Source organism: Marispirochaeta aestuarii, from assembly GCF_002087085.1.
GTDB classification, from domain to species: domain Bacteria; phylum Spirochaetota; class Spirochaetia; order JC444; family Marispirochaetaceae; genus Marispirochaeta; species Marispirochaeta aestuarii.
Genome location: NZ_MWQY01000008.1, coordinates 115,343 through 198,250 on the forward strand (window position 1 = coordinate 115,343; position 82,908 = coordinate 198,250).

Annotated in this window: 81 protein-coding genes and 2 riboswitches (1 of these 83 running past the window's edge); of the genes, 43 read left to right on the forward strand and 38 right to left on the reverse strand. The window is 51.0% G+C overall.

The annotated features are described in order from the left end of the window. On the reverse strand, positions 1-17 hold the 5' portion of the coding sequence (locus tag B4O97_RS08525; protein WP_083050012.1) for a hypothetical protein. 268 nt of this gene lie to the left of the window's left edge; the window shows 17 of its 285 coding nt (coding positions 1-17); it begins with the start codon at positions 15-17; its stop codon lies beyond the left edge, outside the window. A gap of 207 nt (positions 18-224) precedes the next feature. Between B4O97_RS08525 and B4O97_RS08530 the strand changes: the two genes are divergently transcribed. Further along, complete coding sequence (locus tag B4O97_RS08530) at positions 225-1,400, forward strand: NAD(P)/FAD-dependent oxidoreductase (RefSeq protein ID WP_083050014.1); 1,176 nt, start codon at positions 225-227, stop codon at positions 1,398-1,400. A gap of 72 nt (positions 1,401-1,472) precedes the next feature. Continuing rightward, a complete protein-coding gene (locus B4O97_RS08535; protein WP_083050015.1) occupies positions 1,473-2,651 on the forward strand; it encodes an MFS transporter in 1,179 nt (392 codons plus the stop codon). A gap of 2 nt (positions 2,652-2,653) precedes the next feature. Here the strand turns inward: B4O97_RS08535 and B4O97_RS08540 are convergent, their stop codons facing one another. Genes B4O97_RS08540 through B4O97_RS08550 form a run of 3 tightly spaced genes read right to left on the reverse strand, consistent with a single transcriptional unit; the run spans position 2,654 to position 5,638 of the window. Beyond that, positions 2,654-4,084 carry an MlaD family protein gene (locus tag B4O97_RS08540; RefSeq protein WP_083050016.1) on the reverse strand — a complete coding sequence of 477 codons (1,431 nt, stop codon included), beginning with the start codon at positions 4,082-4,084 and terminating at the stop codon, positions 2,654-2,656. Beyond that, positions 4,077-4,865, reverse strand: coding sequence for an ABC transporter ATP-binding protein (locus B4O97_RS08545; RefSeq protein WP_083050018.1), 789 nt, complete (start codon positions 4,863-4,865; stop codon positions 4,077-4,079). Before B4O97_RS08545 ends, B4O97_RS08540 begins: the two co-directional genes overlap by 8 nt. After that, positions 4,862-5,638, reverse strand: coding sequence for an MlaE family ABC transporter permease (locus B4O97_RS08550; RefSeq protein ID WP_233142994.1), 777 nt, complete (start codon positions 5,636-5,638; stop codon positions 4,862-4,864). Before B4O97_RS08550 ends, B4O97_RS08545 begins: the two co-directional genes overlap by 4 nt. A 176-nt stretch (positions 5,639-5,814) precedes the next feature. On the opposite strand from B4O97_RS08550, the gene B4O97_RS08555 reads away from it, so the two are divergent. Beyond that, a complete protein-coding gene (locus B4O97_RS08555) occupies positions 5,815-6,666 on the forward strand; it encodes a methyltransferase domain-containing protein (RefSeq protein ID WP_083050020.1) in 852 nt (283 codons plus the stop codon). Here B4O97_RS08555 and B4O97_RS08560 read toward each other — a convergent pair. Further along, positions 6,663-7,379: a GntR family transcriptional regulator gene (locus B4O97_RS08560; protein WP_083050021.1), complete on the reverse strand. Its 717-nt coding sequence runs from the start codon at positions 7,377-7,379 to the stop codon at positions 6,663-6,665. The genes B4O97_RS08555 and B4O97_RS08560 overlap by 4 nt on opposite strands. A 247-nt stretch (positions 7,380-7,626) precedes the next feature. Here B4O97_RS08560 and B4O97_RS08565 point away from each other — a divergent pair, with 247 nt between their 5' ends. Genes B4O97_RS08565 through B4O97_RS08580 form a run of 4 tightly spaced genes read left to right on the forward strand, consistent with a single transcriptional unit; the run spans position 7,627 to position 11,219 of the window. Next, the gene (locus tag B4O97_RS08565) at positions 7,627-8,646 is read left to right on the forward strand and encodes a C4-dicarboxylate TRAP transporter substrate-binding protein (protein WP_083050023.1); all 1,020 of its coding nucleotides are present in this window, start codon (positions 7,627-7,629) and stop codon (positions 8,644-8,646) included. Positions 8,647-8,669: 23 nt separating this feature from the next. After that, on the forward strand, positions 8,670-9,179 hold the full coding sequence (locus B4O97_RS08570) for a TRAP transporter small permease (protein ID WP_083050025.1): 510 nt from the start codon (positions 8,670-8,672) through the stop codon (positions 9,177-9,179). Further along, positions 9,179-10,462, forward strand: coding sequence for a TRAP transporter large permease (locus B4O97_RS08575; protein ID WP_083050026.1), 1,284 nt, complete (start codon positions 9,179-9,181; stop codon positions 10,460-10,462). Before B4O97_RS08570 ends, B4O97_RS08575 begins: the two co-directional genes overlap by 1 nt. After that, a complete protein-coding gene (locus tag B4O97_RS08580) occupies positions 10,452-11,219 on the forward strand; it encodes an SDR family NAD(P)-dependent oxidoreductase (protein WP_083050028.1) in 768 nt (255 codons plus the stop codon). The genes B4O97_RS08575 and B4O97_RS08580 overlap by 11 nt, the downstream gene beginning before the upstream one ends. Before the next feature lie 5 nt (positions 11,220-11,224). Here the strand turns inward: B4O97_RS08580 and B4O97_RS08585 are convergent, their stop codons facing one another. Next, entirely contained in the window at positions 11,225-11,845 is a 621-nt protein-coding gene (locus B4O97_RS08585; protein ID WP_083050029.1) for a MarC family protein, read from the reverse strand. Positions 11,846-11,970: 125 nt separating this feature from the next. Here B4O97_RS08585 and B4O97_RS08590 point away from each other — a divergent pair, with 125 nt between their 5' ends. From B4O97_RS08590 to B4O97_RS08630, 9 genes are all read left to right on the forward strand, one after another. Further along, the gene (locus B4O97_RS08590; RefSeq protein WP_083050031.1) at positions 11,971-12,780 is read left to right on the forward strand and encodes a sugar phosphate isomerase/epimerase family protein; all 810 of its coding nucleotides are present in this window, start codon (positions 11,971-11,973) and stop codon (positions 12,778-12,780) included. Positions 12,781-12,801: 21 nt separating this feature from the next. Beyond that, positions 12,802-13,812: an NAD-dependent epimerase/dehydratase family protein gene (locus B4O97_RS08595; protein WP_083050032.1), complete on the forward strand. Its 1,011-nt coding sequence runs from the start codon at positions 12,802-12,804 to the stop codon at positions 13,810-13,812. 78 nt (positions 13,813-13,890) lie between these two features. Then, complete coding sequence (locus B4O97_RS08600) at positions 13,891-14,574, forward strand: MgtC/SapB family protein (RefSeq protein ID WP_083050034.1); 684 nt, start codon at positions 13,891-13,893, stop codon at positions 14,572-14,574. 215 nt (positions 14,575-14,789) lie between these two features. Next, positions 14,790-15,806, forward strand: coding sequence for a TRAP transporter substrate-binding protein (locus B4O97_RS08605; RefSeq protein ID WP_083050035.1), 1,017 nt, complete (start codon positions 14,790-14,792; stop codon positions 15,804-15,806). Between the two features lie 70 nt (positions 15,807-15,876). Beyond that, the gene (locus B4O97_RS08610; protein WP_158084218.1) at positions 15,877-16,377 is read left to right on the forward strand and encodes a TRAP transporter small permease; all 501 of its coding nucleotides are present in this window, start codon (positions 15,877-15,879) and stop codon (positions 16,375-16,377) included. Further along, positions 16,377-17,660, forward strand: a complete 1,284-nt coding sequence (locus B4O97_RS08615; RefSeq protein WP_083050039.1) for a TRAP transporter large permease — start codon at positions 16,377-16,379, stop codon at positions 17,658-17,660. The genes B4O97_RS08610 and B4O97_RS08615 overlap by 1 nt, the downstream gene beginning before the upstream one ends. A 32-nt stretch (positions 17,661-17,692) precedes the next feature. After that, complete coding sequence (ttdA, locus tag B4O97_RS08620) at positions 17,693-18,583, forward strand: L(+)-tartrate dehydratase subunit alpha (protein WP_198947039.1); 891 nt, start codon at positions 17,693-17,695, stop codon at positions 18,581-18,583. Continuing rightward, positions 18,580-19,188, forward strand: coding sequence for a L(+)-tartrate dehydratase subunit beta (ttdB, locus tag B4O97_RS08625; RefSeq protein WP_083050043.1), 609 nt, complete (start codon positions 18,580-18,582; stop codon positions 19,186-19,188). The genes ttdA and ttdB overlap by 4 nt, the downstream gene beginning before the upstream one ends. A 91-nt stretch (positions 19,189-19,279) precedes the next feature. Continuing rightward, on the forward strand, positions 19,280-19,942 hold the full coding sequence (locus B4O97_RS08630) for a GntR family transcriptional regulator (protein ID WP_083050044.1): 663 nt from the start codon (positions 19,280-19,282) through the stop codon (positions 19,940-19,942). 86 nt (positions 19,943-20,028) lie between these two features. Here the strand turns inward: B4O97_RS08630 and B4O97_RS08635 are convergent, their stop codons facing one another. The 9 genes from B4O97_RS08635 to B4O97_RS08675 all read right to left on the reverse strand — a co-directional run bounded on the left by B4O97_RS08635 (position 20,029) and on the right by B4O97_RS08675 (position 29,146). Next, a complete protein-coding gene (locus tag B4O97_RS08635; protein ID WP_198947040.1) occupies positions 20,029-22,350 on the reverse strand; it encodes a transketolase-like TK C-terminal-containing protein in 2,322 nt (773 codons plus the stop codon). 58 nt (positions 22,351-22,408) lie between these two features. Next, positions 22,409-23,110 carry a GntR family transcriptional regulator gene (locus B4O97_RS08640; RefSeq protein WP_083050046.1) on the reverse strand — a complete coding sequence of 234 codons (702 nt, stop codon included), beginning with the start codon at positions 23,108-23,110 and terminating at the stop codon, positions 22,409-22,411. Between the two features lie 36 nt (positions 23,111-23,146). After that, a complete protein-coding gene (locus tag B4O97_RS08645) occupies positions 23,147-23,680 on the reverse strand; it encodes a TIR domain-containing protein (protein ID WP_158084219.1) in 534 nt (177 codons plus the stop codon). 98 nt (positions 23,681-23,778) lie between these two features. Further along, on the reverse strand, positions 23,779-24,633 hold the full coding sequence (locus tag B4O97_RS08650) for a LuxR family transcriptional regulator (protein WP_083050049.1): 855 nt from the start codon (positions 24,631-24,633) through the stop codon (positions 23,779-23,781). After that, positions 24,630-25,184: a hypothetical protein gene (locus B4O97_RS08655; protein WP_083050051.1), complete on the reverse strand. Its 555-nt coding sequence runs from the start codon at positions 25,182-25,184 to the stop codon at positions 24,630-24,632. The genes B4O97_RS08650 and B4O97_RS08655 overlap by 4 nt, the downstream gene beginning before the upstream one ends. 103 nt (positions 25,185-25,287) lie before the next feature. Then, positions 25,288-26,253, reverse strand: a complete 966-nt coding sequence (locus B4O97_RS08660) for a MoeA family protein (protein WP_083050053.1) — start codon at positions 26,251-26,253, stop codon at positions 25,288-25,290. Then, the gene (locus tag B4O97_RS08665) at positions 26,250-27,164 is read right to left on the reverse strand and encodes a phosphatase PAP2 family protein (protein WP_083050054.1); all 915 of its coding nucleotides are present in this window, start codon (positions 27,162-27,164) and stop codon (positions 26,250-26,252) included. Before B4O97_RS08665 ends, B4O97_RS08660 begins: the two co-directional genes overlap by 4 nt. 3 nt (positions 27,165-27,167) lie before the next feature. Continuing rightward, entirely contained in the window at positions 27,168-27,962 is a 795-nt protein-coding gene (locus B4O97_RS08670; RefSeq protein WP_158084220.1) for a DnaJ domain-containing protein, read from the reverse strand. A gap of 317 nt (positions 27,963-28,279) precedes the next feature. Then, a complete protein-coding gene (locus tag B4O97_RS08675; protein WP_083050058.1) occupies positions 28,280-29,146 on the reverse strand; it encodes a DUF6920 family protein in 867 nt (288 codons plus the stop codon). A gap of 98 nt (positions 29,147-29,244) precedes the next feature. Between B4O97_RS08675 and B4O97_RS08680 the strand changes: the two genes are divergently transcribed. From B4O97_RS08680 to B4O97_RS08755, 17 genes are all read left to right on the forward strand, one after another. Beyond that, positions 29,245-29,952, forward strand: coding sequence for a DUF2161 family putative PD-(D/E)XK-type phosphodiesterase (locus B4O97_RS08680; RefSeq protein WP_083050060.1), 708 nt, complete (start codon positions 29,245-29,247; stop codon positions 29,950-29,952). A 163-nt stretch (positions 29,953-30,115) separates the two neighbouring features. Beyond that, complete coding sequence (locus B4O97_RS08685) at positions 30,116-31,663, forward strand: type I restriction-modification system subunit M (RefSeq protein WP_083050061.1); 1,548 nt, start codon at positions 30,116-30,118, stop codon at positions 31,661-31,663. Continuing rightward, positions 31,660-32,679 (forward strand): virulence RhuM family protein, encoded by a 1,020-nt coding sequence (locus B4O97_RS08690; protein WP_083050063.1) that lies wholly within the window; start codon positions 31,660-31,662, stop codon positions 32,677-32,679. The genes B4O97_RS08685 and B4O97_RS08690 overlap by 4 nt, the downstream gene beginning before the upstream one ends. Next, the gene (locus B4O97_RS08695) at positions 32,676-33,488 is read left to right on the forward strand and encodes a KilA-N domain-containing protein (RefSeq protein ID WP_083050072.1); all 813 of its coding nucleotides are present in this window, start codon (positions 32,676-32,678) and stop codon (positions 33,486-33,488) included. The genes B4O97_RS08690 and B4O97_RS08695 overlap by 4 nt, the downstream gene beginning before the upstream one ends. A 124-nt stretch (positions 33,489-33,612) precedes the next feature. Further along, positions 33,613-34,851 carry a restriction endonuclease subunit S gene (locus B4O97_RS08700; RefSeq protein ID WP_083050073.1) on the forward strand — a complete coding sequence of 413 codons (1,239 nt, stop codon included), beginning with the start codon at positions 33,613-33,615 and terminating at the stop codon, positions 34,849-34,851. A 621-nt stretch (positions 34,852-35,472) separates the two neighbouring features. Continuing rightward, positions 35,473-36,519, forward strand: coding sequence for a PDDEXK nuclease domain-containing protein (locus B4O97_RS08705; RefSeq protein WP_083050075.1), 1,047 nt, complete (start codon positions 35,473-35,475; stop codon positions 36,517-36,519). 336 nt (positions 36,520-36,855) lie between these two features. Then, entirely contained in the window at positions 36,856-37,236 is a 381-nt protein-coding gene (locus B4O97_RS08710; protein ID WP_083050077.1) for a GxxExxY protein, read from the forward strand. 61 nt (positions 37,237-37,297) lie between these two features. Continuing rightward, entirely contained in the window at positions 37,298-40,405 is a 3,108-nt protein-coding gene (locus tag B4O97_RS08715) for an HsdR family type I site-specific deoxyribonuclease (RefSeq protein WP_083050078.1), read from the forward strand. Then, a complete protein-coding gene (locus tag B4O97_RS08720) occupies positions 40,402-40,704 on the forward strand; it encodes a hypothetical protein (protein WP_083050080.1) in 303 nt (100 codons plus the stop codon). The genes B4O97_RS08715 and B4O97_RS08720 overlap by 4 nt, the downstream gene beginning before the upstream one ends. A gap of 53 nt (positions 40,705-40,757) precedes the next feature. Continuing rightward, positions 40,758-40,879: riboswitch (molybdenum cofactor riboswitch) on the forward strand. 34 nt (positions 40,880-40,913) lie between these two features. Next, positions 40,914-41,666: a GTP 3',8-cyclase MoaA gene (locus B4O97_RS08725; RefSeq protein ID WP_269844554.1), complete on the forward strand. Its 753-nt coding sequence runs from the start codon at positions 40,914-40,916 to the stop codon at positions 41,664-41,666. Position 41,667: 1 nt separating this feature from the next. Further along, a complete protein-coding gene (moaC, locus tag B4O97_RS19230) occupies positions 41,668-42,120 on the forward strand; it encodes a cyclic pyranopterin monophosphate synthase MoaC (protein ID WP_198947042.1) in 453 nt (150 codons plus the stop codon). A 5-nt stretch (positions 42,121-42,125) separates the two neighbouring features. Beyond that, entirely contained in the window at positions 42,126-42,566 is a 441-nt protein-coding gene (locus B4O97_RS19235; RefSeq protein WP_096348863.1) for an MOSC domain-containing protein, read from the forward strand. Then, on the forward strand, positions 42,538-43,008 hold the full coding sequence (locus B4O97_RS08735) for a MogA/MoaB family molybdenum cofactor biosynthesis protein (RefSeq protein WP_083050082.1): 471 nt from the start codon (positions 42,538-42,540) through the stop codon (positions 43,006-43,008). The genes B4O97_RS19235 and B4O97_RS08735 overlap by 29 nt, the downstream gene beginning before the upstream one ends. Beyond that, positions 43,001-44,248, forward strand: a complete 1,248-nt coding sequence (locus B4O97_RS08740) for a molybdopterin-binding protein (protein ID WP_083050084.1) — start codon at positions 43,001-43,003, stop codon at positions 44,246-44,248. The genes B4O97_RS08735 and B4O97_RS08740 overlap by 8 nt, the downstream gene beginning before the upstream one ends. A 26-nt stretch (positions 44,249-44,274) precedes the next feature. Beyond that, the gene (locus B4O97_RS08745) at positions 44,275-46,224 is read left to right on the forward strand and encodes a molybdopterin biosynthesis protein (RefSeq protein WP_083050086.1); all 1,950 of its coding nucleotides are present in this window, start codon (positions 44,275-44,277) and stop codon (positions 46,222-46,224) included. A gap of 71 nt (positions 46,225-46,295) precedes the next feature. Continuing rightward, positions 46,296-47,216, forward strand: coding sequence for a DUF362 domain-containing protein (locus B4O97_RS08750; RefSeq protein ID WP_083050087.1), 921 nt, complete (start codon positions 46,296-46,298; stop codon positions 47,214-47,216). After that, positions 47,213-48,814, forward strand: a complete 1,602-nt coding sequence (locus B4O97_RS08755) for a 4Fe-4S dicluster domain-containing protein (protein ID WP_158084221.1) — start codon at positions 47,213-47,215, stop codon at positions 48,812-48,814. The genes B4O97_RS08750 and B4O97_RS08755 overlap by 4 nt, the downstream gene beginning before the upstream one ends. On the opposite strand, the gene B4O97_RS08760 is transcribed toward B4O97_RS08755, so the two are convergent. The 5 genes from B4O97_RS08760 to alr form a co-directional block, all read right to left on the reverse strand. Further along, positions 48,811-49,077, reverse strand: coding sequence for a hypothetical protein (locus tag B4O97_RS08760; protein WP_083050091.1), 267 nt, complete (start codon positions 49,075-49,077; stop codon positions 48,811-48,813). The genes B4O97_RS08755 and B4O97_RS08760 overlap by 4 nt on opposite strands. Positions 49,078-49,129: 52 nt before the next feature. Next, positions 49,130-50,152 (reverse strand): ATP-binding cassette domain-containing protein, encoded by a 1,023-nt coding sequence (locus B4O97_RS08765; RefSeq protein ID WP_158084222.1) that lies wholly within the window; start codon positions 50,150-50,152, stop codon positions 49,130-49,132. After that, positions 50,145-50,828, reverse strand: a complete 684-nt coding sequence (locus B4O97_RS08770) for an ABC transporter permease (RefSeq protein WP_083050095.1) — start codon at positions 50,826-50,828, stop codon at positions 50,145-50,147. The genes B4O97_RS08765 and B4O97_RS08770 overlap by 8 nt, the downstream gene beginning before the upstream one ends. A 21-nt stretch (positions 50,829-50,849) precedes the next feature. Then, a complete protein-coding gene (locus B4O97_RS08775) occupies positions 50,850-51,710 on the reverse strand; it encodes a substrate-binding domain-containing protein (protein ID WP_198947043.1) in 861 nt (286 codons plus the stop codon). Next, positions 51,702-51,848, reverse strand: a riboswitch (molybdenum cofactor riboswitch). It overlaps the preceding gene by 9 nt. Before the next feature lie 43 nt (positions 51,849-51,891). Then, on the reverse strand, positions 51,892-53,013 hold the full coding sequence (gene alr / locus B4O97_RS08780; RefSeq protein WP_083050097.1) for an alanine racemase: 1,122 nt from the start codon (positions 53,011-53,013) through the stop codon (positions 51,892-51,894). Between the two features lie 92 nt (positions 53,014-53,105). Here alr and B4O97_RS08785 point away from each other — a divergent pair, with 92 nt between their 5' ends. Further along, a complete protein-coding gene (locus tag B4O97_RS08785) occupies positions 53,106-54,344 on the forward strand; it encodes an arginine deiminase (RefSeq protein ID WP_083050103.1) in 1,239 nt (412 codons plus the stop codon). Here B4O97_RS08785 and B4O97_RS08790 read toward each other — a convergent pair. Further along, a complete protein-coding gene (locus B4O97_RS08790) occupies positions 54,334-55,065 on the reverse strand; it encodes an SDR family NAD(P)-dependent oxidoreductase (RefSeq protein WP_083050104.1) in 732 nt (243 codons plus the stop codon). The two genes, B4O97_RS08785 and B4O97_RS08790, sit on opposite strands and share 11 nt — an antisense overlap. A gap of 260 nt (positions 55,066-55,325) precedes the next feature. Here B4O97_RS08790 and B4O97_RS08795 point away from each other — a divergent pair, with 260 nt between their 5' ends. The 7 genes from B4O97_RS08795 to B4O97_RS08825 all read left to right on the forward strand — a co-directional run bounded on the left by B4O97_RS08795 (position 55,326) and on the right by B4O97_RS08825 (position 62,345). After that, positions 55,326-57,041, forward strand: a complete 1,716-nt coding sequence (locus B4O97_RS08795) for an ABC transporter ATP-binding protein (RefSeq protein WP_083050106.1) — start codon at positions 55,326-55,328, stop codon at positions 57,039-57,041. 148 nt (positions 57,042-57,189) lie between these two features. Next, positions 57,190-57,726, forward strand: coding sequence for a hypothetical protein (locus B4O97_RS08800; RefSeq protein ID WP_083050108.1), 537 nt, complete (start codon positions 57,190-57,192; stop codon positions 57,724-57,726). Further along, positions 57,726-57,950 (forward strand): 4Fe-4S dicluster domain-containing protein, encoded by a 225-nt coding sequence (locus B4O97_RS08805; protein WP_083050110.1) that lies wholly within the window; start codon positions 57,726-57,728, stop codon positions 57,948-57,950. The genes B4O97_RS08800 and B4O97_RS08805 overlap by 1 nt, the downstream gene beginning before the upstream one ends. Next, complete coding sequence (vorB, locus tag B4O97_RS08810; RefSeq protein ID WP_083050112.1) at positions 57,943-59,001, forward strand: 3-methyl-2-oxobutanoate dehydrogenase subunit VorB; 1,059 nt, start codon at positions 57,943-57,945, stop codon at positions 58,999-59,001. The genes B4O97_RS08805 and vorB overlap by 8 nt, the downstream gene beginning before the upstream one ends. Beyond that, on the forward strand, positions 58,998-60,401 hold the full coding sequence (locus B4O97_RS08815; RefSeq protein WP_083050113.1) for a 2-oxoacid:acceptor oxidoreductase family protein: 1,404 nt from the start codon (positions 58,998-59,000) through the stop codon (positions 60,399-60,401). Before vorB ends, B4O97_RS08815 begins: the two co-directional genes overlap by 4 nt. Then, on the forward strand, positions 60,388-61,473 hold the full coding sequence (gene buk, locus B4O97_RS08820) for a butyrate kinase (protein WP_083050115.1): 1,086 nt from the start codon (positions 60,388-60,390) through the stop codon (positions 61,471-61,473). Before B4O97_RS08815 ends, buk begins: the two co-directional genes overlap by 14 nt. Further along, positions 61,470-62,345, forward strand: coding sequence for a phosphate acyltransferase (locus B4O97_RS08825; RefSeq protein WP_083050116.1), 876 nt, complete (start codon positions 61,470-61,472; stop codon positions 62,343-62,345). Before buk ends, B4O97_RS08825 begins: the two co-directional genes overlap by 4 nt. Before the next feature lie 44 nt (positions 62,346-62,389). On the opposite strand, the gene B4O97_RS08830 is transcribed toward B4O97_RS08825, so the two are convergent. The 4 genes from B4O97_RS08830 to B4O97_RS08845 form a co-directional block, all read right to left on the reverse strand. Beyond that, on the reverse strand, positions 62,390-64,306 hold the full coding sequence (locus tag B4O97_RS08830; RefSeq protein ID WP_083050118.1) for a methyl-accepting chemotaxis protein: 1,917 nt from the start codon (positions 64,304-64,306) through the stop codon (positions 62,390-62,392). After that, positions 64,303-64,806, reverse strand: a complete 504-nt coding sequence (locus tag B4O97_RS08835; RefSeq protein ID WP_158084223.1) for a rhodanese-like domain-containing protein — start codon at positions 64,804-64,806, stop codon at positions 64,303-64,305. Before B4O97_RS08835 ends, B4O97_RS08830 begins: the two co-directional genes overlap by 4 nt. Positions 64,807-65,000: 194 nt before the next feature. Next, a complete protein-coding gene (locus tag B4O97_RS08840) occupies positions 65,001-65,438 on the reverse strand; it encodes a hypothetical protein (RefSeq protein ID WP_083050122.1) in 438 nt (145 codons plus the stop codon). Positions 65,439-65,642: 204 nt separating this feature from the next. Further along, entirely contained in the window at positions 65,643-66,749 is a 1,107-nt protein-coding gene (locus B4O97_RS08845) for a hypothetical protein (protein WP_083050123.1), read from the reverse strand. A 379-nt stretch (positions 66,750-67,128) separates the two neighbouring features. Here B4O97_RS08845 and B4O97_RS08850 point away from each other — a divergent pair, with 379 nt between their 5' ends. Next, a complete protein-coding gene (locus B4O97_RS08850; protein ID WP_198947044.1) occupies positions 67,129-69,336 on the forward strand; it encodes a PIG-L family deacetylase in 2,208 nt (735 codons plus the stop codon). 203 nt (positions 69,337-69,539) lie between these two features. On the opposite strand, the gene B4O97_RS08855 is transcribed toward B4O97_RS08850, so the two are convergent. The 5 genes from B4O97_RS08855 to B4O97_RS08875 all read right to left on the reverse strand — a co-directional run bounded on the left by B4O97_RS08855 (position 69,540) and on the right by B4O97_RS08875 (position 75,319). Beyond that, positions 69,540-70,019, reverse strand: coding sequence for a GNAT family N-acetyltransferase (locus tag B4O97_RS08855; RefSeq protein WP_083050125.1), 480 nt, complete (start codon positions 70,017-70,019; stop codon positions 69,540-69,542). Continuing rightward, positions 70,016-70,999, reverse strand: a complete 984-nt coding sequence (locus B4O97_RS08860; RefSeq protein ID WP_158084224.1) for a D-alanine--D-alanine ligase family protein — start codon at positions 70,997-70,999, stop codon at positions 70,016-70,018. The genes B4O97_RS08855 and B4O97_RS08860 overlap by 4 nt, the downstream gene beginning before the upstream one ends. Further along, positions 70,989-72,080: a D-alanine--D-alanine ligase family protein gene (locus B4O97_RS08865; protein ID WP_198947045.1), complete on the reverse strand. Its 1,092-nt coding sequence runs from the start codon at positions 72,078-72,080 to the stop codon at positions 70,989-70,991. Before B4O97_RS08865 ends, B4O97_RS08860 begins: the two co-directional genes overlap by 11 nt. Then, positions 72,055-73,359, reverse strand: coding sequence for a KamA family radical SAM protein (locus tag B4O97_RS08870; RefSeq protein ID WP_083050129.1), 1,305 nt, complete (start codon positions 73,357-73,359; stop codon positions 72,055-72,057). The genes B4O97_RS08865 and B4O97_RS08870 overlap by 26 nt, the downstream gene beginning before the upstream one ends. A 184-nt stretch (positions 73,360-73,543) precedes the next feature. Next, entirely contained in the window at positions 73,544-75,319 is a 1,776-nt protein-coding gene (locus tag B4O97_RS08875; RefSeq protein WP_083050130.1) for a histone deacetylase family protein, read from the reverse strand. Between the two features lie 83 nt (positions 75,320-75,402). Between B4O97_RS08875 and B4O97_RS08880 the strand changes: the two genes are divergently transcribed. Continuing rightward, positions 75,403-75,624 carry a transposase gene (locus tag B4O97_RS08880; RefSeq protein ID WP_158084225.1) on the forward strand — a complete coding sequence of 74 codons (222 nt, stop codon included), beginning with the start codon at positions 75,403-75,405 and terminating at the stop codon, positions 75,622-75,624. Here B4O97_RS08880 and B4O97_RS08885 read toward each other — a convergent pair. From B4O97_RS08885 to B4O97_RS08910, 8 genes are all read right to left on the reverse strand, one after another. Further along, positions 75,604-76,905, reverse strand: coding sequence for an ATP-dependent nuclease (locus B4O97_RS08885; RefSeq protein WP_083050132.1), 1,302 nt, complete (start codon positions 76,903-76,905; stop codon positions 75,604-75,606). The genes B4O97_RS08880 and B4O97_RS08885 overlap by 21 nt on opposite strands. A gap of 301 nt (positions 76,906-77,206) precedes the next feature. After that, positions 77,207-77,614 carry a hypothetical protein gene (locus B4O97_RS08890; RefSeq protein WP_083050134.1) on the reverse strand — a complete coding sequence of 136 codons (408 nt, stop codon included), beginning with the start codon at positions 77,612-77,614 and terminating at the stop codon, positions 77,207-77,209. Positions 77,615-77,616: 2 nt separating this feature from the next. Then, positions 77,617-78,048: a helix-turn-helix domain-containing protein gene (locus B4O97_RS08895; protein WP_083050136.1), complete on the reverse strand. Its 432-nt coding sequence runs from the start codon at positions 78,046-78,048 to the stop codon at positions 77,617-77,619. Then, positions 78,014-78,445, reverse strand: a complete 432-nt coding sequence (locus B4O97_RS08900; RefSeq protein WP_083050137.1) for a type II toxin-antitoxin system RelE/ParE family toxin — start codon at positions 78,443-78,445, stop codon at positions 78,014-78,016. The genes B4O97_RS08895 and B4O97_RS08900 overlap by 35 nt, the downstream gene beginning before the upstream one ends. Before the next feature lie 187 nt (positions 78,446-78,632). After that, positions 78,633-79,718, reverse strand: a complete 1,086-nt coding sequence (locus tag B4O97_RS08905; RefSeq protein ID WP_083050139.1) for a Fic family protein — start codon at positions 79,716-79,718, stop codon at positions 78,633-78,635. 495 nt (positions 79,719-80,213) lie between these two features. Continuing rightward, positions 80,214-80,507 carry a hypothetical protein gene (locus B4O97_RS19325; protein WP_143305617.1) on the reverse strand — a complete coding sequence of 98 codons (294 nt, stop codon included), beginning with the start codon at positions 80,505-80,507 and terminating at the stop codon, positions 80,214-80,216. Position 80,508: 1 nt separating this feature from the next. After that, a complete protein-coding gene (locus tag B4O97_RS19480; RefSeq protein ID WP_158084226.1) occupies positions 80,509-80,667 on the reverse strand; it encodes a hypothetical protein in 159 nt (52 codons plus the stop codon). Between the two features lie 1,142 nt (positions 80,668-81,809). After that, positions 81,810-82,796, reverse strand: coding sequence for a hypothetical protein (locus B4O97_RS08910; protein ID WP_083050141.1), 987 nt, complete (start codon positions 82,794-82,796; stop codon positions 81,810-81,812). Positions 82,797-82,908: the final 112 nt, after the last annotated feature.

An 82,908-nucleotide genomic window follows, 5' to 3' on the forward strand; every position in this document is an offset into this window, starting at 1 on the left:
ACACTCTCTTTTTTCATTTCGTACCTCTCGGGACCCTCGTATTACTTTGTATTACACTTCTTTAGATATACGTACATTGAGCATTACGGTCAAGAGGAAAAGGGGAAAATCTGTTTTATGACCATTTTTATAATGTTGCTGTTCCCTTTTTCCCCGGCTGGTTGTATTTTCTCAGTATGACTATGGGCAATGGACACGAAAACTTCTTCCGGAGCCGCTGAGCTATGGCGGGAACCTATTTCGACTATGTAATCGTAGGCGCCTCCCGGGCAGGGGTAAGCTGCGCCGAAGGAATTCGCAGTCTTGACTCTTCCGGATCGGTTCTTCTGATCTCCCGGGAAAAGGTACTCCCCTACAAGCGTACCAAACTGAGCAAGGAGCTTCATAACAATTACGGGGACCAGGACTTTCTGCTCCATCCTCCCGGGTGGTACGAGGAACAGAGAATCACCGTCTATCTGGGGGCCGAAGCGGTTGATCTGGCACCCCATATCTATACCCTCTTCCTGGCGGACGGGAGGAAGATCGCCTATGGCCGGCTGTGCATCGCCTCCGGAGCCTCACCCCTGGAAATTCCGGATCCTGCCCCTGTCCGGTACCTCAGGGAAAAAAGCGAAGGTCAGAGTATCTTCCGGGAGGCCCGGGACTGGCAACGGGTCTGTGTTGTGGGTAACGGTATTCAGGGCGTAGAACTCGCGGAGCAGTTCAAGCTCATGGGCAAGGAGGTCGACCTGACAGGACCGGATTCCCGACCCATGGCTTCCCGGGTCGACCCGGCCATGTCGAAGCTGATAGAGCAGGACCTCCTGGACCATGGCGTCCATGTCCGGAACCGCTATACCCTGAACGAGACCGGGGGCAGGTCCGAATGGGACGGTATCGTAGCCTCCGTGGGAATAAATCCCGCTGCCCTCTGGCTAAATGACTCAGGAATAGAGACATTGAGCGGGGTCGTGATCGACACCCGTTGCAGAACATCCGAAGCTGAGATCTACGCCGCCGGAGACATCGCCGAGCCGGTATTTCCCTTTACCTCCGGTCTCTGGCACAGCGCTGAATATCAGGGTTTTACCGCCGGTATCAACATGGCCGGGGGAGAAGCGGAACTCGAACAAAAACCCTTCCGATTGAAACTGGACCTTTTTGACCGGCACTTTTACGCCCTCTGGTACAACCCTGCCCTGGAAGCAGATCCGGGAGTTGAATCAGTCAAACTCCAACAGGACCGGGATATGGAGTATTGTCGCATTTTTCACAGGGGAGATGATTTTGTCTCCGCACTCTACTGCGGCGACCCCTCCATAGGAAAAACAATCATCACGCCGCTGGTACGTCAGGGGGCAGCTTTCAGAGAGATTGTTGAGGGAATAGAAAAGCGACACGCAGTCCGGCCGGTTTAACAGACGCTGTATTTACCCGGCTTTCCACCTCTCCTCGATTGACTTGTCAGACACATTATCAGATACTGAAACATGATGGACAACTACCGCTTTTCCGCCGATTTTCCCAGGGTATTCCGCTTTATCGTCATGATGTTTTTTGCAGTCTTTCCGAGACTGCTTCTTTCTCCCCTGCTCCTCCGCATATCCGCTGATCTTGGAATCAGCTACGACCAGGCTTCGAGCTTTTTTCTTACAAGTGCCGTCGGTTTTTCCCTGGGCCTCATAACTTCGGGATTCATCGCCTGCCGCCTGACCCATCATTACACCATATTAAGCGGTGCCCTGATGACGGGAATCAGCCTGTTTCTCCTGTCCACGGTAACAAGCTTCCCGCTGTTTCACCTGTTCATGGGGCTACTGAGCTACTCCAACGGTCTGTACCACGGATCCGGTTTTGCGTCGGTTACCCGGATTGTTCCCGACAGATTCCGGACCAGGGCACTCTCCTTTCACGAGATGGGACCCAACGCGGCCTTCATTCTGGCCCCCATATTCTCCGCCCTCATGGCCCCCGTACTCGGCTGGCGGGGAGTTCTCTGCGCTACCGGAATCGCGGCCTTCGGCGCCGCCCTGTTTTTTCTCCTGTCCGACAAGGGGCCGAACGACTGCGGAGCCCCGCCCAATTTTGCCAGCATCAGGCTTTTTGCCTCCGTACCGGAATACTGGATACTCCTGCTTCTGATAGCCATAAGCGTCTCCCTGGCTACCGGGGTTTTCTCTGTCCTTCCCACCTATCTGCAGGTGGAACACAATCTGCCGGAAAGAATGCTGAACACCCTGATCGGGTTTTCCAGGGTAACGGGATTCGCCTCCATCTACCTGGCAGGTCACCTGGCGGACAGGTTCGGATACAGGATAGTCCTGGCATCGATCCTGCTGTTTACCAGCGTACTTACCGTGCTCATCGGTTTTGTCTCCGGCCCGCTTTTGCTGGTGGTGGTTTTTCTGCAGCCCGCGGTAACCCAGTCCTTTTTTCCCGCCGCCCTCAGCGCCGTTACCAGGATAGCGAAACCGGAAGCCAGGAATCTTGCGGTATCCCTGGCCATTCCCCTGTCGAACATCCTGGGCGGAGGGCTTACCCCCATGGCCTTCGGGACTGCCGGAGCGGCGGGCTATTTTTCCATCAGTTTCATCGTACTCGGGAGCCTGGGGATACTCAGCGTCCTTCTGCTGAGATCCCTTCCCGCGACCATACGGGAGCGCTGCTGAGATCAGGGAGATGGCGCATAGGGAAGAATTCCCTTCAGGTCGTTATCGGTAAAGCGCAGTCCAAGTCCCAGGAAATAGTCCCGGTCGGAGGTCAGGGCGTTGTCCACTCCCCCGGCCAGGTAGAGCCAGTTCAGAGGGTTGTTACTCCGGGGATCGTAAATCGGGTAGAAAGTCCCGTAGCCCCTCAGGTAAGGACCGCCGTCCTGGCTGAAACTGAACACCTCGGAGGCAAGGTTCAGCTTTTCAATGGGAGAAAATTCAAGTCCCAGACCGACGCTGTTCTCGATAACGCCTCCGCGCAACGTGAGGGGACCGTATTCCCGGGCGAGCTGTGCGGAAATTTTCAGATCATCATCGTCATCGTCATCTGAGCCGGAATCGCTCATCCCGGCCATGGAACTGACCAGTCCCACGCTGTAGTATTTGCCCTTGTCCGCATATGCAAGCCGAACATCCGCATGGTTTTTCGTGCCCTGATCGATGGTCATGTACTCGGACCTGAATCCCACCTGAACATCCATGCCCAGGGCCGAATCAATGAATTCATCCACCCCGGTAACCACTTTGTCTATCTTGACATAAAGGTCGTCTTCGTTGACCAGTTTTCCCAGATTGCCTTCGCCCCGTTCTATTTTTGAGGTTACGTTCTTTATATTCTCCAGACTCTCATTCAGATTCTCGATACTCGCCTGCAGAGATACCATGGTATCTGCGATTCGTCCATCCTGCTGAGCAAGCAGACGGTCTACCCTTTCGGTAATTCCCGCGGTATGCCGCAGAATCGACGAAAGGTCCTGAAGGTCCGAGACGCTGTTGCCTTCCAGTCTTTCAGTGACTACTGCGATATTCTCCAGGGACTCCTGCAGCAATGCCAGGTTGACCTCCACCATACGGCTGGTATTGGCCACGGTATCCCGGGAAATGGTCAAAATATCCCCTATCGCCTCATACCCCCCCTTCTCGTCCATAAGGGAGTTGAGTTTCTCCATAAAGGACCTCATCTCTTTGGCCAGTTCATCTATCGAACCAAAGGCCTGTTCCATCCCGGAGCTGCTGACAACGTTCTGAATAACACCCCCGTGCGGTATGGGAACCGACTGGGGGGTACCCGGATCCAGAGCCACTATGGCGTTTCCCAGCATGGACTGGGTCTGCTTGCGTATAACAGCGTCGCGGTACACCGGAACGATCGAGGAAAGCTCCATCATCAGGCGGGCCTGCCCCTGTTCAAGATCGATTTCCCGTATCCGGCCCACATCGACACCCGCAACCCAGACCTGGGTGCCCGGCCGAAGCCCGGAGGCGTCTTTGATATAGGCCTGTACCTGATAGGTTGAAGGGGCATCAAGACTGTCGGCGGTCTGCACCACGTAGTAGATACTCCCCGCACCTGTAATCAGAACAAAAAGCCCGATTTTTACCAACCTATTCATTCTCTTCTCCCTTTGCAGCCTCCGAGTCCTCAGAGCCAAAGGAAAACTCGAAAAATCGCTGTAAGACCGGGTGGTCCACACAACGCATGGATTCCGGTTCCCCCTGGGCCAGTACCCTGCCTTCGTGTAAGAACGCGATCTTGTCGGCCATACCGAAACTCCCTGCAATATCGTGGGTAATTACTATGCACGTCATGCCAAGCTCGCGATTAACCCGCTCGATCAGTTTATGTACATTATCACTGAGTATCGGATCAAGACCGGTGGTCGGCTCGTCAAAGAGCATGATCTCCGGCTCCGAAGCCAGGGAACGCGCCAGGCCGACCCGCTTTCGCATACCTCCGGAAAGCTCACCGGGCATCTTTGATTCTATCCCCGGAAGCTGGACCCATTCAAGAAGCTCGCTGACACGCCTTCTTATCTTCAGCTTGTCCCTGATATTGAGTACCTCCACCAGGGGGAAAGCGATATTCTCGCCCACATTCATGGAATCGAAAAGGGCCGCATCCTGAAACAGGTATCCCAGACGACGACGGATTTTCCTCTTTTCGTCCGGGGACATGCCCACCACATCCTGACCGTCGATGAGGATTTCACCCTCATCCGGATCAAGAATCCCGATCAGGTTCTTCATCAGAACGCTTTTGCCGGTGCCGCTCTGTCCGAATATGGCGGTTATTCTTTTCCTGGGAAAGGTAACATCCACCCCGTCGAGAACGACCTGCCCCTTGAAGGCTTTTTTGAGACCCCGTACCTCCAGGATCGTATCTTCGTTTTTCATGGAAGCACCTGCAGCAGAATGGTTGCCATAAGGTAGTCGGCAAGCAGTATGCTCACCGAAGATACCACCACCGACCTGGTCGCGGTATCTCCCACCGCTTTTGCCCCTCCGCTTACGTGGTAACCGAAAAAGCAGGAGATGATACTGACCATAAATCCCATGACCGTGGCCTTGATAAGTCCTGCAAGAATATCCTGGGGGTCCACCAGTTCAAAGAGGTAGTGCTGAAAGGCGGCGCTGTCGACGCCCCGGAAAAATACGGAGACGATATAACTGCCCGCGACACCTACAACATTCGCCATGGCTGTCAGTATGGGAAAAGCCACCGTACAGGCCCACACCCGGGGGACGACCAGGTATTGTATCGGACTGACGGACATGGTTTCCATGGCATCGATCTGTTCGCTTATGCGCATTGTCCCCAGTTCCGCGGTAATGGCGGAGCCGTTTTTGCCGATCAGCATCAGGGTCGTCATAATGGGAGCCAGTTCCCGGGCAAGGGTTATGCCGACTCCCGCACCGGCAAAGGCATCGGAGTTGTAGAATGCGAGTACGTTGATCATCTGAAGGGACATGATCATCCCCGTTGCCATACCGGAAAGCAGAATTATGGGTATTGAACCGACACCGATATGATCCAGATGATGTACAAACAGTCCGGGCCTCAAGGGCCGGCGAAAACTCCAGCGCAGCACGTCAATCACGAACAGAGTGAAACGTCCGAGTTCTTCGAGAAGTTGTACTGTTTTTAACTCAGAAAACATTTTCTTCATGGTGCGCACCAACAGCTATCCATCTTTTAACACGTTGCAATGAGAAAATCTATAATCCACGTATAAACTATAGATAAACAGACAGTTTTTGTGCAGCTCCAAAAACTGCTCTTTTTTCTTTGCAGAAGGACGGAGGATGTGCAATACTCTATCTGTACGTACAGAACGGGAGGCTTATGTCAGCACGCCGGCACAGTATTGCGGATAATTTTGACCGCAACACACGCAGACCCGGCTTTTCGGGAAAAAGAGCGGGACGCCTCAGCGAGCATCGCGCAGTATGGGCACCGGGGGTAAAAAACAGGACCCAGGCGGCCCTCTACATCAATAAGCGCATAGAGGAACACGCCCTGGCCCTTGACGCCGGAAAGGTCCTGGATCTGGGCTGCGGAACAGGCGCGACACTGATCGACCTGGCAAAGGCCCGGGATGCCCGCTACTCGGGTCTTACCCTCAGCAGGACCCGAAAACAGGCGGCGGACGAGCATATACTCAGGCAGGGACTCCAGGAAAAAATCCGTATATTCGAGGGCGACTTCCGGGATCCCAAGGTTTTTCGTCTTTTTCCTGACCATGACCTCATGTACGCAGTTGAGAGCACCTCCGGTCTCCCGGAAGAGGCGGACATCGCCCCGCTGGTCGCGGAAAGCCTTGTTCCCGGCAGAAGAATGATTCTCTGCGACTACATGCTGAAGGACGGGGAAAAGAGCCTCCCTCCAAAGGACAGGAGCCTCCTGAGGACGCTCAGGGAATACGGATACGCACCGGGGATCCGTTCCGCCCGGGACTGGATCGGCAGCTTTGAGGACGCGGGCCTCGAAACAATCGCTGCAGAGGATTTTACCGGATGGCTCAGGGTGTCACCCTTCTTATCCGTTACAGCCGGGGCGGTCTCACTGTTTGCCGGAAAAATCCGACTGTTCAGGGCGGAAACGCTGGCAGGTAAAACCGCTCTCTCTTCCATGCTCAGGCGCGGAAGCATGCAGTACCGTTTTCTCGTTTTCCAGAAAAGCAGAGAATCCGCCTAGTCCGGCAGGGTCTGAAAAGTAGGCTCCTTCATGATATTCTCCCGGCTCTTCATCAGGTGGGAGTCTATTACATCCAGGGCCTCGGAAGAGTGGGCTTTCAGGTACTCCACAAGCCTGCGGTGTTCCTCGTAGGTCGCCGAAGCGCCGTGACAGACTCCGCAACCGTAACTGAAGCTCATGCTCAGATGGATATTTACTATGGTATAGAACTGACGCACATAGTCATTGCGGGAAAGATTGCATAACTCCCTGTGAAACTCCCGGTCAAGATCAATGTACTCCTGAAGATGGTCCGCAGCTCCCCCGCTGATATCCTCGGCGGCAATGGATTCCATACGGGCGAGTAAGGAATCCAGAAGGCTGAGTTCGTTCAAACGGACATGGCGGTGAACCAGCTCCACCGCAAAATGCTCAATCATGCGCCGGGCATCTATGGCATCAAGAACATCCTGCTTGGTGGGAGTCCTGATAAGGCAGGTACTCCGGGGATTTACAACCACGACCCGGTCCTGTTCAAGACGCTTGATGGCATCCCGGATCGGCATGCTGCTGACCTGCAGACGCGACGCGATCTCCTTGATATTCAGACGGTCACCGAATTTCAGTTCTCCGGTGATAATTTTATTCGTTAAATACGCATATACCTGATCACTCAGGCTTGTACCGTTGGCAATGGAAAACCTGGGAGGATCTACAACCTGTTGCTCGCTCATATATTTCTCTCCTCAAGCATATCAGAAAAAGGGTGTCTTTACAAGCAAGCAGCCTGATATCTGATATATTTGATTAAAAACGCTTAAAGCCTTTGCTGTTATATCACCGTAATTTTTATGCGTATCTACCCATAATATCATCTGAAAACAGGAATAGTTACAGTTTAACCCCGGATTTCTTATTGACAGCTCCTGATATGGGGTGTAAGGTTAACATATCATCTGATATATCAGATAGGAGGATATTATGAAACACACTGCAAGAACAGTCGTATGTCTGCTGGCAGTACTGCTGCTGGTTTCGGCACTGCCTCTCTTTGCCGGAGGGGAAGGAGAAGAGGGAGGACAGAAGAAATATGTCCTGCGCTTCAACCATGTACTCACCGAAAAAGACCCCTACCACCAGGCCTACCTGGAGTGGGCGGACGCCGTAGCCAAAAGAACCGACGGAAATCTGACCATCGAAGTATTCCACAGCTCCCAGCTGGGTGTGGAAGAGGACATCATCGAACAGATCCGTCAGGGAGCGAACGTGGGTCAGAACACCGACTCGGCACGCCTGGGTAACTACGTTCCCGATATCGCCGTCATGAATGGCCCCTACTTTGCCGATACCCTGGAAGAGGTACAGACCCTCAACACCCTGGCCACCGTTGACGGATGGAAGAAGCAGCTGGAGGAGCAGTACGGAATCAAGGTTCTTTCCTTTTCATGGGTTCAGGGCTTCCGGAACATGCTCACCAACAAGCCGATCTATTCTCCCGCGGACATGAAGGGACTTCTGATCCGTTCCCCCAATGCTCCCATCTGGATGGAGTCCATCCGCTCCCTGGGTGCAACTCCTGTTGCCCTTAACTACGGAGAGGTATACAGTGGTGTTCAGACCAAGGTAGTTGACGGTGCCGGCAACGTGTACCCCGCGACCTACAGCACCCGGATGTACGAGGTACTGGACTACCTGAGCGAAACCCAGCACATCATGCTTATCAACTTCGCCATCTGCAGCGCCGACTGGTTCAACAATCTTCCCGCAGAGTACCAGACCATTCTGGAGGAAGAGTGCGAAAACGCCGGGCTCCGGGTTTCCAGACGCATCATGGGAGAACTTGCCGACGATGCCAAGGTTAAACTTCAGGAAGAGGGCATGACCATCATTCCCCATTCCGAGATCGACATCGCAGCCTTCAAGAAGAACTCCATCGCGGCCTACGAAGCCCTTGGCCTGCTGGATGTACGGAACCAGATCTTCAAGGAAATGGGAAAGTAAACGTATCGTAAGGAGGTCCTACAATGAGGCAGTCTTCATCCGACAACAACATGAATCGCTTAAAGTATCTATCCAAAAAGATCGAGGACGGAGAATCTGTGGTGGCGGGCGTCTGCCTCATTGCTTCGACCTCCCTTATCTTTCTGGCGGCGGTTGTACGGTCGTTCTCGCGGCCCATCAACTGGTCGCTGGATATATCCCTTTTTCTGTTTTCCTGGGCCGTATTTTTCAGTGCCGACGTGGCTTACCGGGACAACAAGCTGGTCAACCTTGATTTCTTTCAGGCCAGACTCTCTGACAACATGCGGCGCATCCTGTCGCTGGTCATCCATCTGATCATCCTTGTATTCCTGCTGGCCCTGGTCTACTACGGAATCATCCTGGCCTATAAAACCCGGGAACGGGCGTTTCAGGGAATTCCCAACTTCAGCTACTCCTATATAACCATGAGTCTTCCCGTGGGGGCATTGCTTCTGCTTCGTTCCACGGTGGAGAAGATTATTACACTCTTTCGTAAAGACGGGGGTCAGTGATGCTTGTAGTAGCCGTCGTATTTCTGTTTTTCCTGGCCATCGGCATGCCCGTGGCCTTTGCCATCGGCATTTCCGGGGTCATGTTCTTTCTGCAGCACCCGGAACTCCCCTTTACCATGATTGCCCAGCTCCCGGTATCCCAGACCCAGACCGTGCCCATGCTGGCAATCCCGCTTTTCATATTTGCCGGGAACCTGATGAATGCCACCGGAATCACCTCCAGGCTCGTGAAACTCTCCACCCTGCTTACCGGACATATGAAGGGCGGCCTGGCCCAGGTGAGTGTCGTTTTGAGTACCCTGATGGGGGGAGTCTCCGGATCGGCCACTGCCGACGCGGCCATGGAAGCCCGTATACTCGGTCCAGGCATGCTCAAGCGGGGATACTCCAAGGGCTATACCGCCAGTGTAATCGGCTTTACATCTCTTATAACCGCGACCATTCCCCCGGGAATCGGCATAATCATATACGGTACCGTAGGAGAGGTATCCATCGGCCGCCTCTTTGCTGCGGGACTCATGGTGGGATTCCTGATGATGGTCGTAATGATGGGAACAGTCGCGGTAACAGCAAGAATCCGTAAATGGAAGCCCGAGAGGGAAAAAAAGGCAAGCATCAGGGAGATATTCGAGTCCCTGGCCGATACGATCTGGGCCCTCGTATTCCCTATCCTGCTCCTCGTGGGTATCCGCTTCGGACTTTTTACACCTTCGGAGGTCGGCGCCTTCGCCTGCGTATACGCGGTTCTGGTGGGAGTTTTCGTCTACAAGGAATTTACCTGGGAACGCCTCAAGGAGACCATGCATCACACCATTCGCGACATCGGTGCCATAATGTTTATCATCTCCCTGTCGGGGATCTTCGGCTACGGCATCCCCATAGACCGGGTTCCGCAGATGCTGACCAGGTTCATCTCCGGCGTATCCCTGAACCCCTCGGTGGTACTCCTCATGATAATCGGTTTCCTGATTATCGTCGGAATGATAATGGAAGGCTCCGTGGCCATTCTGCTTTTGACGCCCATTCTTCTGCCCATGGTGGAGGAACTCGGTGTCGATCCGGTTCACTTCGGACTGATCATGTGCTCGGTTATAACCATGGGACTTCTTACCCCGCCCATCGGTATATCCATGTACACGGTCTGCTCCATTCTGGAGTGCCCCACAAAGGAGTATCTGCGGGAGTTCATGGTCTTCCTGGTGGCCTTCGTAATCTACATTGTGATTCTCGTCTTTTTACCTGATGTGGTACTTTTTGTACCAAGGATACTGTATGGCAGCTGATACAATTGCCGAAGCAAAATTGCTGGCAGAAAAGATTACAATCGTTACCGGCGCGGCCCGCGGAATCGGGGCCGCCATTGCCAGACGCTTTGCCGCCGCCGGATCGCTGGTTATTGCAGTCGACCTGGAAGAGCCCTCTGAGCTTGTCTTTTCCATCGAAGCGGAAGGGGGACAGGCGGTTCCCGTGGCCCTGGATGTAACGGACCATGGTATGGTGGAACGTACCATTCAGCAGCTCGCCGCGGAGTACGCCCCCTGTGACATACTGGTGAACAATGCCGGTATCATCGCCAGGGAGACCATAGAAAACCTGAGCCACGAGAAGTGGCTTTCAGTAATGGATGTAAACCTCAACGGGGCCTTCAATATGTGCAAGGCGGTTGTTCCCTACATGCAGGAGCGTAAATCAGGATCCATCCTGAACATCACCTCCATTGCCGGTAAAATGGGCGACATCACCGCCTCCCCGGCCTACGGAACCTCCAAGGGAGCGGTCAATACCCTTACCCGCTCTCTGGCCCGCCAGCTGGCGGAATACTCCATAACGGTCAACGCCGTTGCTCCCCATGCGGTGGAAACGGACATGAGCGCGGAATGGTCACAGGAAAAGCGCAGAGCGGTTATAGAGTCCATCCCCTTGAAGCGTCTCGCCCGGCCGGAGGAGATTGCCGACGCGGCCCTTTTCCTCGTCTCCCCCGGCGCCCGTTTTATTACCGGAGAGGTACTCAACGTCAACGGCGGAGCATTGATGGATTGAATCCTTCACAGTACGCCGAGCTTCGGGAGCCATTCCTTAAGTCCCTGCATGATCATCTCCACCGCGAAGGTCCCAATAACGATGGAGGTGATCCTGCCGGCGATTTCCGTATAGCGCTCGATGAGTTTTTCGTTCTTCGGCCGGACATAGTCGTGAACAATTCTCAAGAGCATCATGACCCCTATGCAGATGACCATGGCGACTATTATGGCCAGCACCGCGAGCACGCTCTGCAGTCGCTGTCCGGCAAGAACGCTGATGCTGATGGTTCCCGGTCCTATCATGATGGGCATGGCGATGGCCCCGGCGATATATTCCGATTCGCCCCTGAGGCCTTCAATGGCGGAGTTGCCGTGAAACACGAACTGGATACCGATTAAAAGAAAGATGACCCCGCCGAATATCTGAAACGAGGCAAAATCGGCCTGAAGGAACCTGGCGAAAATGGCATCTCCCAGAACGGCGAAAATACTGAACACAACGGTGGAAATCAGTCCCGCCCGGACAAGAACGGACAGAAACCTGGGCCGGGACAGCTTGTTTATTACATCCACCAGATAGACAATTACAAGAAAGGGGTTCAGGAGAATCAGGATTAAAAGAGTTGTCTGGATAAAGGTATGCATACCGGATCAGTGTAGCAATCCCCGGATAAGATGTTAAGGGAAGGGCGTTATTTTCCCCTTCTTCGCTTGACCAAGGGAAAAGGGGCATGCTGTAATATTTAAAACTTTCATTTTAGGATACAAACATGGCGAATTACCGTTATTTTCTGTCAATTCAGACCCTGCTGCCCGACAATTATCGCAATAACCGGGATTTTATCGACAACATGAAGACCCTGCAGGAAGAAGGTTTCGACGGAGTGGAACTGAATATCCGGGATCCCTTCAGTATCGATCCGGCGGACCTGAAGAGTTTTCTGGGCGATTTCGGCCTGCAGCTCGCCATGTTCGCCTCCGGGGCAACAGCCAAGGGGATGGGACTGTCTCTGGCCTCAACAGATGATAAACAACGCAGCGAGTCGGTCAGGCAGAGCATAGCCTTCCTCGAGTTCGCCTCCCGGTTCGGTGCCGGGGTTATAGCCGGCTTCCTGAAAGGGCCCCTGGAGCACAGGAGCCCGGAAAACAGGGAACAGCTTCGTCAGTCGGTCAGTGAGCTCGCTCCCCATGCCCTGCGCCTCAAGACCCCTCTTCTGCTTGAGGCCATCAACCGCTTTGAATCACCTTTAGGAAACTCCCTGGATGACACCTTCGACCTGATCGGAAAAGCGGCGAACCCCTACACCTGGATTCTTCCGGATACCTGGCACATGAACATCGAAGAGACCAGCATGGCCGGAGCCATGATGAAGCACCGGGAACATTTCGGGTCCTTCCATCTGTCGGAGAATAACCGCTTCTTTCCCGGATACGGTGCCCTGGATTTCAAGCAGATCATCGAAGTCCTGGACGCCTGCGGCTATACCGGGAAACTGGCAATCGAAGGTAATATAAAAAAGAGCTTCCGGGAGGACGTACAGCATTCCATGCGCTTCCTGAAGCCACTGCTGGAAAAATAGAAAAGCTTTAAAGGAGTATACATGAAGGTTCTTGTTATCGGTGGAACCGGCGTTATAAGCCGGGAACTGGTCCGCCAGCTTGCAGAGGGAGGAATGGAGACCACCATCGTCAACCGCGGACAGCGGAGCGTGGTTCTTCCCCGGGGCGTGGAAACACTGCAGATGGACAGAAACAACAAGGAGGGCTTTGCGAAGCTCTTTGAAAACAAAAGGTATGACGCGGTCATCGACATGGTAGCCTTTGAGGAGGAGGAAGCCCGACAGACCGTCGATGTATTCCGGGACAAAACCGACCAGATCATGATTGTCTCCTCCGTGGCGGCCTACGAACGGCCCATCCGACCCGTACCGACCAGGGAAGACCAGGTCAGCCTGTGGAAGACCGACACAGGCTACACCTACGGCTACAAGAAAGCGGTGCTGGAACGCTATCTGAACACCGAAAGCGAAGCCGGGGTTCCCATTACCATTATCCGACCCTCCCTGACCTTCGGCGACGGGGCCCGCAACGTAGGTGCCCTGCGGCAGAACATGGGCATCATCGAAAGAATCCGTCAGGGAAAGCCCCTTGTAATGTTCGGCGACGGTATTCACCCCTGGAGTTTTACCTTTACCCCCGATCTGGCGCGCATGATGATCCGCCTGCTGGGAAACAGCAGGGCCATCGGCGAAGCCTTTCACCTGGTGAGCCAGGAACAGAACAACTGGCTGGACCTTTACTACGGCTTTGGAAAACTCGTCGACAGGGAACCGGAACTCGTTCACATCCCCTCTCCGGTACTCTACCGGCAGAATCCCGCCCTTTTCGGGCATATCTATTTTGAGAAGTCCCACTCCGGCTACTTTTCCAACGAGAAGTACCTCGATGCCACGGGGGATGATTTTACCGGCATGAGCCTGGATGAGGGACTGGCTCAGCTGAAGGATTCCTGGGAACGGGACGGCCTCACGGTGGACCCCGAACTGGACGCCCTGGAAGACAGCATGATAGAGGCGGTCAGCCGGGGATACGAGGCCCTGAACGCTTTATAGGAAGGTAAAAGGGTACATCAGTCTGAATCTCCAGGGGGAATTGCCATCCGACCGCCCCCTGGAGTACATTAAACATATATGTGGAATGTAATTCTCAGCCAGGAACTGACCCTTCCGGTCATTGCCGTTCGCCTCGTTCTCAGTTTTATCGCCGGAGGCATAATCGGTGCGGAAAGGGAGCGGCGCACCACCCCCGCCGGCCTTCGTACCCATATACTCATCTGTACCGGGGCGACCCTTCTGATGCTTGTCTCCATCCATATCGGCTCGGGGAGCGGAGACCCGGGACGAATCGCAGCCCAGGTTGTCTCCGGAATAGGTTTTCTGGGGGCCGGGGCCATCATGCGCTTTGGCGCGACGGTACAGGGGCTGACCAGCGCCGCCTCAATCTGGGCCATCGCCGCCCTGGGACTCAGCATAGGTGCGGGATACTTCTTTGCCGCCGGAATTTTTACCCTGCTTCTGCTGATAGCCCTGATAATTCTGGACTGGATAGAAAAACGCTACATGCCCCACAGAGCCTTACGGGCAATCTATATCGTGCAGAAAGGACAGAATTTCAATATCGATCCCTATCGAAAAACCCTGGAAAAATACAATATTGAATTGAAACATTTCGAAATCTCCTTCTCCAAGGACAAGATGCAGACCACCCTGAAGCTGGTGGCCAGGGTACCTCTGAACCTGAATCTCGCCGCAATGGCGGAGGAGATAAGCGCCAGGAAGCGGCTTATTAAATTCCGTATTAATCAGGATCTCTGATTTCCTTGAAATTTTAATCCATAAAACGACATAAACAAATGCTTTGTACTTTTTCTTTCATGCCAAAATAGTAGGATCATAATAACTGAGCTTTTTTCACATTAAGTGAAAACATATTTATAAAAAAGGTTGACAGGTGCAAAAACGTGAAGTAGCATGGATCTGGATATTGGATCCAATATCCAGAAAATCAACCGTTACAAAGGAGTAAGCGTATGTTGAAAAGAATTTTAAAGTTAGCAATGGTGTCCTTGTGCCTGTTCCTCATAACAGGAATCCCTCTCCTTGCTGAAGGTCAAAAGGATGGGGCAGATGAAAAACCGATTACCCTTAAGTTAGGGCATGTAGCACCTGAATCAGAGCCCTATCATTTAGCAGCAGTAAAATTTGCAGAGCTGGTTGAAGAGCGTACTGACGGAATGGTCAAGATTAATATCTTTCCTAACAGCCAGTTGGGTGCTCAGAGAGATATGATCGAAGGACTGCAGATGGGAACCGTAGATATTACTCTTACCACTTCAGCGGTCCTGGCAAACTTTGTCCCGACATCTCAGGTCATCGAGCTGCCTTTTATGTTCAGAAGCCGTGATCATGTCTACTCCGTAGTCGATGGCCCATTGGCAAAGGAGATCTATAAAGGGGCTGAGGATCAGGGTCTTAAAGTGATCAGCACATGGGAGAATGGTTTCCGCAATATTACAAATAACGTTCGGCCTGTAAGTACACCTTCTGATATGGATGGAATCAAGATACGAGTTATGGAAAACCAGATGTACATCGATATGTTCAACGCCCTTGGAGCAAATCCTGTTCCCATCGCTCGTAGTGAACTCTTCACAGCCCTTCAGCAGGGTACAGTTGACGCTCAGGAAAACCCGATGGGACAAATCTACTCCTCCAGGTTCTATGAGGTACAGGATTATGTAACCCTGAGTCGGCATACCTATTCACCTGAAGTCGTTGTTTTCAGTCTGAAGAATTGGAATAAAATTCCTTCAGAATACCAGTCGATCATCCTGAAGGCTGCCGAGGAAGCCCGGGATTACTGTCGGAAAATGAAGATCGAAAAAGATGACGAATTTATCGAAGGAGTAAAAAAGGAAGGTATGCAGGTTACTGAATTAACTCCTGAGCAGGTTTCAATGTTCCAGGACAAAATGAAACCCGTATGGACCAAGTATTACAAAGTGATCGGCGAGGACCTCATTCAGAAGGTTTATAATTACCGGTAATCTATAGTACACCAAAATGAAAAAGGGACGATCGTCTTCGTCCCTTTTTCTATAAAAGGAGATGCAGTACATGCATAAGTTTAAGAATTTTGTAGATACTGTGGATAGAGTTGCTACCTGGCTGACATACCTGACGGTGACAGTAATGGTGGGCATGGTAGCCATGCAAGTCTTCACCCGCTATTTATTACATAATTCATTCAGTTTTACAGAAGAGCTTGCCCGATACATGTTTATTTGGTCCGTTGCTCTTGGCTCTGCCTTGGCATTGAAAGAAAGAAAACATGTTGCTGTAACTGTAGTTGTCAGCATGTTTCCCAGTAAAATCGAGAGGATAGTCCGATCCATGGCGGATGCCCTGGCCGTCATCTTCTTCATTTTGCTTCTTGTCTTCGGGATTGTCATGGTATTCAACACCCGCATGCAGACAACGCCTGGATTGGGAATAAGTATTGCATTTGTCTATCTGGCTATTCCTGTCTCTGCAGTTATTTTAATTATCGACGGTATATACAACGCGTTAATTGATTTTGCAGGAGAGGAGAAGACATCCAGCGAGGGGGAAGAATAATGATAGCATTGACACTATTCTCAACATTACTGATTTTTCTTTTACTTCGAGTACCTATTGCAGCCGCATTGGGGCTTTCTACTGCGTTAGCAGTACTTCAGGCAGACTTGCCTTTGACGCTGATCGTTCAAAGGATGGTTGTTTCCAATGATTCATTTCCACTCATGGCAATACCGTTCTTTATTCTCGCAGGAAATGTAATGACCTATGGAGGTGTATCCCGCAGGATTGTAGCCTTTGCGGACACCCTTGTAGGCTGGATGACAGGAGGATTAGGTCTCGTTGCAACCGTTTCAGGTGTATTTTTCTCCGCCATATCGGGTTCCTCAGCTGCTACAACTGCTGCCGTTGGCTCGGTTCTGTTTCCGGAAATGGAGAAGAGAGGGTATGACCGATCATTCTCAGCCGCAATAGTCGCGGCTGCCGGGGAAACAGGGATTATTATTCCTCCCAGCGTAGTCATGGTTGTATATGGAGTTATTGCCGGTGTGTCTATTGGAGACATGTTTCTCGGAGGTTTCGGGCCTGGCTTACTGATGGGTTTCTCGATGACAGTTCTAATTTACGTTCTATCCCGTAAAAAAGGACTGCAGAGTACATCGAAATTCGTCGGGTTCAAACAAGTTATAAAGTCTTTTTCAAGTGCAATCTGGGGATTGATGATGCCCGTAATAATCCTGGGAGGAATCTACGGCGGTATCTTTACTCCAACAGAAGCGGCTGTTGTAGCTGTACTATGGGGCATTTTTGTAGGATTTTTTATCTATAAAGATTTAAAAGCTGCAGATTTGCCTAAGATCCTGAGAAAATCGGCAATCGGAGCCGCAGTAATTATGTTCATAATGAATGCTGCGGGACTGTTCAGCTGGATTATCACCAGCGAACAGATTCCACACAAACTGGCACAATCATTTGTAGCAATATCTGGTGGCAGCGAAATAATCTTTCTCATGTTAATAAATGTTTTACTGCTCATTACCGGTACAATGATCAATGCCTCAGCGGCTATCACAATCCTGGCGCCCATTCTGGTTCCTGTTGCGATGACTTTCAATATAGATCTCGTGTTCTTTGGTGTATTGATGGTTGTCAACATGGCGATCGGATGCATCACCCCGCCTGTCGGTGTCGATCTGTTCGTTGCAACAACTATATCCGGAGTACCTATAGAAAAAATCGCTAAAGCGATTTTCCCATTCCTGGTTGTTTTGATTGTCGATTTGATTCTTATCACATATGTGCAGGATATCATTATGTGGCTGCCAAACATGTTCGGTGGCTGAACAATTTTCTTTATGCTTATTAAGGAGTGAATATGTTCGACAAAGAAAAGTTTACAGAAATTGTAAGCAATTTCGTTACCATGTCGGGGAAAATACTACCCGATGATGTTACACAAAAGCTGGAAGAGCTAAAAAACGCCGAAACAGGTGAACTGGCCAAAACAGTATATAAATGTTACTTCGACAATCAGGAACTAGCACGTAAGCTATCCAGGCCCAGTTGTCAGGATACCGGGGTTATAAATTTCTATGTGAATGCAGGCGAGCATTTTCCCGCTTTAGGCCAGATTAACGATTGCCTGAAAGAAGCAGTCAGACGTTCGACAGCCGAAGCGCCCCTTCGCCACAATACGGTAGCAATCTTCGATGAAAAAAATGAAGGTACCAATGTCGGCGAGCGTGCTCCGTATATCCACTGGGAGATTGTTCCCGATAGCGATAAAATCGAAATAAAACCCTACATGTCCGGCGGCGGTTGCAGCCTGCCGGGAAGAGCGATCACCTTGATGCCCTCCGCAGGCTACGAGGCTATTGTGCAGTATGTCTTCGATACAATCGTTGATTGGGGAATCAACGCATGTCCTCCTCTTCTGGTCGGCATTGGAATAGCGGGATCAGTTGAAAATGCTGCAGTTCTGTCAAAAAAAGCCCTGTTGAGGCCAATCGACGAACGTCATCCTAATCCAAAGGGTGCCCAAATGGAAAAGGACCTGGAAAAAGGCCTGAACGAACTCGGATTAGGGCCGCAGGGAATATCAGGGAGATCCACCGTAATGGGAGTCCATATTGAAACTGCAGCGCGTCATCCGTCCACTATTTCAGTGGCTATCAATGTTGGATGCTGGTCCCATCGTTGGGGAGATATCATCATTGATAAGGATATGAATTATGAAATCATCTCTCATAAGGGGGCTAAAATATGAAGAAGATCCTGTCAACACCTGTTTCGGCCGAAGACCTCAAGGATATCAAGATAGGCGATATAATATATCTGAACGGAACGGTAGTAACATGCCGGGACGTTGCCCATCGCCGTCTGATTGAATACGGAAGAGAACTGCCGGTTGATCTTAAGGGCGGGTGCATTTTTCATGCAGGACCGATCGTGAGAAAAAAAGGCGACGGAAAGTTCGAAATGGTTTCCATCGGCCCGACAACCAGCATGAGGATGGAAAAATTCGAAAAGGAATTCATCAAGGAGACCGGCGTAAAGGTTATCGTCGGTAAAGGCGGAATGGCCGAAAAAACTGCAGAAGGATGCCGGGAATACAAAGCCATCCACTGCGTTATACCTGCAGGCTGCGCTGTTATGGCTGCAGTGGAATTTGAAGAGATTATCGGAGCCGAATGGACAGACCTGGGCATGCCGGAGACACTGTGGATAAGCAGAGTAAAGGAATTCGGCCCATTGATTGTTTCTATCGACGCCGAAGGAAATAATCTTTTTGAAAAAAACAAGAAAGTATTCAACAAGAGAAAAGAACAGCAGGTTAAAGAGATTTCTGAAAAAGTCAGGTTCATAAAATAAGCCCTCGGCCGTGCTTCCAACGAATGAAGCACGGCAAATTTATCTTTATTCTATGTAACATGTATGATATATTCCATCTCAGGAATAAGATATGCTTAAACAGATTATAGTATTACCCATACGTGAAAGAGTAGCTTCGGAGTTAAGAAATGCCATTTTCTCCGGGAAGTTCGGTCCCGGATACGAATTACGACAGGATTATCTAGCCAAGAAGTTCGGAGTCTCCCGTATGCCTGTTCGGGAGGCTTTACATATTCTCTCCGGTGAAGGGATTGTGGAACTCAGGACAAACAAGGGAGCAATTGTAAAAGAAATCTCCAAGGACTTTGTCAGGGAACACTTTGAACTAAGATTAATACTGGAGTGCGAGGCAATCGCAAAAGCATGCATTCATGTTAAGGATATCTCCGAACTGGAATATATCCACGCCCAGCAGAAACAAGCAATCGATGCATTGGATGTGGAAGAAATCAGCATGTGTAACCAGGCATTTCATATGTTTATATGGAAAAACGCGAATAATAAGAAAATGGAAATGATGCTGGAAAACCTTTGGAATGGATTATCAACCGGGATAGTGGTCGCACCCCGCATACATGCAACAGAATCCTACCAGGAACATAGTCAAATGATTGATGCTATAAAAGACAGAAATCCGGAACTGGCTCGGGATATCATGAAAAAACATATAACGCGCAGCATGGGAAATATGCTGATGGGGATATCCGATCATAAAAACAGCTTAGAAGATTAAATATTTTTTAACCTGAAATAATAGAGGTCATCATGTTGTACATGATGACCTCTAAAACTGTCAGCCCGATATTTATTATATCCTGATTAACTCAAGGCTTTACGCAGGGTTTCAAGCCGTTTATTCCGGTCCTTCACAAAGCGCTCTATGCCGTCGGCTATATGGTCGGGAGAAAGATGGGCCTCCTCCAGGACCTCGTCTATACTGCCTCCGGTACGCCAGTTGTTGTCCCAATCGGGACTCAGGGCGTACTCCTCGGAGAACTTGTTGAAGAGCCAGGGCAGCATAAGCGTGCGGGACGAGGTGGTAACCACGGTGGAATTCTGCTGGTCCGCGGGACTCAGAATGGAGTTTTTATAGGCCTCATCCTGCATCTCGAAGAGCTCGGCGCTGGCGGATACAACGATCTTGACGTTCAGCCCCCGCCTGTCCAGTTCCGGCAGAGCCTTGATCATGTTGCTCACTGCGCCGGTCCCCTGTACGATGATCGTACCCCCCTTATCCTCTCCGGGCTTGTAGTCCCGCATAAGGTAGGCGCCTCTGGCGGCCTCGTAGTGGTGGGCCATGCCGATGGCCTTACGGTCGGGAATCTCGATATTCGGCCGGGTCAGGTGCAGGGCAATAATGGGAACATCCTGACTGAAAGCCGCCGCAAGAAGTACCGGTACGTCGTTGTATTCCCAGGGATGCAGATTGATCACCTTGCCTTTGGGGAAGAACTGGGTAACCCCGGGGGAGAATACGCCGAAGTGGGTACGGCTGTCCTCGGCGGTTTCCGGTCCCGAGTGGCCGGCAATCCAGAGCACCTTGCCGGTTTTATACTCACAATCCTGGGCCAGCTGGCTGAAGAGCCGGAAAGGGCCGTAGAGCAGGTACGAAAAACTTCCGTAGGTGGAGGTTGCCCCCCAGAAGCCTTCGAACTCCTTCTCGGGTTCCTTCGCCATATTGACGGAAGCGAGCCCCGCCAGAATACCGGCATTGGAAAACTCGGTGATCTCCTGGGGCAGCATTATACCGTCTTCCGTGCCGACCCTCTCGTACCAGCCGTAGCCTTTGGTGTCGCCGTAATCCGAGGCAAAGCCGGAGATATTGGTGGAACCCGATAAATCCGCGGAGCTGATAATAAAGAGGGGTCTGTCGTACTCCTTTTTACCGAAGGCATTGGCCCAGGCGCCCCACTGGGCGAGGGCTGCGCGGTTGGAGTTCTTGGTCCCCGGTTTTGCCCACATGTCCTCGGGGTACTTTTTGAAGTCGTAGAGCCGCTTGTCCTTGAAGGGGTTGCCCTTTTTCCCCAGAACAAAGCTTTTCGACACCTCCGGCACGCTGTCGCCGATTTCAACCAGGCGCTCCGCCAGATAGTCAACCAGAGCCGTGTCCGAGGCCAGCACATCCATGACCACCTTAAGGTTGGACCGGAACTCCTCCTTCAACAAGGCGGGGTCGGCAGGGGCTTTTCCGCCCATGTTCACGAAATTGACCCCGTATTTATCGGCGAACTCCTTCTTGACCTGCCAGAAGGCCTCGCTGTTCATGGGATGGGCAGCACCGTGGGATGCATTGTCGTATTTTCCATAGCCCCGGCCTTTGCGGGTTTTGAACCACAGGGCACTGGGGACCCGGTCGGGATTGGGAGAGCTCATCATGGCGGTCATTCCCCTGGCCAGGGATTCCCAGTCGCTGCCGTTTTCGGCACCGAATACCCGCCACCCGTGGGGAGCGAACCAGTCCTCGGGAGTTCCATATACGACATCGCTGGCCTTGTGATCGTCGATACCGTAGTCGTTCCAGTCCACCATGTAGTAGAGGTTATCCAGGGCAAGGCCCCAGGCGGAATTGGCCGTCTCGTGGGTAGCCCCGGGGGTGAGCCCGCCTTCGCCTTCAAAAATAAATACCTTGGCTCCGTCGACCTTTGCCCGCTTCAGGGCTACCGCAATACCCGCCGCCGCGGGGCTGCCATGGCCTGAAGGCCCGGTGTTGAACTTCAGAAAGAGGGTCTTGCCGGAGGCTTCGGCATGGCCGGAAAGTCCTCCCCGGTGACGGAAGCCCAGCAGGTCTTCCCAGGTGAGGATCCTCTCCTGGGGCTGGGTGCTCAGAAAACGTTTGTCCCCGGTTCTTTCATACTTGAGCTTCAAAGCCTCGTTGAAAACCGCCAGGGAGGTATAAATCAGGGGAACTGTATGCCCGGCACCAAGAACAAAACGGTCGGCAAAGCGCTTTCCCGGATCCCGAAGATCCCAGCGCATGGCGCCGCTCAAAGTCGTCATCAGAAAGGCATGGACCTTTGACCGGGAACCACCGGGATGCCCGCTCTGACGATAGTTCAGAATAATATCCAGCAGCTGATCAATAAGGTCCTTTGTCTTTTCCCAATACTGAAAATCACCTTTAATCTTTTCCAATGAATCCATTATGTCTCCTTTCCTTGCTCAGACTTATATTGATGGGTCCCTCGGGACCTCCGGATATTCATGCATGACTGGGGAAATCGTCCCCCATCTGCTTGAGAATGGGCACATAGGCGTCCTGGATGTGCTCCCGCATCATGGAGTCGGCCTCCAGGGGGTCCCCTTTAAGGATGACGTCCACCAGCCGCCTGTGCCAGTCTTTCTGTACCTCCGCCTTCGAGCCCCGCCGCCACTGAACACTGCTCATGAGAAGCCAGAACAGGTTGGCCTGACGCAGGCTTTTGACCAGGGTCTCATGCCCGGTGAGTTTTGCCAAAAGCAGATGGAACTTGTAATGGGTATCGTAGATTATCTGCTGGGTGTCCTCGGTGTAGGGGGTTTCGTCCAGTTTCCTGGCAATCTCGTACAGGCCCTGGGCCTTCTCCCTGGTCAGGGTTATGGCCAGGATACGGGCCGCCTGGCACTCCACGGCCTCCCGGAGCACATACATATCCTTGACCTTCTGGGCCGTCGGAACGGTAACCACGCAGCCCCACTGGGGCCGGTACTCGACCAGGCCTTCCTGCTCCAGCCGTTTCATGGCCTCCAGCACCGGAATCTGACTTGACTGGGTTCTCTCCGCAAGTTTTCTGCGGGGAAGTCTGCTGCCGGGGGGAAACTCCCCGGTGAGAATCATCTTAAGGATGCTGTTGTAAACCCTTTCGGCGGTGGTAATAAAAACAGAACCGTCGCCGGCACTCTTTTCTTCGATCGTATTGGTCATATATGGTATATATGCTATAGCAACAGTATCCAAGAGTCAAGTTTTCTGGAATGAAAATGAAAAGGAATGGCCCGGCCGGGGATTCAACAGGGGCCGCCGGTTGTCCGGAAGAATGGTATCCCGCTTTCTTACAGCCCGTTGAAACCAGGCCCGCACCAGGGCGGCATCTTCGCGCCACAAGTAGAGGTCGGCGAATCCGCTGCGTAAATTATCTGCCAGACGGGGCGGAATAATGTCCCGCTTGACCAGGGAAGGGCTTCCGGCGGAACAGGTGGGAAGAAGCACACCGAAAAGACCTGTGTGCAGGTAGCGATCTGTTTTCATCAGGGAGGCAAAGATCTCCCGGTCGACCTGATCGGATGCAGCCGTCTGGGGACCGACCAGGACAATCGTGGCGACGGCGTTCCGGATGTGGTTATCCTTTACCTCGGCTTCCGGCAAGCCTGCGGTAATCTCGCTGCTGTCGGTACAGCGCAGGCAGTCGCTCCGAATGAGTCGCTGAAACAGCAGCGCATACTCCTGGTCGATCGGTTGGAGATAACAGATGTGAATTCTGAAGGGTGATATCAAAGCTCTCCTCCCCTGAAAACTGGTATATACACCCATTTTTCAGTCGGGAGAAGCAAATCGTCAATTGGCCAGGGGGCTAATGTATGAAAAAGTAGACTTCAAGCTTCCCCTTCGTCGTCCCAGCGGTTATGACGACAGAGATCGATAAGCGCCCAGCGGTTATCCACCCCCATCTTGTCGAAGATGGAGGCCAGGTGTGCCTTGACGGTTGAACGGGAAATCCCCAGCCGCTGGGACAGCTCGACATTGCTTCCGCCGTAGAGGATCAGAGCCCGGAGGACCCGTTTTTCCGCGGCTGTTATTCCCCGGGAATCCAGATCGAAGGGTTCAGCCTCCTTCCGGTACCCCTCCACCTCTTCGGTCAGATCAGCAAGCCTCTCCTGAAACTGCCGGGACTTGCGCTTCTGTTCCCGTTTCAGCCGCCGGATATACGCGGTCTGTCGCCTGGAGAAGGCGACATACTTTTTCAACTCATCGGCATATATAAAAAAGAGCAGAATTCCAACCAGAAGCAGGTACAGCACTGCATTGATGCCCCTGCCGATACTGTAGTCCGGATCGACAGCGGCGGAGGCCAGTATTACCGTAATAAAAATGTAGGCCAGATAGACACCGAGTTTCAGTTTGAAACCCCGTCTGAGGAGGCCATGCTTTAAAGCGATAATGAAGGAGACGGCATAGAGTCCCAGACCGTAGACCGACTCATAATCATCAAAAACGGCGATGGTACCCACCAGAAGAGGAAGAAAGGTCTGGACCCATCTGGCAAAACCGAAACGGAGCCGGGCGGTAAAGAGGATAAGCAGACTGAAAAGGAAGACAAGATAGACCCGGAAATACTGAAGGGCAGCGACAAAACCGGCCCCGGCGGCAATGGAAAGCAGGTTCACCGCCGCCGCCGCAAAGCCGACAGAGGCGAACAGGTAGCCTATCCGCCTCTGAACAGGACTCATACCGACCAGAACCCCCGGATGGATTCCTCAAGGTCCATGATCTCGTCCATTTCCCGGTGAGGATGGGCAAGGATATCGCTGCGAAGCTGTTCCATGATCTCTTCGGCGTTCCAGACTCCCGCAGCTACGGGATTGTACTTCGTGTTATGCATGTCCTTGTCCATGTCACGAAGGTATCCCGCAACCATCTGCAGTTTCAAGAGGTTCATTCCCCGGGTAATAACACCGGGGTCCCCGCCGCAGAACTGCATGATCGGCTGCAGACGGTGCTCCAGGCAGCAGTCATCCTCTTTTGTGTGAAGAAAAAACTCTTTGGTACCCTCCAGCTGGGCGAGGACGTAGATGGAGACATGCTGAATCGAGGTCTGCATGGCATGCTCGCAGCCGGCAAGAAAAGGAAGAGCCCCGATCAGTCTGGCGGTTTTTTTGGCTTCCAGCTTTCTTCTGAACTCCCTGTCCATGTTGAAGGATACGGCCGTGCGTTCCACGATCCAGTGCCAGAGGGCGGCATTGAAGTCCGTACTTTTTTTCATTGTTTCCATTGCGGTCATAAAAATACCTCCGTAATTTTTGTGGGCTCCTCACTATAAAACAAGCGGGTCGACGGAGGTATTGGCCGCCCGGCCAATGTATACAAAAGTAGACATACGGGGGTCAGTGAAAAAGCAGCACATCCACCGGGCTTCCAGCCTTACTGCCCCGGCATCCGGAGTTGAAGAGGGCGCAGCCCTGAGCACCGATCAGCCCGGTAACATGATCGGGACCCTCAATATTCAGCGGTTCGGCAGTAAGCAAGCCATCCGGTCCGGAACCGAGACGCACCGGAACGAGCCTGCTGCAGGTATCGGCACCGCCCCCGGGGGCTTCCGTCAGGGTACAGCGGAGCATAACAGCAGGGTCGCCCCCTCCGTTCAGGCCGTAGAGGAAGGGCCGCACAAAAAGATAAAAATAGAGAAAAGCCGGTACCGCCCCGGAGGGAAAAGAAAAGAGAAAGCCCGCAGATACCCCCTGATCGGACGTTATCCGCCCGAAGAGAAGCCCTTTCCCCCCCTCTATCTCGACACCATCACACAGAAGCTCCCGCCCCGGAGCGGCAAGGAAATCCCGCACCTCGGCGGGATCAGCCCCGGCAACTATGAAAACAGGACACTCCTCGAGCCCCTTCTCCATGGCCCTGCGGACGGACATCCCTTCAGGAAGAATTCCATAATCCACCGGCCAGGCCCCCGCCCCGTCGAGAAGAACAGAGAACATGTGTCCCAGGGGGCTGTACTGCTCTCCGGGTTCCCGCCTCTCTCCGGGGACTTTGAGTCTCACCCCCTCCCATTCAACAGCAAGGAAACCGGCATTGACCATACGTCGCACCATGACCCGGCTGATTCCCGCCGCGGCAAGACCGGCGATTTCGGCGGGGCCGAGCCTGCCGCAGGGAACAAAATCAACCCCGGCCTTCAGGTAACGGCCTTTTTTCACTAAGCCTGCCACCGGAGGCAGGTCTATGGGGCTCGCAAGGGGCTCCGTCGGAAAGCGTCCCGCCGCTTCAGAGAGGGGCACCGATTCCGGTCGCAGATCCAGGGACTGGGAAAACAGCAGGGCCCGGAACTCCTTCAGGCTGGTCACTTGAGGGCCTCCTTTTTTGCGGGAGAAGAATAGACCCGGGCCGTGAAACCGGGTACCAGCAGAAAAGCTGCGGCCCCGTAGGCCAGACCGGCCAGAATATCCACCAGGTAGTGGGTGTACAGATACACCGTGGAAACAACCAGAAGCAGATACAGGGGCAGCATGAGCCGTCCCAGGAGCCTGACATGCCGCAGGCTCAACAGCAGCCCCAGCAGCCCCATGGCCACGTGGGAAGATGGCAGTGCCGCCCCGGCCATGGTGGAGGGAGTAAAGAGCTGCTTCATGATCATGGTAAAGAGTCCCCCGGAAAAATGCTCGTACCAGAGGGATCTCAGCTCGGGGTAGAAAAACTTGGGCCCCTCCACGGGAAAGACTATGTACCACATGTACAGCAGGCTGAAACTCGCGATCAGGGTAAAGAGAGACTCCTCCGCTTCCCGCTTTTTCCCCTGAAAATAGAGAACCCACCAGGGAAGGGTAAGAAAAAAATAGAAGGAGAAATAGGCAAAGAAAAAGAGCTCGTTCAGTGCCGGAGTCCGGGGAAAGGCTTCAAAAAAGGCAAGCACCGGCTTTCCCCCGAAGAGGAGCTCCTCGAACCGGGCCACAGGGGCATCAAAAGCCACGGGGTGAAAAATCCGGGAGAGGCGGATGCTCTGGGTAAAATAGAGAACAAACATCCCCTGGGGGTAAAAGAAGCGCAGCCAGTGCAGGAATCGGGATGAGGACCTGTCCGCCGCGCGTATCAGCAGAAGAGCCGCCGGTATAGTCAGAACAAACAGGGACAGCATCACCAGGGATACCCCGTCGACGCCCTTCAGCAGCAGGGCAGCCAGATAGATCAGGGCAAAGAGGGAATTGAGCCCGATAAAGAGCCTGTCCAGAGGCCTCAGAACACCATGTATTCCCGCCATCAGCTACTCCTGTAAAAAGGCCTCGACCTTCCGCTTCAGCTTGCTCATTCCGGGAAGTTTGGGATAGCTCTTCTCGGCCCCCTTGTAGTTCTGCGCCGCCATATAGAGGTCGCTCCTTTTCAGGTAGATCTCCGCCATGGCCTTGTATATTCTCGCCCGGTCCTTGTCGGTGTAGTCCAGGTCGGACAGCTCCTTCATCATGCTCAGGCGCAGTGCGTCGTCCTCGTCCTCCTCTATGGGCCCCCGGACAATCCGCCACAGCAGAATCAGCACCTCGGGGTAAAAATGCTTGAAGTAGGGTTTACGCTCCTCCTCCAGGGCAATGGTCCTGAGAATCTGGAAGGCCTTGACCGGCATGCCCCGGTGAACATACTCCTCGGCGATAATGAAGGTGTAGTCCATAAAGTCTTCCCGCTCCAGGTAGCTGCGGATCTCCTCCACCTCACCGAAAAAGGCCTCTTCGTAGACCTCCAGGGCTTCGGACTCCAGGTCGTGGAGCAGGTCGTAGCAGATCAGCTTGGCCTGGCTCTCCTTGTCCCACATGCGGCTCTTCAGGAACTCCCGGTAGTTGAACTCCTGGACGCCGAAAAAGGAGTTGTAGGCCCGGTCGTACTGTTCCCGGGTCCCCTCGTCGATCAGGATCTCGTAGGCCTCCCTGAGGAGAATAAAGTGTTCTTCCGGGTTTTCACCGTCGTTCAAGTCGGGGTGATACTCTTTTGCCAGCTGGCGGTACGCCTTCCGCACCAGCGCACTGGAGGCGTCCCGGGGAAGCCGCAGAATCGAATAGTAGTCCTTCACGAAATATCTGCTCCTGTTTCCAAAAGGAGGTTTTTGAAATCCCGTAATGATAGCGAAAAATCACCGGAAAGAGAAGGAGGGGGAACACCGGGTTAGCTTTCCACAGCCGATGACTCAGTACCCCTTCGCCAAGGTCCGGGGAAGCAGACGGAAAAAAGTCGCTCTCTTCGCTCCGCTCCAATTTTTTCCGCCCGCTCCCCTCCCCTTGTCTGGAACTCAATCGGCTGTGAGCAGCCCTCCGCTCTTTCCGGCAGTTTTCTTTGAAGCTGCTCCCCCTCGCTTCCGCCCTTCAGGGCTCCCGCTACCCCCTCGTGGATTCAGGGGGCGCCGCCGGTATCGGCGTACTCGTATTCGATTTCGGTAATCTCGCCCCGCCAGTAGGGTTTTTCTCCCCCCGGAAGCAGCCAGAGGACTTCTCCCGAGAGGGGAATCAGCATGCCCTCCCTCCATTGATAATTGCTCCAGCGTCCCTCCCAGGGAGTGCGCTCCGTTCCGCCCGCCACCATACGCTCCCGTCCGTCGCTCCAGACCGAGTCTATCAGCCCCTCATCGGTAAAGCGGAAGAGCAGGCTGAGGTCGATTCCTCCATCCTGCAGGACCGCCCGGGCGCTGGTTCCGTCCACAGCTTCCCAGTGAAGGTTTCGACCCGGCAGCAGGGCCGTGGGGTACCAGGCGGCTTCGGCGAGCCAGCGCATCAGCTCCCCCCGGGCTATCTCTCCGGATCCCTCAAGCTCAACCAGGGGAATCAGTCCCCCCAGGGAGGCCTTCAGGAGACCTTCGCCATCTATGTAGCCATCATGGACCCGGGCATCCAGTCCCGGGAGAATCGAGATCCTGGCGTCCCACAGAAAACCGGGAGGATACACACTGACCCGCTGTTCGGAACTGAAGGCTTTCCAGTTGCTGCCTTCCTCCGCCATGTTGAAGGTCCCCCGGTGCAGAACCCGGACCCCGGTAAGCAGCGGTACTCCGGGCTCAAGGACAGTGCGAAAGTAGCGCTGCACCGGTTCGGGAAGCCCCTCGAGCATCTGTGGCCGGTAAAACCCGCTTTCCGGAACCTCCACTGCGCTTTCCATGCCTTCCAGGAGTTTCCGGCTTTTGTCCTTCCAGCGGAAGCCGGCGATTATCAGACTTCCCGTTACGAGCAGCAGGACTGCTGCGACAGTGATTACCAGATATTTCATTCCACCTTCTCCAGTCCCTACTTTTGCACCAGGATTGCCTTTCTATCAAGCACTTTTCCTGTTCCCCATTCCCGCCCCTGCAGGTACAATAGAGGCCTATGCAGCAGAGCCCTCCTTTACGTGAAACAGATCTCTACCCCCCCGTCAAAGCCTGGCTTGAGGAGCTGGGCTATACCGTCCGTGGAGAAGCAGCGGGACTGGATGTGGCTGCGGTAATTGAGCATGATACGGGAGAAGAGCTTATCGCGGTGGAGCTGAAAAAAGGCCTCTCCATGAAGCTCCTCGCCCAGGCTGTGGAACGGCAGGACTCGGCGGACGGGGTCTACCTGGCCCTGCCGGCGGAGGGAAGCAGCTTTCCGGAGAAGCTTCGGCCCTACCTCAAGCTTATCCGCCGCCTGGGTCTGGGACTCCTCCTGGTCCGCTTTTTAAGCCGCCGGGTCAGAATCGATCCGGTTCTGCATCCCGGAAAGGGCGGCATCCGCAGAAACAAACGCCGCCGGTGGGCGATACTGCGGGAGGTCCGCGGCCGTTCCGGCGACCACACCCCAGGGGGAATCCGGGGCAGGGTTGTAACCGCCTACCGCGAGGAGGCCCTCAGCCTGGCCCTCCTCCTGAAGGAACACGGTGAGCTCAGCCCCGCGGGCTGCGTCAAACTCGGAGGGCCTGAAAAAGCGGGGAGAATTCTGCTGGACAACCATTACAGCTGGTTCGAGAAGGTCCGCACCGGGGTCTATCGGCTGAGCGGCGGGGGAGAAGCCGCCCTCGGGGAGTATGCCGACATCGTCCGGCTGATTCGGAAGGAATAATTCGTATCGGAATAATTGGATGTTTATTTATTCAAAAATGACTCAGATACTATGCAGAACCATATGACTACAAATTTGGAGTAAATCACTGTATGATATGGAATCATGTAGATAAAAAAAGACATCCTTGATGTAATAAACATACAGGAACAGGAGTATCATAATGTCGAGTACACAGCAACGCGCCGACCTGCAACGCCAAATCTGGCAAATCGCCAACGATGTCAGGGGCTCTGTAGACGGATGGGATTTTAAGCAATATGTACTGGGAACCCTGTTCTATCGCTTTATCAGCGAAAATTTCACCAATTTTATCGAAGGCGGCGACGATAGCATCAAATATGCTGAGCTATCAGATGAAGTTATCACTGAGGACATTAAAGATGATGCCATTAAAACCAAGGGCTATTTCATTTATCCGAGCCAACTGTTTGCAAATGTAGCAGCTTCTGCCAATACAAACGAAAACCTGAACACAGACCTGGCCGCAATCTTTGCTACTATTGAAAGCTCAGCCAGTGGCTATGATTCTGAAAAGGATATAAAGGGTCTGTTCGCCGATTTCGACACAACCAGTAACCGCCTGGGAAACACCGTTAAGGATAAAAACAGCCGTCTGGCGGCCGTCCTTAAAGGTGTGGCCGGACTCAGATTCGGTGATTTTCAGGATAATCACATTGACCTGTTTGGTGATGCCTACGAGTTTTTAATTTCAAACTACGCAGCCAATGCCGGGAAATCCGGCGGTGAATTTTTTACCCCCCAAAATGTGTCCCGGCTGATTGCACGACTGGCCATGCACAAACAGACCAGTGTGAATAAAATCTATGACCCTGCCTGCGGTTCCGGCTCTTTGCTTCTCCAGGCAAAAAAGCATTTTGAGTCACATATAATCGAAGAGGGTTTTTTCGGCCAGGAGATCAACCACACCACCTTTAACCTGGCCCGCATGAATATGTTTTTGCACAACATCAATTATGACAAGTTCAATGTGCAGCTTGGGAATACCCTGACGGACCCCCATTTTCAGGATGATAAGCCCTTTGATGCCATCGTCTCCAATCCGCCCTATTCGGTGAAATGGATTGGCTCGGACGATCCGACCCTGATTAACGATGAACGCTTTGCCCCGGCCGGTGTGCTTGCGCCGAAATCCAAGGCCGATTTTGCCTTTGTACTCCACGCCTTGAGTTACTTATCCAGCAAAGGACGTGCGGCCATTGTCTGCTTTCCCGGGATTTTTTACCGGGGCGGCGCGGAAAAGAAAATCCGACAGTATCTGGTGGATAACAACTATGTGGAAACGGTTATTTCCCTGGCACCCAACCTGTTTTTCGGTACCACCATCGCCGTGAATATTCTGGTGCTGTCAAAACACAAGACCGATACCAGCACCCAGTTCATCGATGCCAGCGGAGAGGCATACTTTAAAAAAGAAACCAATAACAATGTTCTCACAGACAAACACATTGAAGACATCATGCAGGCCTTCGACAGCAAGAAAAATGTCGAACACTTTGCCAGGTCCGTTCCTTTTGAAGAGATTGCCGCCAACGACTACAATCTGTCGGTCAGCAGCTATGTAGAGGCCAAAGACAAGCGGGAACAGATAGACATTACCCGGCTCAATGAAGAACTCAAAACCACCGTCGCCAGAATTGACCAACTGAGAAAAGACATCGATGCCATTGTTGCGGAGATTGAAGCATGAGTGATGACAACCGATTTGTCATTTATCGCGATGATAAGCAGGGCGTTCGGGTAGAGGCTCGCATTGAAGAGGAAAGCATCTGGCTGACCCAGCGTCAGATTGTCGAGCTCTTTCAGACTGCCAAATCAACGGTCAGCGAACATATCAGGAATATTTTTACTGAGGATGAGCTGCTCCCCGAGGCAACTGTTCGGAAAATCCGAACAGTTCAAAAGGAAGGAAGTCGTGAGGTTTCCCGGGAGCTGGATTACTACAATCTCGATATGATTATCTCCCTTGGGTACCGCATCAATTCTAAAATTGCTACCCATTTTCGACAGTGGGCCACCCAGAGACTCAAAGAGTACATTGTAAAAGGCTTCACCATGGATGATGAACGCCTGAAGAACCTCGGCGGCGGGAACTACTGGAAAGAGCTGCTGGACCGTATTCGCGACATCCGCTCCAGCGAGAAGGTCATGTACCGTCAGGTGCTGGAACTCTACGCCACCGCAACCGACTATGATCCCAAAAGTGAGGAGAGCCTTCAGTTTTTCAAGATCGTACAAAACAAGCTCCACTACGCCGCCCACGGCCACACCGCCAGCGAGGTGATTTATCTGCGGGTTGACAGCGACAAGCCCTTCGCGGGCTTAAGCAACTTTAAAGGCAGTCAGCCCACCCAGGCCGAAGCCATGATCGCCAAAAATTATCTGAGCGTTCAGGAGCTGCAGGTTTTGAATAACCTTGTATCCGCGTATTTTGATCTGGCCGAACTGAACGCCATTGAACAGCGAGAAATGCGTATGGCCGATTATGTACGGGAGCTGGATAACATTCTGGGTTCAACCGGACGCGCGGTCCTGGAAAACTCCGGCAATATCTCCCACTCCCGGGCAGTGGACAAAGCCAGATTGGAATACAAAAAATACAAAGCCAGGACGCTGGAAAACGTGGAAAAAGAGTACCTGGAAACCATCGCCGCACTGGAAAAACAGGCCAGGAGAGAGAGCCGGAAAAAGGGCGGTGAGGGATGAAAACAAACAAAACGATAATAGTCCTGGACGAAGAAATCCGGGTCACCAAGGATGACTATATTTTACTAACCGACATGCTACGCTCCAAGGATGGAAACTTTTTCATCACCGATTGGCTACGAAACCGCAACACTCTTGAATATCTTGGCATATGGGAGAGGGTCCATAACCCCAATTTTAATTGGGGCGAATTCGCCATAATTAAAAGTCAGGCCGGACTTAACAGGTATAAAATTAGCGTAAAAGAATGGGTGGCCAAAACCAATGCAATTGGAATACAGGCTAAAGCCGGACGTTACGGCGGAACCTATGCACATTCTGATATTGCCTTTGAATTTGGAATGTGGATCAGCGCAGAATTTAAAATATATCTTGTTAAGGAGTTTCAAAGGCTAAAAAACGAAGAGGCTAAGCAGCTCGGCTGGGAGGTTAGACGCCAGCTTACCAAGATAAACTATCGCATTCATAGCGAGGCGGTTAAAGAAAATCTGATTCCTCCGACGTTGACCAAACAGCAAACCAGCCTTGTCTATGCTACAGAAGCGGACCTGTTGAACATGGCTCTTTTCGGCAAGACAGCCAGGCAGTGGCGAGAGGAGAACAACGACAAAAGCGGCAATATACGTGATTACGCCAATGTCTCCCAACTCGTTTGCCTGGCCAACCTTGAAACCCTGAACGCACACTTGATCCAGCAGAATATGGTTCAGGCGGAACGATTGAAGCTGTTAAACCAGACCGCCATTCAACAGATGCGCCTGTTGACAGAAAGTAACAATATTAAAGAACTGCAGGGCGGTGAGGGATGAGGAAGGGAGTCTCACGCGAAGGCGTAAAGAAGATGGAACCACTGAAAACACTGAAGACACGGAAAGGGACTAACAATTCTGTGTATTCCGTGTATTCCGTGGTTAAAGCATTGGGAGTTATGGCATGAGCGAATTGAGCTTTATAGAAAGGCTGCTGGATGGGGCCCGGGTTGAATGGAAGGCGTTGGGGGAAGTTTGCGACGTTTTTACAGGTGGTGAGGCTCCAGAAAACAGTATCAAAGGCTCAATACCAACTAACGACTACAAATACCCAATTTATGGAAACGGTGCCGAAATATACGGTTACACAGACACCTATAGAATTGATAAAGATGCTGTAACTATCTCATCTATTGGTGCAAATACCGGTACCATCTATTACAGGGAAGCATTTTTTACCCCAATTATTAGGCTCAAAGTATTAATGCCGAAGCAGGAATGGCTAATATCAAAGTACATTTTTCATTATTTGGCATCTCAAACAATTTATAGCAAGAAAAGCAGTGTTCCAAATATGAACGCTGCGGATGTAAAAAGAATCCAAATCCCCATCCCCTGCCCGGATGATCCGGAAAAATCCCTGAAGATCCAGGCGGAAATTGTCCGTATTCTGGACGCGTTCACCGAGCTTAGCACCGAGCTTAGCACCGAGCTTAGCTTGCGGAAGAAGCAGTATGGGTACTATCGGGAACGCTTGTTGAGTTTTGAAGAGGGGACCACGAAGGACACGAAAAGCACGAAAGGGGTTGAGTGGAAGACCTTGGGGGAGATAATAAAAAAGTCATACTCTGGAGGGACCCCCACGGCGGGCAATTCAGAATATTACGATGGTGGGACAATTCCTTGGTTGAGAACACAAGAAGTCAGATTTTCTGATATTGAGAAAACAGAAGTTAAGATAACGTCTTCTGCATTGAAAGATACCGCAGTTAAATGGATTCCTACAAATTGCGTTATTATTGCAATTTCAGGTGCTACCGCAGGAAGGTCTGCGATCAATAAAATACCTTTAACGACAAATCAGCACTGTTGTTGTTTAGAAATCGATCCTAAAAAGGCATTATACCGATATGTTTTTCATTGGGTAAGTTTAAACTATAATAATCTGAAAGGACTTGGGCAAGGTGCTAGAGGGGATCTCAATTCGGGAATCATAAAGAATTTTCAGATACCTATTCCGTATGCTGATGATCCTGAGAAATCGCTTAATGAACAAGCCCGGATCGTCGCCATCCTTGACAAGTTTGATGCCCTTACCAACTCCATCTCCGAAGGACTGCCCCGGGAAATCGAATTGCGGAAGAAGCAGTACGAATATTACCGGGATATGTTGTTGAGTTTTCCCAAGCCGGAGGAGGAATAATGGAACCACGAAAGACACAAAAATCACGAAAAAGAATCTTGAATACTTCTTTCGTGTATTTTGTGCATTTCGTGGTAAAAAAAGAGCAGTATGATCAAAGTGATTTGTTGTTGAGCTTTCCCAAACCGGAGAGGGATTAATGGAACCACAGAATACACAGAAAACACGGAAAAAGAATAATAAAATTTCCGTGTATTCCGTGGTTTCCGTGGTTAAAAAAGAGCTTGACAAATGAGCAATAAAAAAAGGACTTATTCTTGCAAGCCAATGAGCTGCTTCAAGATTTCAAGACGCTGATTGAGCAAGGTCGACATAAGGCGGTTGCGGCGGAAGCAATATGAATATTACCGGGATATGTTGTTGAGTTTTCCCAAGCCGGAGGAGGAATAATGGAACCACGAAAGACACAAAAATCACGAAAAAGAATCTTGAATACTACTTTCGTGTATTTTGTGCATTTCGTGGTAAAAAAAGAGCAGTATGATCAAAGTGATTTGTTGTTAAGCTTTCCCAAACCGGAGGAGGATTAATGGAACCACAGAATACACAGAAAACACGGAAAAAGAATAATAAAATTTCCGTGTATTCTGTGTTTTCCGTGGTTAAAAAAGAGGTCAAGCAATGAGTAAAAAAAAGGATGGTGTAAGCAAGACGAGTCCTGCGGATTTACTTCGCGATGTGAAGACGCTGATTGAGCAAGGTCGGTATAAGGCGGTTGCGGCGGTCAACAGTGCGCTTACCGTTACCTATTGGCAAGTTGGCAAACGCATTAACGAAGAGGTGTTGCAGGGCGAACGGGCGGAATACGGAAAACAGGTTGTGAAGACATTGGCCAAAGAGCTTGTCATAATCTACGGCAGAAGTTTTGAGGCGAAAAACCTTCGGCGTATGATGCAATTTGCGGAGATTTTCCCGGATATTGAGATTGTCGTTCCGCTGGCACGACAATTAAGCTGGTCACATTTTTTAGTATTAATTCCTTTGAAATCACCTGAAGCCAGACTCTTTTATGCTCGCACTGCCTGTGAATCACACTGGAGCAAGCGGGAGTTAAGGCATCAGATTGAGCGCAAAGCCTTTGAACGCTCCGAAATAGCCGATACCAAATTGGCTTTGGCAGAAGCAAATCATTTGAACGGCAACTTCAAGGATCCCTACTTTTTGGATTTTCTAGGATTGAAAGAAGGTTACATGGAGAATGAGCTGGAAAATGCCTTGCTCAAAGAGCTTGAGTTGTTCATCCTTGAACTGGACAAGGGCTTTGCCTTTGTGGAACGCCAGAAGCGTATGATTATTGATGGCGAAGATTTTTATCTCGACTTGCTTTTCTATCACCGGAAACTCAAGCGTCTGGTTGCAATCGATCTAAAAATAGACCGATTCAAAGCTGGATTTAAAGGACAGATGGAGCTTTACCTGAACTGGCTTGATAAATTCGAACGTCAGGAGGGTGAAGAAGCTCCGATTGGGCTGATACTATGTACGGAGGCGGGCACCGAACAGGTGGAACTGCTCAACATGCAGAAAGACAACATTATGGTGGCAGAGTATTGGACAAGTCTTCCGCCGAAAGAACTATTGGAGGAAAAACTTCACAATGCACTGATTGAAGTCCGCGAACGGTTGGCGGAACAAAAGTTATTAGAGGGAGGTGGCGGATATGCTTGATTACAAACCCACCACCGAAGGGCTGCCCCGGGAGATTGAACTGCGGCGGAAGCAGTACGAATATTACCGGGATTTGCTGTTGAGTTTTCCCAAACCGGAGGAGGATTAATGGAACCACAGAATACACAGAAAACACGGAAAAAGAATAATAAATTTTCTGTGTATTCCGTGTTTTCCGTGGTTAAAAAAGAGCAGTATGATCAAAGTGATTTGTTATTAAGCTTTCCCAAGCCGGAGGAGGATTAATGGAATCACAGAATACACTGAAAACACTGAAAAAGAATAATAAAATTTCTGTGTATTCCGTGTTTTCCGTGGTTAAAAAAGAGGTTTTCCGTGAATGAGGTTCTGTTATTTGAAGAAGAAAGCTATCAGATCCGTGGTGCTATTTTTGAAGTTTACCGTGAGATGGGTTGTGGCTTTCTTGAGGCTGTCTACCAGGAGTGTCTTGAGAAGGAACTAAACAAGCAGAGAATTCCGTTTATTGCCCAACCGGAACTTGAGTTGTTCTATAAGGATGAAAAACTTCAACAAACTTACAAGCCTGATTTAATTTGCTATGACCAAATCATTGTTGAACTTAAAGCAGTCAGAGAAGTTTGCGATGAACATCGTGCCCAGTTACATAATTACCTGAAAGCAACAGGGCTTAAACTCGGGTTGTTAGTTAACTTCGGTCACTACCCAAAAGCAACCATTGAGAGGATAGTTAAATGACATTTTATCCTTTAGTGTTTTCCGTGTATTTCGTGGTTAAAATAAAAGAGGTAAAAAATTAATGATTGATTATACAAAACCCATTGCAGAAACAAACAGGTTTATCGTCCTCGACAAATACACCAAGGAATGGCAGGTTGCTGAAAGCTATCAAAGTGAAGCCGATCTGGAGCGGGAGCTCATTGAAGACCTGCAAAACCAGGGCTATGAATACCTTCCAGACCTGAACTCGTCGGATAAAATGCTGGCTAATGTGCGTAAACAGCTTCAGGTTTTGAATGGCGTAACCTTCCAGGAGGGTGAGTGGAAACGCTTTGTTGAACAATACCTGGACAAACCCGGCGATACTCTCATCGACAAAACCCGTAAAATACATGATGACTATATCCATGATTTTGTCTTTGATGACGGCCATATTGAAAACATTTACCTTCTGGACAAAAAAAATATTGCCCGCAATAAGGTTCAGGTCATTAAACAGTTTGAACAGACCGGCTCCCAGGCCAATCGCTATGATGTAACGATTCTGGTAAACGGTTTGCCCTTGGTACAAATCGAACTGAAAAAACGCGGCGTGGCTATCAGGGAAGCCTTTAATCAGGTGCACCGCTACAGTAAAGAGAGTTTCAATACTGAGAACTCTTTATTTAAATATCTGCAGCTTTTTGTCATTTCCAACGGTACCGACAGCCGCTATTTTGCCAATACAACCAAACGTGATAAAAACAGCTTTGACTTTACCATGAATTGGGCGAAAGCCGACAATACCCTGATAAAAGATCTTAAAGACTTTACCGCTACCTTTTTCCAGAAAAACACTCTGCTGAACGTGTTGCTCCATTACTCGGTATTTGATGTCAGTGATACCTTGCTGGTCATGCGTCCCTACCAGATTGCCGCCACGGAACGTATTTTGTGGAAAATTAAAAGCTCCTGGCAAGCCAAAAACTGGAGCAAGACAGAAAGCGGCGGGTATATTTGGCACACCACCGGTTCGGGTAAGACCTTGACGAGCTTTAAGGCTGCCCGTTTGGCTACCGAACTGCATTTTATTGATAAAGTGTTTTTTGTGGTGGATCGAAAAGACCTGGACTATCAAACCATGAAGGAATACCAGCGCTTCTCTCCCGATAGCGTCAATGGTTCCGACAGCACCGCCGGTTTAAAACGCAATCTTGATAAAGATGACAATAAGATTATCGTAACAACCATTCAAAAGCTCAATAACCTGATGAAAAGTGAAGGCAGCCTGCCTGTTTACCAGAAACAGGTTGTCTTTATCTTTGATGAGGCACACCGCAGCCAGTTTGGAGAAGCCCAAAAGAACCTGAAGAAGAAATTCAAACAGTATTACCAGTTCGGTTTTACCGGTACTCCCATCTTTCCGGAAAATGCCCTGGGAGCGGAAACCACAGGCAGTGTATTCGGACGGGAGTTGCATTCGTATGTCATAACCGATGCCATACGGGATGAGAAAGTACTGAAATTTAAAGTTGATTATAACGATGTTCGCCCAAAGTTTAAAAACATTGAAAGCGAGCAGGACGAGAAAAAGCTCACCGCCGCGGAAAACAAGCAGGCCCTGCTGCATCCCGACCGTATAACTGAGATTACCCAGTACATCTTGAATAATTACAGGCAAAAAACTCATCGTTCCCACGCCGGAGCCAAGGGCTTTAATGCCATGTTTGCCGTAAGCAGTGTTGATGCTGCCAAAGCCTATTATGAATCCTTTAAAAACATGCAGAAGGAACCCGACGGCAATAAAAAGCTGAATGTGGCCACCATATTCTCTTTTGCCGCCAATGAAGAACAGGACGCTGTTGGTGAGATCCTTGATGAGAGCTTTGAGGTTTCAGCAATGGAGAGCAGTGCCAAGGAATTCTTGAGCGCTGCTATAGCTGACTATAATACTGCTTTTAAAACCAACTTTGGTGTAGACAGCAGAGGCTTTCAAAACTATTACCGCGATCTCGCCCAGCGGGTAAGAAATCAGGAAGTAGATTTGCTGATTGTGGTGGGCATGTTCCTGACAGGCTTCGATGCACCGACTCTGAACACCCTGTTTGTTGATAAAAACCTGCGTTACCACGGCTTAATGCAGGCCTTCTCACGTACAAATCGTATTTACGATGCGACAAAAACCTTTGGGAATATCATTACTTTCCGGGATCTGGAACCGGCTACAGTCGATGCTATTACCTTGTTCGGTGATAAAAACACCAAAAACGTTGTATTGGAAAAAAGTTATAAGGAGTACATGGAAGGTTTTACCGATATCACCACCGGCGAGGCCCGCCGTGGATATCTGGATGTGGTAGCAGAATTACAAAGACGTTTCCCAAATCCTGAAGAGATAGAAAAAGAGAAGGACAAAAAAGAGTTCGTCAAACTCTTTGGCGAGTATTTAAGGGTTGAAAACATACTTAATAACTACGATGAGTTTGCCGGCTTGAAAGCTTTGCAAAACGTCAATCTGGATGACCCCGAGGCGGTCGAAGCATTTAAGGAAAGACATTATCTGGATGATGACGACCTCACCGAGATGAAATCCATTGATGTTCCATCAGAACGCTTGATTCAGGATTACCGTTCTACTTATAACGACACCCGCGATTGGCTGCGTCGCGAGAAAGACGCTGACCAAAGAGATTCTTCCGGTATTGATTGGGATGATGTGGTTTTTGAAGTTGACTTGCTTAAATCCCAGGAAATAAACCTGGATTACATTCTTGAACTGATTTTTGAAAACAACAAAAGGAACAAGAGCAAGGCAGAATTAATTGAAGAGGTGAGAAGACTTCTGCGTTCCAGCCTGGGCAACCGTGCCAAAGAAAGCTTGATGGTGGATTTTATTAATCAGACTGACCTGGATGATATGGACGACAAGGCAAGTATCATTGATGCGTTCTTTACATTTGCGCAAGCAGAACAAAAGCGTGAGGCTGATGAACTCATTCGTTCTGAAAGTTTAAATGAAGAAGCCGCAAGGCGTTACATTACATCATCATTAAAGCGAGAGTTTGCCAGTGAAAATGGTACTGAATTGAATTCAACTCTGCCTAAAATGAGCCCTCTTAATCCGCAATACAAAGCAAAAAAACAAAGTGTTTTCCAAAAAATTGCTGCATTTGTAGAAAAATATAAAGGCGTCGGAGGTCATCTATGACAAAAGCATTGTTTTTCCTGGTAGCGGCGATCCTGATACTCTCCATGTTCACCGGATGCCTGCCCAGGGAAACCCATCTGGCGGGAGAACGGCCCGCGGGCTTTCTTATGGGAATCTGGCACGGCTGGATTGCCCCAATCTCGCTGATAGTCGGGATATTCAGGCCCGGAGTCCGGGTTTACGAGCCCTTCAACAGCGGCTGGTGGTACGATTTCGGCTTCTACATCGCCATCATTTCCGGTTTCGGGGGAATCAGCCTGACCCGTAAAAAGGCATCCGCTCACAGACAAAACCTCTGATTAGCCTACAAGCTTTTCTTGCATTGCGCTCAATACGCATATATGATAAACCGTATAAAGATTTTCTTCGAACCGCCGGACCTGCAAGATATATATCCATGGTACGGCGGTCGATGGGTACAGCGGGAAACTGATGTGCCTCCCGTGATTGGAAAGGAGAGAATATCAAAGACCTGTTTAACCGCGAAATAAACTACCTGCGTATATCCATTACCGACAAGTGCAACCTGCGCTGCACCTACTGCATGCCCGACGGAGAAGTCCCCCGACGGAAACACTCGGACTTCCTGAGCTTCGAAGAGATTACCCGCATCGCAGAAGTCGCCGTCTCCCTGGGAATTCGAAAGGTGCGTCTGACCGGCGGAGAACCCCTGGTCAAGCGGGGAATATGTGATCTTGTCGCGATGCTGAAAGCCCTCCCCGGCCTGGAGCACCTTGCAATGACCACCAACGGGGTACTCCTGGGAAGCATGGCCCGGGAACTCAAAAACTCTGGCCTCGACAGCATGAACATATCCCTGGACAGCCTGAACCCTGAACGCTACCATCGGATAAGCCGGGTAGGAGACCTCAGCGTTACCCTGGCAGGAATCGAAAGCGCCCGAAGACTCGGCTTTCCCATCAAGATCAACACTGTGGTAATGGACGATACCCCGGAGGGGGAGATCGCGGCCCTGGCGGAGTTCTGCCGCCGGAACGGTTTCCGTCATCAGCTTATCAACCACTACAGCCTGAGCGCGGACAAGAAGGACAACTACAGCTTCGACAGACCGCCGAAATGCTCTGCCTGCAACAGGATCCGCCTCCTGGCGGATGGAAAGCTGAAGCCCTGTCTGCATTCGGACCATGAGGTTCAAGTAGATATGAACGACATTGCCGGTTCGATCCGGGCCACGATTGAGAAAAAACCCGAACGGGGCGGCATCTGCTCGAACCGCTCCATGGTCGAGATTGGAGGATAAGATGGAACTGAGCCACGTAGATGCCGCCGGCAACGCCCGCATGGTGGATGTTTCCGCGAAACCGAAGGTATTGCGCACCGCCTCCGCCGCGGGGAGCATCCACATGAAGCCGGAAACCGCGGAACTTATCCGGAAGAACGGAATACAGAAAGGGGATGTCCTTACCACCGCCAAGATCGCCGGCATCAACGGCGCCAAACAGACGGCAAGCTTGATTCCCCTCTGCCACAGCATCGCCATCGACCATGTTGACCTGGAGTTCGAAGTCTTCGAAAGCGGGGTTCATATCCGCTCCCGTGCGGTCTGCACGGACAAGACGGGCATAGAAATGGAGGCCCTTACGGCGGTCAGCGTAGCAGCCCTTACCATCTATGATATGTGCAAGGCGGCGGACAAGTCCATGCGAATCGGCGAAATCCGTCTACTGGAAAAAACCAAGGAAGAACGGACCTGAAGACCATGAGAAAATCCTTTACAATCCTGTCCATAAACATCTCCGAGAAAGCAGGGGAACAGAAGACCCCCGTACCCCGGGCAACCCTGCGCCCCGACCACGGCCTCGAGGGGGATGCCCACGCCAGAAACTGGCACCGTCAGATATCCCTCCTGGCGGACGAGGACGTGGATACCATGCGGGGCAAAGGGGTTGAGCTCAAAGCCGGAGACTTCGCAGAGAATATAACCACCCGGGGTGTGGATCTTGCCTCCCTTCCGGTGGGAACAAAGCTGTACCTGGGGAAAACAGTGCTCGAGGTAACCCAGCACGGCAAGGCCTGCCACCATGACTGCGAGGTTTTCCGCAAGGTTGGAGACTGCGTAATGCCCCGGAAAGGGATCTTCGCCAGGATCCTTGAAGGGGGAGAGATCAGCTGTGAAACTCTCTGTTATTACGATATCTGACCGGGCATCCAGGGGAGAATACCAGGACCTTTCCGGACCGGCGATTATGGAACTGCTGAGGGACTCCTTTCCCGGGGCCGATATCCGGAGTGTCATCGTTCCCGATGATGCCGACGCCCTCCTTTCCGCCTTTACAGCCCACGCCGACGCGGACTATATCCTGACCACCGGAGGAACCGGGATCTCCCCGCGGGACATTACCCCGGAGACCACGGAAAAATGGTGCGAAAAAGCCCTCCCGGGGATCGCGGAGTTGCTGCGGGCCAAATCCTACAAAGAGACCCCCAACGCCCTCTTTTCCCGGGGGTACGCGGGAATCAGGGGAAGGACCATCGTGGTCAACTTCCCCGGCTCCGTCAAAGCAGTCCGTTTCTGCACCGGACTCCTTGTACCCGTAATGGAACACGGAGTGCGGATGCTCCGGGGCGAAGGCCATGGTTGAGCTCTTCCGTCTCAGCCGTCCTGAGGATGCCCTTGAGGCCCTGCTCTCCGCCCTTCCCTCCGGCACCTTCCGCCGGGAAACCCTGCCCCTTGAAGAGGCCCTGGGACGGGTCTGTTCTCGGGAGATCCGTTCCCCCCAGGCCCTTCCCTCCTTTGTGCGCAGCACCATGGACGGTTACGCCCTCAGGGCTGCGGATACCTACGGTGCCAGCGAAGGACTCCCGGCCTACCTGCAGCTCACCGGAGAGGTCCCCATGGGCGCAGCCCCCTCCTTCAGTCTCAAAAAAGGCGAATGCGCCCTGGTCCACACCGGCGGCATGATTCCCGAAGGTTCCGACGCCGTTGTCATGGTGGAGCGTACCCAGAAATCCCGGGACGACGAGATCGAGGTCCTCCGCTCCGTCGCCGAAGGGGAGAACCTTGTCCAGATCGGCGAGGATGTGGCGGCAGGTTCCCTGGTCTTTCCCGCCGGCCACCTGCTGCGTCCCCAGGACATCGGCGGACTCAGCGCCCTTGGAATAGAGTCCCTCGAGGTAGCCGGAAAACCGAAGGTCGCGATTATCTCCACCGGAGACGAAGTCGTGCCTCCCGGGACCAGACCTGAACCCGGTCAAGTCCGGGACATCAACAGCTACACCCTCTCGGCCCTGATTTCCGATGCGGGAGGAATCCCCGTGAAAAAAGGTATCATCGCCGACGACTACAAGCTGATTCTCTCCGGCGCAAAAAGCGCCCTGGAAGAATCGGAGGCCCTGGTAATCTCCGCAGGTTCATCCGTCTCTGTTCGGGATGTGACCGCCGAGGTAATCGACGAGCTCGGAAAACCGGGGGTCCTTGTTCACGGTGTTTCCATCAAGCCCGGTAAACCGACGATTCTGGCGGTCTGCGACGGAAAACCGGTTATCGGACTGCCGGGGAATCCCGTCAGCGCCTTCGTCGCGGCCAGGCTTTTTCTGCTCCCCCTGGTCAGGAGGCTGCTGGGAACAGAGGAAAACCCGCTGAATACGGCAGAGCGAAGTGTCCGGGCCCGGCTTTCCCGGAACATCGCCTCCAGTGCCGGCAGATCGGACTATGTTCCCGTCAGGCTCATCCACGGGAAGCAGGAATTACCGGAAGCAGAGCCGGTTTTCGGCAAATCGAACCTGATCTACACCCTGATCCGCGCCGACGGACTTGTCAGCATCCCCGAGGAGGCCAACGGACTGCACCGGGATGACGAAATAACAGTGCGGCTGTTTTAAGAGCTGTTTTAAGAAAGGAATCGGATATGCAACGGCGAATTTATCTGGACGACATCCCTCTGCCCGAAGCCCGGGAGCGGATGTCCAAATTTCTTCGGAACAACAATCTTGCAGGACCCCTGGAAGCTGAGAAAATTCCCCTCTCTGAAGCTGCGGGCAGAATAAGCGCGGAGCCGGTCTGGGCCTCCCTCTCCTCGCCGGGTTACCACGCCTCGGCCATGGATGGGTACGCCGTAAAGTCAAAAGAGAGTTCCGGGGCCACGGAAACCTCCCCGGTGCGGATTCCCCTGGGACCTGAAGGTCCCGCTTCCTACGTCGACACCGGCGACCCCATGCCCCCCTGGGCCGATGCGGTGGTAATGATAGAGAACGCCGAGCTCGTGGACGACGACACAGCCATCGAAATCCGTGCCGCCGTGGCCCCCTGGACTTCCGTCCGCCCCATGGGTGAAGACCTGGTAGCCACAGAGCTTGTTCTTCCGGCCAATCACTGCCTGAGTCCCGTCGATTTGGGGGCCATAGCCGGAAGCGGCCACGCCACCGTGTCGGTGCGGAGAAAACCGGTGGTCGTCATCATTCCCACGGGCACCGAACTCATCAGCCCCGAAGAGGCTGAAAGCCGGGCCATGAAACCGGGGGAGATTATCGAGTACAACTCCCTGATGCTGGCTGCCCAGGTTGAATCCTGGGGCGGGGAGGCCCGGCGCTATTCAACGGTTATCGACGATCCTGAGCTGATCCGAAGGGCTCTGGCCCGGGCAGCCGGGGAGGCGGACCTGGTGGTAATGATCGCCGGGTCCTCCGCCGGCAGCGAGGACTACAGCGCTTCGGTAATCGGAGACCTGGGGGAGGTCTTTGTCCACGGAATCGCCGTAAAACCGGGGCATCCGGTTATTCTGGGTATGGTAAAGGGTACCCCGCCGGTACCGGTCATCGGATCTCCCGGCTACCCGGTATCCTGTGCCCTGACCGGGGAGATCTTCATCGAACCGATCCTCTCCCAGTGGCTCGGCCGGAGCGGCAGACAGCGGCCGGAAACTGAGGCCGTAATGAGCCGTAAACTCCACTCCGCCGCCGGAGCCGAGGAGTTTGTCCGGGTGGCCCTGGGAGAAGTGGACGGAAAAACCGTAGCCGCCCCCCTGCAGCGGGGAGCAGGGGTAATCAGCTCCCTGGTAAAGGCGGACGGAATCCTGCGCATCCCCGCCCTCTCGGAAGGGGTGGACGCCGGTGAGATGGTCCGGGTCAGCCTGCTCCGGGACCCGGCAGAAATCAGACGAACCATCGTGCATATCGGGAGCCATGATATATGCCTTGACGTGCTGGCCCAGTACATCGCCGGGCGTTCCTCCCGTTTTACCAGCTCCAACGCCGGCAGTCTCGGCGGGCTTGTCGCCCTTAAACGGGGAGAAGCCCATGTCGCGGGCTCCCACCTTCTGGATCCGGACACCGGAAACTTCAACGACAGCTACATACGGCGCTACCTGTCAGGAGAGAAGGTGGCGGTCATCAGCTTTGTCCACCGGGAGCAGGGTCTCATTACCGCCAAGGGGAATCCGAAGGGGATACGGGACTTTTCCGACCTGACCCGGGAGGACCTGCGCTATGTTAACCGGCAGCGGGGAGCAGGAACCAGGGTGCTCCTGGACTACAACCTGGAGCAGCTGGGTATCGATCCCGAACAGGTTCCCGGTTACCGGAGGGAGGAGTATACCCACCTGGCGGTCGCCGCGGCGGTGCAGTCGGGAGCAGCGGACTGCGGCCTGGGAATCGCCGCAGCGGCCATGGCCCTGGACCTCGACTTCATTCCCCTGGCCCATGAACGGTATGAGCTGGTTACCCTGGAGCGCTTCTTCGAAGGACCTGTTCTCAAGCCCCTGCTGGAGGTCCTGGAGGATCAGGAATTCCGGAAAACCGTCGACTCCATGGCGGGATACGCAACGGCCGATATGGGCAGGGTCCGCAAAATCGAGGCCTGACCCCGGGATTCTGAACAGTACATTTGCATTTCTGACTGAAACGTTTATAATTATCAGGCGGAGGAAGTCAGATGGACAGACGGGAATTCCTTAAGATGCTGGGACGCTTCAGCGTCGCCGCCGGCATGGCGGCCCTGGCGGGCGGAAGGAGGCCTCTCTTCGCTCAAGCAAACGGAACTTCAGCCTGGGATCTGGCTGCCGTCATGGGGGGAGAACCGGGGGATATGTTCGACGCCGGAATCGCCTCCTTCGGCGGTATGCCGTCCTTTGTAAAACCCGGGCAGTCGGTCTGCATAAAGGTCAACGCCAGCTGGAACGCTCCGCCCGAGCGGGGAGCCACCACATCCCCGTCCCTGGTTGAGCGGATCGTCCGGCGCTGCCGGGAAGCAGGAGCCTCCCGGGTCTACGTGCTGGACCATACCATCGAGAACGCGAAGCTTGCCTTCTCTTCCACGGGCATCGAAGAAGCGGCCAGAACCGGCGGTGCACAGATCGTCCCGGCCAACTCCAGGGGCTACTACCAGGAACTCTCCGTTCCCGGAGCACAGCGGCTCAGGTCGGTTATGGTTCACGAGCTTCTTCTTGAAACGGATGTATTTATCAACGTTCCCATCCTGAAGCACCACGGCAGCACCACCATTACCAGCGCCATGAAAAACCTCATGGGGGTAATCTGGGATCGGGGCTACTACCACGCCAACGACCTTCACCGCTGCATCGCCGAGTTTCCCCTGCTTGTCAAACCCGACCTGAACGTCGTTGATGCCTATACGGTCATGAACTCCGGCGGTCCCCGGGGCTTCTACTCCGGCTCGGACCTATCCGTTCGAAAGATGCAGATAATCTCCCCGGATATCGTCGCCGTCGACGCCGCGGCCGCCCGAACATGGGGCACCGAGCCCGAAAAAGTCCGCTACATCGGGCTGGCTCACGGTTTCGGTCTGGGAGAATCCAATCTGGAGGCCCTGAGAATCAACAGGATACGGGTGTGAAGCGGACAAAGTCCGCCGGGATGTATCCCGCCCTCAGGATTCTACGTATTCTGACAGCCGCTCTTGTTCTCGCCGGTTTTGTCGCGGGGATGAGCTTAAGCAGCATCTTCTTTGACAGGATACTTTCTCTGCTTGTATCCGTCCAGTTCCTTCCGGCTCTCCTGCGGCTGCTGCTTTCCGGCACAGCTCTGGCCATTTCCGCACTGGTTCCGCTTCTTGTAATCGGAGTCCTGACCTTCCTTGTCGGCAGGGTCTACTGTTCGGTGCTTTGCCCCCTGGGAATTCTGCAGGATCTGCTGCTCTTTCTCAGCAGAAAACTCGGGCGGCGAAACATGCGCCATGAGCCATCCCGCATGGGTATTCATGCAGCCGTCTGGTCAGCCTCCGTTATTCTTGCCGCCGCCGGTCTGCCCGTCCTGCTCAGTCTGCTGGAACCCTACGCCTTTTTCGGCAGAATCCATCGGGACGTCTTTGTCCCCCTGACGACCCTTTCCAGCACAGCAATCGTTGAGATATTGAAGAACTACGAGATATACCTGGCGCCCGTCCCCTTCCGGGGGGAGCTGCGGGCGGTACTCTCCAGCCTTGCCCTTCTTGCAACCCTGATATTTCTGACCCTGCGATGGGGCCGCTGGTACTGCAACCGGCTCTGCCCCGCGGGCTTCATGCTGAGACTTTTAAGCATTCATCCTGTTTTCGGCCTGCGGCTCAAACGGGAGGATTGTATAACCTGCGGACTCTGCACCAGGGTCTGCCGGGCCGCCTGCATTGACCTTGAGAACCATTCCCTAGCGACTGACCGCTGCGTCCTCTGCTTCGACTGCGCTGCAGCCTGCCCCACCGGAGCCATAGCCTTCCAGCCTGCACGGAATCATTCCCCTGATGTCAGGGATATCTCCCGGCGAAGGGCCCTTCTCAGCGCCGCAGGTACCCTGCTCGCCGCCGGATCAGCCTGGGCCCTGAGCCCCTTAAAGAATCTGGAGGGACCGCCAGCCCTTCCGGAGACGGATACCGGCAATCCCGAACAGCCCGTCCTGCCGCCGGGAGCGATATCCCGTTCCCATTACAGCGCCCGCTGCATCTCCTGCCATACCTGCGTATCCTCCTGCCCTACCCACGTACTGCAGCCCTCCTTTTTTGCCCTGGGCCTGCGGGGATTTCTGCAGCCTGTAATGGACTACCGCAGCGGCTACTGCGAGTGGGAGTGCAACACCTGTTCCACCGTCTGTCCCACCGGGGCCATCGCCCCGATTCAGCTCAAAGAGAAGAAGATGCTGCAGATGGGAACGGTAGACTTCATCCAGGACCGCTGCGTGGTATTCACCGAAGGGACAGCCTGCGGGGCCTGCGCGGAAGTCTGCCCCACCGGAGCCGTGTGGATGGCCCCCTACCAGGGTGAGCTGACCCAGCCCCTGACGGACACGGCTTTCTGTTCCGGCTGCGGCAGCTGCCAGCACGCCTGTCCGGTGGAAGGAGAAAAGGCAATACTTGTCCAGGGACTTGAAGAGCATGGAAGACGGAAGGAAAAACCTGTCGACCAGCAGGAGGAAGAAGAACCGGGTTCCCCCGGCGAGGAATTCGAGGAGTTTCCCTTTTAGCTTTTCCCGCTTATGGTGCTTTCATATTCCGGAAAATAACGTCCGATTACCTGCAGATCAAAACTCCTGAGAATAGATTCCTTGGGTTCATGTTCCAGAAGAAACTGAAAGGATTCTTTTATCAGCCGTTCTTTATCCCCGGTACCCCCCGTCAGTTTCTGAAAATAGGTATCATCCAGGCGGACCGTATGTTTTGTGACACTCCCGCCTTCCGTGACACTTACAATAAAGGTATTCTGGTTTTCTTTTCGGACATCGACCATGGCATCCCTCCATCTGCGGACTGGTATCTGCTGCTTTTAGAGGTAAGAACTATCAGTACAAACGTACAGTGGAGGCTTTGAAGGAGACAAACACCCTGGAACCGGGACTCAAACCAAGTTCCGCGCTGGATTCCCCGGTAACACGAGAGGTAAGGACAAGATTCTCCACCCTTACCGCAACATCGATAAGGGGATGAGCCTGCTCCCTGTTTTTCACCGGCGTAACGGACTCCACCGTCCCGGGAAAGTTGTTCCGGGCCGATGAATGAAGAGCCTCCCGGGAGAGGATTATCCTGTCGTAGTCCACAACGGCCTTGGTAAAATCCCCCTCCAGGTCCGGACAGTGTATCGATACCCCGTCGGACACAAAGAGCCGCTCGTCCTTCTGTCCGGGAACCATTCTTCCGGGAAGGATATTCTCCCCTGCGGGAACAACCCTGCCCTCATCCAGGTGGACCAGCCGGTCGCAGATGCGGTAGGCGAAGGGGAGGTTATGGGTGCTCACGATTATTGTTGTCCCATAAAGATCACGTATGGAGGGCAGAAGCTTTTCAAAACGCCGGACGTTCTCCCGGTCGATACTGGATGTGGGTTCATCGAAAAGGATCACCTTGGGTCTCAATACCAGGGCCCTGGCAATGGCAACCCGCTGGATCTCCCCTCCGGAAAGAGCGTTGGACCGCCGCTTTTCAAAACCCTGGAGTCCTACCACCTCCAGAGCTTCCATAACCTTTTCCCTGATCTCACAGCCGGATTGCTTTCTGATCTTCAGGCCGTAGGCAATGTTGTCATATACCGTACCGCTCAAAAGCAGGGGGTTCTGGTGCAGATAGACGGTCTGTTCCCGCAGCGCCCTGCTCCTGCTCACATCCCTGCCCTCAAAGAGAATCCGCCCCTTTTCCAGGGGCAGCAACATGTTCAGAAGCTTCATAAGGGTCGTTTTACCCGAACCGTTGGGCCCCAGGAGCACGTGTATCCTGTTCTCCTGGAAGTCGAGCTCTTCCACAATCAGGGCCGGCTCCGAGTCATAACCGAATTCTATATTCTCAGCACGAAAAACGGGATTCTCAGACATCATTCTTTACCAGGCTGTGGGTTATGATATTGATACCCAGGGCGATGGCCAGCAGAATCAGCCCCAGGGAGATCCCCAGCTCGAACTGCCCCTTGCTGGTCTCCAGGGCAATGCTGGTGGTCATGGTACGGGTATACCAGCGGATATTGCCTCCCAGCATCATGGACACCCCCACCTCGCCTACGACCCTGCCGAATCCCGCCAGAACCGCGGAGATTATGATAAAGCGGGCCTCTATTATCGACGCCTTGAGCACGTCTCCGCGGCGGGCGCCCAGGGTTATCAGGGTCTCATGAAAACGGGGATCCATTCTGGAGAGCCCTGAGTAGACAAGGGATGTCAGGACCGGCAGCACCAGGAAAACCTGGCCGATAATGATAGCCCCGGGGGTGAAGAGCAGGTTCAGCTCCCCCAGGGGACCGGAGCGGGAGATAACGGAAAAAACAAGAAGACCGATAACCACGGTGGGAACCGCCATAAGGGCGCTCAACACGGAGATTATCGGCCGTTTGAAGGGGATCCTGCCGAAATGCAGAGCTATCCCCAGGGGAATACTCAAAAGGGAAGCGAAGAATGTGGAAGCCAGGGCCAGACGCAGGGAGGTAAAGGCGATGAAAAAGACCTCCCGGTCGCCTGACACTATCAGACGCAGAGCTTCCGTAAAAATGGAACCCATGGTACTCCCGGTTCTTCCGCCTTAACGGGCGTCGGGATAGAAGAGCTGTTCGCCGCCCTTCTTGAAATCTCCGATCAGCTGCTGACCCTTCCCGCTGACAATCCAGTCAATCAGGGCCATGGCGCCGTCAAAGTTCACATGGGGGTGAAGTTCAGGATTGACCGCGATGATGCCGTAGGGATTGAAGAGGGAGGCCTCGCCGTCGAAACACACCACCAGGTCGATGGAATCCTTCATGGCGATAAAGGTTCCCCGATCGGCAAGGGTATAGCCCTGAAGGTCATTGGTCATGGTTATTACCGCGCCCATTCCCTGTCCGGCCTCTTTATACCAGGAACCTTCGGGGGTAATCCCGGCACCCTCCCAGAGACTGAGTTCCTTAAAATGGGTCCCGGAATTGTCTCCCCGGGAAACGAAATCCGCCTCGGCCTCGGCTACCAGCTTGAGTGCCTCGGCAGCAGTCCCGGCCTCTCCGATTCCAGCGGGATCATCCTCAGGTCCGAGAACAACGAAATCGTTATACATTACGTCTTTCCGGTTTACCCCGTAACCGGCGTCGACAAACTTGTCTTCCTGGGCCCGGGCATGGACAAATACAACATCCACATCGCCCTTTTCGCCAAGACCAAGGGCAGCGCCGGTTCCGACGGCGATAACATCAACGGTGTATCCCGTGTCTTTGGTGAACTCCGGCAGCAGGAAGCCCAGAAGGCCGCTGTTGTCCGTACTGGTGGTGGTGGCAAGTTTTACCCTGGGATTCTCCGGGGCGGGGGCCTGTTCTTCAACTTTTGGTGACTGGGGGCTTTCAGCGGCGCCGCCTGCAAAAAGGGACATGGAAAACACTGCAAACAGCACGACGGCAAGAGTTATTGCCTTTTTCATTTGGGAACTCCTTTCCAAATTTCGGGAGGTTGCCTGATTTCTCAGCCAGCCCTTGGACAGCCATACGACTGCCCGGGACCGGTCGCCTTAGATCCGGAGACGAATCCTTAGGCTAACGGTTCGGAGAATGTCTGAAAGGGATTGTAGTATAGGAGGATCAGAAAATCAACAAAGCTCTATATTATTTTTCCGCCAGTCGCGGCACCCTGCCGGAAATGCGGGTGACGATCTCGTAGTTTATGGTCCCCAGAACTTCGGCCTGCTCCCCGGCTCCGATGAACTGGTCAGCCTGCGCCCCGATTATCACCACCTCGTCGCCTTCCTCGACCCTGCCCCTTAAAGGGCTTACATCGATAAGGCACTGGTCCATGCAGATCGTTCCCACCTGCCGGCAGCGCCGGCCGCCGACGAGCATCTCGATGCGGTTGCTCAAGGCCCGTGCGAGTCCGTCCCCATACCCCACAGGCACCGTGGCTATCAGGGACTGACGGGAGGTAATATAACTGTGACCATAACTCAACCCGGTGCCGGGAGAAACCTCCTTTAACTGGGTTATCGCGGTTTTCCAGCTCAGAACCGGTTTAAGCTCGTCCACCCGGGGATTGCGGATTTCGGAAGAGGGCTTTAATCCATACAGGGCGATTCCCGGCCTGCAGGCATCAAAGCAGGCACCGGAGACATCAAAGATCGCGGCGCTGTTGGCCATGTGGGTCTCAAAGTCCCTGAAGTCCGCGGTCTTTTCCACCAGGTCCCGGAACCGGCCAAGCTGTTCCAGGGAATACTCCGGGTCTCCCTCATCGGCCCGGGGAAAATGGCTCATGAATCCGGCAATCTTCAATCCCGGATACCCTGCAATCCTGGCCAGCACCGTGTCGGCCTCCCGGGGGCAGAATCCCACCCTTCCCATGCCGGTATCGAATTTCAGATGCACCCTGATATCCCGTCCCTGACGAAGCGCCTCCCTGGAGAGCGCCCGGAGCTGAATGTCCGTGGCCACTACAGGCTCAAATCCATGGGCGGCGATCTCCTGCGCGGTATCTCCCAGATCCGGAGACAGGATAATAAAGCGGGCATCAATCCCGTTTTCCGCCAGCTCCAGAGCCTCCTGCACCTGAGCGACCCCGAAGGTATCCACTCCCCGGGAGACAAGATGGGATGCCACAATACGAGCCCCGTGGCCGTAGGCATCGGCCTTGATGGCGGGCCATAAAGGCCGACCGCCGGCCAGCTCCCGCAGCAGAGAAAGGTTGTGGTCAAGATTCTTCAAGGATATGTATACCCTGGTCAGGGGAAGTCTGCTCATACTTTGCTCCGTCGGGAACCAAGAATACCATAGACCCCTGCCCGAGGGGAATAGATTTACAGTCGGCGTTTTTCTGATATGATACTGACACCATGGATACACAAAATCCTGCACTGAAGATCCGCAGCGAAGTCGGCCCCTTGAAAACAATCCTTCTCCACCGCCCGGGAGGGGAGCTGGAACGGCTTATTCCCAAATACCTGGACGAGATGCTCTTTGAAGATATTCCCTATCTGGCACAGATGCAGGCAGAACACGACAAGTTCGCCGAAGTGCTGCGGGCCAACGGAGCGGAAGTACTCTATTTTGAAAAACTCCTTGAGGATATCCTTGAGGCCGGGAAGGTAAAAGAGGCTGTCATCGCAGAAATTACCGCCGGGCTCAGGGTAAACTCAGCACCCTTAAAAGAGGACATCCGGGCTCTCCTTGCAGGGATGCCCCCCAGGGAACTCACTGCGACCCTGCTTTCGGGCCTTTCAAAGAAAGAGGTGCCCCATTCCGAGGCGGAAAAGAGACTCTCCTTCTACATAAAGGACGAATACCCCTTCTATATCGACCCCCTGCCGAACCTGTACTTCTCCCGGGACTACGGGACGGTCATAGGTACCCGGCTTTCGGTGAACACCATGAAAGCCCGGGCCCGGAAACGTGAGAGCATGCTGCTGCAGCATATCGCTGAGCATCATCCCCGCTTCAGAGGCTGCAGACTCTGGCACCGTCACAACGAACCGGACAGCATCGAGGGGGGAGACATCCTGGTTCTGAATGATTCGGTCATCGCCGTCGGCTGCAGCGCCCGGACCAGCCCGGAGGGAATCGAGACCCTGGCATCCAGGCTTTTCGCAGAGGACGAAACAGTACGGGAAGTCCTGGTTATCCAGATTCCTTTTACCCGGGCCTATATGCACCTGGATACGGTCTTTACCATGGTGGATGTGGACAAGTTCACCATCTTTCCCGGCATCGCCGATTCGGCCCATATATTTCGCCTGAGCCCCGGGGGGCAGAAAAACAGGGGGGGAATCCGCATACGCCAGGAGAAGAACCTGGCCAGGACTCTGGCAAAGAGTCTGAACCTCCCCGCAGTCAGGCTTATCGCCACCGGGGGCGGGGACACCTGGAGCGCCGAACGGGAACAGTGGAACGACAGCACCAATACCCTGGCAATCGCCCCGGGCAAGGTCATAACCTACAGGCGCAACATCCTCTCCAACGAGATCCTGCGGCAGAACGGCGTGGAAGTTCTGGAGATTGCAGGGTCGGAGCTGGTGCGGGGAAGGGGCGGCCCCAGGTGCATGAGCATGCCCCTGAGGCGCAGTTCTACAGGGTAAAGCCGCCGTCCACAGTAAGGATCTGTCCGGTCATCAGATCGGCATCCATGAGCAGACTGACAATAACCTGGGCGACATCGTCGGGGCTGCAGACTTTCTTTAGAGGAGTCCCTTCGGACATCCTCGCGATATGATCCTCCTTGCCTGAAACCCAGCGGGTGGTGACGATTCCCGGAGCGACGGCATTCACACGCACCTCCGGCGCCAGCACGTGGGCCAGGCTTCGGGTCAGGGTGCTGACCCCTCCCTTGGACACACAGTAGGGTATGGAACTTCCGGTTCCCAGGGCGGCAATGGAAGAGACGTTGACGATTGCTCCTCTGTTTTTTCTGAGCTCCGCAGCACAGGCGCGGCTCACCTTGAAGGTTCCCTTGATATTTACATCGAAAATGGAATCCCAGTGCTCGTCCCGGACGGCGTCCAGATCTTCCAGAGGGATGAACTCGGTTTTACCTGCATTATTAACCAGGTAATCGATGCGGCCGAAGCTCTCAAGGGTTGCGGCTGTCATCTTTTTGACTGCATCTTCATCGGCAATACTGGCACAGAAGGATATGGCTGTGCCCCCGGCAGCCCTGACATCCTTTACCGTTTTTTCAGCTTCATCCCGGGATCGGGAATAATTAATTACACACGCAACATTCCGCCTGGCCAGCATCAGGGCTGTGGACCGCCCTATGCCGGTGCCTCCGCCGGTTATGATTGCTACTTTGTTTTCCATGGTAAAGCTCCTCGAAAATTCGTAAGGGAAAATTAATCTGACAAGATCTTAGCATGAAAGCAGGGACTACAAAAACCAGCAGACAGCACAGGGCAAGCTGCATGAGAAAGAGCTCATCTATACAATGCGCACTTTTATACACATACGACGAACATACTGCCTTTACATCCGTGCAAATTTACACAGGCCTTATCCCATAGCTCATGACGATCTGATAAAAATCGTGTAAGGTTTTTGTTAGAAACGAAAACGGAGCCGCCATGCTGAAAAAATTCATACGCTACTACCGCCCCCATCTGAGCCTCTTTGTTATTGATATGTTAGTGGCCTCCGCCATGTCGCTGCTTCTGATCTTTTTCCCCTACATAACCCGGAACCTTCTGCGAAGCTATATACCGGAAAGCAATGTTCCCATGATCATCTGGTCCCTCGCGGCGCTTGGTTCAATCTGTCTGTTCATGCTCGTTTTGAATTATATCCGGATAAAATGGGGACATATCCTGGGTGTGCGCATGGAAGCCGATATGCGGAAGGATATTTTCCGGCATGTGCAGAAACTCTCCTTTACCTGGTTTGACAACACAAAAACCGGCCACATCATGTCCCGAATCTCCAATGATCTGAACATGATCGCCGAAGTCGCCCACCACGCCCCGGAGGACCTGTTGATATCCCTGGTGGTATTGATCGGAGCATATATCTTCATGTTCAGCTTCAGCTGGCCCCTGGCGCTCATCTCGCTGATTCCCTTCCCCTTCATGCTGATCTGGGGAATCATTTTCGGCGGCCGAATGCGCTCCGGCTTCCGGAAGGTGAGAAAGGAGATCGCCGAAATCAACAGCACCGTCGAAAACTCGGTCCAGGGAATCCGGGAGGTAAAGGCTTTCGCCAATGAAGAGCTCGAAGAGGAGAAATTCCACAATTCGAATACGACCTTCCGCTATGCCAAGGAGAACGCCTACACCGCCATGGCAGGCTTCCACTCGGTAATCCATTTTCTCCGGGACTCCTACTATCTCGTGGTCGTGGGCGGCGGAGTGCTGCTTATATTTCACGGGCTTATCGAGGTCTACGACCTGCTCTCCTTTGTACTTTTTGTGGGGATCATACTGCCCCCCATCGACAGACTGATCAACTTTAATGAGCAGCTGCAGCAGGGGACCGCCGCCTTCGAACGCTTTGTGGAAATCATGGAGATTGAACCCGACATCGCTGACCGTCCGGGATCAAAAACCCTCGCGGAGCACAGCAGGGAGATTCGCTTCAGGGATGTGCATTTCAGCTATGCCGGATCCCCCGAGCCGGTCCTGAAGGGAATCAACCTGACTGTCCCCTTCGGCAGCAAGGTGGCTCTGGTGGGTGAGTCGGGAGCCGGAAAAAGCACCCTGGTTTCGCTGATCCCCCGGTTCTACGAGGTCAGTCAGGGAGAGATCAGCATCGACGGGATGGATGTGAAAAACCTGACCCAGAAATCCCTCAGGGAGCAGACAGGAATCGTACAGCAGAACGTTTTTCTCTTCGACACCTCCTTACGGGAAAACATCATGTACGGCAATCCCCTGGCAACGGAAGAGGAGATGGTCCGGGCGGCAAGCTGGGCAAACATTCTGGATTTTATTCAAAGTCTGCCGGAGGGCTTCGATACCGAAGTGGGAGAACGGGGAGTAAAGCTGTCGGGAGGACAGAAGCAGCGTATAGCCATTGCCAGGGTCTTTCTGAAGAATCCCCCCATTCTGATCCTTGACGAGGCGACATCCGCCCTCGATACCGAATCGGAAGCCCTTATCCAAAATGCCATGTTCAGGCTGGCGGAAAACCGTACCACCATAATAATTGCCCACCGGCTTTCCACCGTCAGAAACGTTGACAGAATCTATGTAATGAAGGAGGGGCGTATCATTGAAGAGGGAGCACACTCTGAACTGCTGGCATTGAAAGGGTACTATGAACGATTATATACCCAGCGAAGACTCTGAAAAAAAGTTCAACATCAAATTTTAACCAAAATATCCTCCCGCAAGGGCTTCACAAAAAAAACAAGCCTTTACGGGGGAGAATTTCATTAATCTTTTTACAAATGACGAAAGTCGAATTACAATAAAATCAAAAATAGGAGGCCCGCCGATGGAACTGACCATCAAGGAAATCCCCGCGGCATTCAAAGCCAATATACCCCAGGGGATGCGCCTTTTTGCCAAGCACGGAAAAGAGGTACTTCTCGTTGAATCTGTTTTCTGTCCCAACGGCCACAACCTGCTGGTGGACAGCGTACGTATTCACGATGAGCCCTCCATACGCCTGAATATCAGGCTGGGAAACCAGAAGGGAGTGGTGTTCCTCGACTCCTTCTGGGGAAGCCACGCGAATCTTTTTTCGTTTCTTCCCACGAAGATGGAGGCGGACAGCGCAGTGGAAGCCCACTGCCCCTACTGCGATGTTCTTCTTAACGTCAAACAGCCCTGCGAAAACAAGGATTGCGATTCCCGGGAACAGATCGCCCTCTATCTTCCGGGACGCAACAACAGGATCTACATCTGTCCCAAGGTGGCCTGCCCCCATCACATGCTGGTGGTGGAGGAGATACCCCACGACATTCTGGAAGTCATAGATGAAATCAACTACTTCGGTACCGGTCAGGACGAAGTTTTCGGGGGGATCTGATGAATTACGTTCGAATAGCCGCAGACGAGTGCAAGGGCTGCCGCCTCTGCGTGCAGAACTGTCCCAACAACTGCCTGGGAATCGGTTCCGAGATAAACCAGATGGGATATCAGGCCGCGGTCTTCAAAAACCCCAACTGTACCGCCTGCGGAATATGCTTCTACGTCTGTCCGGAACCCGGCGCCGTTACGGTGTATAAGAACGAGGAGCGGATCAATGCATAAGCAGCTGATGAAAGGAAACGAAGCAGTCATATACGGCGCCCTGCTGGGAGGCGCTACCCACTTTTTCGGCTACCCCATAACACCGGCCAGCGAAATAGCCCACGCCGCGGCGGCCTACTTCAGGGCCGCCGGCAGAGTATTTCTCCAGGGCGAGTCGGAGGTCAGCGTTATCAACATGATCTACGGTGCCGCCGGTGCCGGAGCCCGGGTCATGTCCGCCTCATCCGGGCCGGGGGTAGCCCTTATGGCCGAAGGGATCTCCTACATAGCCGGAGCGGAACTGCCCGCGGTCCTTGTGGATGTACAGCGTGCCGGTCCGGGACTCGGCAACATATGGCCGGAACAGTCCGATTACAACATGGTGGTAAAAGGGGGAGGCCACGGAAACTACCGCAACATAGTGCTGGCCCCGAACTCTGCCCAGGAGATGTGCGATTTTACCTACAGGGCTTTTGAGCTGGCGGACAAATACCGCATGCTCGTTTTCATTCTGACGGATGCCTATATCGGACAGATGATGGAGCCCGTCTCCTTCCCGGAAAAAGTACTCCACGGAGAACGCCACCCATGGGCGGTCTATGGAGACTCCCGGAGCAGGGAAAACCTTATCACCTCCATCCTGATGAACAGGGAGCTGCTGTCCCGGCACAACCTCCACCTCCAGGAGAAGTACCGGCGCATCGAGAAGGAGATATGCGATTTCCAGGAAGTACAGACAGAAGATGCCGAGCTGATCTTCGTGGCCTACGGAATCAGTTCCAGGCTCTGTTACTCTGCGGTATCCCAGCTGAGAAAAAAGGGAATAAAAGCCGGACTGCTGAGGCCCAGGACCCTCTATCCCTTCCCGCGGCAGCGCCTCAAGGAGCTTTCTTCCTCGGCAAAACTGTTTATCACCGTGGAACTGTCCAATGGACAGATGGCCGACGATGTGGAACTCGCCCTCGAGGGCCGCAGGCCTCATCTGCTGTACAACTGGATGGGCGGTGTAGTTCCGGAGGTGTCGGAGATTATAGCCCGCACCGAGTCCGACATGCAGGGGGTACCGGTATGATAGTAAAGGAAAAACCGAAAAGCTTCTACGAGGTCTTTGAACGCAAGGGCCCCGGGCAGAAAACGACCCATTACTGCCCCGGATGCGGCCACGGCACGGCGCATAAGCTTCTTGCCGAGATTATCGACGAGATGGGTATTCAGGACCGGACGGTGTTTCTCTCCCCCGTGGGATGTTCCGTCTTTGCCTACTACTATTTTGACACCGGGAATATTCAGTGCTCCCACGGCCGCGCACCGGCGGTGGGCACCGGGGTCAAACGGGTCCGGGACGATGCGGTGGTCATCTCCTATCAGGGAGACGGAGACCTGGCCGGAATCGGCACTACGGAAATAATCCACGCCGCCAACCGCGGGGAAAACATGACGGTCATTTTCATCAACAACGCCATCTACGGTATGACCGGCGGCCAGATGGCACCCACGACCCTCAGCGGACAGAAGACCCTGACTACCCCCGAAGGACGTGACCTGTCCCTTGACGGGGCACCCATCGGCATGGCGGAGGTCATGAATGCCCTTGCCCCTCCGGTGTATATCGAACGGGTGAGTCTCTCCTCCCCCGCCGGCATAATGAAGACCCGCCGGGCTTTCAAAAAGGCCCTTCAGAATCAGATCGACAAAAAAGGCTTCTCCTTCGTGGAAGTTCTCTCCCCCTGCCCCATCAACTGGAAGATGGACCCCGTCAGGGCCCGGGAATGGATGAAGGAGACCATGGAGGAGATCTTTCCCCCGGGATGTCTGCGGGACACCGCCGATCAGTGCACGCCCCACACCCTGCTGAAACCCCTGAACGACCGGGAGCTCATGGACCTTTTCCGGGTAAAAAAGGAACTGCCCCAGGTGCAGAAACAGGAACTGCCCCAGGAGCAGCACATCAAGATATCCGGCTTCGGCGGACAGGGCGTACTGTCAGCGGGAATTCTGCTGGCCAACTGCGTTATCGCCGAAGGCCTTGAAGCAACCTGGCTCCCCTCCTACGGACCGGAGATGCGCGGCGGAACCGCCAATGCCAGCGTCATTCTTTCGCAGGAGGCGATAGGTTCTCCCGTTGTCGACGAGCCGAACGTTCTCATGGCGATGAATCTTCCCTCACTCCTGAATTTCGAGGAAAAGGTGCTCCCGGGAGGACTCATAATCGTCAACTCCTCAGTCGTTGACCGCAAGGTGAAGCGAAAAGACGTCAAAGCCCTGTATGTACCCGCCTCCGAGATGGCCAGAAACGAAGGATTGATCTCAGCGGCCAATATCGTAATGCTGACGGTGTATCTGCTTGAGTCCCGGGTTGTGGATCTGGAGACCTTCAAGGCAGTTCTGCCCCTCAGCCTGAAAAAGAAGGAGTTCCTGGATCTTAACCTGCGGCTCATACAAAAGGCAGAAGCCTTTTATGCGGGCCTCTGACTCCATCTTTGTCCTGGTTATAAACCCGGGATCCACCTCCACCAAGCTGGCTCTCTTTCACGGGGAGACATGCCTGCAGAATTATACAATCCGCCATTCCGCAGAGGAGCTGAGGCGGTTCTCCTCCGTCGCCGGGCAGAAGAATTACCGAAAGGAGCTGACCGAGACCTTTATCAGCGACACGCTGCCGAAGGATGCAGAGCTTGCGGCCGTCATCGGCCGGGGCGGACTCCTGGCACCTTTGGAAAGCGGGGTCTACTCCGTGAACAGCAGCATGCTGGAGGACCTGGAAAGCGCCCGCTGGGGAGAGCATGCAAGCAACCTGGGAGCAATCCTTGCGGAGGAAATCGCCCGGCCCAGGGGCATACCCTCCTACATTGCAGACCCGGTTGTTGTGGACGAAATGCTTGACGAAGCCCGCTTCTCCGGCTGCCCGGAGATACAGCGGGTCAGTATCTTTCACGCCCTGAACCAGAAATCCGCCGCACGCAAGGCCGCAGCCCGGCTCGGCAAAAGCTATGAAGAGCTGAACCTTATTGTAGCTCACCTTGGGGGGGGGATCTCAGTTGGCGCCCACCGCCGGGGACGGGTCATCGATGTAAATAACGCCCTGGATGGGGACGGTCCCTTTTCCCCGGAACGCAGCGGAGGCCTTCCGGCAGGTCAGCTTGTCAGCCTGGCCCTGGAGTACCGGGACAGAGAAAAGGAAATCAGAAAAAAGATTGTCGGACAGGGCGGAATGGTCGCCTATCTGGGGACCAACGATCTTCAGGCAGCCCTGGAGCGCATAAACGCCGGAGACACGAAGGCAGAAGCCGTGGTCCGCGCCATGGCCTACCAGGTCGCCAAGGAGATTGCTTCCCACGGTGCAACCCTCAAAGGGCGTATCGATGGAATAGTACTGACCGGAGGAATAGCCTGCAGCGGCTATGTAACGGACCTTATCCGAGAAAGGGTCTCGTACCTCGCACCCGTGCTTGTAATAGAAGGAGAGCGCGAAATGGAGGCCCTTGCAGAGAACGCCCTTGGGGCACTGAACAGAACCCGGACGATTAAGGAGTACCGCCGGTGAAGCTCGATCAGTTTCTTAAAGTCGAAAGGAAGACGACGGTCGCAGTCCCCTTCCCCGAGGATGATGCAATCCTGAAGACCTGTAAAACAGCGGCGGATCAGGACTGGGCCAGCTTCCTTTTTATCGGAAATCCGGAAACAATCGAAAAGGCCGCCGCAAATACAGGCCTTAAACCCGGTTCCTACAAATGTGAGAAGGCGGAAAATGAGACCGAAGCCTGCGCTCTTACAGCCAGATACATAAAGGAAGGGAAAGCCCAGGTCGCCATGAAGGGACAGGTGCATACCGGGGAGTTCAGCCGCGCCCTCTTCTCGAAGGATGCCGGACTGCTGGAACCGGGCAGACTCGTCAGCCACATGGCACTGTGTCAGGTGGCCTCGTATCACAAGCTGCTCTTTCTTACGGACTGCGCCATAAACATCAGGCCGGATTACGCGGATAAACTCCGTATACTCGATAACGCCGTCGATCTTGCGAAGCGGCTCGGCATATCCAGGCCGAAGGTCGGCCTGGTGGCCCCGGTGGAAACGGTAAATCCCAAGATAGACTCAACAACCGATGCGGAGAAGCTTCGCCGTGAATATGATCCGCAAAAAGCCCTGCTGGGAGGCCCCTTCGGCCTGGATGTCGCCCTCTCTGCAGAAGCGGCGCGGATAAAAAAGATAGAGAGTCCCGTTGCTGGAGACGTGGACATTCTTCTATTTCCGGAGCTGAACTCCGGCAACGCCGTCTACAAAACCCTCACCGTTCTGGCCGGAGCGACCATCGCCGGCCTTCTGATCGGCCTTCAGGCTCCCGTGGTGCTTACCTCCCGGGCCGACAATGCTGAGACCAAACTACTGTCCCTGAAATTAGGCCTCGCCTCCGTGTAAATCCGGACACCGGGGAATGAAGCTGGACCTTTGCGCCAGATATATTACTCCCGGGCCAAAGGTTCAAGAGTCTCAACAGTTTCCTGCTCATTGATTTCGAATATGGCGACCTGCTCATGCAGAGAGTGCGTTACGGCAACCATCGATTTTACCAGGGCAAGAGACTCTTCCGCATCTCTGCTGACCCTGGTTGCCTCATCGGTCATGGAACGGGCGGCATCGCTGACCTTCGTGCTGACACTGACAAGTCCTCCGATAGCGTCTATAGCGACCCTTCCGCTGACCAGCATCTCTCGTGACCCGGTTTTTACCCCTTCGGTGATCCTGCCGATTTCTTCCAGTGAAGATAGTATGATCTCGCTGCTTTGGGACTGAACATCCACCCTGCCTTTAATATCATTCAGAAGTGTGTTCACCTGTTCTGCGGAACTCGCAATATGGGAAAACGAGGCTTCCGTCTCTGCGGAGATTGCCACAGCCCGTTCAATAGACGCTCTGACTTCATTCAGGTTTTCAGAAATTGTCCGGGACTGCAGATTGGATACTTCGGAGAGTTTTCGTATCTCTTCCGCTACAACCGAGAACCCCCGTCCTGCATCGCCGGCGTGCGCTGCTTCTATGGCGGCGTTCATTGCCAGAAGGTCTGTCTGCGATGCAATCTGCTTGATCGTCGTATTTGCATCAATAATCGCTTCTGAACGAGCGCTCAAGGTGTGTACCGTCTCTTTCAGTTCATCAAGCCGGGACCTCCCGTTACTTGTTACCTGCTGTAAATGGTCCGATTCGACTGCGCTCCGTCCAAGATTTTCTGCAGTCTCCCGAATGCTTTCGATCAGTGCGGTAATGGAACGATTGCTTTCCTCCACCGTTGAAGACTGCGTGTTGATATTCGTATCCTGTTCTTCGATAGTCCGTTCGATCTCCTCCATATTCGAGGAAACTGTCGTTATTATATCGCTCTGCCGGGAAATGACCTCTTCTACCTGAGATGAGAGCAGATTAATCTGTCCGGCGGAATGACCCGTTACTGTCATGGAATCCAGCAGACGGTCTGTACCGGTTAAGGTTTCCTGTGCACCCTTCCGGGTATTGAATACGATGGCCGAGAGATTTGCGAGAAAATCATTGAAACTTCGCCCCAGAGCACCGATCTCATCCCGGTATTTCGTTTCCAGACGAATGGTCAAGTTTCCATTGGAGACGTCCTTCATGGCATGAAATATGGACTGAACGGCATTCGTAAAGCGATTACTGTAAAGAATTGAGATCAGTAGACTCACTGCCACAGCCACAAGGGAGGCGGAAAAAAGGACGTTTCGCAGCCGATCGCCTACCGAGTCGCTCGTCTCGGTTACAGCATAAATATCATCCGTCAGTATTCCGTCCAGTGCCCCCACCGCCCGGGAGATCGTGGTATAGGTCGTCTGTAAAGTCCGAGCCGGCTGCTGCAGCACAATGCGGAAATATTCTTCATTGAAGACTGCTGAATTGTCGTTTGATCCCGTTGCATCCGTTACCGGAGATGAAACATTGCCAAGGGCCTGCCCGACGGAACGGGACAGAATCTGTTGCCTCCGTTCGATGACGGGAAGCAAATTGTTCTCGAATGTTTCGAGATACGAACCTATGCCGGTGTTTAAAACGAATACCAGGGTCTGTTGGACTTTCGGCATGCCCTTTCGATCAAAACCGCCATTCTCGCTGAAATACGATTTCAGGCGGGTATACTCCTGGATTCCTACCTGATTACGGTTTTCAATCAGAGACTGAATATTGTTCTGCACATTATCGACCATAGCAAGGGCGTCACGATACGACAGGATGCGGCGGTTGTCTTCATCGATCCGATCGATGCCCCGGGAGAGAGAGTGAATACCCCAATATCCCGCACCGGCTATAACTACGATAAGCAGAACTATACTGAGAAAGGCGGAAATCAGCTGAAAACGTATACTTCTCACTCCGTCACCACCGGTAAACCTGCAGACAGCCAGCCCCCGTTCATACCGCCGGCAAGGGAGACTGCTTCAAACCCCATCATTCTCAGAACTCCGACTACCTGTCCCGCCGCCTGACCGCTGTAACAGGTCACAAGCAGACTCCTGTCTCTGGGGAGTTCATCCAGGTGATGCCCCACGTCAAACCACCAGATGTTCACAGCTCCCTCGATGTGTCCCCTGGCAAAATCTTCTGCCCGTCGAATATCCAGGACCATAACCGGTTCGTTATTGCTTAAACGCTCATGCAGGGCAGAAGGAACAATGATATTTTTATTTTCGTTTGATAAGCCGAGGAAGTATTGCTGCCCGGCCTCTTCCAGAGCTTCTTCCCCGGCTACAACCTGGGAGAGGAGTTCCAGGATCTCGGTATCCGACATTTCCTGGAACTCCGTCTGAGAACACCCAGGCATGAACAGGAAAAATGCAGGCACGGCAAGGAACAGCAGAAAACGTTTACTCATTGAAAATTTCATAGCTCAATTTTACGTGCAGGTGGTGATTTTCGCAAGAAAATTACGATTTATTCGAATCCGCAGGAGTGGCTGAAGGACCTCAGCCCACACGAGGCGGCAAAGTGGCAGCGTCGACGGTATATGCAAGTCACCAGCGGAGAAGTTTCAAAAATAGCCTGCGCCTCCGTATAGCCAGATATCAGCTATGGGTGCCCTCCTGCAATTGCTTCCCTGGCTGCTTTCTCTATTTCATCATCGATTGCATCATCAAAAGAGAAGGAGTAAATCTTCCACTCGTTATCCGGTTTATAGAACTGGAACTCCATTCTTAAGGGTTGTCGATCATGCAGGGCAAGATACGTTAAATGCACAAAACGGTCAGCTATACTGACTGCGCCGAGGAACTCCTCACCGTAATACCGGCCTACCAGGCCTTGCACACCTGTAAGCTGGTTCTGCAGATTCCGGACAGTATCCGGTGACGAGCTGATCCACCTGTTCGTACTGTAAATGCTCTCCAGTGCTTCAGCATACCTTTGAGAAGCATAGAGCTGAAAAAACTTTTCCACCTCGGCCGAATAGTCTGCAAGCAGCAGTGATGCCGACAAAAACATGATCAGTATCGGAATAATCTTTTTCATGTGTTTTCTCCTCCTGCGATAGACATATTCTACCCGCTTTCGCCGTTCGACGGAATCCGGCCATGGCATGGTTGACCGGAGGAGAAAAATACTCAAGCCCAGATGATATCTCGATGCATTGCCGGTTCCAGCGGAAAAGCTCCGGCCAAAGTCTACATGCAATACACGGATTTTACCGTGATGTATCCCTGCATCCTCCCTCCCTTATATATTTCGAACAGAGGATGCGTCAGGTATCTCCTTCTCTGCATTACAGTGCTCGCAGTAGGGAAGCAGCGAATGCCGAATTCCGTGGCATTCCGGACATTCCTCAAAAAGCGGAGTACCGCAGGCCGGACACGAGTAGGGCCTTTCTTCCTCAGCCTTATTCGGAAGGACAATCTTGTTTACCGTCCGCCTGGTCCAGAACAGAAACCTGCGAGGACCCGTTCGGACCGGATACTCACAGACAGGGCAAAGAAAACGTTCATAGGCTTCACGGTATTGTCTGGTCAGCCACTGGGTCCTGGGAAAAGCTGCAACACGAATAAAGTAGATCAGGAGCTTGACCACGGCGATCAGAAGTCCGATCACGAGTACGTACTTGAAATACCGTGTAGGAAAATACTCATGGATTACGAGAGATACCTTCAGCAGTACCGCTGCTCCGTAACCTGCGAAAAGAGGGAAATAAATGCTGTCGCGTTTTTTTACAATCAGAAACGCTCCGGCAGCCAGAAGCGGAACCAGTATCAGAAGTTGCAGCATGGCAAGACGTAAATCATGATTTTCCTTCAGCCGCTCATACTCGCTTCTGGCGGGTTCACGCTGACCTTCGATTTCTTTTTCCAGATCCAGTCTTTCGGACTCTAATCCCCGCTTCTGATCCATGAGTTCTGAAAGCTCTTCATTGTACACCTGATACTTCTCCTGGCTGTCAAGAAAACTTTCGAGGCTCTCGGACAGATTGATCTGCTCTGCTTCGGGCAGCACAGCCGATTCTTGCACTGTGACTTTCTGTAGTTCGATCAGCTGATTGATGGTTTTCTGAAGATTCTGAGAACTGTCGCTTACAATCTGCATCTCCTCCCGCTTACTGGCTATATCGCGATCAATTTCCGCAATGCTCTCCGCAAGCCTCCCCTCCTGCTCCACAAGGGCCTGATCAACGTATTCTTTTTCTATCTCGCTATACCGGGGACCCTGTATCGACTCAATATCCCCGACAAGAAATCCGAGAACCCAATATACGAGTATGGCCAGAATCACTGTAAAAAGACGTATCGAGAAGCGATGAATCCAGGGACCCCTGGGCTTTGGTGCTGTTTTCATTTTACCTCCTGCACCAGGAAAGTATATATCTATAAATGAAAACATGAATACCATGCAGATATTTCCCGGGGTTCTTCCAGGATACACTGCTTTTGAAGGACTGCTCCGGCTTTTTCGTCTCGTTGCTCACTAATCCGGAAACCATGGCTATTGACTATCCTTTATCACCAGCTTGACATGTTTTGTCATTCGGTTATCTACTTTTGCATATACGCCCAGAGAACCTGAAGCCCATGAGTTTACAAAGGAAATGATACAGTTTATGAACAGAAACACCATATCAAGTATCGAAAAAGCTTTCCTAAAAGAAACAGGTACGTCTGAAAACTCCCCGGACCCGTCCTATATAGTTGTTGATAATTTTCCTAAACTGGGGCTGTTGACTTCCCTGAGATTTCTGGAGTGGGCTTCGGAAAACCCCCGGGGAATCATCAGCCTTCCCACAGGAAAGACACCGGAGTATTTTATCAAATGGACGGCACATCTGCTTGATGTCTGGAACGAAAAACCGGGGATAGCCGTACGTGAAAAGTACGGGCTCGCCGGTGTAAAAAAACCTGACCTGAGAGGTTTACGCTTCGTTCAAATCGACGAGTTTTATCCCATTAATTCCGGTCAGCACAACAGTTTTTACAATTATGTAGTCAACTATTATATCAAAGGTTTTGGCCTGAATATGGATAATGCTCTGCTGATTAATTCAGACGAGATTCCCCTCGCGGAAGGCAAACATTATTCAGAGATCTTTCCGGACCTGCGGGTCGATCTTTCTCTGCGGTATCGGGAATGCAGGAGCTCGCTGGAACAATTACAGCAGCGATCGATATTCATGATCGATCAGTGGTGCAGTGATTATGAGAAACGGATACGTGATTTGGGAGGCCTGGGATTTTTTATGGGCGGCATCGGACCTGACGGCCATATCGCTTTCAACACCCGCGGGTCCGATCAGTATTCCACCACACGATTGACAGAGACTAATTTCGAAACCCAGGCGGTGGCAGCCTCCGACCTGGGAGGGATTGAGATCTCTTCCAACAGGCTGGTAATCACCATCGGTCTGGAAACCATCACCTGCAATCCGGACACGGTGGCTATTATCATTGCAGCAGGCGAAGCTAAAGCCGGAATCGTGAAAAACTCTATCGAGAGCCCCATAAACAATATTTATCCGGCCACAGTCCTTAAAAGACTGCACAACAGCAGGTTTTACCTGACCAAAGGGGCCGCATCGAAACTCAGCGACACGATGGACGCCTACTATGGAGAAGGAGACTGGAACCCGGAAAAATCCGACAGAGCAGTCGTTGATCTATGCAGAAAGAATAATTCCTATGGCCATCATATATCCATCGAAGATCTGCGGCATGATCGGTATTGTCGTCACATACCTTCACTGGACAAGAACACAGTGCCTTCGGTTCAGAAGAGTATCATCGAAAAAATAGAGCGGGGACTGGGACAGGAAAAAAACCAGGTATTCCTCCATACCGGACCGCACCACGACGATATCATGCTGGGGATACTGCCCTACATAGCAACCCATATCAGCGAAACATCCAACCAGTTCCATTTTTCAATCCTGACGTCCGGGTTCACCGCTGTAACAAATCAGTTTATCATCACCGCACTCACCGACACGATCAGTTTCATTGACGACGGACTTATCCAGATGATAGCCTATCCCGATTTTTTTAAAGTCGGGTATAAACATAAATGGGACAAGGATGTATATCACTATCTTACCAAGGTAGCTGCCGGGGAAGAGTACGAACTGCGTCGCGGCCTGTGTCACCGAATCGTACGGGCAGTGGTGGAAATATACAGCATTAAAGACGCAGAGCACCTTAGAGAAACACTGAAGAATGTCATCCATCTCTTACAAAACAGCTACGACGGGGAGAAGAACCCTCCTGAAATACAAAAACTGAAGGGTATGCTGCGGGAATTCGAGGAGGAACTGGTCTGGGCGCATTTCGGCGTGCAGGTAAAAAATGTTCATCACCTCAGGCTGGGATTCTATACCGGAGATATGTTCACCGAACAGCCCGAACAGAGTCGTGACGTGGCCCCCATTCTGGACATGTTGAAAGAGATTCATCCCACGGTCATCAGCCTGGCCTTCGATCCCGAAGGCAGCGGTCCCGATACACATTACAAAGTACTGCAGGCCATCGCCGCCGCACTACGCGAATGGAGCAAGAAAGAGGACCTTTCCGACCTTCGGATCTGGGGCTATCGTAACGTATGGTACAGGTTTCATCCCGCAGAGGCTGACTGCATCATTCCGGTTTCCCTCGATGAGATGGCAGTAATGGACAGCCTGTTTAGCAATTGTTACCTCAGCCAGGTAGATGCATCGTTCCCCAGCCACGAGCTTAACGGGAAGTTCAGCCATCTGTCACAGAAAATATGGGTCGAACAGTTAAAAGATATTCAACTGCTCCTTGGAAAAGACTACTTCTATCAGAATGAGAACCCGAAAATCCGTTCAAGTCATGGAATGATCTTCCTCAGGGAGATGAACCTGGAGGAGTTCCTGACATACGCCCGCAAGTTGGAAAAATCCATCGACGGAAATTTCTGAGCATGTACAAACCAGGACATCGCGGACTATCAGCTGACCACATCCTTTACAGTTTCAACTCATCCTTACAGGTCATGATATCCCAGACCTTCCGGTCCTTCGTATCTGCATAACCGTCTATATCTTCAGATTTGAGCCATTGAGAGGGACCCAGGCGGAATGTAACGGGCTGCGCTTCCCATATTCTGCACTCAGCCTCATTCTCAAAGCACTTTGACGTAGAGACACCTGTCATCGCCATCGTCATAATAATCCTTCTGCACCGCTTCCAGGATATAACCCTGTTTTTCATGAAATCTGCGGGTGGGGGCATAGAGCATGCTCGAGGAGGTTTCGATATATGTCTTCCTTCCCCCGAGCGTTCTTATGTGGTCTTCGGTCTGTTCAAGCAGCATCCCGCCGATACCCCTTCCCCTGAGCCTGTCATCGACGGCAATCCAGTAGATGTCCCAGCGGTTGAGGGTCATCGGTATGGGGCCGTAGCAGATATACCCGGTAAGACGGCTTTTTTCCCGAGCGGTCATGAAATAGTAGCCGCTTTCATCGCCCTTTTTCAGTGCTTCCTGCACCAGCTCCAATGCCACATCGATCTCCCGGGCTTGAAAATAACCCGAGGATTCGAGAACTTCCCGTATCCGTTCGTCATCACCGGGAAGGAGCTCTTTCCTGATTACGATATTCATCTTGTCCCACCCGAAGATGCTACAATCCGTTCAATCATCTCTTGGTATGATACACCCGCTTTCGCAGCCGCTTCAGGAAAACCCGCTCCGGGAGAAATGCAGGGGTTCGCGTTGACCTCCAGGACATGGGGCTGTCCCGTTTCATCCATCCGGAAATCAACCCGGGCATACCCGTTCAGACTGAAGAGGCCTGCGCATTCCCGGGCAATCGCGGTGAGCTGCTGCAGCATGGGATCGTCGTCGGAACCGAAATCAAAACTACGCAAGGAGTTCTGATACGATTCACAGGATTCATCCCATTTCGCTCTGTAATCGAGAAAAGGATTGTGCTCATCTTTCCCGCTGTAGATGATCTCAGAAGGAGGGAGAACCTCCCATGAGTCTTTTCCGTCGGAGAGAAGGGCGATATTTATCTCCCGACCAGACAGAAACCGCTCGGCGAAAAAACCCCTTCCCGACGCCGCGAGGAGTTCATCGAGTTCTTCTTCCCGGGAGACCTCGACAACGGAATCCGAGGTCAAACCTGCCGAGCCGTGTTCCCACACAGATTTGACAATGTACCGCCCCGGGAAAAAAGTGCCTGCAGCAAGCCCGCCGGCCTCATACCAGAAGGGAGTCGGAATCCCCTGTCGAAGCATCATCCTTTTTGAAATTATCTTGTGAGAGGTCAGGTAGAGAGCATCCGCGCTGCAGCCCGTGTAGGGAATACCCTCCTGTTCAAGGATGTGGGGAAAGAGCGATATGAACCGGCCTTCTCCCGCAGAAGGGTCGAAAAGATTAAAAATCAGACTGCCCCGGTGTGTTCCCAGGGTTCTCCGGAATTCAACCAGGTTCATGTCGGCCTCGAGTTCCCGGGTTTCATACCCGAGCTCTTCCAGTGCGGTGCTTACCGTTTCCGCCTGGTAGAGGGTATCCTGATCGTCGGCGCCCGCCATGCCGGCGGGCCGGCAGAAAAGGATTGAGATTTTTCTAGAATTCATGCAGAACGATTTTTCCATTGTGCTCTCTTTCAAGGGCGGAAGTCATGATCTCCCTGATCAGCGCTTCATAGCTTATCCCTGAAAGACGACACAGGATCGGCAGATCGGAATCGACAGGATGAAGACCGGCGAGGGGATTTACCTCGATAAAACTGGGCCGGTTCTCCGCATCCAGCCGCAGGTCGATCCTGCCTCCGTCCCTGCACCCCAAAGCTCTCCAGGCGGCAAGTGCAAGGTCCTTGCATGCTTCTCCCAGCTCCCCATTAACCAGGGAATACTCAACCAGTTCACGGTAGTTTTTTTTCGTTTCATATGAGTAAACCACCCCCGACGACTCTCCCTGAAAAACCACTTCCATCGGCGTCAGCGCTCTTGCCCTATCGCCGGTACCGAGGACCCCCACGGTAAATTCCCGGCCGGGAAGAAAGGTCTCCACGAGAACGGGCTGCCGGAATTCGACCAAAAGATCGCTGCAGAGCTCCCGCAGTTCCCCTTCATTGTGAACCAGAGATCTGCTGCTGATTCCCTTACCGGTTCCCTCCGCGGCAGGCTTCACGAACAGTGGGAAAGCGAGGGAATGCCCGTCCAGGTCCGAAAGGGTTTTAACCACGATGAAATCGGGAGTCGCTATCCCCAAATTTTTAAGAATGTGCTTCGCTATCCCCTTGTGGAGGGTGATTCCGAGAACCAGCGGATCAGAAAAGGTATAGGGGATTCGATAGGCATCCAGGAGGGCGGGTATCTGGGCCTCTCTCCCCAGACCGTGCATGCCTTCAGAGATATTGAAAACAATATCCCATCGTTCACCCGCGGCGAGCTTTCCGACGAGGGATTCAATTCCTCCTATCCGGACCGGGGCATAGCCCAAAGTGCGCAGGCTTTGCTCCAGGGCATCGATTGTTTCAGGAGAATCCAGTTCCGCCGTCTCTTCCGGACTGTAATTCCTCGCAAGGTATTCCGCCTGCAGGTCGTAGGTGAGACCTACGCACAGTTTTTCCGGTCTTCTCTTCTCAGAGCCTTCCGACCAGAAGTCTGTAGAACTGATATCTATCGGCCTAGAGGCTGTCGTCAGGATACTCATAGGTTTTCCCTTCATAATTTCTTAGAGTCAGTTTTCCGTTAACCGTTCCCTGAATGTAGTCAGGACTAATAGGAATCTTTCCGCCTCCCCCAGGAGCATCTATGACGTAGTGGGGGACCGCGTATCCCGAGGTAAAACCCCTGAGGCTGCGGATGAGCTCTATCCCCTCTCTCACGGTGGTCCTGAAATGGGCCGAACCTGCAATGGGATCGCACTGGTAGAGATAGTAGGGCCTGACCCTGATTATCATCAGCTTATGGAAGAGATTCATCAGGGTCTCTGAATTATTATTGACCCCCTTGAGAAGAACGGTCTGACTGCCCAGGGGAATTCCAGCGTCCGCCAGACGACTGCAGGCTTCGCTCGACTCCGGAGTGATCTCATCAGGATGTGTTGCGTGAATACTCATCCACAGCGGATGGTACTTTTTCAGCATCCTGACAAGGGATTCCGTAATCCGCTGGGGCAGGACCATTGGGACCTTCGTTCCCAGCCGTATAATTTCCACATGCGGAACTGCCCTCAGACTACTCAGAAGATACTCGAGGCTCTTCTCGGGCAAGGTCAATGGATCTCCGCCGGAGACAAGAACGTCCCGCACCTCCCCGTGGGCCCTGATATATTTCAGAGCTTCATCCCAGTCTTTCCTTCCCATAGCTCCGTTGCCGTTGCCGACGACACGTGAGCGGGTGCAGTAGCGGCAGTTAACCGAGCATGTGTTGGTTGCCAGAAGGAGGACCCTGTCGGGGTAACGATGAAAGAGCCCGGGAGCAACACAGTGGCCCTCTTCATTCAGCGGATCGACCGATTCTCCGGGGGAGGAGACAAATTCGGCCAATCCGGGAATAACCGTCTTCCGAAGAGGCTGCAAAATATCCAGCGGATCGATAAGTGAGGCGTAGTAAGGCGTCAGCGAAAGCGGAAGCCTTCTTCCCGCAAAAACGAGTGCGTCCTTTTCATCGTCGGAAAGACAGAAGATACGCTCCAGCCCCTTCAGGGTATGGATTCTGTTCCTGAACTGCCAACGCCAGTCATTCCATTCGTCATCACGGGTATCCGGAAAATATCGAGCTCGGAAAGAGGATGATCGACGGCTGATGATGGGAAAAAGTTCAGCAGTATCCCCCTGGCTGGGTAGAACGCTGACTAGACCAGGAGGCTCCTCGTCTTCGGCAGTGGGAACCGGATCGGAGAATTCAATTTGGATTGTGTTCCTTTTTACTGAAGCAGGTTTGGTTCGGGTACAACCCGAAAAGGTGTAACCATTTTTACTGTTCATTGATTTTCTAATCCCTATATCCCGTGATAATCCATTGATTACCCGGAATGGAAAAGAAAATACCGCAACCAGGTTGCGTCGGTAAAAGCCGATTCTGATCACCAGAAACAGACTATTTACCTACGTCTAAATTCATCTTTTTTGAAAATATGTCAATATTCTTGCCGTAAATAATTGCATTATTTCATTTCGGTAAATCCACTGCTTTCCTGCTGTCCGCATCCCGCAACAGACCGGCTCCTTCCGCAAATCCCGTAAAGAAATGCCTCGCGTTCACGCCCAAGACACGGTTATCGTAACCGCCCTCCTGGACGACCAGGGTCGGAATCTTCAGTTCTCCAATCTGCAGTCCATTCCTGAAAAAATCCCCTGACCTGAGATGCCAGGTACCCGTCGGATCACCTTTCGCGGTGTCAAGGCCGAGGCAGACGATCAGATAGCGGGGCTTGAACCGTCTGACCGCGTTGAGAGCCCGGGAGAGAGTCTCCAGGTACTTCTGACCATCGACATTTTCCGGGAGCGGGTAATTGATGTTGTATCCCTTCCCTTCCCCCGATCCCCGTTCGTCCCTGAAACCGGAAAAATAGGGATAGGCAAATCGGGGATCTCCGTGCAGGGAAATGGTCAGAACATCCGGTCTTTCATAGAAAATATCCTGATTGCCGTTTCCATGATGATAATCTATGTCGAGTATGGCCGTCCTGCCGTACTGCGCAAAGCGATAAGCCGCGGCGGCGGCGGAATTGAAATAACAGAAGCCCCCGAATGCCTTTCTCTCCGCGTGGTGTCCCGGAGGTCGGATCAGCGCATAGGCGGCCCTTCTTCCTTCGAGGATGAGGTCCGCCGCGGTCAGAACGCTGTCTACCGCTGACCTGGCGGCTTTGTAGGCATTCGCGTTCAGGGGGGTGAAAGTATCTATGCAGTAGTAACCCGCTCTGATTTCAAGTTCCTTCGGGGGCCGTGAGGTATTCCTGATCGGGAAAACATAGGGATATACAGATTTTCCGGTTCCTACGGCCGCACAGGCTTTCCTGATATAGCTGAGATACCCTCGGTCATGGATCCGGGAGAGGACCTTCATCCCCTGATCCTTCGGAGCGAATTCGTGAAAAAGATCGGTCCTGATCAGTTCATCCAGTATCGTTTTCACTCTGACGGGGGATTCCACGTACCCCCTCTCCCTGACATGGTGAATCTCGTGCTTCCGGTTTACAACCAGAGCGATCTGGTGGTCAGGTTTTACACTCCGGCGCACACCGATAAGCTTTCCGGAAACGTAGCGCGGCTCCCTAACCTTTACAGGATCATCCCTGAAAGAATCCGTCACCATTTTTATATACGCATCATCGCAGACATCTCTGTACTTCGTCCGGAGGATCGCCTTTATCGCCTTGCGGGCTGCTGCCCTTCGCAGGGGAGTTCCGGAACCCAGATCGTCGTACATAATAAAGGGCGGACAGGTATCCTTCGGCCCGACCGGGGTTTCATATTTTGTTCCGATTATCGGGAAAGCGCCGAAATTCTCGTAGAATCTGAGCCGGGACCGATTCTGCTCGATCAGCCCCTCTTCTCTGCAGATTTCAGGCCCGTCCGGGAGGCATTCGAAGAGAATACCTTTAAGACCGATCTCCACGGCCTCCTCCCTGACCCTCTTATACAGAGAGGAGCCCAAACCTCCCCGTTCACCGGCCTTTGAAGCGATGTAATCGAGATAACCGTAATCCAGGCCCGGCAGGGTAGACAGCACGGCGAATCCCTGCACAGTTTCATGAAAATCTTCTATTACAAAGATCACGACCTTCTGCCTGTTTTGTACCGGGTCTCTGAGGGAATCGCGTATCTTTTCGAATTTGGCGGCGGAAGTCCCGGGGAACTGCTCGAGAAAGATGTGCTCGATCTGCTCGATCGCCCGGATATTCCTGGGATAAATGGCATCATATATGCGCCGTATCTTGAACATAGTTTTTTCCCTTCTGTACACTATGAATAATCGTCTCAGTATGCTGAGTCCAAATTTCCGAACAGTTCTTTCCAAGAACTAAGGTGGTATCCCCGATATATGATACCATATACAAGGAGATCAAAGTTAGACAAAAGTTCGATGAAGAGTTCAAAGATAAGGTAGCCGTGGAGGCGCTGAACGAGGAGAAACCCCTTCAGGAGATTGCTGTAGAGTATGCGGTCCATCCGAACCAGATAAGGGCATGGAAGAAGCAGCTGCTCCAATTGCTGGTTACATGGTATTTAGGTATGTACAAGCAGTAAGTCTTTATAGATATTTATTCCAAAAGCTATTTCTAATACTTCATCATCACGCAAGTCCTGTTCATTTTTTATATATTGCAATTCTGTTAATGCTGTTCTACCTTTCTTTACGATTATATTTCGTTCTTTTCTTTTAAAATCGACTAAGAATGGGGAATGTGTTGCAATAAATAGATAGTTTGTTTTCCCTATCTCCAATAGTTCTTCCCTAAGATCTCTTATTCCGGAAGGGTGAAGATGTGCTTCTGGTTCATCAATCAATATTAAATCATTTTCTTTATTTAATTCTCTAGTTTCTATAGATAAAGACAATATTAAAGAAATAAACTGCTTGAATCCCTCACTTCGATTTGTCATTTTATGAAAATTATACTGATTATCAGAACCAGAATCTTTAACAGATACTACACATAACTTACTATCATTTATCTCAATATCAAACTCAATGTTATGTCTCCATATCTTTTGAATATATCTAGTAGTCGCCTTTGATAGCTTTGTCATCATTTTACGTCTAAGCTGATCATTAGTGATTCTATTTATTTCATCTGCAATCTTTTGTTTAGTTTTATAACCCGATATTGCAAATATATTCCGCAGAGGTATGTTTACTGTTGGATTATTCTTAAAATCTTCTAGTTTAACATTAGATATTAAGTACTCTTCAGATGGTTTCCAGAATGAAACTTTTGGTTCCTTACTTTTTACAATTTTAACAAGACTATTATTTATAATCTCTTTTAATACTTCTTCGCTCAATTCTTCTTCATTAGCATCATTTTCTTTAATCATTTCAATCTTGTATATTTTATACTTTTGAGGTTGACCATTAACATTTTTCGTTGCAACTTCTTCACTTATTTTTATTTTTGACGTAATATTGACTATACTGTAATGATAAACTTCGTTAAAGTTTTTGTCGTCACTTCCAAGGTATACATTTTTAACTAAATCTTTTATCTCAAAGTCTAAGATATCGCCATTCTTAAACATTTCTCTTATTTCTTTTAAATATTCATTTTTAGAATCAAATTGAAGATTGAACCATAAGTCAACATAATTATTTTCTTCATCTTTTTGATTATGTATTATATCGTAATCACATTCATATGAAGGTGTCCGAAACATTGATATTGCCTGTAAAATATTACTTTTACCAGATTCATTTACACCAATTAACATAGTTGTATGACTATCACCATATTTTTGACAATCAATTTCCAAGTACTTTATGGATTTATAGTTTTCAATTACTATTTTTGTTAGTTTCATGCTTCTCATAGTCCTTACTTATACTCATCATATAATATAGTTTTAAATATAACAAAGAATTTTTAAACAATCCGTATGCATTAACAATATATCACTTTACTATATATTCTCTACTTTCTCTTTTCCCAAATTGGATATAACATCCAATTGAGCTGCGTGGCGTGAAGCTGGCATGTGTTTGTGCTGCAACTATCTTGCAGTATAACTCCACTTATTCACCAGAACAACTCAAAACTAATGTTCCTCGTTCCCGCCTGGTGCACAAACCATGACAGTAGCCACATCTGCTCCAATTGCTGGTTATATGGATTTATTTAAGTGCATACTGAAGATCATGTATTCTTATAGGGGGATATCCGGATTTAGTGAATAAATCATTAGTGTCTCGATAAAACATCGACAGAATTACTGGTTTCACTTCGCTATTAATAATTTCAGCGACTTCATCATTGAAATCATCATCATTTTTAATATAGTTATTCTTTAAAGCTGCAAAATAGAGAACTTTAGTTTGAACTACTAGTTCATCTTTATCTTTTTCTGTACCTTCAAAACTAATTCCGATGGACGAAAAAAACATTTTATTATCGTTACTTAATGTCCATTCTGAATTGTAACTAATAGTATACGTATCTTCTCTTTCTGGAATATTAGGCGTAAATACTTCGAAATTTAAAGATTGAAGTAAAATATCTATTATAGGAAACTTTTCTTCCATGACTAATTCCAATTCTCCTTCAGAAAAAGTGCTTCAAATCTTTTTTCAGACTCTTCGGTTGCGCGGATCTTTTTATCATTTTCAAAAACGATCTCAACGGTTCTTTTTGTCTTCTCAAAATATCTCATAAAGGAACTGTATTCTATTTCACTAAATGAATGCTTCTTTGTGAAAAAAATAGCAGGTGTATATCCTAGAATATTTGATAGTTCAGTTATTTTATCAATAGTAAAATTTCGGTCACCACTAAGTAGCTTTGTGATAGCGGCCTTTGATACACCCATTTTCTGAGACAACTCAGTTTTACTGATTTTCTCATTTTTCATAAGTCCATAAATTTTACCGGTAACAATATTTCTAAAACTTTCTTTCTTTATATCTATTGATTCTTTTCTATTTTCAGCTTCTCTTTTCAATGCGCTTATTCCGCCCATAATACACTCCTTCAATCCTTTTTGAACGACTATTACAATAAAGAGTTTTCTGTCGTCTCATGTTTTCAAGATCTTTCTTAGGCCATTTCCTTTTGTCTTTTTTAAAGCCATAAACTGCTACTAAATTGTATGGTTTTGAGTCCCATATGCATGCAATTCTATATGGTTTTATTTTTATTTCCCATACGTCATCCTCAACAGGTTTAAACTTTTCTGGGTGCGAGTAAAACATTGGATTCGAGTTAATTGCATTTAAGACAGAAATAAGTTTCTTTCTATATTTTTCATTACCGAATTCCCTGTCCATAAACTCATATACTTGAGTTGTTGCATTCTCCTTTCCAAATACACGGAAACCAAAGTTATCTTTATAAATTTCTTCGGTACATGTTAACATAAATATTAACTCGTTCCTTCTATAATGTCAATAATCTTGTACTAATAGACATATTAGCTATTTTGGAGCTTTAAATTCCATATAACATCCAATTGAGCTGCAAACCGTTAAGCTGGCGCGTATTCTTGCGTAAGCAAGAATCGTGACAGTAGGTTTGACTGCTCCAATTGCTGGTTATGTGCTGCAACTACCCTTTCAGCAATTCATATAACCTTTTATTCACATAGATTGTCTCTTTCCAAGATTTGAATGATTCTAATACTCCTATCTCTTCTAATTGCTTAAGATATTTGCTTGCGGTTCTTCTTTCCGCAATATTTGCGTTAACCAAAAATTCAATCTTAGTGTAGGGTTGTATAAATAGAATATCAATTAATTCTTTTGAGTAAGTCGTCTTTGGTAGTTCATTCTTACATTTTTCAGTCGTTTCATTAATTAAATCTACAATACTTGAGATCATTTTTAGCGTTTCAACTGAAGTAATTTCGACTGCTTTCAGCATATAAATTACCCATGCTTCCCATCCATTCTTATCTTTTACATTCTGTAGCAGATCATAATATCTATTCTTATTCTTTATAATATAATCACTCAAATAGAGAATCGGTTTATCCAATAGTTCTTTTAGTATTAGATACAATACATTTATTATTCTTCCTGTTCTTCCATTTCCATCATAAAAGGGATGGATCGACTCGAACTGGTAATGTATGATTGCCATTTTTATCAGTGGGTCAATATCATCCGTTTGATTTATGTAGTCTTCAAGATTCTTTAATAATCTATTTATTGATTCTTCATTATCTGGTGGTGTATAAACAGATTCACCTGTTTGTTGGTTTACAAGCGTCGTACCAGGAAGTTTTCGTATTCCTGCATTATTTCCCTCTAATTCATTCTGTATTCGAATCATTATATTAGTTGACAGGAATCCTTTTTCTTTTAATTCATTAAAGCCAGTCCATATCGCTGATCTATAGTTCAATACTTCCTTAGTTTCTACATCAATTTCTTTAACGCTATCGGCCAATGCTTTGTATAATTCATCCTGAGTTGTTATTATGTTCTCAATCTCTGAACTTGTTTTTGCTTCTTTTAAGATTATTGAACTCAATAAGATAGAATCGTTCGGTAAGAGTGAACAGTATCCTTTTAATCTGGCCAGTTCACGGTTAGCTCTGATCGCCTGATTTAGTATTGTCTTTGTCTCAATATCAGCTTCCGGCGGTAAAAGAGGAAGATCATTATTTGGTTTCGAACCATCACGCTTCATTCATGTACATTATAGCACATTTCTTGCACATTACAAGCGTTTCATGTACATTACATGCACATAACATCCAATTGAGCTGTGTGGCGTTAAGCTGGCATGTGTTCTTGCGTACGCAAGAACCGTGACAGTAGCCACATCTGCTCCAATTGCAGGTTATGTTGCTGAATTGTAATGTCTATCAATATATCTAAGAAAATATTTATTCGTAAACATTACTCAACTATTAAATATTCTTTATTTCTATATTTATTTCCTCACCATATGGGCCAATATTAATTTCATTCACAGCACCACAATTTGGACACGTAATTTTTAATATATGACGATTTGAATCTTCATTGTCTACCGAAAATCGAAATTTTTTTCCCCCACATTCTAAGCAAGTAATTTCCATATTAACTCCATAAATTATTATAATATGCTTTTATAGTTTTTCCATTAACTCAATTCTATTTATCAATGTTTAAGAATTTAATAACTTGCATTCTATTTCTATTAATTATCAATAAATATTCTATTAAAATTATTCAAAGCGTCAGAATATTCTTTCAATAATTTTATTGAAATATTATCAACCCCTTTCCCTTTTTCAGTTATAGTACCGTTATTAACAATCAATTGTATTTCTCTAACCTGTGAATGAGAAAACACATAAAATTCATCATTGTCCTTACCAGTAAGTAACCTGGGTTTGAAAAATACCCAATAATCAGGATCATCAGCACTTTCATTTTTATATTTTGGGAAATAGGATGTAACAAAGTTTTTTCCATTTTTACTTGTTTTCACTTCAATACGTAGGTATTTTTTTACTTTTTAAGTAAACTAATATATCTGTCCCTTTAGCATTCCCTAAAGTAATCGAGGCATCACAGCCCCTCAGGAGTAACTCAGATAGCACTCGATATTCTCCAGCAATCCCCAGCCTATGCTTTACATTTTGTTCCATATTACGTATCTCCTCATGTTCATGATCTGCTAATAATAATTCTTTAAACAGCCTGTTTGTATCTGAAAGATCATTTCAATACTATAGGCTATGTTACAAATACCTCCGTCAACATAACACCCAGTTGAGCTGCAAACCGTTAAGCTGGCGCAGTTTGTGCCTCAGTCGTAAACAGTATAACTCCGCTTATGAGCTAGAACAATCGAAAACTATTGTTCCCCATTCTCACGATCCTGCACAAACTGTGACAGTAGGTTTGTCTGCTCCAACTGCAGGTTATACTGCGCTGATCCCCCAGGCAGAAGAACCATTTTTCGAACCATGAGGAGAATTTCCATCGAACACCGAAAAATAGTCTCAAAGGAAAAGTGCGTTTGGCCGTAGCGTGGCCATTAATTGCGTTGGGTTGCGTGCAGGCCTTTGCGCGGCTGCGTGGCCAGGCGCTGGCCAGCGATAGGCCTTAGTGTAATTTCGATAAACTTTCGTTATCGAATTCCCTCTTCCCTTCCTTCTTCGAAGTCCCCAAAAAAGTGTCTGTATAACACCCAGTTGAGCTGCAAACCGTTAAGCTGGCGCTGTTTGTGCCTTAATCGTAAACAGTATAACTCCACTTATGAGCTAGAACAATCGAAAACTATTGTTCCCCATTCTCACGATCCTGCACAAACTGTGACAGTAGGTTTGTCAGTTCCAACTGCAGGTTATACAGCGTTTGTTCTCCAGGCATAAGAACCATTATTCGAACCATGAGGAGAATTTCCTTCGAATCCCCAAACATAGTCTCCACGGAAAAGTGCGTTTGGCCGTAGCGAGGCCATTGATTGCGTTGGGTTGCGTGTAGGCCTTTGCGCGGCTGCGCGGCCAGGCGCGGGCCAGCGTTCGGCCTCAGTGTTACTACGACAAGCCTTCGCTATGAAATTCCCTTTTCCTTCACCTCTTCGAAGCCCTAAAAAAATGTCTGTATAACATCCAATTGAGCTGCGTGGCGTTAAGTTGGCATGCGTTTGTGCTGTTACTCAACCAACAGTATATCACCAATTTCGCTCTCATCGCTCTCTTTTCAGCTACAGATCTCTTGGAACCAGTAGCACAAACCATGACAATAGCCACGACTGCTCCAATTGCGGGTTATGTAGCGACACTTAAACTTTTATGCCAGCAAAATGTTTATCAAGAATATTTTTAATTTCCACCTTTAGATTATTCTCAAAATCGTCATCAATTATTGTATACTTTGTTATTGGAATAAAATACTCTCCTTCATTCTCAAATTTTAACCCTTTAGATATCTCAGTAGAAAATTCTTTAGGAATTGAAACAGCAAAAATGAATTCGTCATAAATTAAATTAAATCCAACGAAAAAATATCCCTTATATGGTTTTTCTACATCAAAATACTGTCCCCAACCATAGGAATCAAACTGTTCGCCTCCGGCTTTCCAACTATAATTTGTATTTAAATTAAGATAATCAGTAATTTCTACTTTTATCAAAGCTATTTGCTTTTTCCATTTATCAAGTATACTAGCTGCATAACCTAAGTCTCTTTGATTAAACATCAACACTACCTCTTGACGACTTAATTTAAAATTTGGCGTACTATGTATAACTACCCCAGAAATATATCTAAGTATTTCATTGTTTATTGGATGGTCCTTATCAATATCCTCTTCAATTAACCTGCCTAACAAGCTTTCCCAGTAAACAATACGTATCAATTTATCTGAATATTCTTTTTGTACCTGCTCAACTACCTCAGTTTCAATATGATTCATTGGTATCAAATAAACTAATTTCGTAAACTTTTTTCTTTGCTTCTCCTTTTTTACAAAATCTGGATAGTCAAATATTTGAGTTTTTTCAAATTCTCTACTTTTACTTGTTTTTATTTCAAATAAGATTAAAGTCTCGGAATTTTCAATAATAATATCAGGTATGCCAATGTGCATACTTTTCTGTGTTTTAATATCATTGTATGCGATGCTATTAATCTCTTCTTCACTAAGGCCAATTTCTTTTAAGACAATGTTGAGTATATATTTTCTTCTTATTAGGTTGCACAGCAACTCGGTTACAGAATTCTCGTCTCCTCTTACAGCCTTATAAAGATAACTATCTGTCCTTTCCATTTTGCATCCTATATTTAACATTTACAGCATCTCTAAGAACCTGAATTTTTCGCCTACATAACATCCAATTGAGCTGCGTGGCGTTAAGTTGGCATGCGTTTGTGCTGCTACC

What these genes read in the sequence shown, in the direction of transcription:
- B4O97_RS08775 (WP_198947043.1), bottom strand. Translation starts at nt 51,710, where the DNA reads ATGAAAAAGGCAATAACTCTTGCCGTCGTGCTGTTTGCAGTGTTTTCC.
- B4O97_RS08680 (WP_083050060.1), top strand. Translation starts at nt 29,245, where the DNA reads ATGCAGCAGAGCCCTCCTTTACGTGAAACAGATCTCTACCCCCCCGTC.
- B4O97_RS08900 (WP_083050137.1), bottom strand. Translation starts at nt 78,445, where the DNA reads ATGTTAACATGTACCGAAGAAATTTATAAAGATAACTTTGGTTTCCGT.
- B4O97_RS08720 (WP_083050080.1), top strand. Translation starts at nt 40,402, where the DNA reads ATGACAAAAGCATTGTTTTTCCTGGTAGCGGCGATCCTGATACTCTCC.
- B4O97_RS08595 (WP_083050032.1), top strand. Translation starts at nt 12,802, where the DNA reads ATGAAGGTTCTTGTTATCGGTGGAACCGGCGTTATAAGCCGGGAACTG.
- ttdB (WP_083050043.1), top strand. Translation starts at nt 18,580, where the DNA reads ATGAAGAAGATCCTGTCAACACCTGTTTCGGCCGAAGACCTCAAGGAT.
- vorB (WP_083050112.1), top strand. Translation starts at nt 57,943, where the DNA reads ATGCATAAGCAGCTGATGAAAGGAAACGAAGCAGTCATATACGGCGCC.
- B4O97_RS08575 (WP_083050026.1), top strand. Translation starts at nt 9,179, where the DNA reads ATGCTTGTAGTAGCCGTCGTATTTCTGTTTTTCCTGGCCATCGGCATG.
- B4O97_RS08865 (WP_198947045.1), bottom strand. Translation starts at nt 72,080, where the DNA reads ATGAGTATCCTGACGACAGCCTCTAGGCCGATAGATATCAGTTCTACA.
- buk (WP_083050115.1), top strand. Translation starts at nt 60,388, where the DNA reads ATGCGGGCCTCTGACTCCATCTTTGTCCTGGTTATAAACCCGGGATCC.
- B4O97_RS08795 (WP_083050106.1), top strand. Translation starts at nt 55,326, where the DNA reads ATGCTGAAAAAATTCATACGCTACTACCGCCCCCATCTGAGCCTCTTT.
- B4O97_RS08530 (WP_083050014.1), top strand. Translation starts at nt 225, where the DNA reads ATGGCGGGAACCTATTTCGACTATGTAATCGTAGGCGCCTCCCGGGCA.
- B4O97_RS08640 (WP_083050046.1), bottom strand. Translation starts at nt 23,110, where the DNA reads ATGACCAATACGATCGAAGAAAAGAGTGCCGGCGACGGTTCTGTTTTT.
- B4O97_RS08635 (WP_198947040.1), bottom strand. Translation starts at nt 22,350, where the DNA reads ATGGATTCATTGGAAAAGATTAAAGGTGATTTTCAGTATTGGGAAAAG.
- B4O97_RS08770 (WP_083050095.1), bottom strand. Translation starts at nt 50,828, where the DNA reads ATGGGTTCCATTTTTACGGAAGCTCTGCGTCTGATAGTGTCAGGCGAC.
- B4O97_RS08565 (WP_083050023.1), top strand. Translation starts at nt 7,627, where the DNA reads ATGAAACACACTGCAAGAACAGTCGTATGTCTGCTGGCAGTACTGCTG.
- B4O97_RS08555 (WP_083050020.1), top strand. Translation starts at nt 5,815, where the DNA reads ATGTCAGCACGCCGGCACAGTATTGCGGATAATTTTGACCGCAACACA.
- B4O97_RS08740 (WP_083050084.1), top strand. Translation starts at nt 43,001, where the DNA reads ATGGTTGAGCTCTTCCGTCTCAGCCGTCCTGAGGATGCCCTTGAGGCC.
- B4O97_RS08600 (WP_083050034.1), top strand. Translation starts at nt 13,891, where the DNA reads ATGTGGAATGTAATTCTCAGCCAGGAACTGACCCTTCCGGTCATTGCC.
- moaC (WP_198947042.1), top strand. Translation starts at nt 41,668, where the DNA reads ATGGAACTGAGCCACGTAGATGCCGCCGGCAACGCCCGCATGGTGGAT.
- B4O97_RS08870 (WP_083050129.1), bottom strand. Translation starts at nt 73,359, where the DNA reads ATGAACAGTAAAAATGGTTACACCTTTTCGGGTTGTACCCGAACCAAA.
- B4O97_RS08860 (WP_158084224.1), bottom strand. Translation starts at nt 70,999, where the DNA reads ATGAATTCTAGAAAAATCTCAATCCTTTTCTGCCGGCCCGCCGGCATG.
- B4O97_RS08540 (WP_083050016.1), bottom strand. Translation starts at nt 4,084, where the DNA reads ATGAATAGGTTGGTAAAAATCGGGCTTTTTGTTCTGATTACAGGTGCG.
- B4O97_RS08800 (WP_083050108.1), top strand. Translation starts at nt 57,190, where the DNA reads ATGGAACTGACCATCAAGGAAATCCCCGCGGCATTCAAAGCCAATATA.
- B4O97_RS08570 (WP_083050025.1), top strand. Translation starts at nt 8,670, where the DNA reads ATGAGGCAGTCTTCATCCGACAACAACATGAATCGCTTAAAGTATCTA.
- B4O97_RS08690 (WP_083050063.1), top strand. Translation starts at nt 31,660, where the DNA reads ATGAGTGATGACAACCGATTTGTCATTTATCGCGATGATAAGCAGGGC.
- B4O97_RS08895 (WP_083050136.1), bottom strand. Translation starts at nt 78,048, where the DNA reads ATGGGCGGAATAAGCGCATTGAAAAGAGAAGCTGAAAATAGAAAAGAA.
- B4O97_RS08760 (WP_083050091.1), bottom strand. Translation starts at nt 49,077, where the DNA reads ATGGTCGATGTCCGAAAAGAAAACCAGAATACCTTTATTGTAAGTGTC.
- B4O97_RS08700 (WP_083050073.1), top strand. Translation starts at nt 33,613, where the DNA reads ATGAGCGAATTGAGCTTTATAGAAAGGCTGCTGGATGGGGCCCGGGTT.
- B4O97_RS08630 (WP_083050044.1), top strand. Translation starts at nt 19,280, where the DNA reads ATGCTTAAACAGATTATAGTATTACCCATACGTGAAAGAGTAGCTTCG.
- B4O97_RS08785 (WP_083050103.1), top strand. Translation starts at nt 53,106, where the DNA reads ATGGATACACAAAATCCTGCACTGAAGATCCGCAGCGAAGTCGGCCCC.
- B4O97_RS08815 (WP_083050113.1), top strand. Translation starts at nt 58,998, where the DNA reads ATGATAGTAAAGGAAAAACCGAAAAGCTTCTACGAGGTCTTTGAACGC.
- B4O97_RS08550 (WP_233142994.1), bottom strand. Translation starts at nt 5,638, where the DNA reads ATGAAGAAAATGTTTTCTGAGTTAAAAACAGTACAACTTCTCGAAGAA.
- B4O97_RS08665 (WP_083050054.1), bottom strand. Translation starts at nt 27,164, where the DNA reads ATGGCGGGAATACATGGTGTTCTGAGGCCTCTGGACAGGCTCTTTATC.
- alr (WP_083050097.1), bottom strand. Translation starts at nt 53,013, where the DNA reads ATGAGCAGACTTCCCCTGACCAGGGTATACATATCCTTGAAGAATCTT.
- B4O97_RS08650 (WP_083050049.1), bottom strand. Translation starts at nt 24,633, where the DNA reads ATGAGTCCTGTTCAGAGGCGGATAGGCTACCTGTTCGCCTCTGTCGGC.
- B4O97_RS08585 (WP_083050029.1), bottom strand. Translation starts at nt 11,845, where the DNA reads ATGCATACCTTTATCCAGACAACTCTTTTAATCCTGATTCTCCTGAAC.
- B4O97_RS08545 (WP_083050018.1), bottom strand. Translation starts at nt 4,865, where the DNA reads ATGAAAAACGAAGATACGATCCTGGAGGTACGGGGTCTCAAAAAAGCC.
- B4O97_RS08855 (WP_083050125.1), bottom strand. Translation starts at nt 70,019, where the DNA reads ATGAATATCGTAATCAGGAAAGAGCTCCTTCCCGGTGATGACGAACGG.
- B4O97_RS19235 (WP_096348863.1), top strand. Translation starts at nt 42,126, where the DNA reads ATGAGAAAATCCTTTACAATCCTGTCCATAAACATCTCCGAGAAAGCA.
- B4O97_RS08610 (WP_158084218.1), top strand. Translation starts at nt 15,877, where the DNA reads ATGCATAAGTTTAAGAATTTTGTAGATACTGTGGATAGAGTTGCTACC.
- B4O97_RS08535 (WP_083050015.1), top strand. Translation starts at nt 1,473, where the DNA reads ATGATGGACAACTACCGCTTTTCCGCCGATTTTCCCAGGGTATTCCGC.
- B4O97_RS08750 (WP_083050087.1), top strand. Translation starts at nt 46,296, where the DNA reads ATGGACAGACGGGAATTCCTTAAGATGCTGGGACGCTTCAGCGTCGCC.
- B4O97_RS08840 (WP_083050122.1), bottom strand. Translation starts at nt 65,438, where the DNA reads ATGAAAAAGATTATTCCGATACTGATCATGTTTTTGTCGGCATCACTG.
- B4O97_RS08905 (WP_083050139.1), bottom strand. Translation starts at nt 79,718, where the DNA reads ATGAAGCGTGATGGTTCGAAACCAAATAATGATCTTCCTCTTTTACCG.
- B4O97_RS08705 (WP_083050075.1), top strand. Translation starts at nt 35,473, where the DNA reads ATGAGTAAAAAAAAGGATGGTGTAAGCAAGACGAGTCCTGCGGATTTA.
- B4O97_RS08845 (WP_083050123.1), bottom strand. Translation starts at nt 66,749, where the DNA reads ATGAAAACAGCACCAAAGCCCAGGGGTCCCTGGATTCATCGCTTCTCG.
- B4O97_RS08695 (WP_083050072.1), top strand. Translation starts at nt 32,676, where the DNA reads ATGAAAACAAACAAAACGATAATAGTCCTGGACGAAGAAATCCGGGTC.
- B4O97_RS08685 (WP_083050061.1), top strand. Translation starts at nt 30,116, where the DNA reads ATGTCGAGTACACAGCAACGCGCCGACCTGCAACGCCAAATCTGGCAA.
- B4O97_RS08675 (WP_083050058.1), bottom strand. Translation starts at nt 29,146, where the DNA reads ATGAAATATCTGGTAATCACTGTCGCAGCAGTCCTGCTGCTCGTAACG.
- B4O97_RS08805 (WP_083050110.1), top strand. Translation starts at nt 57,726, where the DNA reads ATGAATTACGTTCGAATAGCCGCAGACGAGTGCAAGGGCTGCCGCCTC.
- B4O97_RS08835 (WP_158084223.1), bottom strand. Translation starts at nt 64,806, where the DNA reads ATGAGTAAACGTTTTCTGCTGTTCCTTGCCGTGCCTGCATTTTTCCTG.
- B4O97_RS08655 (WP_083050051.1), bottom strand. Translation starts at nt 25,184, where the DNA reads ATGACCGCAATGGAAACAATGAAAAAAAGTACGGACTTCAATGCCGCC.
- B4O97_RS08560 (WP_083050021.1), bottom strand. Translation starts at nt 7,379, where the DNA reads ATGAGCGAGCAACAGGTTGTAGATCCTCCCAGGTTTTCCATTGCCAAC.
- B4O97_RS08765 (WP_158084222.1), bottom strand. Translation starts at nt 50,152, where the DNA reads ATGTCTGAGAATCCCGTTTTTCGTGCTGAGAATATAGAATTCGGTTAT.
- B4O97_RS08890 (WP_083050134.1), bottom strand. Translation starts at nt 77,614, where the DNA reads ATGGAAGAAAAGTTTCCTATAATAGATATTTTACTTCAATCTTTAAAT.
- B4O97_RS08715 (WP_083050078.1), top strand. Translation starts at nt 37,298, where the DNA reads ATGATTGATTATACAAAACCCATTGCAGAAACAAACAGGTTTATCGTC.
- B4O97_RS08885 (WP_083050132.1), bottom strand. Translation starts at nt 76,905, where the DNA reads ATGAGAAGCATGAAACTAACAAAAATAGTAATTGAAAACTATAAATCC.
- B4O97_RS08605 (WP_083050035.1), top strand. Translation starts at nt 14,790, where the DNA reads ATGTTGAAAAGAATTTTAAAGTTAGCAATGGTGTCCTTGTGCCTGTTC.
- B4O97_RS19480 (WP_158084226.1), bottom strand. Translation starts at nt 80,667, where the DNA reads ATGGAACAAAATGTAAAGCATAGGCTGGGGATTGCTGGAGAATATCGA.
- B4O97_RS08580 (WP_083050028.1), top strand. Translation starts at nt 10,452, where the DNA reads ATGGCAGCTGATACAATTGCCGAAGCAAAATTGCTGGCAGAAAAGATT.
- B4O97_RS08875 (WP_083050130.1), bottom strand. Translation starts at nt 75,319, where the DNA reads ATGTTCAAGATACGGCGCATATATGATGCCATTTATCCCAGGAATATC.
- ttdA (WP_198947039.1), top strand. Translation starts at nt 17,693, where the DNA reads ATGTTCGACAAAGAAAAGTTTACAGAAATTGTAAGCAATTTCGTTACC.
- B4O97_RS08615 (WP_083050039.1), top strand. Translation starts at nt 16,377, where the DNA reads ATGATAGCATTGACACTATTCTCAACATTACTGATTTTTCTTTTACTT.
- B4O97_RS08910 (WP_083050141.1), bottom strand. Translation starts at nt 82,796, where the DNA reads ATGGAAAGGACAGATAGTTATCTTTATAAGGCTGTAAGAGGAGACGAG.
- B4O97_RS08590 (WP_083050031.1), top strand. Translation starts at nt 11,971, where the DNA reads ATGGCGAATTACCGTTATTTTCTGTCAATTCAGACCCTGCTGCCCGAC.
- B4O97_RS08790 (WP_083050104.1), bottom strand. Translation starts at nt 55,065, where the DNA reads ATGGAAAACAAAGTAGCAATCATAACCGGCGGAGGCACCGGCATAGGG.
- B4O97_RS08745 (WP_083050086.1), top strand. Translation starts at nt 44,275, where the DNA reads ATGCAACGGCGAATTTATCTGGACGACATCCCTCTGCCCGAAGCCCGG.